The sequence below is a fragment of the Altibacter sp. HG106 genome (genome assembly GCF_028561755.1).
Classification (GTDB): domain Bacteria; phylum Bacteroidota; class Bacteroidia; order Flavobacteriales; family Flavobacteriaceae; genus DFVG01.
This window is the reverse complement of sequence record NZ_JAQQTD010000008.1, coordinates 1-94862: the sequence shown is the minus strand read 5'-3', so window position 1 is coordinate 94862 and position 94862 is coordinate 1. Positions and strand designations below refer to the sequence as shown.

Genomic DNA, 94862 nt, shown 5'->3' with positions numbered 1-94862 from the left:
AATGGTGACGGTAATGCCTTCCCATTAGCAGACTATATTCCTTTTGAAGCCCTTTCTGCATTCGACGGAGAGAGCACTTTAGGAGACTGGACCTTGACCATCGAAGATACCTTCGCAGGTCTTGACTCTGGTATCTTGAACAGCTGGGGCTTCACCTACGACTACGAAGTGGTGCCAACACCTCTTGATGTGGTACTTGATGCCAGCGGAATGGCAACTATCGATGCTTCAGACCTTTTATTAAGTGTTGATGAAGCCTGTGGATGGACTGCCTCTGTAGGTGCTCCTGTTACGGCTGTAGATGTTACTACCTGCGGAGATAACTTGGGTGCTGATATTGTAAACACACTTCCTCCAACAGAATCTACTGCAGCGGTAGCTGAGTCAGGTGCTATTGGAACAGAGTTTACCTTAGACCGTGTAGATCTAGACATTACCCACACATGGGATGGTGATCTAGATATTGTATTGGTGTCTCCTGCAGGAACCGAATTGATCCTTTCCGATCGTAACGGTGGTAGTGGTGATGACTATACCGATACTGTATTCCAGGATGGTGGTGCCGATATTACAGCGGCTTCTCCTCCATTTACCGGAACTTTTGAGCCAGAGGGTGGAACGTTCGCTTCTACATTCGACGGTGAAGAAGTAAACGGAAACTGGGTACTTAGAATTACTGACAATGCGGGTGGAGATGACGGAACGTTGAATAACTTCTGTTTAACATTAAGCCCTATTGTAGACACTACGGTATCATTTGACTGTTCGAACCTTGGTGAAAACCAGTTAGAGGTATTTGTTACTGACGACAGCGGAAACTTTACGAGCTGTATCGCTTCTGTAAACGTACTTGATGAAACCGCACCTGTAATCACGTGTGGACCTCCATCAACACTACAAGAAGTAGTATCTGACAGTCCATCATTGGCTATCGTAGACAATACAACAGTAAGTACCTCTGTTTCTGTTATGGACGATGTAACCATCACCGATCTTAACGTAGATCTTGATATTGCTCATACGTGGACAGGTGACTTAGAAATTACCTTAGAATCTCCAGCGGGAACACAAGCTGTGATCTTTAGCGGAGGTGCTGACGGATGTTCTGCTGACAACTTAGTGGCAACTCTTGACGATGAGTCTATGAACGCGCTTGCTTGTAACCCGAATGGTGACGGTGATGCCTTCCCATTGGCTGACTACATGCCAAGTAACCCACTTGCTGTGTTTGACGGAGAAAGCTCTATGGGAGACTGGACGATCAGTATTGAAGATACGGCTGGTGGTGACACTGGTGTATTAAATACATGGGCGTTGACCTTCTCTTACGACAATACCAACCCGAACGTTGTTATTGAATTAGACGAAAACGGAATGGCGGTAGTAGATCCATTTGCCTTGATCAATAATATTGATGAAGCCTGTGGTATTTCAACAGCTGCTGTTGATATCACAGAAGTATTCTGTAGCGATATCGGAACGACACTTGACATCACTGTATTTGTAAGTGACGCTAGCGGAAACATCGCTTCTTGTGTTGCACAAGTAGATGTAGTAGACGCAATGGCTCCTGAGCTTACGTGTCCTGCTGATCAAACCGTTGATCCAGGTGCTGGTAACCTTAACTACGAAGTGCCAGATTACTTCGCAGATGGTGACGCAACGGCTACTGACAACTGTACAGATCCTGTAACGATCTTGACTCAAGATCCGGCTCCGGGTACCTTGTTGCCTGACGGCGTATACACGGTAACTCTTACCGCTGAGGATGAGTACGGAAACGTTGCTACCTGTACGTTCGAATTGACCGTAGAAAGCACCTTTGGTGTAGAAGACGTTCTTGCAAACGCGGTAAGCATTTACCCGAACCCTGCTCGTAACGTGATCAACATCACCAATGGTTCTGCGATTGGCTTAGACAATGCTACCATTTATGATGTGAACGGTCGTTTGGTACAAACCATCGATCTTACGAACATGACTACTGAAAAGTCGGTTGACGTTTCTCAATTAGCTTCAGGAGTATACATGGTAAACATTCAAGGAGAAGGTGGAAACACCATCAAACGCTTGATCAAGGAATAATCTTCCTTATAAACCAACCAAAAGAAAAGCCGCTTCGTGAGAAGCGGCTTTTTTTATGAACCTCTTTTTTATGACGCGCCGCGAAGCTTCTGAAGGAACGAAGCAATCCCTTTGCGTCCTTCTGTTTTTAAGTGGTTAATAAAAGCGCTTCCAATAATGGCGCCGTGGGTATGTTTCGTGGCTGTCTGAAAGGTTTCCGCATCGTGAATTCCAAAGCCAACCAGCAACCGATTTCGAAGCTGTAAGCTGGATACACGTTGAAGATAGGCCTGTTGTGCTGCGGAAAATCCAGTTGTCTTCCCTGTAGTGCTTGCGCTGCTCACAACGTACAGAAAACCGTTTGATGCCTCATCCATATCACGAATACGTGCTTCGGAAGTTTGTGGTGTTATGAGAAAGATCATATGGAGTCCGTGTTTCTGGAAAACCTCTTCATAGTGTTGTTTGTATTCGCGCAGCGGAAGATCCGGAATGATGAGTCCGTCGATCCCAACCAATGCACATTGTTCACAAAATCTTTCAACGCCATATTGTAAGATGGGGTTGAAGTACCCCATGAGTAGTAGCGGGATCGACACGGTTTCCCGAATGTGCTTTAGTTGCTCAAAAAGCACTTGGGTGGTCATGCCGTTTTGGAGCGCCTGGGTGGAGCTTTCCTGTATGGTAGGACCGTCTGCCAACGGATCGCTAAAGGGGAGTCCGATTTCAATCATATCGGCGCCCCCTTGTTCAAGTTTTTGAATGATGTTTACGGTATCTTCCAAATTCGGATATCCGGCAGTTAGGTAGATGGAGACTATTTTTTTCTTGCTGTTGAAGCGGGTATCAATTCTATTCATGGTTGTTGCGTTAGGGATTGAGCCAAGCTACCGTGTACAGGCGAAAGCCTGCCTCTGCCGGCAGGCAGGCCCGACCACGCCCAGGCGTGGAAACGTCCAAATTATAAATTAAAATATTTAATATAGGTATTGAGGTCTTTATCGCCCCGACCGCTTAAGTTCACCACGACCACTTCTTCGGGAAGAAACTCGCGCTGTTCAAATACGGCGAGGGCATGACTGGTTTCTATGGCGGGAATAATTCCTTCAAGGCGCGACAAATTACGACCGGCGGTCATAGCATGGTCATCGGTAACTGAGATAAACTCACCACGACCGCTGGTGAACAAGTGTGCGTGCATAGGGCCTACACCGGGATAATCTAAACCGGCGGAGATCGAGTAGGGTTCCGTTATTTGTCCGTCGCTTGTTTGCATGAGCAAGGTCTTACTTCCATGAATGATGCCCGGGGTTCCTAAGGCTGAAGTAGCCGCACTTTCCCCACTATGAATCCCTTTTCCGGCCGCCTCCACGGCGATGATGCCTACCTCCGGCCGATCGAGATAATGGTAATAAGCGCCGGCGGCATTACTACCTCCTCCTACACAGGCTACCACATAATCGGGATAGTCGCGTCCTTCTTTCTGGGTGAGTTGGTTTTTGATCTCTTCGGAAATAACACTTTGAAGCCGCGCCACAAGATCAGGATAAGGATGAGGTCCTACGACACTACCTATAATATAGTGCGTATCTTCGGGATGATTGATCCAGTCGCGAATGGCTTCATTGGTAGCATCCTTTAAGGTCTTGCTTCCGCTGGTTGCGGAAACAACCGTAGCTCCCAGCATTTTCATGCGAGCCACATTAGGGGCTTGTCGTTCTATATCGATAGCCCCCATGTAGACGACGCATTCGATACCCATCAGTGCGCAAACGGTTGCGGTCGCCACACCGTGTTGTCCGGCGCCTGTTTCGGCAATGATTCGTTTTTTTCCCAGATGTTTGGCCAAGAGAATCTGCCCAACCGTGTTGTTTACTTTGTGCGCCCCGGTATGACACAGGTCTTCGCGTTTCAAATAAATACGAGTGTTGTATTGTTCCGAAAGGCGCTGCGCGAAATACAGCGGAGTAGGCCTTCCCACGTAATCTGCTAGCAGTTGTTGAAATTCTTGTTGAAATTCAGCATCCTGTAAAATTGTTTTGTAGTCGGCTTGAAGCTGGGCGATATTGGGATACAACATCTCTGGGATGTAGGCTCCCCCATAGGCACCGTAATAGCCATGTTCATCGACGTGATAACGCATCTTGAAAGTTTTTTAATGATTGAATATCTTTATATCCTGGTTGGGTCTCAAACCTGCTGTTTACGTCTATGGCGACTAGGGGAAGGCTTGAGTCGAGTAGGTCTAGAATTTCGGGAACATGGTTGGGGCCAATTCCGCCACTTAGAATAATCGGTTTTGAAAGCGTATAGTCTTGGAGTCGGTCCCACGAAAACCGCACGCCATTACCTCCTCGGGCGATCCCCTTGGTATCAAATAAAAAGGCATCGGCTGCCGTCTCAAAGGCCGTAACTGAAGAAAAATCAAAATCGGGACCGACGGAAAACACTTTCCACAAGCGCACGTGGGCAGGAATCTTCTTGCGCAACTCCTTCAAATAGGTAACCGATTCGTCTCCGTGAAGCTGGCAAACCGCAAGTTGATACCGCTTTGTAAGTAGCATCAGTTCGGAAATAGGCGTATCGACAAATACCCCAACCTTCTTAATGTGCTCCGGAAGTTGTGGGAGTTTCCCCGAAAAGTATCTCGGACTCTTCTCATAGAAAATAAAGCCCAAATATTCTGGGTTCAGTGCAGCAACGGCTTGCGTATTATATTTCATTCCGCAGACTTTTAAAGCTGGCTTCATGGCAATTGTTGAATAAAGTTATTGGCGGCAACACCTGGGTCTTGTTGTTTCATAAAATGTTCGCCCATCAAAAAACCCTGATATCCTTCGAGTCGGAGGGACGTAACGGTGCTGGCATCTGAGATTCCACTTTCTGTTATTCTGACCATCTGCTCCGGAATCATAGACACAAGGGCTTCGCTGATCGCTACATTCACCTCAAAGGTTTTAAGATTTCGGTTATTGACCCCCATCATCGCAACCGGAAGATCTTTACTGCGTTCGAGCTCTTCCGCATTATGAATTTCTAATAACACTTCTAATCCCAGCGTGTTCGCTAAAGTGGTGTAGGTTTCAAGTTGTGCATCCGAAAGACACGCCGCGATCAATAGGACGGCATCGGCACCAAATGCTTTGGCTTCATAAAGCTGGTATTCATCCACCACGAAATCTTTCCGAAGCAGCGGAAGCGAAACGGTTTGGCGGGCGAGACACAGATCGGTAAGGGAACCTCCAAAGAATTTGGTGTCTGTTAATATCGATATCCCGCTAACTCCGGCCTTTGCATAGCCAGCTACCACCTCAGGTAGGGGTGCTTGATTATTGATCACTTGTTTGCTGGGGGAGCGTCGTTTATGCTCTGCAATGATACCCGTGCTACTGTTTTTCAAAGCTTCAGAAAGAGACTGACAGCTTCGATCGAAATAAGGGGACTGCCCTAACACTTTGAGCGGTAAGGCCTCTTTGGCAGCCGCCACTTCCTGTTTTTTATACTGTGTTATGTGCTCTAAGATGGTCATGACTGTGCCATTTTTTGTAATTGTTCTAAGGCGTTCCATCCCTTTCGATTGAATAAAGAATCCTCGGCTTTTTCTACTCCCGTTTCTAGGCTGCAACCCGTTGCGGTGGCGATCGCTAAGGCAGCGTTGGCGCATACTACCTTATGCTGTGCCTCGGTACCTTCAGCCTTCAAGATCGTGCTAAAGAGCTGCGCAGATTCGCTGATGGTAGCACCGCCATATAGCGTTTCGGGACTGAGGCGCTCCGATTTGAAATGGGCCGGTAAGAGCATGTCGTCAAAACGATTGCTGATACGCTTCACCGGTCCGGTTAAAGACACTTCATCGTATCCATCTAAGGCATGAAGAATGGTGTATTGTTTATCACCTTTCTGATACAGGTATCCGTATAATCGCGCTAATTCTAAGCTGAACACACCCACCAATTGATGTTTGGGAAAGGCCGGATTTACCATAGGTCCCAACATATTGAAAAAGGTTTTAACGCCTAATTCTTTTCGAATCGGCCCAACGTTTTTCATTGCGGGATGAAAGAGCGGTGCGTGCAAAATGGCAATTCCCGCAGTGTCTAAGCACTGCTTTAAAAAATCGTTATCGTTTGAAAACGGTATGCCCAATTCTTCCATTACGTTGCTACTCCCGCTAATGGACGAGACCCCATAATTTCCGTGCTTGGTCACAGGCACGCCGGCGCCAGCTGTGATAAACGAAGCAAGGGTCGAGATGTTAAACGTATTTTTTCCATCGCCTCCGGTACCACAGAGATCGATGGTTTCGCAGGCGTCAAACGATACCTGAACGCACAGATCAAGCAAGGCATCGCGAAAGCCTTCCAGTTCTTCCAAGGTGATGTGACGCATCATGTAGACCGTGATAAAGGCGGCAATCTGACTCGCGGGATAGTTTCCTTCTGAAATAGCAACGAGCACATTGCGCGCTTGCTGTTTCTCCAGAGGCTCATGGTGAATGAGTTGTTGTAATATCTTTTTCATATTAGCTAGAAATCCAGTTGTGAATCATTTGTTTTCCCTTTGGCGTAAGAACACTTTCAGGATGAAATTGTACGCCCTTCAAATCGAAGGTTCGATGTCGTAGCGCCATAATTTGACCGTTGGGGTCTTCTGCGGTGATCTCCAGCTCCTTCGGAAAATTGGTTTTGCTTACGACCCAAGAGTGATAACGGCCAATTTCAATGTGTTTTCCGCAGTTTTTAAACAGCGGTTCGTCCTTCACCAGTACCTGTGCCTGGGTGGCAACGCCGTGAAACACTTGGTCTAGATTAATCAGCGTTCCGCCAAAAACCTCACCGATGGCTTGTTGACCCAGACATACCCCAAGGATGGGGAGTTTTCCGGCATAGGTGGCGATCACCTCTTTGAGCAAGCCTGCCTCCTCGGGAATCCCCGGCCCGGGCGATAGGAGGAGTCGGTCGTAATTGGCAACTTCCTCTAACGTGAAGGCGTCATTGCGCTTAACAGTTACCTGGCACTGGGCGGCCTCTAAATAGTGCACTAAATTGTACACAAAGCTATCGTAATTATCAATTACTAGTACGTGCATGTTATAGGGTTTCAGCGAGTTCGAGTGCCTTGTGTAAGGCACCTAGTTTGTTGTATACTTCCGCAAGTTCTTTTTCGGGTTGGCTGTCGGAAACCACCCCGGCGCCTGCTTGATAGTACAAGGTATGATTCTTACTCACAAACGACCGAATGATAATCGCGTGGTTGAAATTTCCGTCAAAATCCATAAAACCAATGGCGCCTCCGTAAAACTCACGTGCTTGCGGCTCGTATTTGGAGAGCAATTGCAGGGCTTTGGGTTTGGGTGCTCCACTCAGGGTGCCGGCAGGGAAAGTGTCGGCTACGATCTGGAGCGTGGAGGTATCGGGTTTTTGAGTGGCGGTTACTTTGCTCACTAAGTGAATGACGTGCGAAAAGTATTGCACTTCTTTATAAGTATCTACGGAAACATTCGTGCCATGTCTACTAAGATCGTTTCGTGCCAAGTCAACCAACATTACGTGTTCACTATTTTCTTTCGGATCGGAAGCGAGCTCTTGTGCGAGTTCGGCATCTTTCAGGTCGTTTCCAGTACGCTTAAAGGTACCTGCAATAGGATGAATTTCAGCCACCCCATCCGAAACAACGAGTTGTGCCTCGGGAGAGCTTCCGAAGATCTTAAAGTTTCCATAGTCGAAAAAGAACAGATAAGGCGAAGGATTGACGGAACGAAGTGCGCGATACACATTAAAATCATCACCCGAAAAGGCTTGGGAAAATCGCTTGCTCGGTACCATCTGAAAGACGTCGCCTCGTGCGCAATGTGCCTGGCAAGTAGCTACGAGGTCTTTGTACGCCTCATCGGTAGTAGCCGAATGGGCTGTGCCTTCGCGTCGAAACGAAAACTCGCTGGCCGGGTGCGACTGCAATAATTGCAAGAGACTGTCTAAGTTACTTTCCGAATCATAGCAATGGGCAAACAGGTAGGCTTCATTATTAAAATGATTGATGGCAATGATGTTTTGATACACCGCGTAATAGGCGTCAGGTATTTGAAGCTCTTTGTTTTGGGGCGCTAAAGGGACTGATTCGAAATACCGAACGGCATCGTAGCTTAAATACCCGAAAAGACCGCTGTGAACAAATTTGAGATCCGGATCTTTTTGGATTTGAAATTGTTGTGAGAAGTGCTGAATGGCTTGTGGAACCGATCCCGTAGTATGAATCTTCGTAGTATTTTGGGAGCCATCCGGAAAGGTAGTTTCGATGCGCTCATTTACGACGGAAATACTGGCGATAGGGTTGCAGCAAATGTAGCTGAAGCTATTGTCATTGGCGTGATAGTCGCTACTTTCCAAAAGAATACTACGGGGAAACCGATCTCGAATTTTGAGATAGGCCGACACTGGAGTAAGTGTATCGGCCAACAGTTTCTTCCGGTGCGTGGTTAATCTAAATGTTTTCATTTCAACGAATAATAGGTCAAAAAAAATGCCTGTCGCGAAGGACAGGCATTTCTGATGTTATAGGCATACAGGGTGTCGGCTTCACGAATTGTTCCGTAAATTATTCCACCACCATGTATGTTGTTTGGTCAATGTCATTTCAGATTTCAAAGATAGGAATCCGTTTGAAACTGACAAGGGTTTTTAGAATTTTAAGGTTACGTCCAGTTCAAAATTGTCTGAAATCGTATTGTCCCCAAGGTTGTCGAAGAAACTTCCGCTTCCGTAGCGAACATTGAACTTGGTACGATCTATTTTTAAGCTTGTCGTTGCCATGTTATCGGTCATATCCATGTCGAACGTGATGGGCAGGGTAGTACCTTTGATGGTAATGTCGCCGTTCACCATATAGCCGTCGGCATTTTTTGCTGCGGAATTAATTACTAAAGTAGCTGTTGGGTGTTGATCAACCCCGAAGAAGTCATCGCTCTTTAGGTGTCCTTCCAGCTTTCCTTTACTTTCTCCGGAAAGATCGGTTACGGTAATAGAGGTCATATCGACTACAAATTCTCCGCCGGTGAGGTTGTCGCCTTCCATTTCAAAATAGCCTTCTTGAAGATTGATGGTTCCATTGTGGGATCCCAATACTTTCTTTCCTTTCCATTCGATCTTGCTTTCTGTTACATTCATCTTTTTAATTGTTTTTGTTGGATTTGTAAATGCCGCTGTTACTATAAGAGTGGCAGCGAGCACGGTGGTTTTTAAAATAGTTTTCATAAGTTCTAATCATTAATTGTTAAGTGGTTCATCGTTATTTCGCATTTTATCTAATAAGGAGTTTAGCGTTTCTAATTCCTTCTCAGAAAGTCGTTGCGTTACTAATTTGTTATGTGCCTCGATAATCGGATCGAGAGTTGCGAGAAGCTCCATCCCGTTTGGCGTAATAAAAAGTTCAATTTTTCTTCTGTTCTGCTGGCACACCTGACGTTTTACGAGCTCTTTTTTAACGAGCTTATCGATGAGGCGGGTAGTATTACTGCTGCGATCGATCATACGCTCTTGCACCGTCATTACATTCGCAGGTTTTCCTTTTTGTCCCCGAAGTATGCGCAACACATTATATTGCTGCATGGTCAATTCATGATTTTTGAAATGATCTGCCGTCCCCTCCAAATAACGCGATGTGTACAACACGTTAATGACCGCCTTATTTCGAGGTTCCATCGATACTGTAGCCTTTATCGCTTTTTCAATACTCATACTTGTATAAACAATAATTGTATATACAAATGTAATATAAAAATCATTGTGCGCGGTAGTTTTAACAAAAAATTCAGAGATCCTACTTACAATGCGCTGTTGCTGAATTGTTAAAAACCTTCTTGGTACTAAGGTCTTTTCGTATTTTTATAGTCATGAAAAGACTTGCATTCATAGTTTGTGCCTGGGCGGTGTTGGCGAGTTGTGTCGACAACAATGTAAAAAAGATTGGAGAAGCCGTGGTTGAAGAACCCGAGAAGGAGGTGGCAACGCCAGCTTCCTTGGTCACAATTCCTTCTTATGATTTTTCTGAATTTGAAGCCAAATACCTTCAGCCTGAAGATGACATGACGTATGTGATCAACTTTTGGGCTACCTGGTGCAAGCCATGCATAGAAGAAATGCCGGCTTTCGAATCGCTTCGGAAGAACTATGAAGCAAAGAAGGTGAAGGTTGTTTTAGTGAGTCTAGACCTTCCGAAGTTATTAGAAAAACAAGTGATTCCCTTTGTAGAAAAGAAAGGATTGCAGTCGGAAGTCATTCTTTTAGACGATCCTGATGCCAATACCTGGATTCCGAAAGTGGCTGAAGAATGGTCGGGGGCCATCCCGGCAACGCTTATTATTAAAGGCGACCGAAGTCAATTTTACGAACAGTCCTTTACCTATGAAACGTTAGAAGAAGCTGTTAATTCAATATAAAGCAAAATGAAAATGAAAACGATTTTACCAGTAATTGCGGTGCTAATTCTTTGTCTGACGCTGTCGACCGCCTTCGTAGCAGACACTACGACCAACGATGGATACAGCATCGGAGACATTGCCGCACCTATCGATCTTTTGAATGTGGACGGGAAACGTGTATCCTATGCAGATTATCCAAATGCCAGGGGTTTTATTGTGATCTTCACCTGTAATACCTGTCCGTATGCCGTAGCGAGCGAAGACCGAATCAATGCGTTGGATGCCGAATTTAAACCGAAAGGATATCCTGTCATTGCCATCAACCCCAACGATCCTGCCCTGCAACCTGCCGATACGTATGAGTTGATGCAGAAAAAGGCAGCCGAAAAGAAGTTCAGCTTTCCGTATTTATACGATAAAACCAATACGGTGTATGCGCAGTATGGTGCCACCAAGACGCCTCACGTCTATATTCTTCAGAAAGAAAAGACAGGCGACCTAACAGTCGCTTACATTGGTGCCATCGATGACAACGTGCGAGATGCCGATAATGTAAACGAGCGATTTGCGGCGAATGCTGTCAATGAACTCCTTGCGGGTAAAGAGGTAAGCGTTAAAGAAACGCGGGCTATTGGTTGTTCGGTAAAACAAGCCAAATAGCAACGAAATGAAGCAATCAAAAAGAGCTGTTTTCGAGAAACAGCTCTTTTCATTTTTTACTACTTTTGAATCAAAATAATAGAATCATGCAAGAGCTCAATCAGGAAGATTTCGCGGCCCAAATGAAACAAGACGAGCGGGCTGTGTTGTTAGACGTTCGAACCGATGCTGAAGTGGCTGAAGGATACATTCCGAACGCACAACAACTCAACATCCTTAATTCCGGCTATTTCATGGAAGAGGCGAAAAAGCTGGATCCAAATAAAAACTATTACATTTATTGTCGTTCTGGCGGGAGAAGTGCGCAGGCGTGCCTGTTACTTGACTCTTTAGGGGTACAAAACACCTACAACCTCTTAGGCGGCTTCAGCGAGTGGAAGGGCGACCGAAGCTCGTAGTGAGTCTCCTTAAAAAAATTAACAAGTCGGCCCCAGGTTGGTTAAATTGACGCTAAAGCCTGCGCAACAGGGTATCTAGGTTTCAATTCATAGTTATATTGTAGAGACAAAACGAACTAGCTATGAAAAATCAACACCAGCATATTCAGGATGAAATGAGACGGTTGATCGCCAAAAGCTGCGATGTCAGTGAATTAGCCTCGAATGCCTATACCTCCTTCCACAAAAGTTTGTTGAAATACTATTTTGACGTGTCGGAAGTTACGATTGACTATGATCGCAACTCCATATTTCTTTGGACGTCTAGTCAGCATAGCTTTGACCCGGAGAGCGCGCTCTACCAACTTAATGATGCAACACCGCTTCGAATAGCCTACGACAATTTGCAAGAAACGCTGAAGGGATGTTTAGACAATCGGGTGAATTCAATTCGTTTTTATCGCTCGCTTTTGTTTCATTATAACAATGTGGAGCAAGTGATACCTCGCGATGCCATGACGGCCTAAATTCCATCAAATACAAATTATAAGAGCCATGTAATACACATGGTTTTTTTGTTTTAATGTTATTAGGGGAGTAGGGCGGAAAGCAAAAAGCGAAGCCAATGAAGCAAATAGGTATGTTGAATGAAAATTTCTTGTATCCTTCATCTATGGTCTTACGTCCTATATCCTACGTCCTGCCTCATATATCTTCGTTTGACAACAAACCGGGAAAAGAGGATTTTTTTGGACAAGCAAAAAACGCGTGAATGTAAAAAGAGGTTACTGTCGTGCTCTCTAATATATCTCTTTCTGCAAATACGAACCCCACATTGCTAAAGCAATGCAGTTTCCTTTTTCAAACATGTTCAGAAACCAGTTTCCTCCATGCTTAAAAACAGAAAACCCCGCAACAGATGTTGCAGGGTTCGTGCTTGATAGTGGAGCCGGGGAGATTATTTTAATGATTATCCCCTTACCAATGTTGCAATTAGAAAGCAAAGACTTCGCCTTGTTTTTCATGTTTTATTCCAATACCTTGAGCAAGCTCGGCATTTCCATAAAACAGAAAAAACCAAGCTCATTGAGCTTGGCTTTCTGAATGTCGTGGAGCCGGGGAGATTCGAACTCCCGTCCAAACGCGCAATGTTAATGCTTTCTACATGCTTAGTTTTCGTTTGGATTTTCGTGGACTTGCCGGTTGAAAACTACCAACGCATCCCTTAGCTTCATTCAAGTTTCGGAATCACATCAAAGCCCTGCAATTCCTAGGTTTACTTTTACGAAGCCACTAGATCGAACGCCGTAAACCAAGGCCTTCGAGTGACTTCCTACTTGCCCGTCTTACGGGCCGAGGCATACCGTACTATAATTCGGGTTATGCAGCTAGGGCGTAGTTATTCTCGCCGTTTAAAAAAGTTGAAATATGAGATTTACGAGCTGTATCCCAGCGCTCGGCATGCTTACATTACCATTCAACCCGCTGTCAAAACCAGTCGGCCCCTTGGTATTTTTTTCAAAGATCGTATTCTGGGCGTTCCCACGCATATGCGCGGTTGGGCCTGCCTGCCGGCAGAGGCAGGCTTTCCGCGGTACACGGTACCTTGCCGCAATCCCTAACGCATGAGCGCGCAAAGATAGGAGATTTCACATATCTTTGCACGCCTAGTAAAGAACAAAAAACATTCCAAAATGCCAATTACCTTTGCCCTTATCAAAGAACGCAAGAATCCGCCAGATCGCCGCGTCGTTTTTTCACCGCAAGCCTGTCAGGAAGTCATGGAAGCCTTTCCTGAGGCAAGAATCATCGCAGAACATTCCGATATTCGCGTCTTTCCCGACCAAGCCTATCAAATTGCGGGGGTTCCGGTGCTGGAGGATGTTTCCGAAGCAAGCGTCATGTTAGGGGTCAAAGAAGTGCCACCTTCGGCATTGATTCCGAAGAAAAAATACTTTTTCTTTAGTCATACCATCAAAAAACAGCCTTATAATCGAGGTTTGTTACAAGAAATCTTGAAAAAGAAAATTGAGCTATACGATCACGAGACCATTGTGAAAGCCAATGGCGGCCGACTCATTGGTTTTGGTCGCTATGCCGGATTGGTCGGGGCCTATAATGGCTTCCGCGCGCTAGGATTTCGGCAACAAACGTTTATCCTTCCTAAAGCCGAAAACCTACCGGATCTTCGGGCGATGAAGCAAGCCTTGAACGACATTACGCTACCACCACTTAAGATCGTTCTTACCGGTAGTGGTAAAGTGGCAAAGGGCGCCAAAGAAATTCTAGAGCATTTAAAGATTCAAAAGGTAGCTGTAGAAGCCTTTTTAAACGAGGAGTTTACCACTCCAGTATACTGTCATATTGATGTGTTGGACTATAACAAACGCAGCGACGGAGCTCCCGGTAGCCGAAAGGAGTTCTATAAAGATCCTTCAGGATACGAAAGCGACTTCATGCGCTTTGCAAAAGCCGGAGATATGCTCATCACCGGACATTTTTATGGACAAGGAGCGCCCTATTTATTTACGCGAGAAGATGTTAAAGACTCGGCCTTCAACCTTAAACTGGTTGCCGATATTACCTGTGATATTGACGGTCCTATTGCCTGCACGGTACGACCCTCTACCATCGCCGAGCCGTTTTACGGATACGACCCAACAACTGAAAAGGAAACCGCTTTTGACGCTCCCGGAGCCATCACTGTAATGGCGGTGGATAATTTGCCCTGTGAATTGCCAAAGGATGCCAGCGAAGGATTTGGAGAAATGTTTATGGAGGCCGTTCTGCCCGCCTTCTTTAACGACGATAAAGAGGGTATTCTAGAACGTGCAAAAATGACCACTGCGGAAGGAACGCTTACCCAACGATTTTCCTATCTACAAGACTATGTAGATGGTATCGAATAAAAAAAGCGCCACCGAAGGGGTGGCGCTTTTTTTTGAGAACATATTAGACCTGGCTACTTCAAATTAAAATGCTCCTGAAGGGCTTTGTAACTCGTAATGTCGATACCGTTATTGAGCAATTCTTGCTCTACATCATACGCGCTACGTCCGCTGGCTTCCACAATTACGATACGAAGCTCTTGGAACGTTCCGGCAGGCAAGCTGTATGCAGATTCGTCGGAAGCGAGGTTAAATCGCATTTGAAAACTTCCTACCTGCATAAACGTTCGAATTCTAAACTTAGTTCCGTCGGGATTTACCGTATTTGGAATAGGATAATACAACGTACCTGCTTGCACAAAGGCATAGATAAGATCGTTTTGTAACACAGACTCTGTTAGTTCAGGAACTACTTCGGTGTGAAGAGTACCTGAGGCGGCTGAGATATCGAACGTCAGGTTTTGCACATTGGCATTCCCATCCTGACCATCTTGTCCGTCCTGACCATCCTGGCCATCGGTACCGTTGGTTCCATCCATACCAGCAGGCCCCTGTGGTCCAGCAGGTCCGGCAGGCCCCTGTGCTCCATCCATTCCATCTACTCCGTCTTCTCCTGAACAAGAAGCGGCGATAGCGACAAATAATACCATCACGGTGTACTTTAATACATTTTTTAAATTTTTCATTTTGTTTGATTTTTTATGGTTCATATGGGGGCAAATGTAGGAGCTACCGTGAAATGCAAAAATTATAAAAGACTGAAAAGCAAGCGGTTGAAGAGTGGTTTTTTTGGGAGGGTTTTTCCTGTATCCGTTGCGGAAAAGATGGTAGGTTAGGAGGTCGATTTCCGAAAGAAAGGAGCCAAGCCCTTTAAAAGTAAGCGTTGGTACCATTGGAAAGAGAAGCATTATGGCTTGTTACGAGGATCTCGATGAAATCTTCCGAAGCGAAATTCCATGATAAGAATCCAAACAAATCCTATCGAATACGCCAATAGGTCGTACACATCAAAAACACTTCCCAGGACAATTTTTAACACCGGGTGGGTAGAAATCCATGGAAGCAAGATGTTAACGAGTTGCAGATATTCTACGATAAACCCAATTATTAGTGCTACAAGCGCCCAGCGTATGACAGGGCCTTTAAAAAGTATTTGCAGAAAACAATAGAGCAGTGGTATTACCAATACATCACCTATAAATCCGCGAATGATTCCGTGGGAAGCGAACATAGCAATACCTACTTCAATGAAAAGCAGGCATAAGAATGCGACACCATAGACGTTTCGTTTCATATCCTATAGGAAATAAGTTGCGCGCCTCCTCAGGAGGCGCGCAACATTGTTTTAAGATTCGTTTGCCCAATCAATTTTGCGAGAGACAAACATAATGGTTGCCAAGATAGCAAAAAGGCCGATGCTGCCTACTAACAAGGCATAGTCTTCCAACTGAATGATGACATAGATAAAACCATACAAGGCGCCCAGGGAAGCGGCGATGAGCAATGGAAATGTTAATCCCCTTAAAATAACTCGTGAATACCCTGTTATGAGCGCCAACACGGCGCCACCGGCAATCAGGTATGCCTTTAAAAAACTACTGTGTTCACTGATAGCAATTAATAAGGTGTAGAACATCACCAGGGCCAACCCGATCATCACATACTGAAATGGATGAATATAGATTCTACTCACAAGTTGAATTAGTAAAAATACCAAGAGTGTGAGCCCAATAACCAAAATCCCGTACTTAGCCGTGCGCTCGCTTTTTACGTAATCATCTACGGGTACAATAAGCTGGGTTCCGAAGGCGTAAGGCGTTAGGTTTGGGAGTGTATTGTAGAATACCTGTTCAAACTCTCTATTGATTTGTAAAACCTGCCAGGCGGCCTTAAAACCTTCGCTAGAAATTTCTCTCGAACCGTCCAGAGGGAGATATTGCCCGGTAAAACTAGGGGAGTGCCAATTGGATTGAAGCGATACCTTGGTGTTTTTCCCTAGCGGAACAAAATGTATCCCTTGACTACCATTCACCTTCATCTGAAAAGCGAATTCAATAGAACGTTCGGTATCGAACACCTCTTTCGGCAAAAGATCACTTTCAAGTGTATTTAGGTATTCTTTGCTGAATTTGGGGGCTATTTCCAGGGGTTTATTGGCGACAAGAACTTCTACCGTGTTTCGAATTCCTTTGAGATTGGACGTATTGATCATCAAAGAGATTTCGTCCCACTGAATGTCTTCTGCGGGCACTTCTAAGGCTTGCTGTATGTTAGGAAAATTTCCGGTAACGTCTAAATCGGCTGTAAAAACAACGGCTTCATAAATTCCACGTTTTAGCGGTTTTTCCTTGGTTTGCGCTTCACCGTTAATTAACAACGCATCCGGAAATAGATACGCGGTTCGTTCCAGGGTTTCGGTGAAGGTTTGAAAGTTCTTGGTGGTTTCATTGTAAATACGTTCCTCTTTGTGGGCGTGATACGGAATTTTTAGAATAGGGCCCGAGAGGGTGATTTCATTTCCCCATTTTTCGTTTACCTCCTGGGTCACTTCAGACTTTCGTTCAGAACGTTCGCGAATGAGATCTTTCACAAATTCCAACGGAATTAATAATAGAATAAATAGAAATCCTACCACCAACATTCTGGCGGTGATAGAGCGGCGCAGCCACTGGGTAAATCGATTTGTCGTTGCTTGCATAATTGATAATTTAAAGTACTTTGAAATACAAAGTAGATGGATAAAAAATTTTTTAGTTTTTTGAAATCAAGGCCTCGAGGGCTTCGATGTGTTTTTGAAAGGCTTGTTTTCCTTCTTTGGTGGCTTCATAGCTGGTGTTGGGTTTTCGATTGATAAATTGTTTGTGAACTTTGATATAGTTTTCTTTTTCTAAGGTTTTAAGGTGACTGGCCAGGTTTCCGTCGGTGACTTCCAAGAGCTCTTTTAATCTGCTGAAATCGGCTTCTTCATTGACCATGAGAATCGACATAATTCCCAGGCGTATTCGATGGTCAAAGAGCTTATTGATGTTGTCTATAATTCCCACGATTAGTTTTTTTCCTGAACCAACATAATACTTCCGTAGATAATGTGCATGATTCCGAAGCCAAATACCCAGAACCAAAGTCCGTATCCCGGAAAGGCCGCACATAGGAGTCCGACTACAATTTCCACATAGCCCAAATACTTTACATTTCCAAGGGTGTAACGCGAAGCATTTACCAAAGCGAGTCCGTAAAAGATCAACATCAACGAAGCTGTTAAGCCGTAATGCTGACTCGTTAGTTTGATAAGGATATAGATTCCACCAGTGAGCAAAGGAATCAAAAAGTTAAGAAGCAAACGTTGCGTGGTACGGTCCCAAATAGGGGTATTTTCGCGAGCGGCTTTTCGGGTGGTAATGATCACTGCGGTAAGAATGCTCAGTACGGCAACTCCCGCTAGCACTAGGAGCATTGCGTAGAAATTTTGACTGTCGAGAAGGAGAAACCCACCGCTCGGTAAAAAGAAAAAATAAGCCACCGCAGCTCCAATAATGGCATAACATCCGGCGGCAATACCAGACCAACCGCTGAGTGAGATAAATCGTGAGGAGCGATGCATCATTTGTTTGATGTCGGAAATATCTTTGAGATACTTTTGTTGATCCATATTAAAGTACTTTGAAAAACAAAGTAAAAGAACTTTGGCGAATAATCATAATAATGAATGCGTTAAAGTGTGTTAATCTTGAATTGCGCCAATTTTTCGTTGAATAACGCACAGAAATAGGAGGTTTCAGCTGATAAATAATTGTTAAATTTCTTACAAACGTGAAAGATAAAAACGATAAAAAGCATAAAAAAACGATAAAAAGCATAATTCGTTGAAATCAAACATTGTCTATCAGAAACTACTGACAACTAACCTGTTTGACATCGATTAAATACCTATTTTTATAGTCTAACAACTAGCAACAATTATGCTCAAAAATTACTACGCCCTCGGATTACTTATGTGTTTTTGTACTTGGGGAACTTTCGCTCAAGTAGGAATAGGTACTACAGAACCTACTTCCATGCTCGATGTAGATGGAGGCATACGAATTAGAATTACAGATTCAGATGGCTTGCGAAATTCTCGCGACCAAGAAATACAGGCACTATTTGTTATCGGTGTGGACGATGAAGGAAACTTCATTCAGGTAAAGGTGGACGAAAACCTTACGCTACAGGATAACGAATTACGTGCGTACGACCGTAAGAAGGAAGTAGGGGATGTGCCCGACTTTAATACCAATGGACGCGTTAACAATGCCTCCCTTCTCATATGGCCGGGTGGTGCGAATGGTCAAAAGGCGGTGATCCGTCTAAGAAACAGCCAAGGAGACCTTGAATTTACAGGAATTGCCGGCGGTGAAGATGGAATGGTTGTATGGCTCTATCCAACAGATGGTGATCTGGAACTGAAACGTAACAGTACGTATAGTGATCCTGAAAACCGATTTGAACTGCAAACCGATGTCGATGTAGAACAATACAGCATGGTGCAGCTCATGTACGATGGTACCATCCAACGTTGGGTCTTAATGCACTTCGATTCTCGTGATAATAACGACTAAATAATAAATACATATTAGTTTATAAAGTAGCCCCGCCAAATGGCGGGGCTTATTTTTTCAGCCTAGTCCTTCCGTTCTAATTACAATTGTTTTTATTTCTTCGGAATACAATCAATACCTGTGACCCTTTTAAAGAATGTATTGGATGATTGGCCAATGAACACGTTACATAAGACTATGACGTCTTACTCTGTTGGGGATTTGTAAACCCTTGAATTCAGATATGGCTTCCATTGCAAGCAACCAATACATCTTTATCCTTTTGATTTGTGAAGGTGGCATGCAAGCGCCTTACAATGTTTTAAATACTATAACACCCAACGAAGGAAGCTTCTGTTTTGGAAAGGCAGCTGTTACGATAAGCAATTCGCCGCAAGTCAAAAAACTAGAAAAACAGCCAATCCGACTTTAACGGTGATACCTCAAGGCATGATAAAAGCCTACTTGGCATGAACTACCGCACAATTCATAGATGTTCTTAAACCGACCTAGAAACAATCAAAATAGATCATTTCGTCCCCGGGCCGGAGCGAATAGAATACGTTAGGATTTTACAGTAATATATTTGGTGAGGGTAGCAACAAGTTCCTCCGTCTTAAACGGTTTGATGAGAATGTCCGTCATCAGCGCGAAATTTTCTTTTTCTACTACCTTTTCTTTTTCAACGGCAGTCAAGGCAATGATGGGAACTGTTTTGTTTATAGCGCGAATATGAGCTGTGGTTTCAAAACCATCCATGCCGGGCATATTGATGTCCATCAAAATAAGGTCAAAGGAAGTGCGTTCTACTGCGACGATCGCATCTTCACCACTTCCAACCGTGGTAGCCGTCGCACCTAATTTTTCCAGATGCTTTCCTGTCACCATCTGATTGATCTTATTATCGTCAACCACCAAAATTTCCTGCCGGAACAGGGGAGCGGCTTTCTCTGTAATTTTTTCCGATGCTGAGGAGGATGCTACAGGCGCTTTCTGTAACGGAAGTGTGATCTGTACCTTGGTCCCTTTATGCTCTTCGCTCGTAATTTCGAACGAACCATTATATTGCGTTACGAGTTTTTGAACGATAGGAAGTCCTAAGCCGGTGCCCGTAAAGCTGTTGGTGGTATAATCGGTGCGATCTAGTCCTTTGAGTACCTCTTTAAGTTTTGCTTCGGAAATACCCACGCCCGTATCTTCAATACAGAAATGAACCTTAATTTCACCTCCCGACGTTTCAGCCAGGTCGGCAGTAACGGTGATGGTACCATTACTTGTGAATTTTGTCGCATTGCTCAGTACGTTAATGAGAAGTTGCGAAATTTTAGCGGGGTCTCCAATAAGTTCCTTCGGAAGCGCTTCTGAAATATGCACTTCGTATCGATTTGGATGTTCGGTATTCAGGAATTTGGTCGTTTCTAAACTATGGTGAATCAATTCTGAAAGGTTGAAACGCTCCTTCTTTATCACATCATTTTTCTCTGCCTCCGTTTTATTAAAATAGAGTACATTATTGATGAGCGAGAGTAAGTATTCCGCAGAAAACTTCAGTAAATTAACGTGCTTCTTTTGCTTCTTTTCTAAGGAGTCTTGCATAAGCATGGATGAAATACCAATGATGCCATACATAGGCGTGCGTAGCTCGTGCGTTACGTTCGAAAATAACACACTCTTCGCGCGCGACAGTTCTTCCGCTTTTTCCTTCTCATCTAAATATTGCTTGTTCTTAACGATGAGGTTTTTCAGTAATTTTTTACGCCGCAAATACGAAACAAACAGAAATATGGAGGCCACCAATAGAATCGCGCCCGCAATTTTAACCCAGAATATGGTAGTCTCTTGTGCAATTCGTTCTTGCTCCACTTGATTGGTTAATTCTTGCTCTCTCAAGTCTTGCTGATACTGATTTACCTTATACTGTGCCGTAGCGGTTTCAATCGCCGCTATTTTATCGGCTTCATATTTGATCTCCTGATACTCATTATATTTTTGAACAAGTTCATACGCTTTTTCGTGATTACCCAATGCAGCTTCGCTCAATGAATAATAGTTGTACAATTCTACCAACGCTTCGGTAAACTGCATCTTTTCCAGAGAGGCAATGATTTCAACAAATACTTCGGAAGCATCTTGATAACGCCCTCGCAGATACAATACCCATCCTTCCAACAATCCCGCATAAGAAATAAAGATCTCTTGTTTTGTGAGCTTCGCGTATTTTTTTGTCGCTGCTAAATACATCTGAGCTTCCGCTACATTTCCAGCACGTAAATTGATTTCCGTAATGTTCGAATTCAACACGAATAAGGAGGAGGTATCCTTCGACTTCCGGGCAAACGGAAGCGCGTCTAAATACATTTCATTTGCCTTGGCGTATTGCTCTTGAAGCGCGTATATATTAGCCAGATCGATACGGGTTGTTAGGATGCGTTCGTCTGAGTTTATCGAGTTGGCTAACTTCATGTTTTTAAGAAATACATCACGAGAAGCGATGGTATCTCCACTTCTAAGAAAGGAGTTCCCAATAAAACTGTTTACCTGCACCTCAGTTTCAAAATGTCCATTCAATCTTGCTCTGGCTGCTAATTCATTTCCCAACGCAATGGCAGTGGCATAATCCTTTTTATAATATTTGTCCATGACGTTTTCCAGCAACGAATCAATAACTTGCAGTTCTCGCTTTTTAGGAGACAGTGTAATGGAATGGGGAGATTGCTGGGTCGTATCAACTTGCGCAAAACAGAAAGAGCAGCAGAGAGTGCTGATAAGTAAAACGTAAAGAGATTTCAAGTAGGTTAGAATTTGGTGTAATAAAAATAAAAATTATAAATCATTTTAACGCAATTGCAATAAATTTTGACAAATATACTTTTTACTCCCTCACTTCTTCTCTGGTTGCTAGCCTATTGTAATAATACAGGAAAAAGCCCTTACCAATAATAGGGAAAACCCTTTTGTGTAGCGATTAGAATCTTGCCATCTTTGTAATGGTTTAAAGATTTATTCTTTGCTATTAACCATAACTAATCGGTCTACAAATTAATTGGGGAGTTAATACTAATCGATTACGTTACAAAAGGGTTGCCAACAATGGCAGCCCTTTTTTTTGTGGGAAGCCACAGCTGGTTTTGAATACGTTGTTCTATTGGCGTATCTTTCAGAAATGAATCCTGCGAATACCTATATCCACAAACAGCCGGAACCGTTCCGTTCTATCCTGCTACATCTACAATCGGTAGTGCAGCAAACCATCCCCAACGGTGATTTTTTGTTTAAATGGCAGTTGCCTTTTTATTATCTCGATGGAACCCAACCTTTTTGCTATTTAAATTACTCCAAAACCTATGTAGATCTGGTCTTTTGGCATGGCGCGCACTTGAAAAAGCACGAAAAGGAATTGGTGTCCAAAGGCCGAAAGCACATGAGATCCCTTCGCTATACTTCCCTGGAGGCAATTGATCATGTAGTTTTGACCGAAACCTTGCTCGAAGCGTATAGCCTTCGGCATAAAAGCTATAAGTAAGGCTGTAATTCTCCGAATTGGTAGACTTCGTTAATTTTTGTATCCTTGCTTTCCATTCATATTACTACGAAAAGAAATAATGAATTATTATTGTAAGCTATTGCTTCTTTGTGTGCTCTCTTTTGGCAGCATAGTGGCACAGGAATTAGCGCATGAGGTCGTTCCTCCAGAAATTCTCTTCAAAAAGAACACACAATCTGATTTTACTATAAGTCCCGATGGCAAGTACTTTGCCGAACAGATTTATGAAGACGGGCAGTACAGCTTAATCATTGTTGACATCGATGAATATAAGATGGTGCATAGGGTGATGATGCTCTTTGAGGTAGACCGGCTGTTTTGGCTTACCTCTAATCGAATATTATATGAATCGAGAGGGGCCATCTTTGCCACCGATATCGACGGCATGAATAGAATGGTGATCGCCGATAAAACTAAAAAAGATAAATACCTACGAGGGTATAGGCGCTACCGTTACAATAAGATAATTGGGGGCAATCCCGATAACCCAAATGAAATCATCGTGCAAACGGTTGGCTTTGAAGGCAATGCCTCCATTAAAAATATAAATGTGTATACGGGGGCGGCCGAGTTGGTTGAAGATGGAGATGAAGATGATATTCAAGGGTGGATAACAGACAGCAGAGGGAAGGCCCGTTTGGCACTTCAGGTGGGAAGAGATGAAAGTCTTACCTTCTTAAGAAGAGCAGCCGACTCCGATCGATGGCGCCCGTTTGAAGTTAAAATCGACGATCAGTATTATCCACTGCAAATTGAAGGTGATTCGTTTCTCAATCAAGATCTTATTTTCGAAGGATTTAGTAAGGAGGCGGACGTTGCTTATATTACCAGCAATGTGAATTCCGACAAGAGAAAATTAATCACATACGATATCAAAAAGGAAGAGGTTATCGAAGTGCTCCTCGAGGACGTATTGTGTGATGTCATGGATCCGATGGGGGCCGACGTACATATGATTTATGATTATGCCAACTATGAGCTTGCAGGCCTGCGGTATGAAGGGATGACGCCACAGTTTAAATGGTTTTCCCCAATCTTTAGGAATGTACAGAATGCGTTGAATGAAAAGTATCCAGGATTTATACATGAAATTATTGATTCTGATGGCGAAAACGATCGATTCGTAATTATGCAATGGAACGATGTGAACGCGGGTAATGTGGGTATTTGGGACCGAAGCGATCAAACCTATTCGGTAATGTTTCACATGAATGAAGAGTTGAATAATTATACGCTATCACGCACCAAGAATGTAATTGTGGAAACTCGTGATGACTACAAGTTATTGAGCTATTTAAATGAGCCCATCAACTTGAAAGAGAATAGCGCTGCGCCTTTAGTTGTAATTCCACATGGGGGACCCTGGGCCCGTGATTACTGGGATATGGATCGCTATTGTCAATACTTCTCCACGCGTGGATATTATACCTTACGCGTAAACTTCCGAGGGAGTACGGGATTTGGAAAAGCACACACCCTCGCCGGAATTAACAATATGGATGGGGTCATGATAAACGATATAGCCGATGCCGTGTCTCAGGTTAGTTCCCAATATAATATCGATCGAGATAGGGTGTTTATCTTAGGGCATAGCTATGGAGGGTATGCAACCTATATGAGCCTTTTGCGATATCCTCATCTGTACGCTGCCGGTGTTGCTATCGCTGCACCTTCCGATATCAAGCAGTGGATGAAAGAAACCAAACGCAATAAAGAGGCGTTTGCCTATAAATTTTGGGAAACCGCCCTAGGTTCGAACGACAAACAATATTTGAAGAAAATCTCTCCTATTAATTACGTAGATAAGATAGACAAACCACTGATGATTGTTCACGGAAGACGAGATAAAATTATTCCCTTCGATCAATCTGAGGCGATGGTAGAAGCCCTAAAGGATGCAGGTAAAAAAGTTAATTTTGAACCCGTGATGCGAGAAGGCCACACCATACAAGATGCTAATACCTTAGGGTATATTCTTCAGCAGGCTATCATATTGTTTGAAAATACGACACATGCTAACAAAAAGTAGCCTACAGACTTGTAATTACTTTTCGAATCGCCACTAGATTCTCAAGCATGGGGCCTAATTTCTCTAACGGAAGCATGTTTGCCCCATCACTCTTGGCATTCTTTGGATCGAAATGGGTTTCAATAAACAATCCGTCAACGCCTACGGCAATACCGGCTCTGGCAATGGTATTGATTAATTCCGGGCGTCCACCCGTTACACCGGCACTTTGATTGGGCTGTTGTAAGCTATGCGTTACATCCAATACCGTAGTTCCGTACTGTTTCATCGTAGGAATTCCACGAAAATCTACGATGAGATCCTGATACCCGAACATGGTACCGCGATCGGTGATCATCACCTGCTCGTTGCCACTGTCGGTTACTTTGGTGACGGCGTGTTTCATGCTTTCGGGGCTCATAAACTGCCCCTTTTTTAGGTTGACGACCTTCCCAGTTTCCGCGGCAGCGACAACCAAATCGGTCTGTCGCACAAGAAATGCGGGAATTTGTAAGATATCCACATATTCGGCTGCCATAGCGGCATCGTCCGGTTCGTGAATGTCGGTTACCGTTGGAATGTCAAAGGTTTCTGAAACCTTCCGAAGGATTTTTAAGGCTTTTTCATTTCCTATTCCGGTAAAACTATCAATCCTGCTGCGATTCGCTTTTTTGAAACTTCCCTTAAATACATACGGAACATTCAGGCGATCGGTCATGGTTACCACTTCTTCCGCAATGCGTAATGCCATTTCTTCGCCCTCAATGGCGCAGGGGCCTGACAACAAAAAAAAGTTGTTGGAATCAGTATGTTTTAACTTCGGAATCGTAGATACATTCATAGCCTATAGTTTCCGCAAAGATAGGGAAAAGCACGGCAGGAAAGACATCCTTTTATGCTCTCAAAAACACCTTCTTCTTATTCTTTGATCATCCGATGGACGGTTCTGTCTCCGGAAGGTCCCTCGATGGTAAGCAAATAATTACCCTGTGATAACAATGAAACATCAACTGTTCTCGTGTTTTTAAAAACAGCAACCGATTGTCCCATAAGATTATAGACGATAATTTTTGTGGGAGTTTCCTGTGTAGTAACCGTTATATTGCTTTTTGCAGGATTCGGATAGAGAAGCATCGGTGCGATGCTGCTTTCAGTTACATTGAAAACGCCTGTGTTTTCATACCAAGCTAATTTGCCATCTCCTGTCGAGGCCGAAACGACATCTAGCAAGCCATCTCCATTAAAATCGGCTAGTTGGGCATCTCTGGGAAAATCTACCTCTGTTGTTACAAATCGTTCCGTGTCGAAAGTGCCCAAGCCATTTTCATTTTCAAGCCATATTATTTCGTCAAAAGTGCGATAGCGAACCAACAGATCTTGATCGTTGTCATTGTCTATATCCCCAATGGTGTACCCTCCCGGAAAACTATCAATACTATGTAGCTCACCGAAGGCACCCAAATTATCTAAATTCTCTAACCAGCTCACAGAATCACCAATGTCTGCATTCCGCCCTACTATGAATAAATCCTTTTTGCCATCAGAATTAAAATCTTCGTACTGAATTTCTTCCACCTGTGTCCAGTCTGATCGCAGCATTTGAAACTGATATATTGGCTGTGCTTCCGCAAACGTCGTATCTCCTTGATTTTTAAACCAAATGATACGTGCTGCAGGATCGTTGTTGTTGTCAGACACCACGATGTCCTTCCAGCCATCATTATCAATATCTGCTAACGTTAATCCCCCTAACATGAAAAATTCAATAGCGATATAATTGGCAGCACTCAAGCTTCCATCTCCTACATTTTCAAACCAGACAATATGCTCGAAAACAGACTCTAATACGGTACTTACAATGTCTAAATCTCCGTCATCATCGAGGTCAATAGCCTGTATATTCAGTATCGAGCCAGAAACAGAATAGTCTAGTAATTGTTCCGAAGAGAAGGTGCCTTGCCCATCCTGGTTTTCGAGCCAAGCTATTTCTTCAGGATTATTTCTAAGATATAAAATATCGTTATCTCCGTCTCCGTCGACATCCGTCCATTCCATAGATAAAACCCATCCAGAACTGTCGTTGATGACATTTTTTGGCCCGAAATTTCCCAATCCATCTAAATTTCGGAACCATTCAATACTATAATCATTGTTTGAAGCTGACAGTACATCAATAAAACCGTCGCTGTCAACATCCACGGGAATAGCATAATAAGGACCTTCATCAGATGTTGAAATAATTTGTTGCGGCCCAAATTGGGCTGACGCTATGAGTCCGGTAAACATCAATAGCAGAAATACTATTTTCTTCATAAGAGTTGGTATTACATTTAGGGGAGTTTCTAAAGATACGAAATATTACGAGCGTCTGATTTTTCTAAAATAGACCTTCTTTTTCTTTACAAAGATATAGTGCAATTCTAGGCTATTTGTGAAGAATATATAGTACTTTTGCGCGCCCGAAAGAACCAACGGGTTTTTAAACTTTTTTCAAAGGAATCGCATGGATATCAAAAATATAGCTATCATCGCCCACGTTGACCACGGAAAGACCACCTTGGTGGATAAAATTCTTCACCACTGTCGCTTGTTCCGTGACAATGAAACGACTGGCGAACTCATCCTCGATAATAACGATCTGGAACGGGAACGTGGTATTACCATTACCTCGAAGAACGTATCGGTTACGTATAAAGATACCAAGATCAATATTATCGATACGCCCGGTCACGCCGATTTCGGTGGAGAAGTAGAACGCGTTTTGAACATGGCAGATGGCGTACTGCTTTTGGTGGATGCTTTTGAAGGACCCATGCCGCAAACGCGATTCGTATTGCAGAAAGCCTTGGATCTTGGAAAGAAGCCTTGTCTGGTTGTCAATAAAGTAGACAAAGAAAACTGTATGCCTGATGAAGTGCACGAAGCGGTGTTCGATCTGATGTTCGAATTGGGTGCCGAAGAGTGGCAACTTGATTTTCCTACCGTTTACGGTTCTGCCAAAAATAATTGGATGAGCGATGATTGGCAGCAGGAAACCGATAACATTGAACCGTTGCTTGATATGGTGTTAGAGCATATTCCGAGTCCGAAGATTTCCGAAGGAACCACGCAGATGTTGATCACTTCCTTAGACTTCTCTTCCTACACGGGGCGTATTGCGATTGGCCGACTCCAACGCGGATCACTAAAAGAAAATCAGCAAATCTCTCTGGTAAAGCGCAATGGTTCTATCGTTAAGTCGAAGATCAAGGAAGTACATACTTTTGAAGGACTGGGTAGAAAAAAAGTGGCCGAAGTACAGGCCGGAGATATCTGTGCCGTAGTAGGTTTGGAGAATTTTGAAATAGGCGACACCATTGCAGATGTAGAACAGCCGGAAGCCTTGCAAACCATCGCGATCGACGAGCCTACCATGAGCATGTTGTTCACGATCAACGATTCTCCCTTCTTCGGAAAGGATGGAAAATTCGTGACCTCTCGTCATGTGAAAGAACGTTTGGAGCGTGAATTAGAGAAGAACCTGGCCTTGCGTGTGGAGGAAACCGATAGCGCCGATAAATTTATGGTCTTCGGAAGAGGGGTATTGCACCTTTCCGTGCTCATTGAAACCATGCGTCGCGAAGGCTATGAATTACAAATTGGGCAACCGCAAGTAATTCTGAAGCAAATCGACGGCGTTACCTGCGAACCTGTTGAACAACTTACCATCGATTTACCCGAAGCGGTAAGCGGTCGTGCTATTGACATGGTCACCATCCGCAAAGGAGAAATGAAAACTATGGAGGCCAAAGGCGATCGGATGGTGTGTACCTTCGAAATCCCATCTCGTGGGATCATCGGATTGCGAAACCAACTGCTTACCGCGACGGCGGGGGAGGCGATTATGACCCATCGCTTTTTAGAGTATCAACCAGTAAAGGGAGGGATTCCCGAACGTCAAAATGGAAGCATGGTATCTATGGAAAAAGGTACTGCCATTCCATATTCTATTGATAAACTCCAGGAACGCGGACGCTTCTTTATCGATCCGGGAGAAGAAATCTACGAAGGACAGGTTATTGGTGAGAATTCTCGCCAGGACGATATGGTGGTAAACGTTACAAAAACCAAGAAGCTCACCAACGTACGTTCGGCCGGGGCAGACGATAAAGCGCGAATTGTGCCAGCGATTAAATTTTCACTGGAAGAAGCCCTGGAATATATTCAGAAAGATGAATATGTGGAAGTAACTCCTAATCACCTTCGTTTACGTAAAATCTTATTGAAAGAAGTCGACAGAAAGCGTAGTAAATAAATAACGGTAAGGTCACATTTACGTAACATTATTCGTTTCTTTGTGGCGGTTTTGTAAATTTACCGTTATGAATTTTCTGTACTTTGATCCCGGGCTCGGGGCGATGATCGTGCAAGCGCTAGTAGCCGCGGCTGCCGGTATTCTCTTGTTTTCTAAGAATGTGATGTACAAGGTGAAGTCGATTTTAGGCCTCACCAAAGACGATCCGGAGGAAGATTCTATCGATATTGAAGATGAAACCGATACGCATGACCGATCCTAATCTTCATGCACATGACGCTTCCTTCCGCGATCCTTCAGGATATGTTTTTGTAGAAGAAGGCATCGTCAAGCGACGCATCCTTCCCATTTATTTTCCGCAGTACAAGGCCCTAAAGGAACAAAGGATATACGATACCTTGATCCGGAAAGAACTGCTTATTCCGCATCAAGAAACGGAAGTTTCCGAAGCAGAGATTCTTCTAACGCCGGAACAAATTCCCTACATTACCTATCCCTACGAATGGGGCTTCGAGCAATACAAGCAAGCGGCATTGCTTACCCTCAAACTGCAGAAATATCTGTTGTCCAAAGGCTTTATTCTGAAAGATGCGTCGGCCTATAACATCACCTTTCATAAAGGTCGTGCCGTATTTATCGATACGCTTTCCTTCGATTTTTACGAAGAAAACACACCCTGGAGAGCCTACAAGCAATTTATAACCCACTTTTTAGGTCCGTTGATCCTCACCAAATATCACGGCCCGGAAATGCTAAAAATGATGCAAACCCATATTGATGGGATTCCGGTTTCCCTGATCGCTTCCTTATTGCCGGGGAAAACCAAACTGAACCCTACCCTCTATACCAACATACACCTGCTGGCCAAGATGGAAAGCAAGCATCAGGAAGACTACGAGGCCAAAACGAGCATTGCCAAACTTTCTAAGAAGGCACAAGACAATATGCTGAAAGGTTTGTTTCAGTTTATTCAGAAGTTGGCATTAAAAAAAGATACGGAGTGGGGTAATTATTACGAAAAGACAAATTACGACGCGAAGGCCTTTGAAGCTAAGAAAAAACTCGTACAGCAATGGGTGACACAACTGAAACCCGACCGACTCATTGATATGGGTGGAAATGACGGCACCTTTGCGCGCACTGTACGCGCTAAGGTAGCGCATGTCATGGTAACCGATATCGATACCAATGCTGTCGATCAGAATATGCGGCAAATGCAGAAAAATAACGAGACGAACATGCTACCTTGGGTGTGTGATGTGCTGCAACCTGCCCCGGGAATCGGTTTTCACAACACCGAACGCTCATCTATGATCGCGCGACTTCAGGCCTATCAGCCCGACGTGGTGATGGCGCTGGCTTTAATTCATCATATTACCCTTTCGGGAAATGTCCCTTTCGAGAAATCGGCTGCCTTCTTTGCCTCCTTCTCGAACACCTTACTCATTGAATTTCCGAAGCGAACCGACTCCTGGGTCACTTCTTTATTGGTGCGCAAGCGGGAATTTAAAGGGCATTTCGATCACTACAATCAATCCCAGTTTGAAGCTGCATACGAACGATTCTTTGAATGTGTAGAAAAACAACCCATCGCCGGGACAGAGCGGGTGCTCTACCATTTCAAGCGAAAGGATTCAGTGAAACCAAAGGCATGAGTATAGCATCGTCAAACGCATGGTACCGGAAACCCACCACGGCAATTCTTGCTGCTGTAGCGGCAGGATTGTATCCTATTTTGTTCTACTATAGTACCAACTGGGCGCTGGTCAACAGTTGGGAGCACCTGGGGTACTTTCTGGGTGTGTTCATAGGTGTTCCGCTGTTATTGCTTTCCCTGGCGCAATGGGTGTCCAATCGGTTTCTTCCTGCCAACTGGGCGCGCTTGGTATTACCTTTTTTAAATATGCTGGTGTTTTTGTGGCTTTTGATGATTTGTCTATACGCAGGAGTAGAGAAAAAGATTGCCTTGGGAATCATAGTGATCGCAGGCCTTGCTGCATTTTTGCTGAAGCATCACTTCAAAAAGATCGTGGGTATTCAATTTATTTTAGCGGGAATCGGACTCATAACCTTGGTTCCTGAAGTGCTAAAACACAAGAACTTCGCCACCGATTGGTTGTCTCAGCCTGATGCGATTGAGGAAACTATGTTAACGCATACTCCCAACATTTACTTTATTCAGCCGGATGGTTATGTAAATCCTTCTGAATTACGCCGTGGTTATTACGATGCGGACCCTTCGGAAATGACCTCGTATTTTGCTTCCAAAAGCATGAAGTACTACCCCAATTTCCGAAGCAATTATCCCTCCACGCTCACATCGAATACCTCTATGTTCGCCATGAAGCACCATTATTACAACCGTGGGGAAAGCTTTAACGAAGGGGTGCATTTGAGAGACCTCGTTGTCACCGACAATGCTGTGCTGCGAATTTTAAAAAACAATAATTACGAGACCCATTTGCTGCTGGAACGCCCTTATTTGCTGCTGAATCGCCCTACCTTAGGATACGACCATTGTAACTTTGATTACAACGATATCTCGTATGTAGGAACTGGTCTCGGAAAGCGACGGGAATTGACGGTGCCCCTACTGAAATGGATGGATACCAGGCAAGAGGACCAACCCCAATTTTTCTTTATTGAAATTTTTGACCCGGGACATATTGCTACTGCTCAAGAAGCCTCTGAAGGAATCACAAAAGAAAAGGAGAAATGGTTTGTAAAACTGGCAGATGCCAACGAGAAGCTTAAAGAAATCGTGTCCCTCATTCTGGATAAAGATCCTCAGGCGCTTATTATTATTTCTGCCGATCATGGCGGTTTTGTAGGCATGGAATACACGCGACAGATCTATCGCAAAACGCAAGACCGCGACTTAATATACTCCATGTTTAGTAGTCTGCTGGCCATTCACTGGCCTGATGCGATCGAACCCAAATGGGACGGGGAGTTTCGCTCTTCAGTGAACCTGTTTCGAATTATTTTTGCGGAACTCTCAGAAAACCCTGCCTTGATCGAACAGCTCCAACCCGATAGAAGCTTTGTAATTCTGAACGAAGGAGCGCCTAACGGTTGTTATACCTATATCGATGAAAAGGGAGCGATCACATTAGAAGCTGTTACTAACGACGAATAATGTGCTTCGGAATATCTCTATAAGTGGTCTGATATTACAAAAGCGAGCAGTGCGCGTGCTATATTTTGAAGTGGTTCTCTGTATATAAGTAAAAATAATTTTAGCTTTACAACTACTAATCGATCGTATTCCGTGGGCCAACCTGAAGAAGACATCCTCTCTCAATTTCAAGTGATTCGCTATCAGCCGAAGCTTTCAGACGATTGGAACGACTTTATTGGAACCGCTAAAAACGCCACTTTTCTCTTCCATCGAAATTTTATGGATTATCACAGCCATCGGTTTGAAGACTTTTCGCTGTGCATCTATCGTAAAGGCAGCCTGTTTGCAGTTGTTCCCGCACACCAAGAGGGTCATGAACTCTATTCGCATCTCGGACTTACCTACGGGGGCATGGTGTTGCAAGAGCAGGCAAAACTCTTTGACGTCTGGGAAGCGGTGCAAGCGATGCTTCATTTTCTTCACAACCACGGCATCACTCATTGGTCTGTTAAACTTCCGCCCACATTCTATCATAGCCTTCCCAGCGATGAATTAGAGTATATTCTGTATCGTGCCGGAGCCGAATTGACCAAGAAAGACGTGCTGATGGTCATCGATTATCAACATCAGCTGCCCTTTCAGAAGAACCGAAGAGAAGGCTTGAACAAAGCAAAACGCAATGAATTAACGGTACGGGTAGATCAAAACTTTGAAGGCTTTTGGAACGAAGTACTCATCCCCAACCTCAAAAGAAAACATGAGGTAACACCCGTCCATAGTCTGGATGAAATTCGCTTATTAGCGCATCGCTTTCCCAATAATATCAAACAAGTAAGCGTTTATAAAGGGGATGAACTGGTGGCAGGAACTACGGTGTTCCTGACCAAAACCACCGTCCATCCACAGTATGTTTCCGGAAAGGCCAGTAAAAATGCCTACGGAAGTCTCGATTTGGCGTATGATTTCTGTATCAATCATTGGAAGGAGGGAAGACGCTATTTCGATTTTAATATTTCTAGCGAAAACGACGGAAAGGCACTGAATACCGGTCTCATCTTTTGGAAAGAAACCTGTGGTGCCCGAAGTTTCACCGCAGATAATTACCGCATTGCAACAAACAAATACGACCAACTAAAGCCCGTCACTACGTGATTCCGTTTCTCGATCTTAAGAAATTAAACCAGCCCTTCGAAGCCGCTTTTCAAAAGAAGTTTCGAAGCTTTTTAGATTCAGGATACTATATTCTGGGAACGGCCGTGAACGACTTTGAAACCGACTACGCTGCGTACTGCGGAACTAAGTTTGCCATCGGTACGGGCAACGGACTGGAAGCCTTGCGTCTCATCTTAGAAGGATATAAAGTGTTGGGCAGGCTGTCGGAAGGTGATGAGGTGATTGTTGCATCCAATACGTACATCGCCACCATTTTAGCCATTCAACAGGCGGGCATGGTGCCGGTGTTGGTGGAAGCCGAAGCGACTACCTACAACTTCAACCTGGATGCGGTAGCGGCCGCAATCAACGGGAAAACAAAGGCAATTATGCCCGTGCATCTTTATGGGCAACTGGCGCCTATAGAACCCCTAAACACCCTTGCCGAAAAATTTGAGCTGTTGGTTATTGAAGATGCGGCTCAGGCACACGGAGCTAAGACTTCCGAAGGTATCAGGGCGGGAAATCTGGGGCATGCAGCGGGTTTCAGTTTTTATCCTACGAAGAATTTAGGGGCCTTGGGCGATGCCGGCGCGGTTACCACGAACGACGCCGCCCTGGCAGAAGTGATTACCCTGCTGCGCAATTACGGCGCGTCGTCGAAATACGTCAATGAGCTTCCCGGCGGGAATTCACGCTTGGACGAACTACAGGCGTATTTTTTATTAGAAAAATTGCCGTCATTAGACGCTCAAAACGAAAAGCGCCGAGTCCTCGCCAAGACCTATTTGGCCAACATGAACAATCCACTCGTAGTGCTTCCCACAGTGACCGAGTGGGAAAGGCATGTCTTTCATTTGTTCGTGGTGCGCGTGAAGGAGCGCGAACGCTTTATCCATCACTTGAAGGAAAAAGGTGTGGGCACTTTAATTCATTATCCCATACCGCCACATCGACAGCAGGCAATGCCGCAATTTCATTCGTTGACGTTTCCGGTGACGGAGAAGATACACGAAGAGGTGGTGAGTTTACCTATGAGTCCGATGCTCACCGATTCTGAAGCACAACACATTATCGAAGCAGTAAATAGCTTTACGTGAGAATTCCGAAGTTCATACAACAAAACCTCTTGCTCAAAATGACCTCCTTGAATGCGGGAGTGATTAGCATACGCCTGTTGGTTTCATTATTTATTCAACGGTTATTAGCACAGTGGGTAGGAGAAGTAGGGATCGCTCAAATTGGGTCCCTCCGTAATCTGATTCAGATGCTCACCTCCATCACTTCTCTGGGAACATTCAACGGAGTGATCAAGTATTTAGCTGAATACAAAGAAGACAAAGCCCAATTACAGAAACTATTTTCGACCACCTGGGTTTTTGTGATCTTGGGAAGTATTGGAAGTGCTATCATCTTGTATTTTGGGGCCGATTTCTTGAGCGAACGCCTGTTCTATGATAATAGACTCGCCTATGTCATCAAGTTTGTGGCGGTGATGGTACCATTTATTGCCGTGCAGCGGGTGTTCCACGGCGTGGTGAATGGCCTATCGGCCTATAAGAATTTTGCGAAAATCGATTTGATCGCTTATTTGATGACCGCGGTCCTCATGATCTTTTGTTTGCTTCAGTACAATATCGACGGCGCACTCATCGCTATTGCGCTCACGCCCATTATTCAGATTGCCGTACTGCTGTTTATTTTTCTGAAAGTATTGCGGGAGTACGTGCAGTTCTCAAAACTGCGATTGAAAGCCCCTATGGCGAAGAGTTTGTTAGCATTTTCGGCCATGTCACTTTTCTCAACGGTATTGCTAAATTATGTGGAGATCGATGTTAGAAGCATGATCGAGACTAAGATCACTCAGAACGATGCGGGGATCTGGACGGCGATGACCAATATTTCGAAAAACTATATGGTATTTTCCACTGCACTGTTCACCCTGTATGTCATTCCGAAGTTCGCCGCTATCAAATCGTCTCAAGGCTTTAAAAAAGAACTGGTGTCCATATACAAAACCTTGCTTCCATTGTTTGGGGTGGGAATGATCCTGGTGTACATTTTTCGCGAGTTTGTAGTGAGTTTAATTTACCCTGGGTTCGAGGGTCTCACCGAGTTGTTTAAGTGGCAGCTCCTAGGAGATTTCATTCGTCTCGCGTCGTTGGTGATCGTGCATCAGTTTATTGCGAAAAAGATGGTGCGAACCTTTATTTTTTCCGAAGCCTTTTCGCTGGCCGCATTCTACATACTGGCCTATACACTCACTGATGTATACGGACTGGAAGGTGTGGTAATAGCCCACTTAATTCGATATATAGCCGTCTTTTTGCTGGTTCTCTTTTTAGTCATTCGTTATTACAAACGCAAACAAGTAGATGAAGAAGCAGCACGTAGATAACGGGTTTCGAAAGGTATTAAAAGCCACCTCGCTCTTTGGCGGGGTGCAGGTAGTTAATATTCTGATCTCGTTAGCGCGCTCTAAATTTGTGGCCGTACTCATCGGTCCGTCGGGCATGGGGATCTTAGGACTTCTAAACAGTACCCTATACCTGGTGAATAGCGGCACTCAGTTGGGACTCGACAAAAGTGCCGTTAAAGAATTAAGTTACGCTAAGAAGAATGAGGGCGAGGAAGCGGTGAGTAGGCAAGCAGCCATTTTAAAACGACTCGTTTGGGGAACGATTGTGATAGGAATGCTCATTATGATTATTGGTGCCCCTTGGTTTAGCCAATGGGCGTTTGATGCAGATACCTTCACAACGCCCATTCGATGGCTGGCCCTGGCGGTACTTTTTACCCAACTAACAAAAAGTAGATTGGCCATTTTACAAGGGTTGCAAAAGCACGCGCCCTTAGCCAAGGCGAACGTCTTAGGTAATTTCATCGCGCTGGCACTTACCATTCCGTTGTATTATTTCTACGGAATTGACGCTATTGTCCCTGTTATTATCATTGCATCCGCGATTAGCCTGATCGTTACGCTGTATTTTTCTGAAAGGATTTCGCTTCCAAAGACCCGCGTGAGCAATGCCGTGGCACTACAGGAAGGAAAGGGCATGATCGGGCTGGGAGTGACCCTTAGCGTAAGCGGTCTCATTGCCTTGCTAACTACCTACTTACTTCAGATCTTCATCAGTTATCAAAGTGGTACCGCCGAAGTTGGCTTCTACAATGCCGGTATCGTAATTTTAAATACCTATGTGGGAATGGTATTCACTGCCATGGCCACCGATTACTTTCCAAGACTTTCTGCGCTTTCCGATGATATCCTTCGAATTCGTCAAACAGTATTTGAACAGGCCTATATCGCCGTTCTTTTGTTGGTTCCCATCGTGGTGGTGTTTACCGCCTTTGCTCCTTTCATCATAAACGTGTTGTACTCAGACGCCTTTGATCCTACCGCCACCTTTGTCCGGTGGGGCATACTGGCCATGCTGTTGCGAGCCGTCTCCTGGTCGATGGGGTATATCATTATCGCGAAAGGAGATTCCCGACTGTTCATCAAAACAGCGATCGGCTTTAATGCATTACTGCTTGGCTTGAACCTGCTTGGGTATTACTACTGGGGGTTTGTAGGCTTGGGCATCAGTTTTATTGTGCATTACAGCCTTCATGCCGTGGGAATGTTCCTCATCACACGTTGGCGCTATCAGTTTTATTTTCCGTCGGGTTTCTCCGGAATATTCTTCGGAAGCGTAGTGCTCTGTGTCGTGGCATTTTTAGTATCTTTCGTTGAAAACACATTTTGGCGATACTTTGCACACGTATTGTTGATCCTAATAGCTAGTGGATATTCCATCTATTTTCTGGATAGGAAGATCAAGCTGCGAACGTGGATACGATCGTACTTAGGCCGAAACAAATAATGGAAGGAATCAAAGCAATATACCGAACCTGGAAGCGGAAGTGGAACTTCTTTCGCAAGGTCAATTGGATCAAAACGTATCAGATCAATTACAAACTATTTCCGAAAAAGATTGCTCGCAAGCTTCCCGTCTATATCTACGGAAAGGTACACTTTACCTCGCTTTCCGGACGGATCACCATCGATGCTCCTATCAAAAAGGGGATGATAGGCTTCGGACAACCCTACGAGTTGGTCACCCAATCCAAAGGTACAGCAGAGATCTTTCTAAAGGGCGAATTTGTTTGTAAGGGCCATGTGCAATTCGGAAAGGACTATTTTCTACATGTTGGTGAAGGGGCTTATTTTGAAATGGGTCATCTCGCTTCTATCGCTTCCCATGGGAAAGTAATTTGTAAAGATCGAATCGTGATGGGAGCCTATGCCCGAATGGGCTCAGAATGTCAATTGATAGATACCAATTTTCATCAATTATACGACACGCAAACGAGTGAACGCTTCGCTATGACCGCGCCCATACGGTTAGGTGACTATAATTTTATCAGCAATCGGGTAACCATCATGCGCGGCACGGTAACGCCCAACCAATGTACTATTGCTTCCAACACCCTTTGTACAAAAGATTATACCGATCTCGGCGAACAGATCCTGATCGGCGGAATACCCGCTCAGTTGCTAAAACAGCATATCGCTCGCGACTGGGAGGCAGAACAGGCGCGTTTAGAGAAATATTTAATTATCTGATCGCTGTTGCCACAGCCAAAGATACCTTTCCGCCGAGCGTACATAGTGATGTTCCTGCTCTATAAATTTCCTGGCTTGTTTGGCTGTATGCTCTAATTGCTGTGGTGATGCGATAAGCTGCTGTAGGGTATCGCATAAGGCATCTACATCCGGAAGCGCGTTTACCACAACGGTATGTTCTGCTAACCCGTAATAATCGCGCCATTCGTGTTCGGCTCCGGTAAGTACCACTTTTCCTTGTGCCATGGCTTCCAACGCATTGTAGCCTTGATCGTAGGCATATACCTGGTCTAGCAAAATATGCGCTTTGCGATATTTCATAATATACTCGGTGTACGGCAGGTTTTCTACGGTAACGATTTCTATGGGAAGGTTTTTGACGCGCAAGCGATCGAGCGCAGCTTCAAAAAGATCATTTCCTTTCTTAAAATAGTTACCTCGGTTGATGCCGTGAAAAATAACAATAGGCTCTAGGGATGTAGGAAACGAAAAGGCCAATTTTTCTACGTTCACCGGGTTAGGAACCATGCCCAGATATTTTGGATGTCCTTTCCACGGAATGTGGTAATCCAAATCGGAAGCGATCACGCCATCAACCTGTTTCACAACCTTTTGATAGTGCTTTTCATGTGCTTCGGAAAGGTATTTCAAGGCGGGAGCCATCGCTTTCTCAGACACTTTGCCTTCAAAATAGGGCGTTAGTATAGAATATCTAAATTTCTTCTGAAAAGCGTATTTCACGCTGAGGTGATCGGTTCCGCAGGACAAGAGGAAGAGCGAGCGATTGTGTTCTTTAAAAAATGACACCCACGGAAGAAAATCCTTCGGTTGCATTCCCATGGGGCATTCATTGATCAGCTGCACCACATCATACCCCTTTAGGGCGGCTGCGTGCTGCTTTAATTGTTTAGACAGGTTTTTGGAGCGAAGATCTATTCCGAAGCAACGATACACGAACACCTTCCAACGATGTCCCCAGCCTTCCTGATACTTGGGAGTGAGTAAAATATCTGCAGGAAATTTTTTGAAATAATCTCCCGTAGCAACCAAACAAACTTCATGGCCCAATTCCTGTAATCCTTCCTTGAGGCTGTTATGGAGTCGGCTGTATTCCCCTATCAACAGGATCTTCATAAATACGCTATCTTTGGTCGTGCTTTGCCAAAAATACAATTATAAATGACGCCAACAGCGACTTCTAAAAAACCTGCCGTATGTCTGGTGTCTATTTCGTTGGGAACGGGTGGTTCCGATCGCAGTTGCGCGCATCTATCACAGTTGTTAGCTGCGGAAGGCTTTGAAGTGCATGTAGCGGTGTTAAACGATGACATCAAATTTGAGTATGCCGGGAGCCTCCTAAACCTCGGCGCTTATAAAAAGGGAAATGATAGTCTGCTAAAACGGTACCGACGGATGCGTATCTTGAAAGCCTATCTGAAGAACCATCAGATTTCTTTCGTTATCGATCACCGGGCGAAAAACCACTTCTATCGCGAATGGTTTTATAAAAAGTTTGTGTACCGTTCGGTGCAAACCATTTACGTGGTTCATAGTCACTTTTTGGAGACCTACTTCGGAAAAACACCAGATCGATTTAAGGCCTTGTATCAAACCAATTGGGCGACCGTAACGGTTTCCGAAGCGATCAAAGAGAGGCTTTCTGAAACCCTTCAATTACGAAACCTTCAATGCATTCCAAATGCGGTGAACCCGCATTGGAAGGTCGCCGCGAAAGAACCTGCTACAATAGACAACGCGCCGTATATTTTAGCTTATGGTCGCATGCATGATGCCGTAAAGGACTATCAATTTCTAATAGAAAGTTATGCGGCTTCGCAACTACATAAAGACGGAATTTCGCTTGTGTTGATGGGAGATGGGCCCAGTGTGCCGCAGTTGCAATTGGAGGTGGCAAAACAACAATTAAAGGATTGGATTCAGTTCTTACCGGCCATGCCCAATCCGTTTCCTATTGTTCAAAGGGCTTTGTGCGTTACGCTAACGAGTAGGTACGAAGGCTTTCCGATGGTACTTTTAGAGGCGCTTTCACTAGGCGTACCGGTGGTAAGTTTAGACATTCCATCAGGACCTTCTGAAATTATGGAACATCAAAAAAATGGCTTGTTGATTCCGAAAAGGGAAGTATCTTTATTTGCTGAAGCATTGCGACAGGTTGCCTTGAATGCATCCCTTCGCAACGCGCTTCAAAAGAATGCCGCTCCATCACTCGCTCGGTATGCACCTGAAAATGTGGCGGCGACCTGGACAAAATTACTACTACATGGACCAAACTCAGCTTGACGATTGCCAACTTATTGACATTCCGAAGATCACAGACCCCAGAGGGAACCTTTCCGTGATCGAAAAAGACGTGCTGCCGTTTGCCATACAGCGTGTTTATTATTTATATGATGTGCCTAGTGATGCCCATCGCGGCGGTCATGCGCACAAAGAACAATTAGAGTTTCTCGTGGCGCTTAGCGGAAGTTTTGAAGTAAAATTGGACGATGGGAAGACAACCAAAAAGGTGCAGTTAAATAAACCAAACAAAGGTTTGTTAATCCCTACCGGAATTTGGCGAGAGCTGGAAAATTTTTCGTCGGGTTCTGTTTGCCTGGTGGTTTCAAGCGGCGTATTTGAAGAAGGAGATTACCTTCGGGAATACAAAGAGTTTTTGTCATTTAAAGGCCGTTAATCGCAAGCCGATACTATCCAAGCCTTCTTTCATCTTAAACAAATACCGCAGATACGGACTCGGTTGCTTCAATAAGAACCGTTGCTTTTTGTTGAGGTTGTCTAAACTGATTTTCCGCGCCATATTGAGAAACCCCTCTACATCGCCGCCCATTTTTGCCAGCAAACACAGGGAATAGCGATTGAGGTCTAAAAACTTCTTTAATGCGGGATGTGTTTTTTCAGCCTCTTCATAAGCTTCAAAAGATGCCTTTTCAGCAAGTGTTTTGGTGCGCTGAGAGAGGCTATTGGCGTTGCGAATGACCGTAACGCAGATCTTCGGACTAAATACTACAGAATACTGCAGCCCAATGCGAATGAATAAATCGGTGTCCTGTCCGCTTTTTATGGAAGGATTGTATAATCCCACTGCGTCAAAAACGCGTTGGTGAAGCACACAGCTAGAACTATTCATAATGGAGTGAATATAACTCGCGCTAAAAAAATTGACCACCATGTCGTCGCTGTGTTCAATAGGAATCGAATACTCCCTCTTAAGAATGCGTCCCCGTTGGTACAATTGACTATTCGTGGCGAATACACTGTGCTGCGGATACTTTTCAATAAGACGCAGTTGTTCTTCCAAATAAGTAGGTGCCCACACATCATCGGCGTCCAATAAGGCAATATAGGGTGCGTCGGCCTTTTCAATCACAAAATTACGCGCGGCTCCGGCCCCGCGATTGGGTTCAGAAAAATAGCGAATACGTTCGTCTAGTAGATAAGATTTGATGACTGCTTCACTGCCATCGGTAGAACCGTCGTTAAGAACCACTACTTCAATGTCGGATACCGTTTGTGAAAGTACACTTTTGAGCGTGTTACCAATGTAACGCTCTTTGTTGTATACCGAAATAACCACGGAAAATTTAGGCACGCTTGATTCTTTTTAGCTTCGCATAGTGATAGAGCCGATACAGGTCGAACCAAGACATCTTGGGTTGGCTAGACAACAGGTTGCGCTCAATCGTTGATTTAAAAATACGAAAAACTGTTAAAAAAAACCAAATAAAACCGCGTTTTCTTAGCGATGTATACCCTTGTTGTAAGCGCGTGAAGTTAGTGGGAATCTTCTGAGCCGCTTCGTAATGAACCAGTGTTTCTATGGCGTTGAGGCTTTTAGATAAAAAAAGCGTATTCGTTTCGAGTCCGAAGTGACACACGGTATTATCAATATGGATCACCGAAGCATTTTGTTGTTTCAGTCGGTACGAAAACACATTGTCGAGTCCGTAGCCTTCCTGTTCAAAGTCATTGATCTTCAGAAACAGCGCTTTGGCGATGCAGAGATTTTGAGAAATAATAAAATACGGATACGCTTCGCGTTCTACTGCCTTCCGGGCTTCTCGTTGGGTTCCGAAGGTCCATCGCAACTCATGGTTTTTCTTTTTGGGGACTTCCGAATAGGAAATTCCACCGAAAATAACATCTGCATGCTTTTTATGTGCTACGGAAAGATAGCGCTCAATAAAATCAGGTTGAGAGGGAAGTACATCGGCATCCAGAAAGAGTAAGTTTTGGTGGGTGGCATGTTTGGCCAACCACTGTCTCGTTTGCGTCCGTCCGTTGTTGCTTTCTGAAACCGAGTAGCGTACAGCATATGTTTCGGCCGCCGTGGCATTTGAAGTTAAAAATTCTGTCGATCCATCTTCCCGAAGGACGACTTCAATGGGTTCTGAAAGTGCTATTACTTCCTGATACAGGCGCTGAAGCAAGGGTGCTACATCGTAATTATAAACAGGAATCAGGATAGAAAGCATGGGTCGGTTTCTAATTTCTGAGGCTAAAGATACGGAAGTCGGTTTAAGTGCCTAAAATTTTACTACCTTGAATGCGTATGAGAAAGCGTGTCTATTTTTTATTGGCCTGTTGCTTATTGTTTTGGGGATGGGTGGAAGCCCAGGAGGAAACTTGGTTTTATCTAAGAACTACCGATAGCCTTTGGCAACCTGAGGTGATCCGTAGCCAGGGGGCACTTCGCATCAAGGTGCCCGACCCACGCCTGCAAGCAACCTTAGATGCTTATAACATCCATACCTTCCGAAGAACCGCAAAGAATGCCGGCCCTAAGGCGTTACACCGCACATTTTTTGTTCGTGCGAAGGAGCAAGGGTTGCTGTCAGAATTAATAGAAAAATATCCGCAATACTTTGAATCGGGTTCACTGATTCCACTCGGGGAACGACGGATCTTTGAGCCTAACGACTACGGAAGTACCAGTATTTTAGGAGCCAATACAGGATTGAACTTCAATAATGATTACTTAGATTATCTCGGACTCCCACAAGCGTGGTACTATACCACAGGCGAAGCAGATGTGGCCGTGGGTATCGCAGATGCAGTAGTGGATACCACAAACTTAGAATTCAAAGGAAAAACCACGGTGTTTAGAAAAGCGGTTTTTGCCAATGGTCATGGATCTGGTGTGGCCGCCATAGCGGCAGCACAAGGCGATAATGGATATGGCGTACCGGGGCTTTGCTATGATTGCAGCATCTATGCGACAAATCACGGAGATTTTAGGCATTATGAGCAACTCATGGAATTGTCTAAAGCGGGCGTTCCTGTCATCAACTGTAGCTGGGTAAGTTCTATGTATCACGAGTCGGCTCAAGATTCCATCAATAAAATGTTTCGCAACGGAACCATCATCGTAGCTGGTGCTGGAAATCGCAATTGGACAAAAACACAAGGTCGAAAATTCTATTACCCTGCGTCTTATGAACATGTGATCTCGGTATCTTCGGGCATGTATAAATACGAAAGCCCTCAGGATAATATTCGTTACGAGCCTTCGGGAAATCCTTATGTTGAAAACATAAGCGGTTACGTGAGCAGAACCGCTGGGTTCATTGATCACGATATCAATAACGACCTTCAGCTGTATACCGAATCTATTGCCACGTTGAATCCAGAAGTCGATTTGTTAGCGCCTTCTGTGGGTGTCTTCAGGTTTTCAAGATTTGTGACCGATTCGATTGTAGAACAGCATACCTATCAAGGTACGTCCACTTCTGCGCCTTTTGTGACGGGTACTATCGGACTCATGTTTTCGTTAGCGCCCTGCCTTCCGGTAGACGAGGTGGAAAGCATCTTGAAAATGACGTCCACCAATATCGATCACTTAAAAGTAAATAAACCTTTCAAAGGAAATTATGGTGCCGGTATGTTGCATACCGGTCGCGCTGTGGAGATGGTCTACACCTTACTCACCCCTTCCGAAGAAACGGTTATCGAAAACCAACAGTTTTCGCGTTGGAAGTTTAAGATTACCGCGCTTTCTAAGAGGGTGCATCTGAGAAATCAGACGTTTACGGAAGCTTCACAACTTGCCTTGACCGCCCGAAAGAAAATCGTTATTGGACGAAATACGGTGCTCAGGCCTAACGCAGCGGGAAAAATACGAATTGCTATTGATCCCGAATTACAAAAGCAATGCGACCTGCGATTGCGGGATTCAAGCATCCTTACGGAAGTCCCTTAAACACTTTTTTGAACCACTTCAAAAATCTGATTTTCGTCGCACTTTAAGGTCTTTGAAGGATATTTCAGCAGTAGGGCATAATCGTGAGTGGCCATAAGGATAGTATTACCGTTCTTATTGATCTCTTGTAGTACCTCCATTACTTCAACACTCGTTTGTGGATCGAGGTTTCCCGTGGGCTCATCGGCCAGGATCAGTTCGGGATCGTTTAACAACGCTCGGGCAATTGCGATGCGCTGCTGCTCTCCTCCCGACAGTTGATAGGGAAATTTAAAGCTTTTGGTCTTCATTCCAACCTTGTCTAATACAGTTTCAATTCGGGCCGCCATCTCACTTTTGTCTTTCCAACCGGTAGCGGTAAGCACAAACTTTAGATTGTCATGAACCGTACGGTCATTCAATAGCAAAAAATCTTGAAAGACCACTCCCAATTTTCGTCTTAAAAAAGGAATTTCTTTTTCTTTTAAGGTAGCGAGATCAAAGCCTACAATGGTACCTTCACCCTTCTGAAGCGGTAAATCGCCGTATAGCGTTTTCATAAAGCTACTCTTCCCAGTACCCGTTTTACCGATGAGATAGACAAATTCGCCTTTTTCTACGGAAACAGAAACGTCGGATAGGATGAGGTTCTCACGCTGAAAAATAGAAGCGTCTTTGAGCTGCAATACGGTTTCGGAGGTCATAAATTGTTTTGATATAGAACGTACCAAAAATAGGGTTATTCCTCAAGCTTGGAAAGTTTTTCTCGCAAGGCATCAATTTCCTGCTGCTGCTCTAGAGTATACAAGGTGAGTTCTTCAATTTTTTCTAAAAGTAACAGGTTGAATTGCTTTAGCGCGATGCCTTCTTCTTCCAGTTCCCGCGCCGAAGGAACCTTTGGTAAATGCCCTTCCGAACGGATATAGGCGGCAAGCGCTTTTAAAGACAATCGTTCATAATCAGGCTTGCGTTTGCTCACTCCCGAAGTATAGGCTTCAAAAACGTAATCGGGCGCCACAGCTCCTTCCAAATCTACAAGGACTTCCCTAGTGTGGATTGTTCCTTTGACAGTTAATAAGGCATCGGGCGTGTTCGTACCTATGCCCACTTTGCCTTGATATTCTTTGATGGCCGAGCCATTATTTCGCTGCGCAGAACACTGAACCGAGATAAGCACAACCAATGATAAAAAAAGCCACTTTTTCATAGCGAAGAAATTATTATTGAAATCGAAAGGTACGAAAAAGCGACGGATGGTATCTCAGATCTGGAATTCCGTTCGAAAGCTTCCGAAGAAATATAATTAACGCCGTATTCTTGCGTTATTATCCCGAGAGTTTCTCGTATTTTTATACGCGTTTAAACCTGAATCGCATGAACAAAAACCTCATTACCTTAGCCTTTTTTGGGCTATTTTCCCTATCTACCATTGCCCAGCAGACGGCGGCCTTTACCAACGAACTCGCGCTCTATAATAAAGCCATCGAATTGTATAATAACCAACAATTCTTGGCCGCACAATCCTTATTTACGCAAGTCAAGCAATCGGCTACCGATATGACGGTAGAGGGGGATTGCGCGTACTATATTGCCAATTGTGCCGTTCGGTTCAATCAACAGAATGCCGATGCGCTCATGGAAGAATTTGTCGCCGAGTATCCCACCAGTATCAAACGCAATGACGCGTACCTTAATGTAGCTCATTATTATTTCGAGAATGGACGCTACGCCTACGCGCGTAAGTGGTATGATAAGATCGATCCTTCCGGACTCTCCCGTGCGGAACGAGAACGGTTCGATTTCAACAATGGCTATGCGTATTTTACAAGCAAACGCTACAATGAAGCCAAGAATTATTTCAATCGCGTAAGTACCTCTCAACAATACGGGTCACAAGCAAAATACTATTTAGGGTTTATCGCCTACGAAGGAGACGATTATCAGGAAGCTACGCAATTGTTTGATGAGGTTCAGGATCAAGAGCGGTATGCAGAAGGCTTAAGCTATTATCAGGCCGATATGAACTTCAAGTTGGGTAATTTTCAGAAAGCCATTGACATGGCTATGGAACAATACGACAGCAGCAACCCCAGAGAACGCAGTGAGTTGGCGAAAATAATCGGCGAAAGTCATTTTAATCTGGAACAATATTCCCAAGCCATTCCTTTTCTTCAAGAATACAAAGGGCGCCGCGGAAAATGGAACAATACCGATTACTATCAACTGGGTTATGCTTTCTATAAACAGGGAGACTTCCAGAAAGCGATCAGTGAATTCAACAAAATTATCGACGGCAATAATTCGGTAGCGCAAAATGCCTATTACCATTTGGCGGAGAGCTATTTGAAACTCGATCAGAAACAACAGGCATTGAATGCGTTTAAAAATGCTTCTGAAATGGATTTCTCTGCGGAAATAAAAGAGGATGCCTGGTTGAATTATGCCAAACTGAGCTACGATATTGGGAATAGCTATCAACCCGTTCCGCAAGTACTTCAATCGTTTATGGAGGCCTATCCCGACAATGCCAATAACGATGCGCTGGAAAGCTTGTTAATCGACAGTTATATATCTTCCAAAAACTATGCGGGCGCTATCGAATTGCTCGAAAATAATAAGCGCTTTGAAAATAAACTTGCCTATCAAAAAGTGACTTTCCTTCGTGGCATGGAACTTTATAATGAGGGGGCATATGATGAGGCGGTGACCTTGTTCGAAAAATCATTGAGCGAACCCAGAGAAGATTTATATACGGCTCGAGCCACCTATTGGAAGGCTGAAAGCGACTACCTTAAGGCTCGTTTTGAAGAGGCATTATTGGGTTATAAACAGTTTCTTCAATTGCCCAAGGCACAATCTACCCCCGAGTATTCGCATACGCACTATCATCTTGGATATACACAATTCAAACTGAAGAACTACCCAGAAGCTATTTCACATTTTAAAACGTTCACGAACACCGCTCCCCAAGGGCCTCGAAAGAATGATGCCTATGTTCGTTTGGGGGATAGTTACTTTGTTACGAGTCAGTATTGGCCTGCACTCGAGCAATACAACGCGGCCATCGAATCGGGAACTACCGATGCCGATTACGCGGCTTTTCAGAAGGCCATCAGTTATGGATTTGTCGATCGGATCGATCAAAAAGTAGACGGTTTAAAGGCCTTTGGAGGCGCCTACCCCAATTCCATTTATCGCGATGACGCCTTATATGAATTGGGCAATACCTATGTTGCGCTGGACGAGAATGCCACGGCGGTTTCCACCTATGACGCTTTAGTACGTCAGCATCCTAAAAGCAGTTATGTGTCTAAAGGGCTCTTGAAAAAAGCGCTTATCTTCGACAATACAAATCGAAGCAATGAAGCCCTACAAATCTTTAAAAAAGTAGCGGCCGATTTTCCGGGGACTTCCGAAGCGTTACAAGCGGTTTCTTCGGCCAAGATTATCTATATCGATCAAGGGCGTGTAGACGAATACGCCAATTGGGTCGCGACCCTTGATTTTGTGGAAGTAGCCGATAACGAACTGGATGACGCGGCGTATCAAGCAGCCGAGCAACCGTATTTGGAGAATAAATCGCAATTGGCAAAAAAGCGATTTGCCACCTACCTCAATGACTTCCCAAATGGGCGACACGCTTTACAAGCGCATTTCTATTTGGCGCAATTGTTATTTGCTGAAAATGCTTCCGCGGAAGCGATCCCGCATTACGAATATGTGGTGAATCAAGAACGTAGTGAGTTCACCGAACAAGCGTTGGCACGGGTGTCCGAATTGTACCTGGGCCAGAAGAACTACGAAAAATCGCTTCAATACCTGAAGCGTTTGGAAGTGGAAGCCGATTTTCCGCAGAACATCATCTTCGCTCAGACCAACAGTATGAAGGCGAGCTTCGAATTGAAACAATATCAAGAAGCCGTGCAGTATGCCGAGAAGGTTCTTGAGAATGGCAAAATAGATAATACTATTAAAAGTGATGCGCAGGTAATTATTGCACGATCGGCTATCAAAACAGGCGATGAGCCCCGCGCTAAGTCGGCGTACGCAGCGGTGAGTACCATCGCCACGGGCGCGCTGGCAGCCGAGGCCTTGTACTACGACGCCTACTTTAAACACAAAGAACAAGCCTACGAAGCTTCGAATGCTTCGGTACAACGCCTGGCAAAAGATTTTGCCGCCTACAAACGCTATGGTGCCAAAGGATTAATCTTGATGGCCAAGAACTTCTATGCCTTAGGCGACGCTTATCAGGCTACCTACATTCTAGAAAGCGTGATCACCAATTTCGCAGAATTTACCGAAGTGGTCAATGAGGCCAAAGCCGAATTGGAGGTGATCAAAGCCAACGAGGCGAAAACGAATGCTTCCGTAGAAACCGATGGAAACGACTAACCTCCTTCAAACCCAATGCTCAATCAAATTAAGTACGCAATGATGCTATACCCTCGAAACCTATTACCTTTTTTCTTGTTTCTGGTTTTTGTATGCTTCGGAACCTTCTCTGCGCTCGCTCAGGAGGAGGATGATGATCTCGATACAGAAGTTGTCACCGTGGTGAAACCGTACACACCCACCATTTCGGATGCTTTTAAAGTAAAGGAGACACCAGTATTGAATGATTCGGTGACCACCCAAAAGAAAGCCGTAGAATATTCAATTTTTTCGGTGCCTGTGGCGTCTACCTTTACCCCGGCCAAGGGAAAAGCAGAAACCGTGGAAAAGGCAAAGCCAATGAAGCTTTACGACAATTACGCCACCTTAGGCTTTGGAAATTACACCACTATACTGGGGGAATTATTCAGCAATTTCGAACTGAGCAGAACCGACCAAGCCGGATTTTTCTTTCGACACAATTCGGCGCAGGGAGACATCGACGGTGTGCTGCTGGAGAATAAATTTTACAATACGTCTTTAGATGGGTATTATAACAGCAGGCAACAAGATCTTGCATACCGCATAGAGGCAGGGGTGTCGCATGAGCTGTATAACTGGTACGGACTGCCAGACGCTAGGATTCCGTTTACGGCAGAAACCATCGCAGGCATCGAACCACAGCAAACCTATTTGGGAGCACAGGTGGGCGGAATGCTTTCCGTAGAAGATTCATTCTTTGAAAAAATGACCGCCAAGCTGCAATATGTGAGTGACGCTTTTTCTTCCTCCGAATTTCGCGTGAGCGCGCAGCCTCAATTTCAGTTTCCGTTGTCTGAATTCGAGTTGAAGATCACGGGAGAGGTCGATTACCTGACGGGCTCTTTTGAACGAAATTATGCCAATACCGAAGCACTTCCCTATGGAATACTCATTGCCGGAGTGGCTCCCGCCTGGGTTTACACTAACGACGATCTCACCGTAGCGCTTGGGGCGGCCGCTGTGGTAGGACTGGATACAGAACGCAGTGAGACAGATTTTTTTATCTATCCACGCATTCAGGCGTCCTATCGGTTGGTTGATGAGATCTTGGTGGCGTATGCCGGTGCCGATGGTGGGTTGCGACAAAATAGCTTTTATCAGTTCAAAGAAGATAATCCGTTTGTATCACCTACCTTATTCATAGCACCCACAAACGAATTGGTAGATGGTTTTGTAGGGTTGAAAGGGAAGTTATCAAATGCAGTGGGATATAATGTTCGTGGGGGCTATCGCTCGCAAGAAAATAGAGCGCTCTTTCAGCTGAACCCGTATAAAGGGTCTTCTACTTCCTTCGAAGGGTACGAAAACGGAAATTCGTTTGGAGTGGTCTATGACGACATCAATACCTTCTCACTTTTTGGAGAACTTCAGGTGCAAGTATCTAATGATTTTTCTTTGGGCGTGAACGCCGAATACCAACAATACAGTACCACCAATCAAGCCGAAGCCTGGAATTTACCCGAACTTCAAGCGACCCTGTTCTCTAACTTCAACGTCACTGAACAGATCTATGCGGGGGCTTCGATTTTCTATGTAGGACAGCGTTTTGACCTGTTCCAGGATACTACAGGAGCTTCCGGACCGCCTATGACAATTACCCTCGATGGCTACGTAGATGCCAATGCGCATGTGGGATATAAAGTGAATGACCGCCTCAATATCTTCCTCAAAGGAAGTAATCTGGTAGGCGGTAATTATCAAAAGTGGGCTCAGTTTCCGGTGCAGAGCATCCAAGGCTTGCTAGGCGCTACCTATAAATTTGATTGGTAAGGAGTTTATCAATCTGTTAAGAACAAAATAACGTTTGTTAACGGAATTTCTCTGGGCTTCAGAGTATCTTGTATCAAGACAATTTTAAAAACTAGAAGCTATGAAAGTCCAACCTTATTTAACCTTCCGCGGAAACTGTCAAGAAGCCTTGTCCTTTTATCAGGAATGCCTTGGTGGCGATATCGTCAACAAACAAACCTACGAAAAGGCACCTATGGATATCCCGGACAATTATCGTAATAAATTACAACACGCCGAATTAAAGTCGAATGGCTTTCAAATCATGGCCTATGATGCCGCACCCGATACGCCGATTAACGAAGGAAATCAAGTACAAATGAGCATCAATACGCAAAATCGCGACGAAGGACAACAGTTGTTCGAGAAGCTATCGCAAGGCGGTCAGGTATTACAGCAATATGACGAGGTGCATTGGGATGCTATGTTTGGACGTTGTAAGGACAAATATGGCGTACAGTGGATGGTAAATGCCCCGCTGAACTAATTCGTTTCCGTAAGAATTTTTATCAAGAAACATCTGTCACCGACAGATGTTTTTTATTTTTAGCATCTGAAACCAACGCTTATGAAATTTTTCTCCTTCGTATTTGTGTCCCTCTTGCTGTTTTCTTGTGTTCCTGAAAAGCAGTCTGCCGACTTACTCGTGAAGAACGCACGTGTTTATACTGTCAATGAAGCGTTCGATCTTGCAGATGCTTTTGTTGTACGCGATGGAAAGATTCTGGAGATAGGTATCAAACCTGAATTGGAACTAAAATATGCTATTGCCGAAACGTATGACGCCCAAGGAATGTCCATCGTTCCCGGCCTTATTGATGCTCACGCACATCTCTATAATTTAGGGGTTACCAAACAGCAGGTTGATCTTACGGGCACTCAGAGCCTGGAGGAAGTGTTAGATCGCGTTGTGGCCTTTCAGAAAGAGAAGAAAACCGACTTTATTTTAGGGCGAGGCTGGGATCAAAATGATTGGGAGGAACAGAACTATCCTACCAAGACAATCTTAGATTCGTTGTTTCCCAATACCCCGGTAGCCCTAACGCGTGTTGATGGACATGCCTTATGGGTAAATTCGATAGTTTTAGAACAAGCGGGTATCACTTCGGAAACAATAGTGGATGGCGGTGAAGTAGTGATGGAAAATGGGGAGCCCTCTGGTATCCTGATTGACAGTCCGATGGCCCTAGTTCGAAACATCATACCCCGGTCCGATACCGTCTATAACATAAACGCCTTGAAGGACGCTGAAGCGAATTGTATAGCCCTTGGGTTAACTACGGTAAATGATGCCGGACTCGACAGAAGTATTATTGAATTGATCGATAGTTTGCAACAATCTGGTGCCATGAAACTACGCGTCTATGCCATGGTAAGTAATACCCCCGAAAACCTGGATCACTACTTAGCGCAAGGTCCGTACATTACCGAACGCTTAACCGTGCGCAGTGTAAAAGTCTACGGAGATGGTGCGTTAGGCTCCAGAGGTGCTGCCTTGCGGGCGCCGTACTCAGATCTGTCGGGCCATTACGGGGCGATGATCACCAGGGAAGACTCATTGCAAGTCTTAGCCGACCGAATAGAAGCGGCGGGTTTCCAGATGAATACACACGCTATTGGCGACTCTGCGAATGTTTCTGTGTTGCGAGTCTATAAAAATGCCTTGGCCAATCAACAAGACGCGCGATGGAAGGTTGAGCACGCTCAAGTGATCTCACCCGAGAATTTTGAGGATTTCTCCGGAAACATCATTCCTTCGGTACAACCTACGCATGCTACCAGTGATATGTACTGGGCCGAAGATCGACTAGGTACCGAACGTATGTCGGGAGCCTATGCCTATAAAACCTTATTGGAGGCCGCGGGAAAGCTTGTCTTGGGAACCGATTTCCCGGTAGAACAGGTCAATCCTATGTACACCTTTTACGCCGCTGTAGCGCGAAAAGATCTCGAGCAGTACCCGGAAGATGGTTTTCAGATGCAAGATGCCCTAACACGAGAGCAGACGCTCCGTGGAATGACCCAGTGGGCAGCGTACTCTAATTTCGAGGAGAACCAAAAGGGAACGATTGAAACCGGAAAAGTAGCTGATTTTGTGGTGCTTGATCGCGACATCATGGAAATTCCTGTAGATAGCATTCCAAAGATAAAGGTGTTGGCCACCTTCATCAACGGGGAGAAAGTCTATGAAGTTGAAGCGGAAGGCTCTTTGCAGGAATAATTATTTTCCACCCTTAGCCTGAAGATCCTCGATACACAACGGATCAAAATTAGGTGCCTGTGCGCGGCGCTCTAGAAAGCGTGCTACCTCACTTTTAGTGAGACCAGAGGCGTCAAAATACATCAAACATTCTTCGACGAAGCAATGCTTCGCTCTAAACTCATCTTCGTGTTCGGTATGGATATCGTCTTCGGAAATATTCACAAGTCCCAGGATGTGTCCCATTTCATGATGCAAGGTAGTTGCCTCCAACACGGGTAGGGTGGTTGAACTACTAATATCGCGCAGCGTTTTTTCATAGACCACCATAGACGTGTTACGATAGGCGGTGCCTAAGGTCACCGAGTTACTGCTATCACCAAACGAACTTCCGTCCGAAAAGAAAACATACACCGCGATGGTGTCATCGGTCGTAAACTGAGTTCGGTTCGCTTCTTCGATCTCACGAATTTCGGTACTATTATAAGGGGCTCCAGGAGGTGGGTCGATGACGGTTTCCACGAATACCACCCCGCCTGGTTTGTTGAGTCGGTTTTGCAAAAAGGTTTGAAATCCATCGATGGTTTCTTGCATAGGGCGGAACCCTTCCGAATAAACAAACTCTACGACCATCCTGTCATAGGTTTCATTAGCTAATAGGTCTTCTGCAGATTCCCCTAGGGCTTTTTTATTTTCTGCGGTTGGATCTTCCTGTGGCGGCGTATCATTATTATCATCGTCCTTACAGGAAGTAATAAGTACTGCTGCGGATAGCATCAGGAGCAGGAATTTGGGAAATGTCATCGTCAATTTTTTTGTAAATATAGTAAACTCTAGGCGTACGTCGTAATTATGGCGTCGTATTGAAAACGCACCCATTCCTTTTTTGTTTCTTTGCGGAAGTATTATTTATGAGCATGAAATCGATACTCGAACAATTACCACAACGCGCTGCTGAAAAACGGCCGGTTCACAAGAAGTTTTTTCGGAAACTCAAGAAGAACCCTCCGAAGCATTTGGATACCCTGATGCAAGAATTACATACGGAAACGTTTGAAAGAACCGATTGTTTGTTGTGTGCTAATTGCTGTAAAACGACGGGACCGTTATTCACCGATCGAGATATTGAACGTATTGCAAAAGCCTTCCGACTCAAACCCAGTCAGTTTATCGAACAATATTTACGGCTTGATGAAGAGAACGATTATGTGCTGCAATCGGTGCCCTGTCCATTTCTGGGCGCAGATAACTACTGCAGTATCTACGAAGTACGCCCAAAAGCGTGTCGTGAATTTCCACATACCGATCGAAAAAAATTTCAGCAGATATCGCATCTTACCCTAAAAAATGTGGCGATTTGCCCGGCTGCTTTTACCATAGTAGAATCGTTGCGCGAGCGAATTTCGTAGGCTACGGATACAATAAGTAACGTTCTCTTACTTTTTTAAAAGCTTCTAAATCTTTTAGCCAGGTCTTGCGTATTTCCCGAAAAGTAAGTCCGTCTTCAATCTGTTTCTGAAGGAGTTCCGTTCCGGCGTGGGCGGTAAAATTTTTGGTATTGAAAAAGCTTTTAGGCGCAGCATGCGATCGATACGCTTCGATGATCCATGAAAGATCTACTCTATTCATTCGTTCGGTATTCCGAAGATCAATTCCGTGGCACTTCTTGCCTTGCTGCTTGGGATATTTCGCCCCTTCATTCGGTTGCGGGGTGTACTCAAATGGATATTGCGCCTTGGGTAATTCGGGCGCCCCGAAAACCTGAAATTGCATATCGGTGCCACGACCGGCATTTACCGTGGTTCCTTCCAGTAGTCCGAGGCTGGGATAGAGCGTAATGGCGGTGTCATTAGGCAAATTTGGAGAGGGCTTGATAGGAAGGGAATACACCTTATCATGAGTATAGCCCTCCATAGCAATTACCGTAAGATTCACTTTGTTATTATTGGCCAACCAACCCTCACCATTGATCATTGTTGCATATTCTCCAATCGTCATTCCATGGACCAGGGGAACGGGATGCATTCCCAAAAAGTTGGTGTGCTGGGGCTCCATCATAGGGCCGTCTACATAGTGGCCATTAGGATTGGGTCTGTCGAGTACTACCACCGGGATGTTCGCTTCAGCGCATGCTTCCATTACATAATGAAGGGTAGAGATATAGGTGTAGAACCGAACCCCCACATCTTGAATGTCGAAGACCACAATGTCAATTCCATTGAGTTGGTCTGGAGTTGGCTTCTTGTTCTTGCCATGAAGTGAAAAGATAGGCAGGCCCGTTTTGGTGTCTATGCCGTCTTTTACATGCTCGCCGGCATCAGCGGTTCCACGAAAACCGTGTTCGGGTGCGAAAACGGTTTTCAATGCAATGTCTTTCGAAAGGAAAAAATCTACCAAGTGAATTCCCTTCCCGTTCGGTTCGGTTGCTACCGTTTTTTGTGAAGTTGGGTTGGCCACGAGCGCCACCGCTTTCCCGCGCAACAGGGGCAGGTACGCTTCAGGTTGATCGGCGCCAAGAATGAGCTGCTGGGTGGATTCGGAAGTTTCCGAAGGAATTTCAGAAGCGTTTTCAGGATCTTGTGAATTTTCAGAAGCCTCCTTATTCTGACTTCCGCAGGAAAAACAGATGCCGAGAACTAGAATTAATAATGTATTTTTGAGTGACGTAACGTGCATAAACAGCCTAGTGAATTTCGAATATTTTATCGCCCGGCGCATCATTGCAGCCAAGGAATATAAAAGTAGCGTTTCAGCCCCAATTATAAAAATTGCGATCGTCGCAATTGCGTTAGGGTTGATTATGATGCTGATTTCTATAGCGACGGGAGTGGGCTTACAAAAAAAGATTCGGGAAAAGGTTTCGGCCTTTCAAGGAGACATCATCATTTCAAATTACGACACCAATTTTTCGAACGATTCGCAAATTCCGATTTCCAGGGAGCAAGATTTTTATCCCGACTTCACCGCCGTACCGGAAGTAACACACATTCAGGTGATGGCACTTAAAGGAGGCGTCATCAGAACAGAAACCGACTTCGAAGGCATTGTCTTGAAAGGAGTGGCCACAGACTATCACTGGGATGCTTTTGAAGACTTTTTGGTGGAAGGAACGCTGCCGGACTATTCCGGAGCGATTTCGAACGAGGTATTACTGTCGTCTTATCTGGCAAACCGACTTCAACTGCAATTGGGAGATCGCATAACAACGCATTTTTTTGATGAAGAATCTTCGAATAAGATACGCAGTCGTGGCTTTGATATTGTAGGGATCTATAGCAGCGGATTCCAAGAATTTGATGAGCAATTTGTGATTGGAGACTTGCGGCATATTCAATTGTTGAACCGATGGGAGGATGACCAAATTGGGGCCTTCGAATTGCTGGTGGATGATTTTGACCGCGTGGGCGAAATTGGTATGAAGGTATATAACGAGACGGGAAGCGACCTCGATATGCAAACCATCCGGGATAAATACTATTCGATTTTTGAATGGCTCGATCTTTTCGACTTCAACATCGCGCTCATTATCGGTATAATGATTCTGGTGGCAGGAATCAACATGATCACCGCCTTGTTAGTCCTTATCTTGGAACGTACTCAAATGATCGGAATCTTAAAGGCTTTGGGCAGTTCCGACTGGAGTATTCGGAAAGTGTTTTTGTACAATGCCATGTATCTTATTGGAGTTGGGCTGTTCTGGGGAAATGTAATTGGTATCGGTTTATTACTTCTTCAGAAATACGGAAAGTTCTTTCCGCTCGATCCTGATACTTATTACGTAACCGAAGCTCCGGTTTATTTGGATGTGAGTTATGTCTTGCTGCTCAATGCGGGCACCTTCGTGTTGTGCTTGCTGATGTTGCTGATACCCTCGTTTATCATTTCAAAAATATCTCCTGTGAAAGCCATTCGTTTCGAGTAGGTTGATCGCTCTACGGAAAGGTTAATTGCACTTCTTGAACTTGCAGACCATAGGAAATAGCGGTATCTTTGCGCCCGCAAATTTACAGAATGGAATACGCTGAAAATATCTTAGGAACCATAGGAAATACTCCTTTGGTGAAAATGAATGCCCTTACCAAAGAATTACCTTGTTTGGTGTTGGCTAAATACGAAACCTTTAATCCCGGAAATTCGGTGAAAGACCGAATGGCGCTGCAAATGATCGAAGATGCAGAAGCGGATGGCCGACTAAAACCTGGGGGTACCATTATTGAAGGGACCTCTGGAAATACCGGAATGGGTCTCGCGCTCGCAGCGATCGTAAAAGGATACAAATTGGTGTGCGTGATGAGCGATAAGCAAAGTAAGGAAAAAATGGACATCCTTCGAGCTGTGGGAAGTAAAGTGGTGGTGTGCCCAACCGATGTAGAACCGGATGATCCGCGTTCGTATTACTCGGTGTCCAAACGACTAGCCGAAGAAACACCCAACAGCTGGTACGTGAACCAGTATGACAACCCTAGCAATACCAAGGCGCATTACGAAAGTACCGGTCCCGAGATCTGGAAGCAGACCGAAGGAAAAGTCACCCATTTTGTAGTGGGAGTAGGTACCGGAGGTACCATCAGCGGCGTAGGGAAGTATTTAAAAGAACAAAACCCGAACGTAAAGGTTTGGGGTGTCGATACCTATGGAAGTGTTTTTAAAAAATACCACGAAACTGGTGAGTTTGATGAGAACGAAATCTATTCGTACATCACTGAAGGAATTGGCGAAGACATCCTACCGGCCAATGTAAATTTCGATATTATTGATGGATTTACGAAAGTAACCGATAAAGATGCGGCCATCTACACACAAAAGCTCTCCAAAGAAGAAGGAATGTTCTTAGGGAATTCCGCCGGAGCGGCCATCAAAGGTGTGTTACAATTAAAGGAGCATTTTTCTGAAGACGATGTGGTGGTGGTTTTATTTCATGATCATGGAAGTCGATACGTCGGGAAGATGTTCAACGACGACTGGATGCGAGAGCGCGGATTTATTGAAGACAAGGTTGTACATGCCGAAGATTTGATCAACAATCATAAAGACAAACCACTTGTTACGGTGAAGGTTGGTGAATTAGTTTCCCATGCCATCGAGCGGATGAAGAAATATAAGATCTCTCAAATTCCTGTGGAAGATACTAATGGTATCGTTGGAGCGTTGGACGAAACCGATTTGCTACGACGCTATTTAGCCGATAAGAATGTTGCAGACCTTCCCATCAAAGAAGTAATGCATGAGCCGTTTCCTATTGTGGAAAAATCCACCTCCATTGAAGAGGTGAGCAAATTGATCCACAAAGAAAACAATGCGGTCTTGGTGCATTTAGGGGATGACAAATATCATATTATCACAAAACACGATATCATCAGTTCACTTTAAAAAAATAGCATCCCGCCTCGGCGGGATTTTTTGTACTTTTAAATGAATGAAACGTCAAGCGAAAAAACTCTTTAAGTATTTGCGCACCAAACCGGTGCCGGTAAATACGCGTGAGATCTTGGCTTTAGAACGTACCAAACTTGCCAATGAACGTACTCTTTTGGCCTATATTCGAGCTTCCTTATATTTACTTTTGGGGGGATTGGCGTTATTGCAATTAGAGGAATTTAAGCAAATTCAGTGGTTGGGATATGTGGCCTTAGTAGTGTGTGTGATATTTCTTATGGTTGGAATTGTTCGCTACGTGTCGCTGTCACGCCGCTTGCATAAGTGGAATCGTATTTTGTTTACCGATACTATTACAGAAGACCCTTCGGGATCCGGTGAATCGGTTTAGGTTACTTGTTTCGTGAAACGACTCCCCGTTTCGAACCTATGAGAATACCAGAAGAGTTCCTTCATTTTTTATGGAAATACCAAAAATTTGAAACGTCCCGGTTGTGTACTTCAGAAGGAATTTCGCTGCAAGTGATCTATCCCGGAATTCACAATCAGCAGGCCGGCCCCGATTTTTTCAACGCGCACCTCCGCTTGGGTGAGACGCTGTGGGCTGGCACCGTAGAAATTCACGTGAAAAGCTCGTATTGGTACCAGCATCAACACCAACAAGATGCCGCTTACGACACTGTCATATTGCATGTGGTATGGGAGCATGATGTCGAAATTTTTCGTGAAGACAATTCGGTGATCCCTACGGTAGTGCTCACTGATTTTGTTAACCCCTCCATCCTAAGAAAATACCTCGATTTATTGGAGGAGCCACGTCGTTGGATTCCCTGTGAAGAAATGTTACCCACCGTGGCATCTGTACGCTGGAAAGCATGGTTAGAACGATTATTCCTGGAGCGAATGGAAGAAAAATCCAAGCGCATCGAAGCACAGCTCAAAACACATCACAACCACTGGGAAGCGGTGTTGTTTCAAATGCTGTGCGCCAACTTCGGGTTAAATTTAAATGGCGCTGCCTTTCAATCCATCGCAAGGTCGATACCTTTTTCGGTGCTTCAGAAATGTGCGGTTTCTTCTTTTGAATTAGAGGCGTTATTTTTTGGGCAGTCGGGATTATTAGCGTTGCCTTCCGAAGATCCTTATGTAGTCGCGCTGTCGGAAGCGTATACCTACCAAAAACGAAAATTCAGAATCACTTCGGAAGGGATTATTACTCCTCAATTCTTTCGATTGCGCCCGGCCAATTTTCCAACTCTTCGATTGGCCCAATTAGCCGATTTATACACTCGAAAAGGCAGGCTGTTTGCTGAACTTATGGAGGCAACAACTCCTTCCGAAGCCATAAAACTTCTGCTTGCGACAGCAAGTGAATATTGGGATACACACTATCAATTTGGAACGTCGTCCAAGCCTCGGAAAAAGGTGACGTCCATATCCTTCCGTTCCTTACTATTGATCAATACGATAGCCCCCCTGCGGTTCTGTTATCAACAACGTTTTGGGAATGAAGCGGGAGACGCGCTCCTCTCATTTCTTGAAGAGCTTTCCCCCGAAAAAAATAGTGTGGTACAGCGCTTTGCGCAGCTTCGGAAGAAGGCCGGAACCGCTGTTGAAAGTCAGGCGCTACTACAATTAAAAACGCGCTATTGCGATAAAAAAAGATGTCTGGACTGTGCGGTAGGAAACGCATTGATTACTGCATAAAAAATAGTACTTTGCAGTATGCTTACCATGGTATATCGCATTCGGCATTATTGGGAAAAACGCGGCTATTACGTGTGTTCTCGCCTCGCAGAACGTCTGGGGATGCGCGCGAAGAATGTTCGTCTGTTTTTTATTTATGTTTCTTTTGCAACGCTAGGTGTGGGTTTCGCGGTGTATCTTACCTTGGCCTTTTGGCTGCGTTTAAAAGATCTTATCTACACCAAACGAACTTCGGTTTTTGATCTATGAAACGAATCTTTCGATCACGCATTACGGGCGCCATTGCGCTATTGTTACTGGTCTTTTTGGCGGGATCCATGGGCTTCAAATGGCTGTCTGGATATTCGTGGATCGATGCTATTTACATGACCATCATAACGGTGACCACCGTTGGATTTAAGGAAGTACAGCCCTTAAGCACCGCCGATAAGATCTTTACCTCTATTTTGATCATAACGAGTATCTTTATTGTGGGTTACGCCATCAAGGTTATTACAGAATACGTCTTGAGCAAAAATGAAATTGGAAACTTTAAACGCAAAAAAGTGAAAGAAAAGATCGATTCCTTACGCCAGCATGTAGTGGTATGTGGCTATGGACGCAATGGTAAACAAGCCGTTCAAAAACTTCAGGATTACAAAAAGGACTTCGTAATCATCGAAATGGACGAAGATTTGGCCGATCGCAGCGATGACGATAACGATTTACTCTTTGTGGTAGGGAACGCCATCGAAGACGACGTCTTAAAGGAAGCCGGTATCGAACGTGCAGACTCCCTTATTTGTGCGCTTCCCAGCGATGCCGATAACCTTTTTATTGTGCTTTCGGCACGACAAATCAATCCAAAACTAAAGATCATTAGCCGGGCCACGGAAGATACCAGTTTTCAAAAGCTGAAACTGGCTGGAGCCGATAATGTGATCTTGCCCGATAAAATTGGGGGAGACCATATGGCTAACTTAGTCGTTACGCCCGACCTGGTGGAATTCTTAGACAATCTTTCGGTATCCGGCGTGCAGGACAGTATCAATGTAGAACAAATACCCTTTGAAAAAATGTGCCCGCACGGAAAGGAGATGGCGATTCAAGATTTGGATGTTCGCAAAAAAACCGGATGTTCTATTATCGGGTATAAATCACCTGATGGAAATTATATAGTTAATCCCGAGCCGTCGTTGATAGTTCGAAAGGATTCGAAGCTTATTTTAATTGGACGTCCCAATCAAATAAAGAATTTGAAGATGCAATACAATGTTTAACAAAATGTTAAATTTTTAACGGGTAAAATTTGAAAACGCCCACTATTTTTTGCATCTTGCCTTCCTTGATAACCAATTCCAAAACTGAAACATTCTATGAAGAAATTTCTTCTCTCACTTGTAGCATTACTTTCTCCCTTACTGACATTTGCACAAGAGGTTTCTACCTCAGAAAAAATTGACGCCGTTTTTAGCGATTACACCGGTTGGTTCGTAGAGGCGATCTTTTATGAAATTCCTTTTTCTGAAGAGTTTCAAATTCCATGGGTACTTATCGTTCTCATAGGAGGTGCGCTATACTTTACCATTTACTTTAAGCTGATCAACTTTACCGGGTTTTTGACGGCTATTAAGGTGGTTCAGGGAAAATATGAAGACATTGAAAAACACGGTGTAGATACGCTCTACGGAGATCAAACCCCCAACGAAGGGGAAAATATTATTGAAACCATTCGCGATGATAGCGCCGATGGTGAAGTATCCCACTTTCAGGCGCTCACGGCAGCCTTATCGGCTACCGTTGGGTTAGGGAATATTGCCGGAGTGGCGGTGGCCTTGTCTATTGGAGGCCCGGGAGCAACCTTCTGGATGATCGTTGCGGGACTTTTGGGAATGGCTTCGAAGTTCGCAGAATGTACACTCGGGGTTAAATATCGCGATGTAGGTGAAGATGGAACGGTGTATGGCGGACCTATGTACTATTTGAAAAAAGGATTGGGAGAAAAAGGTGCAGGCGGACTAGGGAAAGTGCTCGCGATACTCTTTGCTATCTTCGTGATAGGAGGGTCGTTTGGTGGTGGAAATATGTTCCAGGCCAATCAGGCGGCTGCCCAGTTTGTAGAATTATTCGACTTTCAAAACGACAATGCGGGGATGTACTTCGGAATTGTGATGGCCGTACTTGTAGCTGTTGTTATCATTGGAGGAATTAAGCGTATTGCTTCGGTTACTGAAAAGATTGTACCCTTCATGGCGGGAATCTACGTGTTGGCAGCGCTTATCATTTTAGGTGCCAACTATACGGCTATCGATGACGCCTTTGGATTGATCTTTGAAGGTGCGTTTTCCGGACTTGGAATTGCGGGGGGACTTATTGGCGTGATGATTCAAGGTATTCGTAGGGGAGCCTTCTCCAACGAAGCCGGAGTTGGATCGGCGGCTATTGCACACTCTGCAGTGCGTACCAAATACCCTGCTTCCGAAGGAATTGTTGCCTTGCTTGAACCGTTTGTAGATACCGTTGTTATTTGTACGATGACGGCGCTGGTCATCATCATTACCAATTACGACGCAGGGTTCTTAGAATACGGAACCCCGATAACCGAAGGTGTTGAAATTACAGCCTCGGCATTCGATACGGTGATTCCACATTTCTCTATTATTTTGACCGTAGCGGTAATCCTGTTTGCCTTCTCCACCATGATATCCTGGTCTTACTACGGAATGCAGGGATGGAAATACCTTTTTGGTCGTGGACGAGTGACCGATATGGTGTACAAAGTATTGTTCCTGATTTTTGTGATCATCGGTGCATCCATTAGTTTAGGATCTGTAATTGACTTCTCGGACGCTATGATATTTGCGATGGTAGTTCCTAATATTATCGGGGTAATTCTATTGACGCCTATCGTGCGAAAGGAATTGAACAAGTATATGAATGCCATCCGGAAGAAAGCCGATGCGATTAGCGATGGCGCCGACGATGTCAACAAACACCTCTAAAACAAGATAAACATATGAAACCTTCATCCCACATGCTGCTCCCCAGAGGACAGCAGCGTGGGATGTTGTTTTTGGTGGTACTCCTAATAGGACTCATGGTCTTTCTGGCCTTCGCTTCCTTTGAGTCGGAACCCATTCTAACAACGGAGTCGCCGGAAATACAACGAGCCCTACAGGAATTAGATTCACTACGTTGGGTCGCACAGAAAGAGAAGGCGCCAAAAATCTATCCGTTCAACCCGAACTTCATGACCGATTACCGGGCGTATGTGTTAGGCGTGTCACCAGAAGCCTGGGATCGGCTGCAAGCGTTCCGAAAGCAAGATAAATGGATTCATTCGGCATCCGATTTCCAGATGGTGACAGGAGTTTCCGACTCATTGCTAGAAACTTTGCGACCTTATTTCAAGTTTCCTGAATGGGTAAACCAACGGCGGCGTACTTCCGTAAAAAAATATCATACTACTGAAATTCCGGTACATCAACGTTTGGACCTGAACAGCGCGACGACAGCACAGTTACAAGAAGTGTACGGAATAGGTCCTGCCTTTAGCAAACGAATTATTGAATTTCGCGAACGCCTTGGCGGATTTTCGGATGAGCGGCAATTGTATCTGGTCTGGGGATTGAATGATACTGTTGTGAACAACGTGTTGAGGCGTTTTACGGTGAAAGACCCCAAACCCCTTCCGAAGATAAATATCAATACAGCTTCTGCTTCCGACCTTGCCACCTTACCAGGTATTTCGTTTGAAACGGCCAAAACGGTATGGGAGTTCCGTAAGCTGCGTGAGGAGATTAGCGACCTATCCGAGTTGGATAAAATTGAAGGCTTGACCGCCCGACAATTAAGGGTATTTCAATTATATTTGTCTGTTGAATAATCGTCCGCAGCGACGACATAATCCCAAAGAATAGCTATGAATAGTACTTATTTTACCGAAGAGCACGAATTTTTCAGAAAGAGTTTTCAAGATTTCTTAAAGAAAGAAGTAGTGCCCCATATTGAAACCTGGGAAGAAACCGGAACTATCGATCGTTCCGTTTGGAAAAAGATGGGGGAGATGGGCTACTTCGGAATTTCATATCCTGAAACCTATGGAGGACTAGATTTGGATATCTTTTACATGGTGATCTTCTTAGAAGAACTTCAAAAAATCAATAGTGGAGGCTTCGCAGCCGCCATGTGGGCACACGCGTATCTGGCAATGACACATTTGAATAAGGAAGGTAATGAGAAACAAAAGAAAAAATATTTGAGTCCGAGTATCTCTGGAGAGATGATTGGGTGTTTGTGCATTACCGAGCCCTTTGGCGGTAGCGATGTAAGCGGCATGCGTTCTACGGCTGTGAAGGAAGGAGATCATTATATTTTGAATGGCTCCAAGACGTTTATCACCAACGGAGTTTACAGCGACTATCTGATCGTGGCGGCGAAAACCAAGCCCGAGCTCGGCAATAAAGGCATCAGCATTTTTGTAGTAGATCGGGAGGCCGACGGAATTACGTCGACAAAATTAGATAAGCTAGGATGGCGCGCTAGCGACACCGGTGAAATTGCCTTTGATAATGTAAAGATCCCAGTGGAAAACCTAATGGGGGAAGAAAACCAAGGGTTCGCGTATATCATGCAACACTTCGCGCTAGAACGATTGATCATGGGTATCAATGCCCATGCTCGAAGCGAATGGGCCATTGAATACGCTATTGGCTATATGAAAGAACGCAGTGCCTTTGGTAAAACGATCGACAAGTTTCAAGCCTTGCGTCATAAAGTAGCACAAATGAGCGCCGAAACCGAAGTGTGCAAAACCTTTAATTACGCGGTGGCACAACAAATGAAGGAAGGAAATTACGTCGTGAAGGAGGCTACCATGTCGAAACTAATCTCAACCAAAGTAGCCGATGAGGTTGCTTACGATTGTTTGCAGTTATTGGGCGGTTACGGGTATATGGAAGAGTATCCTATGGCGCGTTTACTGCGTGATAGCAGGCTAGGGCCTATTGGTGGGGGCACCTCAGAGATCTTGCGGGAAATCATTGCGAAAATGGTCATTGACGGCAAGGAGTACAAACCGGCCACCTAACTTCCTAAAACGTAACAACCATGAACCCCAATCACCTTTCCCGTTTTCTCCTGATCTTGTTTTTTGTCGGTGCAAGCGTTGCCGCGCAAGCGCAAATCGAATTGAAAAGTAAGGTAGTCGATTTTCTTACCTATATGCCCATTGAAAACGCCAGTGTATACGTAAAAAACACGACGATCGGTACGATTAGTAATGCCGACGGGAATTTTTCCTTGACGGTTCCGCGAACGCTTGAAAACGATACCTTGATTATTTCCTCCATTGGGTATAAGAGTTTTAAGACCACAGTGGGTGCGTTTGAAGAGAGCATGGATATTTTTCTGGAAGAAGACATAGCCTCCTTAGATGAAGTGTTGGTGGTGGCCGAAACGCGCCCTAAAACCGGTAACGAAATTGTATTGCGCGCCATAGAGGAGTTGCCCGACAACCTGCCAGAGGAACCGTATCTTCAAAAAGGATTCTTACGACATAAGGAGCGGAACAAACGGCAGTTCAAATGGCTCATTGAAAGTGCCTTGACACTCTATGATTCCAGCTATGCCTCTGGCGCCGAAGACAACCTAAAGGTTAATGTAGATGAAATCAGAAAGAGTTATGACTTGCGTGATGTCGATAGCTTGTTTTCGTATTCCGCTTATCTGAAATACCGCGGAAACGATCTGGATTTGCGTTCGAAGAAATTAGACCGGGATACCATAGAAACCGCTTCCCTCGTGGAAGCTATTCGATGGAACGACCGCCGTATCAACGGACTCGATCGTCTTTTCAAAGGTAAGTTGAATTTGGTGCGAAACGCAAATGCGTCACGCGCGCTATTGGGAAAAGATGTGCTGAAAACCCATCAGTTTACCTTAGATACTATCTTAGTGGAAAACGATCGTAAATTGTATAAAATAAAAATATCTAAAAGCGAAGATTACATTGGCCTGAACACCCCCGGTGTCTATAACGAAGGATTTGAAGCCCAGGGTTGGATGTATATTTACTGGGACAACTTCGCCATTAAGAAGGTAGAGTATGAACTCATCGCTGCCTCGAAGGCACAGCGCAGCAGAAGCAAAAGTTTGTTCGACACTCTGGTGAATCATAAGTTGGTTATGACGTATCGTGAGTATAACGATAAAATGTATCCGAGTTATATTTATTACGAAACGCCCAAGCTAGTCAAGGTTGGTGATCGTTCTTCAGACCAACCTAAAGACGAGCGGGCTGTAAAGAATGCGCGAGAAGAGCAGTTTTATTATACGGTACAAGAGATCTTGTTTACGGAAATTATTAGTGATTCAACACAAGTCATGAAAACACGTCAACAAGACTGGTCAGCAGACATTTTTTCGAGTCGGCCCTACAACGAACGCTTCTGGAAGAATTACAATGTGTTGTTGGAAAGTGAAGAAGAAGAGAAGTTAATTCAGGACCTCACGCGACGCGCTACGTTGTTCAAAGAGTAATTTTTTATACACTGTCGTTATTTTATTGATTTTAAGTTTGTATCTTTGCCGTCCCAAAAGAGAGGAGGTGATGACACTATGTTAATTATACCAGTTAAAGACGGAGAAAATATCGACAGAGCCCTGAAGCGTTTCAAGCGTAAATTTGACCGTACCGGGACCATGCGCCAGTTGCGCAGTCGCCAGCAGTTCACGAAACCATCTGTAAAGCGCAGAAAGGAAGTGGAAAAAGCAAAATATATTCAGACCTTACGTGATCAGGAAGAGATCTAAACGTTTGTTTTGATATCATATACTAACCGTTGGTTTTGTATCTTTACATACCAACGGTTTTTTTATGTCCTATACCGACTTCCATGAATACCTTTCACTAGAGAAAAAATACAGTAAACATACCCTTACGGCCTACCTCAAAGATCTTTCTGAGTTTGCCGCCTTTGCTTCGGAAGAATACGGGTATGAAAACCTCAATGAAGTATCGTATTCGATCATTCGCCAATGGATGGTGCAGTTGGTCGAGGCGGGAGTTTCCAACCGAAGCGTTAATCGTAAAATATCATCGCTGCAAGCGTATTTTAAGTTTTTGCTGAAGACCAAGCAAATGGATGTCAATCCACTGCTTCAGCATAAGGCATTAAAAACCAAAAAAAAAGTTCAAATACCCTTTTCACAACAAGAGATTGAAGCTGTAATAGCCTTGCTAAATGAGGAAGAAGGGTTTGAGGGCACCCGGAACAAGCTGATGGTCGAGCTGTTTTATGCTTCCGGGATGCGACGGGCCGAACTGGTACATTTGAAACGAAGCGCTATTTCTCTGGAAAATCGAACGATCAAAGTGTTAGGAAAACGGAATAAAGAGCGATTGATACCTTTGCTTCCTTCCGTAGCGGAAACCATCGAGCGTTATCTTCGAGAACGACAACAACTTCCTGATATTGTGGATGATGCTTATTTGTTTCTTACAGAAAAAGGGGTAAAAGTCTACGAAACACTTGTGTATCGCGTGATAAATAATTATTTTAGTAAGACCTCAGTGAAAGTAAAAAGAAGTCCGCATATTCTTCGGCATTCCTTCGCAACCCACCTGTTGAATGAAGGTGCTGATCTAACAGCGGTCAAAGAACTACTAGGGCATACCAGTCTGGCTGCGACACAGGTCTATACACACAATAGTATAGCAAAGTTAAAGCAGGTCTATCAGGATGCGCACCCTAGGAATTCAAAATAAATCAGTAACCTAAATCTTCGCGTATGAAAGTAAATGTGCAAGCCCCAAATTTTGCAGCGGATGTCAAACTCGTTCAATTCATTGAAAAAAGACTTTCCAAACTGGAACAATTTTACGACCGAATTATTTTTGCCGATGTATTTCTGAAAGTTCAGAAGACCAGCGAAAAAGAGAACAAGCACACAGAAATTTTAATCAGTATTCCTGGCGGAGATCTGATTTGTAAGAAAGAGGCGAAAACCTTTGAAGCCGCTACAGATGAATGCATTCAATCGCTCGAACGACAACTGAAAAAACGAAAACAAAAACAAAGGGCACATGCCTAATGAAATTTTATTGAAAAAATTTTTTAGAATAAAATATTTACATACATTTGCAGTCCGTTAGAAATAGCGGACTTTTTTATGCTGAAAAGTTCACATAGAAAAGGACGTAACGGCCGATGTAGCTCAGCTGGCTAGAGCACGTGATTTGTAATCTCGGGGTCGGGGGTTCGAGTCCCTTCATCGGCTCTTTTTTAAGAGCATTTAAACGTTCTTTTTTAATATTGAAAGGCTTAGGGGAGATACTCAAGCGGCCAACGAGGACAGACTGTAAATCTGTTGTTTTTTAACTTCGCAGGTTCGAATCCTGCTCTCCCCACCAAGAATTTTCGAAGAAGCTGTCAAAAGCTCGCTTTTGTAAGGCTTTGATTGAAAATTCTTTGGATTGGGTCACCAATCCAGGATCACCGAGTGTAACGAGGTAATCCATGATGTTCCTTGAATATTGATAAGCAAATGAAAGCTCGCTTTTGTAAGGCTTTGATTGAAAATTCTTTGGATTGGGTCACCAATCCAGGATCACCTAGCATAGCGAGGTAATCCTAAAAGTGCGGTGCAAGTATGGATGCACTTTGAGATAAGTGCCTTGGTTCTATATTATTCTGCATTAGAATTTTGAAACCTAGTTGAATATCGCTATCTTTGCACGCCTTTTTGATGTTGTACACATCATTTTGACATATTGAAAAACCTTTCTTGAGGAATCAGGATAAAATGCGGGAGTAGCTCAGTTGGTAGAGCGTCAGCCTTCCAAGCTGAATGTCGCCGGTTCGAACCCGGTCTCCCGCTCTAAGGTTGTTTTTACGAACAACGGCTTCTTCTCAAACAGAGAAAGAACAATCTTTACGCCGGTGTAGCTCAGGGGTAGAGCGTTTCCTTGGTAAGGAAGAGGTCAGGGGTTCAAATCCCCTCATTGGCTCAACGATGTAATAAATAGAACACTAAATTATAACTAAGATTAAATTAATACAAAATGGCTAAAGAAACATTCGATCGGTCGAAGCCTCACTTGAACGTGGGGACTATTGGACACGTAGACCACGGTAAAACTACATTGACAGCTGCCATTACTAAGGTATTGGCAGATGCCGGTTATTCAGAAGCACGTTCTTTCGATCAAATCGATAACGCACCTGAGGAAAAAGAAAGAGGGATTACGATCAACTCTTCACACGTTGAATATCAAACTCAGAACCGTCACTACGCACACGTAGACTGTCCTGGTCACGCCGACTATGTAAAGAACATGGTAACAGGTGCTGCTCAGATGGACGGTGCGATTCTTGTTGTTGCTGCGACGGATGGACCTATGCCACAAACGCGTGAGCACATCCTTTTAGGACGCCAGGTTGGAATTCCTCGTATCGTTGTGTTCATGAACAAAGTAGACATGGTAGATGATGAGGAGCTTTTAGAGCTTGTTGAGATGGAAATCCGTGACTTGCTTTCTTTCTATGAGTATGATGGAGATAACGGTCCAGTGATCGCTGGTTCTGCACTTGGTGCTTTGAACGGTGAGCAAAAATGGGTAGATACTGTACTTGAATTAATGGAGGCAGTAGACTCTTGGATCGAAGAGCCAACTCGTGAAGTAGACAAGCCTTTCTTGATGCCTATCGAAGATGTATTCTCTATTACAGGTCGTGGTACGGTTGCAACCGGTCGTATCGAAACAGGTGTTGCAAACACTGGAGACCCTGTAGAAATTATCGGTATGGGTGCTGAAAAGCTTACCTCAACGATCACCGGAGTAGAGATGTTCCGTAAGATCCTTGACCGTGGAGAAGCTGGAGATAACGTAGGTATCTTACTTCGTGGTATTGAAAAAACAGACATTAAGCGTGGTATGGTAATTACCAAGCCTGGTTCTGTAACACCACACGCTAAGTTTAAAGCTGAGGTGTATATCCTTAAGAAAGAAGAAGGTGGTCGTCACACACCATTCCACGATAACTACCGTCCGCAGTTCTACGTACGTACGACTGACGTAACAGGAAACATCAACTTACCTGACGGAGTTGAAATGGTAATGCCAGGTGATAACCTTACAATTACCGTAGACCTTATCCAGCCTATCGCCTTGAATGTAGGATTGCGTTTCGCTATCCGTGAAGGTGGTAGAACAGTGGGTGCAGGACAGGTAACTGAAATCCTAGACTAATTACAGGTACTATATAAAAGTCTTAAGGTGTCTTGCATTCGCAGGATGCCTTGACTTTTGTTTAAGGGGTTTCTGTAACAGGCGGCACAGCGTTGGTAGCGTGCTACCAAGATGAAGCCTCCTAATAATATAAAAAACATGATCGTTGATCGTGTTGGTTTACGGGTTTAGCTCAGTTGGTAGAGCACTGGTCTCCAAAACCAGGTGTCGGGAGTTCGAGTCTCTCAACCCGTGCTAGGAGATTAAAATCCGAATAAAATATTTTTACAATGGTAGACTACATCAAAGAATCATACAACGAGTTGAAAAACCATGTTACTTGGCCTAGCTGGGCAGAAGCGCAACGTCTTACCGTTGTGGTGGCAGCATTTTCAGTAGTGTTGGCCTTGGCTATCTGGGGTGTAGATACGGTTTTCAGCAAATTGATCGGACTGTACTTCGATTGGATTAAATCGTAATCTGGAGAGAGATGGCTGAAACGAAGAGTACAAAAAATTGGTATGTGGTTCGTTCGGTAAGCGGGCAGGAGAATAAGATTAAATCTTATATCGAAACCGAAATTACCCGATTGGAGCTGGAAGACTACATTGAACAAGTGTTGGTGCCTACCGAAAAAGTAGTGCAGATCCGAAACGGGAAAAAGGTAAATAAAGAACGTGTTTACTTTCCCGGATATATCATGATTCAAGCAAGTCTGGCTGGTGAGATACCACATATTATTAAATCGATCAATGGGGTGATTGGCTTCTTAGGAGAAACTAAAGGAGGCGATCCTGTTCCGTTGCGACAATCAGAGGTGAATCGAATGCTCGGTAAAGTCGATGAACTTGCGGTGAAGGACGAGAACGTAAACATACCGTATGTGATTGGAGAAACAGTAAAGGTAATCGATGGACCGTTCAACGGCTTTAACGGTTCCGTAGAGAAGATCAATGAAGAAAAGCGCAAGCTTGAGGTGATGGTGAAGATCTTCGGAAGAAAAACTCCGCTGGAGTTAAGTTACATGCAAGTAGAGAAAATATAATTGTTACGCTATAAATAGGTTTTTTCTTTAGCTTCCACATAAGGAAAAATCGCAGTAAAATTTAAACAATGGCAAAAGAAGTAGATAAAGTAGTAAAGTTGCAAGTTCGTGGTGGTGCGGCGAATCCGTCCCCTCCAGTTGGACCCGCTTTAGGTGCTGCCGGTGTTAATATCATGGAGTTCTGTAAGCAATTTAACGGCCGAACTCAAGATAAGCAAGGTAAAGTACTTCCTGTTGTGATTACGGTGTACAAGGATAAGTCGTTTGACTTCGTCATTAAAACACCTCCCGCAGCAGTGCAGATTTTGGAAGCTGCCAAAGTGAAGAAAGGTTCTGGTGAACCTCACGCACGTAAAGTGGCGACCATTTCTTGGGATCAGGTTCGTGCAATTGCTGAAGACAAAATGCCCGATTTAAATGCATTTACCGTTGAGTCTGCTATGAAAATGGTAGCCGGTACTGCACGTTCAATGGGAGTGAAAGTAAAAGGTGCTGCACCTTTTTAATCTAGAAAAGAATCTATACAATGGCAAGATTAACAAAAAAGCAAAAAGAAGCGATGCTGAAAGTAGAGGATAAAACCTATACGGTAGCGGAAGCCTCTGCTTTAATTAAAGAAGTTACCAACGTAAATTTCGATGCCTCTGTAGACCTAGCCGTACGATTAAACGTTGACCCACGAAAAGCGAACCAAATGGTGCGTGGTGTGGTAACCCTTCCACACGGAACGGGAAAAGACGTAAAAGTATTGGCTTTAGTAACGCCCGATAAGGAAGCGGAAGCTAAAGAAGCAGGTGCAGATTATGTTGGTTTAGACGAATACCTCGATAAAATCAAAGGAGGATGGACCGATGTCGACGTCATCGTAACCATGCCGAGTGTGATGGGTAAATTAGGACCACTAGGACGCATTTTAGGACCTCGTGGATTAATGCCTAACCCCAAGACCGGTACGGTAACAATGGACGTTGCTAAAGCAGTTTCTGATGTGAAAGCAGGTAAAATCGACTTTAAAGTGGATAAGACCGGAATCGTTCACGCGGCAATCGGAAAAGCGTCATTTGATGCTGAAAAGATCGCCGGAAACGCAAGAGAATTATTAACGACCCTGGTAAAATTGAAGCCTCAGGCTGCAAAAGGTGTCTATATCAAAAGTATTTTTATGTCTAGTACGATGAGTCCTAGCGTTGAAATCGACACCAAAAGATTTACCGAGCAGTAATATCAAGAAATTATGACAAGAGAAGAAAAAGCCCAAGTAATTCAAGATTTGACTGCGCAGCTGAACGAGAACAATATCGTGTATTTGGCTGATATTTCGGGTCTTGATGCAGGAACAACAACCAGATTGCGTCGCGCTTGTTTCAAAGCCGGTGTAAAGTTGAACGTTGTTAAGAATACGCTATTGGCGAAAGCAATGGATAGTACCGAAAAGGACTTTGGCAATTTGTCTGAAGTACTTAAAGGGAACACCTCGTTAATGGTTTCTGAAACCGGAAACGCTCCGGCGAAAGTGATCAAGGAATTCAGAAAGAAATCGGATCGTCCGATCCTAAAAGGTGCCTTTATTGAAGAGGCCATCTTCGTAGGAGACGACAAGTTGGATACCCTTTCAGAGATCAAATCCAAAGAAGAAGTTATCGGAGACATCATCGGATTACTTCAATCGCCTGCTAAGAATGTTATTTCCGCCCTTAAGTCTGGTGGAGGTACCATCGCTGGTATTCTTAAAACCCTTTCCGAAAAGGAAGGATAGCATATTGCACTAATTAATTTATATAAAAACAACAATTTTTTTAAAACGATAGAAAATGGCAGATTTAAAAGATTTCGCAGAACAATTGGTTAACCTAACAGTAAAAGAAGTTAATGAGTTGGCCGATATCCTAAAAGAAGAATACGGTATTGAGCCCGCTGCTGCAGCTGTTGCTGTTGCTGGTGGTGCTGCCGCTGGTGGAGGTGACGAAGCCGACGAGCAAACCGAATTCGACGTAATCCTTACCGCTCCAGGTGGTTCTAAATTAGCAGTTGTAAAACTTGTGAAAGAATTGACTGGACAAGGTCTTAAGGATGCAAAAGCGCTAGTTGATGGAGCTCCTTCTCCAATTAAAGAAGGTGTTTCTAAAGACGAAGCTGAAGCACTAAAAGCTCAGTTAGAAGAAGCTGGAGCTGAGGTTGAGCTTAAATAAGCCCGGCTAGCCCAAACCTTACGGTTTAGGTCTTTTCTCGAAGCAGATTAGACCTAAACCATTTTGCGTATATAAAGGTTCTATCATTTTCGATGTACGCATTCATAGTTTTTTTAATTAAAATTCCGTCCATAGATGTCAGCAACGCAAACTGAAAGATTGAATTTTTCCTCTGTACAAAACAAGCCGGAGTATCCCGACTTTTTGGACATCCAAGTAAAATCCTTCCAGGATTTTTTCCAGTTGGAAACCAAATCAGAAGAAAGAAGTGATGAAGGGCTCTACAAAACCTTCATGGAGAATTTCCCTATTACTGATACCCGTAACCAATTCGTCTTAGAGTTTTTAGACTATTTTGTTGACCCACCACGCTACTCCATTCAAGAGTGTATCGAACGCGGGTTGACCTACAGCGTGCCCTTAAAGGCTCGTTTAAAATTATACTGTACCGATGAGGAGCATGAAGACTTTGAAACCATCGTACAGGATGTGTACCTAGGAACCATTCCTTACATGACCCAGAGCGGTTCGTTCGTTGTTAACGGAGCCGAACGTGTGGTCGTGTCTCAGTTGCACCGTTCTCCCGGAGTATTCTTCGGACAATCCTTCCACGCCAATGGAACAAAATTATATTCTGCGCGTGTGATCCCATTCAAAGGTTCTTGGATTGAATTCGCAACCGACATCAACAGTGTGATGTACGCGTATATCGATCGTAAAAAGAAGCTTCCGGTAACGACTTTATTCCGTGCTATTGGTTTTGAACGCGATAAAGATATCCTGGAGATCTTTGACCTGGCGGAAGAAATTAAAGCCACTAAAACGGGCTTAAAGCGATACATGGGGCGTAAGCTGGCCGCTCGTGTGTTGAAGACATGGCACGAAGATTTCGTGGATGAAGATACCGGAGAAGTGGTTTCTATTGAGCGTAACGAGATCATCTTAGATCGTGATACCGTGTTGGAAAAAGAACACATCGAAGAAATCTTAGATTCAGGAACCAAAACGATCTTATTACACAAGGAGGATAACCAATTAGCAGACTACGCTATTATCCACAACACCTTGCAAAAGGATCCTACCAACTCCGAAAAAGAAGCGGTAGAACACATTTACCGTCAGTTGCGTAATGCAGAGCCGCCAGATGAAGAGACGGCGCGTGGTATTATCAACAAGTTATTTTTTAGCGACCAACGTTACAAACTTGGTGAAGTAGGTCGGTACCGAATGAACAAAAAATTAGGTCTTGATATCGATATGGATAAGCAAGTGCTTACCAAAGAAGATATCATTACCATCGTAAAATATTTAATTGAGCTGATCAACTCCAAAGCAGAGATCGATGATATCGACCACTTGAGTAACCGTCGTGTGCGTACCGTGGGAGAGCAGTTGTCTTCGCAATTTGGTGTCGGACTGGCCCGTATGGCGCGTACCATTCGCGAGCGTATGAACGTTCGTGATAACGAAGTGTTTACGCCTATCGATCTGATTAACGCCAAGACCTTGTCTTCTGTGATCAATTCGTTCTTCGGAACGAACCAGCTATCGCAGTTCATGGATCAAACCAATCCACTGGCAGAAATTACGCACAAGCGTCGTTTGTCGGCATTAGGGCCTGGAGGTTTATCTCGTGAACGTGCCGGCTTTGAGGTTCGTGACGTTCATTACACGCACTACGGAAGATTGTGTCCGATTGAAACGCCGGAAGGACCTAACATTGGTTTGATTTCTTCGCTTTCCGTTTACGCTAAAGTGAACAATCTCGGATTTATTGAAACCCCGTATCGTAAGGTGGAAGAAGGAAAGATCGATATCAAAAACGAACCGATCTACCTTTCTGCGGAAGAAGAAGAAGAAAAACTCATCGCGCAGGCGAATATTCCATTGAAAAAAGATGGAACTATCGATACCGATCGTGTTATTGCACGTGAGGAGGGCGACTTCCCGGTGGTAGAGCCAACGCAAGTGAATTATGCCGACGTAGCGCCGAACCAGATCGCGTCGATTTCAGCTTCCTTGATTCCTTTCTTGGAACACGATGATGCGAACCGTGCCTTGATGGGAAGTAACATGATGCGTCAGGCGGTACCACTATTGCGAGCGGATTCTCCGATCGTAGGAACCGGCTTGGAACGTCAGGTAGCGTCCGATTCTCGAGTATTGATCAATGCGGAAGGGGATGGAGAAGTAGAGTATGTAGATGCCAATATGATCACCATTAAGTACGACCGTACGGAGGAAGAGCGTATGGTGAGCTTCGACAGTGATAGCAAATCCTACGATTTGATCAAGTTCCGAAAGACAAACCAAAGTACCTCGATCAACCTAAAGCCTATTGTAAGCAAGGGAGATCGCGTAAAAAGAGGTCAGGTGTTATGTCAGGGGTATGCTACGGAAGCCGGGGAACTGGCACTAGGCCGTAACATGAAGGTAGCCTTCATGCCTTGGAAAGGATACAACTTTGAGGATGCGATCGTGATTTCTGAAAAAGTGGTACGTGAAGATATCTTTACGTCTATTCACATCGACGAATACGCGCTTGAAGTACGTGATACCAAACTTGGAAACGAAGAATTGACGAATGATATTCCAAACGTTTCCGAAGAAGCAACCAAAGACCTTGACGAACACGGAATGATTCGTGTGGGGGCCGAAGTAAAGCCTGGAGATATCTTAATTGGTAAGATCACACCGAAAGGAGAAAGTGATCCAACGCCGGAAGAGAAATTACTTCGCGCCATCTTTGGGGACAAAGCGGGAGATGTGAAAGATGCCTCCTTAAAAGCATCCCCATCACTACGCGGCGTCGTAATTGATAAAAAACTCTTTGCGCGTGCGATCAAAGACAAGCGCAAACGAGCAAAAGATAAAGAAGACATTGCAGAGCTTGAATTGAAATACGAAAGTAAATTCGAAGCCCTAAAAGATGTCCTGGTAGAAAAACTGTTTGCTATCATTGGCGGAAAAACAGCACAAGGTGTTACCAACGATTTAGGTGAAGTAGTCTTCCCGAAAGGAAAGAAATACACACTTAAAATGTTGAACGCCGTAGACGACTACACGCACTTAACAGGCGGAACCTGGACGACAGATGACGACTTAAATGCGATGGTAGCCGACTTGATGCACAACTACCGAATTAAAGAAAATGATCTGCAAGGAAACTTGCGCCGTGAGAAATTCACGATTTCTGTTGGAGATGAACTTCCTTCCGGAATCTTGAAACTTGCCAAAGTGTATATCGCCAAAAAGCGTAAGCTAAAAGTAGGAGATAAGATGGCGGGTCGTCACGGTAACAAAGGTATCGTTGCACGTATTGTTCGTGAAGAAGACATGCCGTTCTTGGAGGATGGAACACCAGTAGACATCGTATTGAATCCACTTGGGGTACCTTCTCGTATGAACATCGGTCAGATTTACGAAACGGTACTCGGTTGGGCCGGACAAAAATTAGGACGCAAATTTGCGACGCCAATTTTTGACGGTGCCACTATCGATCAGATCAACGAACTAACAGATGATGCCGGAATTCCACGTTTCGGACACACACACCTCTACGATGGAGGTACCGGAAAACGCTTCGATCAACCTGCCACCGTAGGTGTGATCTACATGCTGAAACTGGGCCACATGGTAGATGATAAGATGCACGCCCGTTCTATCGGACCGTACTCATTGATTACGCAGCAACCATTAGGTGGTAAAGCCCAATTTGGTGGTCAGCGTTTTGGTGAGATGGAGGTTTGGGCACTTGAGGCTTATGGAGCTTCCAGTACCCTGCGTGAAATATTGACGGTTAAATCGGATGACGTGATCGGCCGGGCCAAGACTTACGAGAGTATCGTAAAAGGAGAAGCCATGCCGGAACCCGGATTACCAGAATCTTTCAACGTGTTGATGCACGAATTGAAAGGACTTGGTTTGGATATTCGATTAGAGGAATAAAAGATCCCCCGCGAAAGCGGGGCATCGCATTCCACGAGGCTAGGCCTCACCCGTAACAACATTTAAAGATTTTTACAGCATTATGGCAAGAAATAAAGAAAACACAGTACAGAAATTCAACAAGATTTCTATTGGTTTGGCCTCTCCCGAATCTATTTTGGCAGAATCTCGAGGAGAAGTGTTGAAGCCGGAAACGATCAATTACCGTACGCACAAGCCGGAGCGTGACGGACTTTTCTGTGAACGTATTTTTGGTCCTGTAAAGGATTACGAATGTGCCTGTGGTAAATATAAACGTATCCGCTATAAAGGGATTGTGTGTGACCGATGTGGGGTAGAAGTGACCGAAAAGAAAGTACGTCGCGACCGCGTGGGGCACATTAACTTAGTAGTTCCTGTCGCACATATTTGGTATTTCCGAAGCCTTCCGAATAAAATCGGATACTTATTAGGATTGCCGTCTAAGAAATTAGACATGATCATCTACTACGAACGCTACGTAGTAATTCAGCCGGGGATCGCAAAGAATGAAGAAGGCGAGCCCTTGAACAAAATGGAATTCTTGACGGAAGAAGAATACTTGAACGTACTTGATAGCCTTCCGCAAGAAAACATGTACTTGGAAGATAGCGACCCGAACAAGTTCATCGCGAAGATGGGGGCCGAGTGTTTGATTGAATTGTTGAAGCGAATTGACCTCGATGCCTTATCATTCGAGTTGCGTCACAAAGCCAACAACGAAACGTCGAAACAACGTAAGACAGAAGCCTTGAAGCGTCTTCAAGTAGTGGAAGCTCTTCGTGAAGCGAACAACAATCGGGAGAACAATCCAGAATGGATGATCATGAAAGTGGTTCCTGTAATTCCGCCGGAATTGCGTCCATTGGTACCATTGGATGGGGGTCGATTTGCGACATCCGACTTAAACGACCTGTACCGTCGTGTGATTATTCGTAACAACCGTCTGAAGCGATTGATGGAGATCAAAGCTCCGGAAGTAATCTTGCGTAACGAAAAGCGTATGCTTCAGGAATCGGTAGACTCGTTATTTGATAATACCCGTAAGTCTTCCGCAGTAAAAACCGACAGTAACCGTCCGTTGAAATCACTTTCTGATTCCTTGAAAGGAAAGCAAGGACGTTTCCGTCAGAACCTACTCGGTAAACGTGTGGATTATTCAGCACGTTCAGTAATCGTTGTAGGACCTGAACTAAAATTATACGAATGTGGTCTTCCGAAAGACATGGCCGCAGAGCTGTACAAACCATTTGTGATCCGTAAGCTTATCGAGCGTGGCATCGTGAAAACGGTAAAATCAGCGAAAAAGATTATCGATAAAAAAGAACCGGTAGTTTGGGACATTCTTGAAAATGTACTGAAAGGACACCCTGTATTACTGAACCGTGCTCCAACGTTGCACCGTTTGGGTATTCAGGCCTTCCAGCCCAAGTTAATTGAAGGTAAAGCAATCCAGTTACACCCGTTGGTATGTACGGCATTCAACGCCGACTTTGACGGGGACCAGATGGCGGTACACCTTCCATTAGGACCGGAAGCGATATTGGAAGCACAACTGTTGATGTTGGCGTCGCACAATATCCTAAACCCTGCAAACGGATCACCGGTAGCGGTACCGTCTCAGGATATGGTATTGGGACTGTACTACATGACCAAGTTGCGCAAATCCACTAAAGACCATCAGGTAAAAGGAGAAGGCCTTACGTTCTACTCTTCCGAAGAAGCCATTATCGCCTATAACGAAGAGCGCGTAGACCTGAATGCTGAGATCAAGATTCGCGCAAAAGATTTTAATGAAGAAGGTGAGTTGGTGCCACAATTGATCACCACGACCCTGGGCCGTGTGTTGTTCAACGACTACGTGCCAGAAAATGCCGGGTTCATCAATGAAGTATTGACAAAAAAGTCGCTTCGTGACATCATTGGCGATATTTTGAAAGTAACTTCAGTACCGGAAACTGCGAATTTCCTAGATGAGATCAAAGGCCTTGGATATAAGTTCGCTTTCGAAGGTGGATTGTCCTTCAGCTTAGGGGATATTATTATTCCTTCGGAAAAACAAACCATGATCGATTCTGCCAACGAGCAGGTAGATGGTATTATCGCCAACTATAACATGGGATTGATCACCAACAACGAACGTTACAATCAGGTGATTGATATCTGGACAGCGACGAATGCTGAATTGACCGAATTGTCGATGAAGCGTATTCGCGAAGACCAACAAGGTTTCAACTCGGTGTATATGATGCTTGATTCCGGAGCGCGTGGTTCGAAAGAACAGATTCGTCAGCTTACCGGTATGCGTGGATTGATGGCGAAGCCGAAAAAATCGAACTCCGGTGGAGGAGAAATTATTGAGAACCCGATTCTTTCTAACTTTAAAGAAGGACTCTCCATTCTCGAATACTTTATCTCAACGCACGGTGCGCGTAAGGGTCTTGCCGATACCGCATTGAAAACGGCGGATGCAGGATACCTAACACGTCGATTGGTAGATGTTTCTCAAGATGTGATCATCAACGAGGTAGACTGTGGAACGCTACGCGGAATTGAAGTCTCTGCCTTGAAGAAGAACGAAGAAGTAGTCGAAAAATTAGAAGACCGAATCGTAGGTCGTACCTCTTTGAACGATGTGTACGATCCGCTTACGAAAGATTTATTGGTAAGTGCCGGAGACCATATTACGGAAGCTGTCGCCAAGAGAATTGGTGATTCTGCCGTAGATAGTATTGAAGTGCGATCTGCCTTGACCTGTGAGGCGAAAAAGGGTATTTGTTCGATGTGTTACGGTCGAAACCTGGCTACCAATAAAATGGTGCAGCGAGGAGAGGCCGTTGGAGTTGTTGCCGCGCAATCTATTGGAGAGCCGGGAACACAGTTGACGCTTCGTACGTTCCACGTGGGAGGTATTGCCGGAAACATTTCCGAAGAGAACAAACTGATTTTAAAATACAGTGGTAAGGCCGAGATCGAAGACCTGAAAACTGTAAAGGGAGAAGACGCGGAAGGAAACGCGGTGGATATCGTGATTTCTCGTACGTCGGAAGTGAAGGTGATCGATGAGAAAACCGGAATTACCTTAAGTAATAACAACATTCCTTACGGAGCTACTTTGTTCATCAAAGATGGGCAAAAAGTGAAAGAGGGCGAAGTAGTATGTCAGTGGGATCCTTACAACGGTGTAATTATTTCAGAATTCGCCGGAAAAGTGAAATTTGAAAATATCGAGCAAGGAATTACCTATCAGGTGGAAATTGATGAACAAACGGGTTTCCAGGAGAAAGTAATTTCAGAATCTCGAGATAAGAAGAAAATCCCAACCCTACACATCCTAGGGAAGAAAGACGAAGTGATTCGTTCTTATAACCTTCCGGTGGGGGCTCACTTGATGGTGGAAGATGACGAAAAGATCAAGATCGGTAAGATCTTGGTCAAGATTCCGCGTAAGTCGGCTAAAGCCGGTGATATTACTGGGGGTCTGCCACGAGTAACCGAACTATTTGAAGCGCGTAACCCTTCGAACCCAGCAGTTGTAAGTGAGATCGATGGGGTAGTTTCCTTCGGAAAAATTAAGCGTGGTAACCGTGAAATTATCGTCGAGTCGAAATTAGGCGAGGTGAAGAAGTACTTAGTAAAACTTTCGAATCAGATTTTGGTTCAGGAGAACGACTACGTACGAGCCGGTATGCCGCTTTCTGATGGAGCGATTACACCTACCGATATCCTGAAGATCAAAGGACCTTCAGCGGTACAACAATACCTTGTGAATGAAGTTCAAGAGGTATACCGTTTGCAAGGGGTGAAGATTAATGATAAGCACTTTGAGGTAGTCGTACGTCAAATGATGCGTAAAGTTCAGATCCAGGATCCGGGAGATACTACCTTCTTGGAGAATCAATTGGTGCATAAATATGACTTCATCGAAGAAAATGATAAGCTCTTCGGAATGAAAGTGGTAACAAGCGCAGGTGATTCAGAAACCTTAAAAGAGGGTCAGATCATCACGCCACGTGATCTTCGTGACGAGAATTCTCAGTTACGTCGTTCCGATAAAGCGTTGGTAGAAGCCAGGGATGCGGTAAATGCTACCGCAACTCCAATTCTACAAGGAATTACACGAGCGTCACTTCAAACCAAGTCGTTTATTTCGGCTGCCTCCTTCCAGGAAACTACGAAGGTATTAAACGAGGCTGCAGTAAGCGGTAAGATCGATGAGCTCGAAGGATTGAAAGAGAATGTGATTGTGGGTCATAAGATTCCTGCCGGAACCGGAATGCGTGATTACGATACAATTATCGTAGGAAGCAAGGAGGAGCTGGAAGAAATGACGCGCGAAAAGCAAGAAGTAAATTATAACTAATCGATAGTTGCGCTCCTAAGGGAGCGCAACTTTTTTAATTTGATAGTATGGCAGAGGATTCTAAAAAGAAACAGAAACAAGGACAGATTAATATTGAACTAGGAGAGGCGATTGCGCAAGGCCAATACAGCAACCTGGCGATCATAAATCATTCACAATCTGAGTTCGTTGTTGATTTTGTCAACATCATGCCCGGAGTGCCGAAAAGCCAAGTGAAGTCCAGAATCATCTTGACGCCACAGCATGCCAAACGCTTTTTAAAGGCGCTACACGATAATGTGCAACGGTTTGAAAGCGCACATGGAGAGATTAAAGATTATCAGCAACCTCCCATCCCCATTAATTTTGGACCTACGGGAGAAGCGTAGAAAAAAGAAACCCGCCAGTTAGGCGGGTTTTTTTATGATACGGACTCAAATTCACTAACAAAGTGAAAGTGAATGTTCGGATATTTTTGCTGTGTCATTTGCAGCGTAAAAGCGCTGTCGGCCAGAAAAACTAACTGTCCGCGTTTGTCCTTCGCTAAATATTTTGCTTTCACTCGTTTGAAATCAGCGAATTCTTCGCTCTTAGAGTCTTTTGGATCTACCCAACAGGCTTTATGGACATTGAGTGCTTCATACGAGCACTTTGCGCCATACTCGTGTTCGAGTCGGTACTGAATTACTTCAAACTGCAAGGCTCCCACAGTACCAATTACCTTACGCCCGTTTAGCTCTAGAATAAATAATTGGGCCACTCCTTCATCCATTAATTGATCGATGCCCTTTTCAAGCTGCTTGCTTTTCATTGGGTCGGCATTGTTGATGTACTTAAAGTGTTCTGGAGAAAAGCTAGGGATGCCTTTATACATCATTTCTTCGCCTTCGGTGAGTGTATCTCCGATTTTAAAATTTCCCGTATCATGCAGTCCCACAATATCTCCTGCGTACGAAATATCCACGATCTCTTTCTTTTCCGCAAAGAAGGCATTAGGAGAAGAGAATTTCAGCTTTTTATTGTGACGTACGTGTAAATAAGGTGTGTTACGCTCGAAGGTACCTGAAACGATCTTGACGAAGGCCAATCGGTCCCGATGCCTGGGATCCATGTTCGCGTGGATCTTAAAGACAAAGCCAGTGAAGTCCTGCTCGTCGGGTCGTACCACGCGAGTGTCGCTTTCTTTAGGACGGGGTGCAGGAGCAATGTCAATAAAGCAATCCAGCAATTCTCGAACCCCAAAGTTGTTCAAGGCTGAGCCAAAAAAGACAGGTTGTAGCTCGGCTTTAAGGTATTCTTCTCGGTTAAAGTCGGGGTACACCTCGGTAACGATCTCAAGCTCTTCCCGTAAGGTTTCCGCTGCCTTGCTTCCCACGAGGTCATCAAGTTCTGGGTTTTGAAGGTCTTCAATTTTAATGGTTTCTTCGATCTGCTTTCGCTTGGTGCCACTAAAAAGATTGACATTCTTTTCCCAAAGATTGTAAATGCCTTTAAAATCGTATCCCATTCCAATTGGAAAACTTAAGGGAGTAACGGTAAGGTTAAGTTTTTGTTCAATTTCATCCAAAAGATCGAAGGCATCTTTCCCTTCACGGTCTAATTTGTTGATAAATACGATAATCGGAATTTTCCGCATTCGGCAAACCTCTACAAGTTTCTCGGTTTGTGCCTCGACCCCTTTGGCAACGTCAATCACCACGATGACGCTATCTACAGCCGTCAAGGTTCTAAACGTATCTTCGGCGAAGTCTTTGTGCCCCGGAGTGTCTAAAATGTTTATTTTGATGTCTTTGTATTCAAACGCTAAGACAGAAGTTGCCACGGAAATACCACGTTGCCGCTCAATTTCCATAAAGTCGGATGTAGCCCCTTTCTTGATTTTATTGCTTTTCACAGCGCCCGCTTCTTGAATAGCACCCCCAAATAGTAGTAATTTTTCAGTAAGGGTTGTTTTCCCGGCATCGGGGTGCGAAATAATTCCGAAGGTTTTTCTGCGTTGAATCTCTTTTTTTAGCGACATGGTAGTTTAAAATCTTTGGACAAAGATACGGCTCGTGACGAAGCTCTGAAACAAATTTTATCAAAAGTATGGTGCTGAAGCCCTTACTGATAGTAAGTATTTCCCTTACTTTTAAAATGGAATAAACTTCCTACAATTTATGAGAATATTTGAAGGAATTTTCTGCCGGGTCAGCGGTCATTTACGATCGGTATTATCGCCATTGGGAACCTCGTAAATTAAAAATCATTCCCACAAGCATAACCATTGTCAAGCCTTTAAAATTAACGCTATACGTGTTTATACGTATTCTAAATTCCTACAAAAAATAGCGTTTATTTCCGTTAAATCGTGTAGTTCAACGAATATTTATCACAGTTCAACTAATAGTTGGGTTTTTGTAAATCTTTAACAATTGTTCCTACGTATCTTTGGGTAAAACAACGGGAGATTTCCCTTGTGAAAGACAAAAAATGCAGTTGGGGCATTTTCAATTATTTACGACAAAAAAGCACGATATGTACACAACCCTTATACGTATGTTGAAGCCATATACTATTGCGGTAATTTTTCTCTTCCTCCTGATAGGAAGTTCTAGCGTTTATGCGCAAAATTGTTCGAGCACACTCACAGTTGAAAAGAATAGAGACACGCGCTCGGCCGATGAGGACGGAGCTCACTTTTGGGTAGTGTTAACGAACACTTCTTCCAGTACAGCAACCTACACCCTTTCCACAGAGTTTGCTACGGAATACTGCGGCAATGACACGCGAAGAAGTAGTCGACCAAACGTAACCCTGGATGTTGCTTTCAAGGAATCTGCGCAACGAGCAATGTCTGAAAATACCGTTACGCTCAAAGCGAATGCGACGCACCGATTTTTAGTGCAGGCTACGGCGCCGCAAGGTACACCGTATAATGTTTGGAGCTGCATTCAAGTAAAGGCCACTCCGCAAGGATGCCGAAACTCTTCTGCCACAGCATTGCTTAAAGTATTTGTTCCTGATCCTTCAGAAGGATAAAAGATATATAGATAAAAAATAGGTTTTAACCTAAAACATATTTTATGAAACGATTTTTACTTAACCAAACCATATTAAAAGAACGATTTTTCCAGGCGCTGATCGCCATGGCGTTTCTTTTCTCAGCGAATACACTTTTCGCGCAAGAGGTTGTTATCAATCGAACGGTAACTGAAGATCCAACCACTTGTAACCAGTTTGATGTTACCTTGGAACTAATTGGTAATCCACCTACCGTACCTTCTGAAGTGGTTCTGATTATCGACCGTTCAGGAAGTATGGACGATGGTCCGTTTCCGGAGCCTATCGACTATGCGAAGGATGCTGCGATCGAGTTCGTTCAAAATCTCTTCGATAACAACCCAACCGGATTGAACCGGGTGGCGATCGTGAGTTATGCGGAAAGCTCTACTTTAAACATCGGACTCACGGGAAGCTCAGGCGAGCAGGCGGTTATCAATGCGATCAATGCCATCACCACGGGAGGAAATACCAATATTCAAAGTGGTTTGGTGCGTGCAGATAATGAATTAATACACAACGGTACTTTTGACTGTAATACCAACAGAAGTATCGTTTTACTTACAGATGGGGTTGCCAACCGAGACAATAGCGGAAATGCTTGTAGTAATACAGGTAGCGGAACAATTTGTCAACAAAATGCAATCCAAGCAGGTATCAATGCACAAACAACGACAGTTGGCGGAGTAACCTATACACAAAGTATTTTTAGTGTAGGATTGTTTGGTGCGATTAGTGGTCAGCAGCAAACAGTGGCTACGAACACTATCGACCAAATTCAAAATTCGGGATTATTTACTACGGAAACAGGTGCAGACCTTTCTGGAATTTACAATACGATATTAGGACAGTTGGCCAATGCCGCGACCCAGATTCCTGGGGAAGCATTAGTAACCAATACCTTGGCTTCTGGATTTGTCTACGTACCCGGCTCATTAAATGCCAGCAAGGGTAATGCCTCTTTTAGCGGCGACCTTCTTTCTTGGTTTGTCGAGCAACTAAAGGATGAGACCATAACGTTAACGTATACCATTCAAGCGCCACCGCCAGATGCGTGTGGTATTCAAGATTCTGGATTTGCACGGGTGCGCTATCAAGATTCAGATTGTCAAATTCAGGAAATACCGTTCAACAATCCTGAAATATGTGTGCCTTGTCCTGAATTGGACGCTGAAATTTCACGCGTCGATTGTGATGACAGTATTGCATACGGAGTAACGGTTGATCAGGTGGGCTGTGTGTCCAATAGTGATGATTACTCTTGGGAATTCTTTCTGAATGATGTCTTGGTAGGAACTTCAAATCAGGCATCCGGAACCTTCAATTATACAGGAAGTCAGGATTTCACTGGAGATTTCCGCGCTGAACTGGCTTATGACGGCACCTATGGTGCGGGATGTGCGCTTCCTACCGAAACTGCGACTGAGACGCTTCACTTACCAGATTTGATTAGCGTTACGACACAAAAAGAAAATGCAACTACGAGTCAGGGTTGTGCCGATGGGACGGCAACAGCTTCTGCTAGTGGCGGAACCGGTAGTTTCTCTTACTTATGGAGTCCGGGTGGGCAAACTACGCCTACTATTTCGGGACTTTCCGAAGGAACTTACACGGTAACCGTTACCGATAATAACACAGGTTGTTTTAAGAAAGAAACAGTAGAAATCACCTGTTTTGACGATGAGTGGTTATTTGACTGTGAAACCGGTATGGAGGTAGATCTATATGGGTACAATGCAAATTGCCAAACGTCTTCCACCGTAAACATTCCAAATCCAGGAACTGTTTACCAATATGTGGTTGAAATTATCTACGATAATAACAATCCAGGACCAACCATTCAGATCGAGGATGATATGGGGAACCCATATACCTTAGACAGAAATCTGGTAACAGGATCTTCAAACGAATGGTACTACCGCGGACTTATCAATGGAAGTACGAGCTTCGTAACCTATACCAATAATATTAAGGAATGTAATCTACAATCTATCGTAGTACACGCTTTCCGAAATACGACGGATGCTTCTGCTTCCGCAGGAAAATTTGTAGATCTACAAGGTAACAACACTATTGAAGTATTCTCTCTTGACATTCCTACCGATGACGGGCCAAGAGACATGACGGTTGAAGTGCCACTTTCGGAATTAACAAATGACGGACGCTATGTATTGGTGCGCGCTGAAGCTGGAGGCGTAAGCGAACAAGTTATCCTTTATGGAGCTGATGGCTCACTTCCAGGCGGAGATTGCTGTTTGGCAATTCCAGAATTATCACTGGTTAATGTACCGGGTACCGCCAATCAGGTAACGATTACCGTCGACAGCAGAAATGGTCAGAACGGTCAAACCGTAAACGGACAATCTTGGATCGTTTCAGGCGGAGTAACGGTTACTGCCAACTGTTTTGAATGTGATTTAGCGATTGCATCGGTGGTTCCTCAAGATGCCTTATGTGCTGGGGAAGCTTCCGGATCTATTGATGTAACGATTAGTGGCGGAACAGCGCCATTCACCTTCAATTGGAGTAATGGAGCGACCACAGAAGATATAACCGACATTCCAGCCGGAACCTACAGCGTGACGGTAACGGATGCCAACAATTGTGAAGTTGTACAGAACAACATTTCCGTTGGAGAACCAGAACCCATAAGTATTATTATTACCAAACAAAATGCAACGCTTTCAGGACTATGTGTGAATGGACAAGCTACCGCCAATCCCTCAGGAGGTACAGAGCCTTATACGTATCAATGGAGTGCTAGCGCCGGAAGTCAGACCACGGCAACCGCTACAGGATTACCAGTAGGAACACATACCGTGACCGTAACAGATGCGAACGGATGTATGCTGGAACAAAGTGTTGCGATCGACTGTTTCAACGATTGTGATGCCGTAATCAGTGTTGATGATGTGACCGATGTGCTATGTACCGGAGACGAAACAGGAAGTGCTACCGTTAGCGCAAGTTCTGTAGCTAATCCTGGTGCAACCTTTACCTTCACCTGGAACACGCTACCACCTCAAATTGATGCTGGAGTAACTTCGAGCACCATTACGGGTCTGGAAGCAGGGGTGTATACGGTAAGCGTAACCATTGACGGAACCTTATGTCTTCCAGTAGAACAAAGTATTACGATTACCGAGCCGGCCAATGCTCTTAATGTAACGGCTACGGCTACAGACGAAAGTGGACCTTCCACAGGTGATGGTACCGCCACGGCCAATCCAAGCGGTGGAACTCCGCCTTACACTTATTCTTGGACTCCCACTGGAGAGATCACGCAAACGATTACAGGATTAAGTGCAGGCACTTATACCGTCACCGTAACTGATGCGAACGGATGTACGGCTTCTGATGATGCTGTTGTGAATCCTGGAACGTGTCGAAATCTTTCTGTACAAGCCAATACCACGCCTGCAACTTGTTTTGGAGATGCAGACGGTACCGCTACGGCGAATGTGACTGGTGGTTCGGGTGACTTCAGTTATTCTTGGTCGCCAACCGGGGAAACCACTCAGACAATTACAGGTCTAACGGCAGGTACGTATCAGGTAACCGTGACCGATAATGTTACGTTGTGTACAGCTACCGCTACCGCTACGGTGAATGAGCCAAATGCCTTAAGTTCAGGTATTGCCGTGAATAACGTACCGTGTTTTGGAGATAGCACCGGATCCTTAGATCTTACCGTCTCCGGAGGTACTTCTCCGTATTCCTTCTTGTGGAGTAATGGAGCGACGACTGAAGATTTAAGCGGAATTCCTGCTGGAACATACTCTGTGACGATTACAGATGTGAATGGTTGTACGTTAACAGATAGCGCTACCGTACAACAACCAGATGCTGCCTTATCCTTAGCGATTACATCTCAAACCGACGTGCTTTGTGGAGTGCCTGGTAGTATAACCGTGGAAGCTACAGGAGGAACACCACCGTATCTTTATGCGTTAGACGGTGGAACCCCACAGGCTTCAGGAACGTTTACGGATCTAACGGAAGGTACCTATACCATTACCGTGGTTGATGGTAACGCGTGTAACGATTCAGTAACCGTAACCATTCTTGCAAACTGTACGGATGCGATAGATGATATTAATAATACCTTTACCAACGTTGCTGTTGACGGAAATGTATTGACCAACGATATTGATTTTGAGGGTGATACGCAAACAGTAACGACAACAACAGTAACTACTGCGCAAGGAGTAACTGTAACGATCGATCCAACGACAGGTGCGTATACCTATACACCACCAACAAGTTATCAAGGATCAGATTCTTTTGAATACACAATTGTAGACGACGGAAATCCACAAGCTACCGATACAGCGACTGTATACATTGAAGTTATTCCGCCAAGCGGACCTCAAAATGAGCCGCCGGTTGCGAATGCCGACACCAATACTACGGAAGTGGATACTCCGGTAGCCGGAAACGTCTTAGTAAACGATTTCGATCCGGATGCGGATACTATTACAGTAACCACAACATCGGTAACCACCGCTCAAGGTGTTACCGTGAGCATCGATCCTACTACAGGGGTGTACACCTACACGCCTCCCGCGGGATATACAGGTATTGATACCTTTGAATACACCATTTGTGATGATGGAACACCATCTTTATGTGATACGGCTGTTGTAACGATCACCATTTATGAAGATGACCGTAATATAACGGTGGCGAATGACGATGCTTACAATACGTTGCCTGATGTTGCCGTAACTGGAAATGTGCTGGATAATGATTCAGATCCAGAGGGAGACAATCAAACAGTAGATACTGCTGTATCTCCAGTAAGCGGGCCAAGTAATGGTACGTTGGTGATAAATCCTGATGGTTCCTTTACCTACACTCCGAATGCAGGATACGCAGGAACTGATTCTTTTGTATATGAAGTAGTTGATGACAATGTAGATCCGGCTAGAGATCGAGCTACTGTATACATCACGGTAGGCGGAATTTCAAACACGACAGATGCTATTGATGATATCAATAATACCTTTGTGAACATTCCGGTCAACGGTAACGTGTTAACCAATGATGTTGACTTCGAAGGAGATACACAAACGGTAACTACGACAACCGTAACAACTGTTCAGGGAGTAACGGTAACAATCGATGCCACAACAGGCGCCTATACCTATACGCCTCCAACAGATTATGTGGGAGAAGATTCTTTCCAATATACCATTGTTGATGATGGTAACCCACAAGCTACCGATACCGCTACGGTTTATATTGAAGTGGAGCAACTAGGAGATCCGGGGAATGATCCCCCGATCGCCAATGCCGATACCAATACTACCGAAGTGGATACTCCGGTAACGGGTAACGTGCTTGTAAACGACTTTGATCCTGATTTCGATCCTATTACCGTATCGACTCCAACGGTAACTACCACTCAAGGAGTAACGGTTTCGATCGATCCTACCACAGGGGTGTACACCTACACACCGCCGGCAGGCTACGTGGGTGTTGATACCTTTGAATATACTATTTGTGATGATGGAACACCTTCACTTTGTGATACGGCTGTTGTAACCATTACTATTCGCGATGACAATCAAAATATTACTGTGGCTAATGATGATGCGTATTTCGCCTACATCAATAACCCGGTGACCGGAAACGTACTTGACAATGATTTCGATCCTGAAGGAAACGACCAACAGGTAGATACTGCAATTACCCCGGTGAGTGGTCCTGGAAATGGTACACTTGTCATCAATGCAGATGGTTCGTTCACATACACACCGAATACCGACTATGTAGGTCCGGATTCTTTCGTGTATGAAATTTTTGATAATGGAGATCCAGTTGCTAGAGACAGAGCTACTGTGGTGCTAACTATTGGATTGGAGGGGAATACCACCAATGCTCGAAATGATATTAATGATACGTTTGTAAATATTCCGATAAGCGGAAATGTTCTGACCAATGATATAGATGCTGAAGGAGATACACAAACGGTAACTACAACAACGGTAACTTCCGTTCAAGGAGTAGTAGTTACGATCAGTCCAGACGGAAACTATACCTATACACCACCTACAGATTATGTGGGTGAAGATTCTTTCGAATATGCCATCGAAGATGACGGTAATCCGCTAGCAACCGATACCGCAACAGTCTTTATCGAAATCTTCCCAGTAGGTGATCCTGATAATGATCCTCCGGTAGCCAATGCCGATACTAACACTACGGAAGTGGACACTCCGGTAACAGGCAATGTGCTTGTAAATGATTATGATCCAGACGGTGACCCAATCACTGTGACAACAACTACAGTAACAACTGCGGAAGGGGTAACCGTAACAATCGATCCGACAACGGGTATCTATACGTACACACCTCCGGTGGGATACATCGGTAAGGACACCTTCATGTACACAATTTGTGATAACGGAACGCCTGCGTTGTGTGATACTGCCATGGTAACCATCACTATTGTGGATGATGTAGCCAATATTACCGTAGCGAATGATGATTCTTACTTCGGATTCCCTGGAAATGATATTACTGGTAATGTACTGGACAATGATAGCGATCCTGAAGGAGATACCCAGCAGGTTGATACGGCAATCACTCCGGTAAGTGGACCAACTAACGGTACGCTCACGATTAATGCTGATGGTACGTTCACCTATACACCAAATGCTGGTTTCCTAGGAACGGATCAATTCGTGTATGAAATTTTTGATGATGGTTCTCCAGTCGCAAGAGCTAGAGCTACTGTGTACTTGACCGTTCAAGACCCAGGAAACGACATCCTAGCGGTTGATGATATCAACGATACCTATGTAAACCTTCCGGTAAGCGGAAGCGTTGCGACCAATGACGAGAACCCAGATGGACCGGCAGGTTCAGAAGTGTTCACACTCGTAAATGGTCCAACTAACGGTACCTTGACCTTCAATCCTGATGGAACCTACACCTATACTCCGAATACCGACTATGAAGGAGAAGATACCTTTGAGTATCAGATCTGTGATGGTGGTACTCCTGTAGCTTGTGATACGGCGATCGTTTATATCGAAGTATTGCCAGTAGGTGGTCCTGATAACGAACCACCAGTAGCCAATGCCGATACGAACACTACGGAAGTTGATACTCCTGTAAATGGAAACGTACTGGTAAACGATTTTGATCCTGATGGAGATACAATCACGGTAACAGACAATACCGATCCAACCAATGGTACGGTAGTGGTGAACCCTGACGGAAGCTATACCTATACTCCGAACCCAGGTTTTGAAGGAGAAGACACCTTTGACTATACGATCTGTGACAATGGAACTCCTGCGCTGTGTGATACGGCTACGGTTACCATCCAGGTGATCCCGAACAACGGAAACATCACAGTGGCCAACGATGACGCTTACAATGGCTTTATCGGAATGGACATCACAGGAAACGTGCTTGATAACGACAATGATCCTGAAGGAGACGATCAGCAAGTTGATACTGCGATCACTCCGGTAAGTGGACCAAGCAATGGTACCTTAACGATCAATGCTGATGGTACGTTCACCTATACTCCGAATGCTGGATTCTTCGGAACCGATCAGTTTGTATACGAGATCTTCGATAATGGAACCCCTGAGGCGAGAGATCAAGCGACGGTATACCTAACGGTTGGTGACCCAGGAAACGACATCCTAGCGGTTGATGATATCAATGATACCTATGTAAACCTTCCGGTAAGCGGAAGCGTTGCGACCAATGACGAGAACCCAGATGGACCGGCAGGTTCAGAAGTGTTCACACTCGTAAATGGTCCAACTAACGGTACCTTGACCTTCAATCCTGATGGAACCTACACCTATACTCCGAATACCGACTATGAAGGAGAAGATACCTTTGAGTATCAGATCTGTGATGGTGGTACTCCTGTAGCTTGTGATACGGCGATCGTTTATATCGAAGTATTGCCAGTAGGTGGTCCTGATAACGAACCACCAGTAGCCAATGCCGATACGAACACTACGGAAGTTGATACTCCTGTAAATGGAAACGTACTGGTAAACGATTTTGATCCTGATGGAGATACAATCACGGTAACAGACAATACCGATCCAACCAATGGTACGGTAGTGGTGAACCCTGACGGAAGCTATACCTATACTCCGAACCCAGGTTTTGAAGGAGAAGACACCTTTGACTATACGATCTGTGACAATGGTACTCCTGCGCTGTGTGATACGGCTACGGTAACCATCCAGGTGATCCCGAACAACGGAAACATCACTGTTGCCAACGATGATGCCTACAACGGCTTTATCGGCAATGACATCACAGGAAACGTGCTTGATAACGACAATGATCCTGAAGGAGACACCCAGCAAGTTGATACTGCGATCACTCCGGTAAGTGGACCAATTAATGGTACATTAACCATCAATGCAGACGGTACGTTCACCTATACTCCGAATGCTGGATTCTTCGGAACCGATCAGTTTGTATACGAGATCTTCGATAACGGAACCCCTGAGGCGAGAGATCAAGCGACGGTATATCTAACGGTTGGTGATCCAGGAAACGACATCCTAGCGGTTGATGATATCAATGATACCTTTGTTAATTTACCCGTAAGTGGTGATGTAGGTACCAATGACGATAATAACGACGGTCCACTAGGAACGGAAGTATTTACTTTAGTTAATGGTCCAAGTAACGGTACCTTGACCTTCAATCCTGATGGAACGTATACTTATATTCCGAATACCGACTTTGTAGGGGAGGATACTTTCGAGTATCAAATCTGTGACGGCGGTACTCCGATCGCCTGTGATACGGCAATCGTTACCATAGAGGTAGTAGATGATCCAATCTTAGAGAATGATCCACCAATTGCCAATAACGATACGAATGTTACAGAGACGGACGTACCTGTATCAGGAAATGTATTGGTGAACGATTACGATCTGGATGGTGATCCAATCGTGGTGACTTCAAATACGAATCCAACCAACGGTACGGTAGTGGTGAACCCCGACGGTAGTTACACCTATACTCCAAACCCAGGCTTTGAAGGTGAAGATACGTTTGAGTATACAATCTGTGATAACGCAACTCCAGCTTTATGTGATACGGCGACCGTTACGATCTATGTGATTCCTAACAGCGGAAACATTACCGTAGCCAATGACGATTCCTATTATGGTGAAATTGATACTCCGATTACCGGTAATGTACTTGATAACGATTCCGATCCGGAAGGAGACAACCAATCTGTAGATGTTGCGATTACTCCGGTAAGCGGACCAACCAATGGTACGGTAACTATCAATACTGATGGAAGCTTTACCTATACTCCAAATGCTGGATTTACAGGAAACGATCAGTTTGTATATGCCATCGAAGACGATAATGCTGCAGGAAGTGCCACAGATCAAGCCACTGTATATATCTTGGTGGAACAAACTCCGGCACCTGCTATCGCAATAGTCAAAACCGGCGTCTTTAATGACGAAAACGGCGATAATTGTACAGATGCTGATGAAACCATTACCTATACATTTACAGTAACCAATGAAGGAAACGTGCCACTAAGTAACGTAACCGTTACCGATCCAATGATCGCAACGATTACCGGACCTACTGGTGACGACAATGGAAACGGATTGTTAGATATTACCGAAACCTGGGAATACACCGGAAGCTATACCATTACACAAGATGATATTGACAACGGTCAAGTAGAGAACCAGGCTACAGCCGAAGGTACCGATCCTGACGGAACGGTAGTAGATGACCTTTCCGATGACGAAGTAGTTACGGAAGACGATCCAACAGTTACCACACTATGTCAAGAGCCATTGATCGCGATTGTGAAAGTAGGAACGTTCAATGATGAGAACGGTGATGGATGTACAGATGTTGACGAGACCATCGGATATGTATTCACAGTGACGAACGAAGGAAATGTTTCCTTGAGTGACGTTGCGGTGACCGACCCAATGATCGCTACGATCACCGGACCAGCCGGAGATGATAATGGTGACGGAATCTTGGATGTTACTGAAACCTGGGAATACACCGGAAGCTATACAATCACACAGGCAGATATTGACGCTGGCGAGGTAGAAAACCAAGCAACAGCAGTAGGTACTGCTCCTGATGGAACGGTAGTAGACGATCTTTCAGACGAATCTGAAGTAACAGGAGACGATCCAACCGTTACTACGCTATGTCAAGAGCCATTGATCGCCATTGTAAAAGTGGGAACGTTCAATGATGAGAACGGTGATGGTTGTACAGATGTTGACGAGACCATCGGATATGTATTCACAGTGACGAACGAAGGAAATGTTTCCTTGAGTAACGTTGCGGTAACCGACCCAATGATCGCTACGATCACTGGACCAACCGGAGATACCGATGGCGATGGGGAACTAGATGTTACAGAGACTTGGGAATACACCGGAAGCTATACCGTCACACAGGATGATATTGATGCCGGTGAGGTAGAGAACCAAGCCACAGCGGTAGGTACTGCACCTGATGGAACAGTAGTAGATGATCTTTCAGACGAGTCAGAAGTAACAGGAGACGATCCAACCGTTACTACGCTATGTCAAGAGCCATTGATCGCGATTGTGAAAGTAGGAACGTTCAATGATGAGAACGGTGATGGATGTACAGATGTTGACGAGACCATCGGATATGT

General features: G+C 44.4%; 77 protein-coding genes, 5 tRNA genes and 1 other RNA gene. 56 read left to right on the top strand and 27 right to left on the bottom strand.

Translation table 11 applies throughout. The features are described 5' to 3' along the window. On the top strand, positions 1-2085 hold a 2085-nt coding region (locus PO830_RS13640; RefSeq protein WP_272854130.1), incomplete at its 5' end, for a proprotein convertase P-domain-containing protein. A 68-nt stretch (positions 2086-2153) separates the two neighbouring features. Here the strand turns inward: PO830_RS13640 and trpA are convergent. The 9 genes from trpA to PO830_RS13595 all read right to left on the bottom strand — a co-directional run bounded on the left by trpA (position 2154) and on the right by PO830_RS13595 (position 9797). Then, positions 2154-2924, bottom strand: a complete 771-nt coding sequence (gene trpA, locus PO830_RS13635; RefSeq protein WP_272854129.1) for a tryptophan synthase subunit alpha — start codon at positions 2922-2924, stop codon at positions 2154-2156. A 101-nt stretch (positions 2925-3025) separates the two neighbouring features. Then, positions 3026-4207 (bottom strand): tryptophan synthase subunit beta, encoded by a 1182-nt coding sequence (gene trpB, locus PO830_RS13630; protein WP_272854128.1) that lies wholly within the window; start codon positions 4205-4207, stop codon positions 3026-3028. Continuing rightward, positions 4188-4787 carry a phosphoribosylanthranilate isomerase gene (locus PO830_RS13625; RefSeq protein ID WP_272854127.1) on the bottom strand — a complete coding sequence of 200 codons (600 nt, stop codon included), beginning with the start codon at positions 4785-4787 and terminating at the stop codon, positions 4188-4190. Before PO830_RS13625 ends, trpB begins: the two co-directional genes overlap by 20 nt. Positions 4788-4810: 23 nt before the next feature. After that, positions 4811-5593 carry an indole-3-glycerol phosphate synthase TrpC gene (gene trpC, locus PO830_RS13620; protein WP_272854126.1) on the bottom strand — a complete coding sequence of 261 codons (783 nt, stop codon included), beginning with the start codon at positions 5591-5593 and terminating at the stop codon, positions 4811-4813. Then, a complete protein-coding gene (trpD, locus tag PO830_RS13615) occupies positions 5590-6585 on the bottom strand; it encodes an anthranilate phosphoribosyltransferase (RefSeq protein ID WP_272854125.1) in 996 nt (331 codons plus the stop codon). Before trpD ends, trpC begins: the two co-directional genes overlap by 4 nt. Before the next feature lies 1 nt (position 6586). Next, complete coding sequence (locus tag PO830_RS13610) at positions 6587-7153, bottom strand: anthranilate synthase component II (protein ID WP_272854124.1); 567 nt, start codon at positions 7151-7153, stop codon at positions 6587-6589. 1 nt (position 7154) lies between these two features. Beyond that, positions 7155-8558 carry an anthranilate synthase component I family protein gene (locus PO830_RS13605; protein WP_272854123.1) on the bottom strand — a complete coding sequence of 468 codons (1404 nt, stop codon included), beginning with the start codon at positions 8556-8558 and terminating at the stop codon, positions 7155-7157. 183 nt (positions 8559-8741) lie between these two features. Next, on the bottom strand, positions 8742-9314 hold the full coding sequence (locus PO830_RS13600; RefSeq protein WP_272854122.1) for a YceI family protein: 573 nt from the start codon (positions 9312-9314) through the stop codon (positions 8742-8744). Between the two features lie 12 nt (positions 9315-9326). Further along, positions 9327-9797, bottom strand: coding sequence for a MarR family winged helix-turn-helix transcriptional regulator (locus tag PO830_RS13595; RefSeq protein WP_272854121.1), 471 nt, complete (start codon positions 9795-9797; stop codon positions 9327-9329). Between the two features lie 155 nt (positions 9798-9952). Here PO830_RS13595 and PO830_RS13590 point away from each other — a divergent pair, with 155 nt between their 5' ends. The 4 genes from PO830_RS13590 to PO830_RS13575 all read left to right on the top strand — a co-directional run bounded on the left by PO830_RS13590 (position 9953) and on the right by PO830_RS13575 (position 12044). After that, positions 9953-10498, top strand: coding sequence for a TlpA disulfide reductase family protein (locus tag PO830_RS13590; RefSeq protein ID WP_272854120.1), 546 nt, complete (start codon positions 9953-9955; stop codon positions 10496-10498). Between the two features lie 12 nt (positions 10499-10510). Next, positions 10511-11140: a thioredoxin family protein gene (locus tag PO830_RS13585; protein ID WP_272854119.1), complete on the top strand. Its 630-nt coding sequence runs from the start codon at positions 10511-10513 to the stop codon at positions 11138-11140. Between the two features lie 86 nt (positions 11141-11226). Next, the gene (locus PO830_RS13580) at positions 11227-11538 is read left to right on the top strand and encodes a rhodanese-like domain-containing protein (protein WP_272854118.1); all 312 of its coding nucleotides are present in this window, start codon (positions 11227-11229) and stop codon (positions 11536-11538) included. 122 nt (positions 11539-11660) lie between these two features. Next, positions 11661-12044 (top strand): hypothetical protein, encoded by a 384-nt coding sequence (locus PO830_RS13575; RefSeq protein WP_272854117.1) that lies wholly within the window; start codon positions 11661-11663, stop codon positions 12042-12044. 580 nt (positions 12045-12624) lie between these two features. On the opposite strand, the gene ssrA is transcribed toward PO830_RS13575, so the two are convergent. Next, positions 12625-13023: a transfer-messenger RNA gene (gene ssrA / locus PO830_RS13570) on the bottom strand. Positions 13024-13217: 194 nt separating this feature from the next. Here ssrA and PO830_RS13565 point away from each other — a divergent pair. Further along, a complete protein-coding gene (locus tag PO830_RS13565) occupies positions 13218-14426 on the top strand; it encodes an NAD(P)-dependent oxidoreductase (protein ID WP_272854133.1) in 1209 nt (402 codons plus the stop codon). Positions 14427-14479: 53 nt separating this feature from the next. On the opposite strand, the gene PO830_RS13560 is transcribed toward PO830_RS13565, so the two are convergent. The 5 genes from PO830_RS13560 to PO830_RS13540 form a co-directional block, all read right to left on the bottom strand. Further along, entirely contained in the window at positions 14480-15091 is a 612-nt protein-coding gene (locus PO830_RS13560; RefSeq protein ID WP_272854116.1) for a collagen-like triple helix repeat-containing protein, read from the bottom strand. 221 nt (positions 15092-15312) lie between these two features. Beyond that, complete coding sequence (locus tag PO830_RS13555; protein ID WP_272854115.1) at positions 15313-15699, bottom strand: ribosomal maturation YjgA family protein; 387 nt, start codon at positions 15697-15699, stop codon at positions 15313-15315. A gap of 51 nt (positions 15700-15750) precedes the next feature. After that, the gene (creD, locus tag PO830_RS13550) at positions 15751-17103 is read right to left on the bottom strand and encodes a cell envelope integrity protein CreD (RefSeq protein WP_272854114.1); all 1353 of its coding nucleotides are present in this window, start codon (positions 17101-17103) and stop codon (positions 15751-15753) included. A gap of 52 nt (positions 17104-17155) precedes the next feature. Then, complete coding sequence (locus PO830_RS13545) at positions 17156-17449, bottom strand: winged helix-turn-helix domain-containing protein (RefSeq protein WP_272854113.1); 294 nt, start codon at positions 17447-17449, stop codon at positions 17156-17158. Between the two features lie 2 nt (positions 17450-17451). Beyond that, entirely contained in the window at positions 17452-18054 is a 603-nt protein-coding gene (locus PO830_RS13540) for a hypothetical protein (protein WP_272854112.1), read from the bottom strand. Between the two features lie 310 nt (positions 18055-18364). On the opposite strand from PO830_RS13540, the gene PO830_RS13535 reads away from it, so the two are divergent. Further along, the gene (locus tag PO830_RS13535) at positions 18365-19003 is read left to right on the top strand and encodes a hypothetical protein (protein ID WP_272854111.1); all 639 of its coding nucleotides are present in this window, start codon (positions 18365-18367) and stop codon (positions 19001-19003) included. A 543-nt stretch (positions 19004-19546) separates the two neighbouring features. Here PO830_RS13535 and PO830_RS13530 read toward each other — a convergent pair. After that, on the bottom strand, positions 19547-21772 hold the full coding sequence (locus tag PO830_RS13530) for a response regulator (RefSeq protein ID WP_272854110.1): 2226 nt from the start codon (positions 21770-21772) through the stop codon (positions 19547-19549). Positions 21773-22088: 316 nt separating this feature from the next. On the opposite strand from PO830_RS13530, the gene PO830_RS13525 reads away from it, so the two are divergent. Together PO830_RS13525 and PO830_RS13520 are read left to right on the top strand one after the other, a co-directional pair. Further along, positions 22089-22505 (top strand): DUF1801 domain-containing protein, encoded by a 417-nt coding sequence (locus PO830_RS13525; protein WP_336375875.1) that lies wholly within the window; start codon positions 22089-22091, stop codon positions 22503-22505. Between the two features lie 79 nt (positions 22506-22584). After that, the gene (locus tag PO830_RS13520; RefSeq protein ID WP_272854109.1) at positions 22585-24555 is read left to right on the top strand and encodes an alpha/beta hydrolase family protein; all 1971 of its coding nucleotides are present in this window, start codon (positions 22585-22587) and stop codon (positions 24553-24555) included. A 1-nt stretch (position 24556) separates the two neighbouring features. Here the strand turns inward: PO830_RS13520 and kdsA are convergent, their stop codons facing one another. Then, positions 24557-25375 carry a 3-deoxy-8-phosphooctulonate synthase gene (gene kdsA / locus PO830_RS13515; protein ID WP_272854108.1) on the bottom strand — a complete coding sequence of 273 codons (819 nt, stop codon included), beginning with the start codon at positions 25373-25375 and terminating at the stop codon, positions 24557-24559. Between the two features lie 77 nt (positions 25376-25452). Next, positions 25453-26847, bottom strand: coding sequence for a T9SS type A sorting domain-containing protein (locus tag PO830_RS13510; RefSeq protein WP_272854107.1), 1395 nt, complete (start codon positions 26845-26847; stop codon positions 25453-25455). Positions 26848-27037: 190 nt separating this feature from the next. On the opposite strand from PO830_RS13510, the gene typA reads away from it, so the two are divergent. The 9 genes from typA (at position 27038) to PO830_RS13465 (ending at position 37710) form a co-directional block, all read left to right on the top strand. Next, positions 27038-28828 (top strand): translational GTPase TypA, encoded by a 1791-nt coding sequence (typA, locus tag PO830_RS13505; RefSeq protein WP_272854106.1) that lies wholly within the window; start codon positions 27038-27040, stop codon positions 28826-28828. 67 nt (positions 28829-28895) lie between these two features. Then, positions 28896-29090 (top strand): hypothetical protein, encoded by a 195-nt coding sequence (locus tag PO830_RS13500; RefSeq protein ID WP_272854105.1) that lies wholly within the window; start codon positions 28896-28898, stop codon positions 29088-29090. Next, positions 29077-30483 carry a class I SAM-dependent methyltransferase gene (locus PO830_RS13495; protein ID WP_272854104.1) on the top strand — a complete coding sequence of 469 codons (1407 nt, stop codon included), beginning with the start codon at positions 29077-29079 and terminating at the stop codon, positions 30481-30483. The genes PO830_RS13500 and PO830_RS13495 overlap by 14 nt, the downstream gene beginning before the upstream one ends. Beyond that, complete coding sequence (locus tag PO830_RS13490) at positions 30480-31967, top strand: hypothetical protein (protein WP_272854103.1); 1488 nt, start codon at positions 30480-30482, stop codon at positions 31965-31967. Before PO830_RS13495 ends, PO830_RS13490 begins: the two co-directional genes overlap by 4 nt. A gap of 132 nt (positions 31968-32099) precedes the next feature. After that, positions 32100-33101: a GNAT family N-acetyltransferase gene (locus PO830_RS13485; RefSeq protein WP_272854102.1), complete on the top strand. Its 1002-nt coding sequence runs from the start codon at positions 32100-32102 to the stop codon at positions 33099-33101. Then, positions 33098-34201, top strand: a complete 1104-nt coding sequence (locus tag PO830_RS13480; RefSeq protein ID WP_272854101.1) for a DegT/DnrJ/EryC1/StrS family aminotransferase — start codon at positions 33098-33100, stop codon at positions 34199-34201. Before PO830_RS13485 ends, PO830_RS13480 begins: the two co-directional genes overlap by 4 nt. Next, positions 34198-35499, top strand: coding sequence for an O-antigen translocase (locus PO830_RS13475; protein ID WP_272854100.1), 1302 nt, complete (start codon positions 34198-34200; stop codon positions 35497-35499). Before PO830_RS13480 ends, PO830_RS13475 begins: the two co-directional genes overlap by 4 nt. Further along, positions 35477-36967 carry an oligosaccharide flippase family protein gene (locus PO830_RS13470; protein WP_272854099.1) on the top strand — a complete coding sequence of 497 codons (1491 nt, stop codon included), beginning with the start codon at positions 35477-35479 and terminating at the stop codon, positions 36965-36967. Before PO830_RS13475 ends, PO830_RS13470 begins: the two co-directional genes overlap by 23 nt. Continuing rightward, positions 36967-37710 (top strand): acyltransferase, encoded by a 744-nt coding sequence (locus PO830_RS13465; RefSeq protein ID WP_272854098.1) that lies wholly within the window; start codon positions 36967-36969, stop codon positions 37708-37710. Before PO830_RS13470 ends, PO830_RS13465 begins: the two co-directional genes overlap by 1 nt. Here the strand turns inward: PO830_RS13465 and PO830_RS13460 are convergent. Next, positions 37699-38844: a glycosyltransferase gene (locus tag PO830_RS13460; RefSeq protein ID WP_272854097.1), complete on the bottom strand. Its 1146-nt coding sequence runs from the start codon at positions 38842-38844 to the stop codon at positions 37699-37701. The two genes, PO830_RS13465 and PO830_RS13460, sit on opposite strands and share 12 nt — an antisense overlap. A 45-nt stretch (positions 38845-38889) precedes the next feature. Here PO830_RS13460 and PO830_RS13455 point away from each other — a divergent pair, with 45 nt between their 5' ends. Both PO830_RS13455 and PO830_RS13450 read left to right on the top strand, forming a co-directional pair. After that, entirely contained in the window at positions 38890-40011 is a 1122-nt protein-coding gene (locus PO830_RS13455) for a glycosyltransferase (protein WP_272854096.1), read from the top strand. Then, on the top strand, positions 39992-40405 hold the full coding sequence (locus tag PO830_RS13450; protein ID WP_272854095.1) for a sugar 3,4-ketoisomerase: 414 nt from the start codon (positions 39992-39994) through the stop codon (positions 40403-40405). Before PO830_RS13455 ends, PO830_RS13450 begins: the two co-directional genes overlap by 20 nt. Here the strand turns inward: PO830_RS13450 and PO830_RS13445 are convergent. Both PO830_RS13445 and PO830_RS13440 read right to left on the bottom strand, forming a co-directional pair. Next, positions 40388-41320, bottom strand: a complete 933-nt coding sequence (locus tag PO830_RS13445) for a glycosyltransferase family 2 protein (RefSeq protein ID WP_272854094.1) — start codon at positions 41318-41320, stop codon at positions 40388-40390. The genes PO830_RS13450 and PO830_RS13445 overlap by 18 nt on opposite strands. After that, positions 41313-42203 carry a glycosyltransferase family 2 protein gene (locus tag PO830_RS13440; RefSeq protein ID WP_272854093.1) on the bottom strand — a complete coding sequence of 297 codons (891 nt, stop codon included), beginning with the start codon at positions 42201-42203 and terminating at the stop codon, positions 41313-41315. The genes PO830_RS13445 and PO830_RS13440 overlap by 8 nt, the downstream gene beginning before the upstream one ends. Before the next feature lie 77 nt (positions 42204-42280). Here PO830_RS13440 and PO830_RS13435 point away from each other — a divergent pair, with 77 nt between their 5' ends. After that, on the top strand, positions 42281-43927 hold the full coding sequence (locus PO830_RS13435) for a S8 family peptidase (RefSeq protein WP_272854092.1): 1647 nt from the start codon (positions 42281-42283) through the stop codon (positions 43925-43927). Here the strand turns inward: PO830_RS13435 and PO830_RS13430 are convergent. Both PO830_RS13430 and PO830_RS13425 read right to left on the bottom strand, forming a co-directional pair. After that, positions 43924-44610, bottom strand: a complete 687-nt coding sequence (locus PO830_RS13430; RefSeq protein WP_272854091.1) for a cell division ATP-binding protein FtsE — start codon at positions 44608-44610, stop codon at positions 43924-43926. The two genes, PO830_RS13435 and PO830_RS13430, sit on opposite strands and share 4 nt — an antisense overlap. A gap of 35 nt (positions 44611-44645) precedes the next feature. Next, positions 44646-45113: a tail fiber protein gene (locus tag PO830_RS13425; protein WP_272854090.1), complete on the bottom strand. Its 468-nt coding sequence runs from the start codon at positions 45111-45113 to the stop codon at positions 44646-44648. 167 nt (positions 45114-45280) lie between these two features. Between PO830_RS13425 and PO830_RS13420 the strand changes: the two genes are divergently transcribed. The 4 genes from PO830_RS13420 to PO830_RS13405 all read left to right on the top strand — a co-directional run bounded on the left by PO830_RS13420 (position 45281) and on the right by PO830_RS13405 (position 52331). Beyond that, positions 45281-48301 carry a tetratricopeptide repeat protein gene (locus tag PO830_RS13420; protein ID WP_272854089.1) on the top strand — a complete coding sequence of 1007 codons (3021 nt, stop codon included), beginning with the start codon at positions 45281-45283 and terminating at the stop codon, positions 48299-48301. Between the two features lie 15 nt (positions 48302-48316). Beyond that, complete coding sequence (locus PO830_RS13415; protein ID WP_272854088.1) at positions 48317-50092, top strand: TonB-dependent receptor; 1776 nt, start codon at positions 48317-48319, stop codon at positions 50090-50092. A gap of 100 nt (positions 50093-50192) precedes the next feature. Further along, positions 50193-50597, top strand: coding sequence for a VOC family protein (locus PO830_RS13410; protein WP_272854087.1), 405 nt, complete (start codon positions 50193-50195; stop codon positions 50595-50597). A gap of 81 nt (positions 50598-50678) precedes the next feature. Beyond that, positions 50679-52331: an amidohydrolase gene (locus PO830_RS13405; RefSeq protein WP_272854086.1), complete on the top strand. Its 1653-nt coding sequence runs from the start codon at positions 50679-50681 to the stop codon at positions 52329-52331. Here PO830_RS13405 and PO830_RS13400 read toward each other — a convergent pair whose 3' ends face one another. Next, positions 52332-53114 carry a membrane metalloprotease gene (locus PO830_RS13400; protein ID WP_272854085.1) on the bottom strand — a complete coding sequence of 261 codons (783 nt, stop codon included), beginning with the start codon at positions 53112-53114 and terminating at the stop codon, positions 52332-52334. A gap of 113 nt (positions 53115-53227) precedes the next feature. Between PO830_RS13400 and PO830_RS13395 the strand changes: the two genes are divergently transcribed. Continuing rightward, the gene (locus PO830_RS13395) at positions 53228-53719 is read left to right on the top strand and encodes a YkgJ family cysteine cluster protein (protein ID WP_272854084.1); all 492 of its coding nucleotides are present in this window, start codon (positions 53228-53230) and stop codon (positions 53717-53719) included. Between the two features lies 1 nt (position 53720). Here PO830_RS13395 and PO830_RS13390 read toward each other — a convergent pair whose 3' ends face one another. Further along, positions 53721-54986 carry an exo-beta-N-acetylmuramidase NamZ family protein gene (locus PO830_RS13390; RefSeq protein ID WP_272854083.1) on the bottom strand — a complete coding sequence of 422 codons (1266 nt, stop codon included), beginning with the start codon at positions 54984-54986 and terminating at the stop codon, positions 53721-53723. Between the two features lie 10 nt (positions 54987-54996). Here PO830_RS13390 and PO830_RS13385 point away from each other — a divergent pair, with 10 nt between their 5' ends. From PO830_RS13385 to PO830_RS13315, 15 genes are all read left to right on the top strand, one after another. Beyond that, positions 54997-56232 (top strand): ABC transporter permease, encoded by a 1236-nt coding sequence (locus tag PO830_RS13385; protein ID WP_272854082.1) that lies wholly within the window; start codon positions 54997-54999, stop codon positions 56230-56232. Positions 56233-56321: 89 nt separating this feature from the next. Next, positions 56322-57680 carry a pyridoxal-phosphate dependent enzyme gene (locus PO830_RS13380; protein WP_272854081.1) on the top strand — a complete coding sequence of 453 codons (1359 nt, stop codon included), beginning with the start codon at positions 56322-56324 and terminating at the stop codon, positions 57678-57680. Positions 57681-57726: 46 nt separating this feature from the next. Continuing rightward, positions 57727-58077, top strand: a complete 351-nt coding sequence (locus tag PO830_RS13375; RefSeq protein WP_272854080.1) for a DUF202 domain-containing protein — start codon at positions 57727-57729, stop codon at positions 58075-58077. A gap of 38 nt (positions 58078-58115) precedes the next feature. Then, positions 58116-59393 carry a DUF2851 family protein gene (locus tag PO830_RS13370; RefSeq protein ID WP_272854079.1) on the top strand — a complete coding sequence of 426 codons (1278 nt, stop codon included), beginning with the start codon at positions 58116-58118 and terminating at the stop codon, positions 59391-59393. 18 nt (positions 59394-59411) lie between these two features. Next, positions 59412-59642 carry a PspC domain-containing protein gene (locus tag PO830_RS13365; protein WP_272854078.1) on the top strand — a complete coding sequence of 77 codons (231 nt, stop codon included), beginning with the start codon at positions 59412-59414 and terminating at the stop codon, positions 59640-59642. After that, positions 59639-60652 (top strand): potassium channel family protein, encoded by a 1014-nt coding sequence (locus PO830_RS13360; protein ID WP_272854077.1) that lies wholly within the window; start codon positions 59639-59641, stop codon positions 60650-60652. The genes PO830_RS13365 and PO830_RS13360 overlap by 4 nt, the downstream gene beginning before the upstream one ends. 96 nt (positions 60653-60748) lie before the next feature. Beyond that, positions 60749-62374: an alanine/glycine:cation symporter family protein gene (locus PO830_RS13355; protein WP_272854076.1), complete on the top strand. Its 1626-nt coding sequence runs from the start codon at positions 60749-60751 to the stop codon at positions 62372-62374. Between the two features lie 14 nt (positions 62375-62388). Continuing rightward, positions 62389-63258 (top strand): ComEA family DNA-binding protein, encoded by an 870-nt coding sequence (locus PO830_RS13350; RefSeq protein ID WP_272854075.1) that lies wholly within the window; start codon positions 62389-62391, stop codon positions 63256-63258. Between the two features lie 36 nt (positions 63259-63294). Beyond that, positions 63295-64461 (top strand): acyl-CoA dehydrogenase family protein, encoded by a 1167-nt coding sequence (locus PO830_RS13345; RefSeq protein ID WP_272854074.1) that lies wholly within the window; start codon positions 63295-63297, stop codon positions 64459-64461. A gap of 20 nt (positions 64462-64481) precedes the next feature. Beyond that, positions 64482-65912 carry a carboxypeptidase-like regulatory domain-containing protein gene (locus tag PO830_RS13340; RefSeq protein WP_272854073.1) on the top strand — a complete coding sequence of 477 codons (1431 nt, stop codon included), beginning with the start codon at positions 64482-64484 and terminating at the stop codon, positions 65910-65912. A 78-nt stretch (positions 65913-65990) separates the two neighbouring features. Continuing rightward, on the top strand, positions 65991-66185 hold the full coding sequence (gene rpsU / locus PO830_RS13335) for a 30S ribosomal protein S21 (protein WP_272854072.1): 195 nt from the start codon (positions 65991-65993) through the stop codon (positions 66183-66185). Positions 66186-66249: 64 nt separating this feature from the next. Then, complete coding sequence (locus PO830_RS13330) at positions 66250-67140, top strand: tyrosine-type recombinase/integrase (protein WP_272854071.1); 891 nt, start codon at positions 66250-66252, stop codon at positions 67138-67140. 23 nt (positions 67141-67163) lie between these two features. Then, positions 67164-67466 carry a ribosome hibernation-promoting factor, HPF/YfiA family gene (gene hpf / locus PO830_RS13325; protein ID WP_272854070.1) on the top strand — a complete coding sequence of 101 codons (303 nt, stop codon included), beginning with the start codon at positions 67164-67166 and terminating at the stop codon, positions 67464-67466. Positions 67467-67578: 112 nt separating this feature from the next. After that, positions 67579-67652: transfer RNA gene (locus PO830_RS13320), tRNA-Thr, on the top strand. Between the two features lie 47 nt (positions 67653-67699). Next, positions 67700-67785, top strand: a tRNA-Tyr gene (locus PO830_RS13315). Here the strand turns inward: PO830_RS13315 and PO830_RS13310 are convergent. Then, complete coding sequence (locus PO830_RS13310) at positions 67750-67893, bottom strand: hypothetical protein (protein ID WP_272854069.1); 144 nt, start codon at positions 67891-67893, stop codon at positions 67750-67752. The genes PO830_RS13315 and PO830_RS13310 overlap by 36 nt on opposite strands. Positions 67894-68179: 286 nt before the next feature. On the opposite strand from PO830_RS13310, the gene PO830_RS13305 reads away from it, so the two are divergent. The 13 genes from PO830_RS13305 (at position 68180) to PO830_RS13245 (ending at position 81534) form a co-directional block, all read left to right on the top strand. Continuing rightward, positions 68180-68252, top strand: a tRNA-Gly gene (locus tag PO830_RS13305). Positions 68253-68310: 58 nt separating this feature from the next. Continuing rightward, positions 68311-68382, top strand: a tRNA-Thr gene (locus PO830_RS13300). Between the two features lie 54 nt (positions 68383-68436). Continuing rightward, positions 68437-69624, top strand: a complete 1188-nt coding sequence (gene tuf, locus PO830_RS13295; protein ID WP_272854068.1) for an elongation factor Tu — start codon at positions 68437-68439, stop codon at positions 69622-69624. Between the two features lie 161 nt (positions 69625-69785). Then, positions 69786-69858, top strand: a tRNA-Trp gene (locus PO830_RS13290). A 35-nt stretch (positions 69859-69893) separates the two neighbouring features. Then, positions 69894-70082 carry a preprotein translocase subunit SecE gene (secE, locus tag PO830_RS13285; protein ID WP_442870112.1) on the top strand — a complete coding sequence of 63 codons (189 nt, stop codon included), beginning with the start codon at positions 69894-69896 and terminating at the stop codon, positions 70080-70082. An 11-nt stretch (positions 70083-70093) separates the two neighbouring features. After that, positions 70094-70648 (top strand): transcription termination/antitermination protein NusG, encoded by a 555-nt coding sequence (gene nusG, locus PO830_RS13280; protein ID WP_272854067.1) that lies wholly within the window; start codon positions 70094-70096, stop codon positions 70646-70648. A 68-nt stretch (positions 70649-70716) separates the two neighbouring features. Next, entirely contained in the window at positions 70717-71154 is a 438-nt protein-coding gene (gene rplK / locus PO830_RS13275; RefSeq protein ID WP_272854066.1) for a 50S ribosomal protein L11, read from the top strand. Between the two features lie 20 nt (positions 71155-71174). Then, positions 71175-71870, top strand: coding sequence for a 50S ribosomal protein L1 (rplA, locus tag PO830_RS13270; protein ID WP_272854065.1), 696 nt, complete (start codon positions 71175-71177; stop codon positions 71868-71870). A 12-nt stretch (positions 71871-71882) separates the two neighbouring features. Further along, positions 71883-72404: a 50S ribosomal protein L10 gene (rplJ, locus tag PO830_RS13265; protein WP_272854064.1), complete on the top strand. Its 522-nt coding sequence runs from the start codon at positions 71883-71885 to the stop codon at positions 72402-72404. Positions 72405-72459: 55 nt separating this feature from the next. Beyond that, the gene (rplL, locus tag PO830_RS13260; RefSeq protein ID WP_272854063.1) at positions 72460-72837 is read left to right on the top strand and encodes a 50S ribosomal protein L7/L12; all 378 of its coding nucleotides are present in this window, start codon (positions 72460-72462) and stop codon (positions 72835-72837) included. A 135-nt stretch (positions 72838-72972) separates the two neighbouring features. Beyond that, on the top strand, positions 72973-76785 hold the full coding sequence (gene rpoB, locus PO830_RS13255) for a DNA-directed RNA polymerase subunit beta (protein ID WP_272854062.1): 3813 nt from the start codon (positions 72973-72975) through the stop codon (positions 76783-76785). 82 nt (positions 76786-76867) lie between these two features. After that, a complete protein-coding gene (gene rpoC, locus PO830_RS13250; protein ID WP_272854061.1) occupies positions 76868-81166 on the top strand; it encodes a DNA-directed RNA polymerase subunit beta' in 4299 nt (1432 codons plus the stop codon). A 47-nt stretch (positions 81167-81213) separates the two neighbouring features. Next, positions 81214-81534: a DUF3467 domain-containing protein gene (locus PO830_RS13245; protein ID WP_272854060.1), complete on the top strand. Its 321-nt coding sequence runs from the start codon at positions 81214-81216 to the stop codon at positions 81532-81534. A 32-nt stretch (positions 81535-81566) separates the two neighbouring features. Here the strand turns inward: PO830_RS13245 and PO830_RS13240 are convergent, their stop codons facing one another. Continuing rightward, complete coding sequence (locus PO830_RS13240) at positions 81567-83165, bottom strand: peptide chain release factor 3 (RefSeq protein ID WP_272854059.1); 1599 nt, start codon at positions 83163-83165, stop codon at positions 81567-81569. Positions 83166-83662: 497 nt separating this feature from the next. Here PO830_RS13240 and PO830_RS13235 point away from each other — a divergent pair, with 497 nt between their 5' ends. Further along, positions 83663-84166 (top strand): Fn3-like domain-containing protein, encoded by a 504-nt coding sequence (locus PO830_RS13235; RefSeq protein WP_272854058.1) that lies wholly within the window; start codon positions 83663-83665, stop codon positions 84164-84166. 44 nt (positions 84167-84210) lie between these two features. Further along, the coding region (locus PO830_RS13230) for an Ig-like domain-containing protein (RefSeq protein WP_272854057.1) at positions 84211-94862 on the top strand (10652 nt) is incomplete at its 3' end.

What these genes read in the sequence shown, in the direction of transcription:
- PO830_RS13355 (WP_272854076.1), top strand. Translation starts at nt 60,749, where the DNA reads ATGAAGAAATTTCTTCTCTCACTTGTAGCATTACTTTCTCCCTTACTG.
- rpoB (WP_272854062.1), top strand. Translation starts at nt 72,973, where the DNA reads ATGTCAGCAACGCAAACTGAAAGATTGAATTTTTCCTCTGTACAAAAC.
- PO830_RS13435 (WP_272854092.1), top strand. Translation starts at nt 42,281, where the DNA reads ATGAGAAAGCGTGTCTATTTTTTATTGGCCTGTTGCTTATTGTTTTGG.
- tuf (WP_272854068.1), top strand. Translation starts at nt 68,437, where the DNA reads ATGGCTAAAGAAACATTCGATCGGTCGAAGCCTCACTTGAACGTGGGG.
- typA (WP_272854106.1), top strand. Translation starts at nt 27,038, where the DNA reads ATGGATATCAAAAATATAGCTATCATCGCCCACGTTGACCACGGAAAG.
- PO830_RS13375 (WP_272854080.1), top strand. Translation starts at nt 57,727, where the DNA reads ATGAAACGTCAAGCGAAAAAACTCTTTAAGTATTTGCGCACCAAACCG.
- PO830_RS13610 (WP_272854124.1), bottom strand. Translation starts at nt 7,153, where the DNA reads ATGCACGTACTAGTAATTGATAATTACGATAGCTTTGTGTACAATTTA.
- PO830_RS13560 (WP_272854116.1), bottom strand. Translation starts at nt 15,091, where the DNA reads ATGAAAAATTTAAAAAATGTATTAAAGTACACCGTGATGGTATTATTT.
- PO830_RS13405 (WP_272854086.1), top strand. Translation starts at nt 50,679, where the DNA reads ATGAAATTTTTCTCCTTCGTATTTGTGTCCCTCTTGCTGTTTTCTTGT.
- PO830_RS13595 (WP_272854121.1), bottom strand. Translation starts at nt 9,797, where the DNA reads ATGAGTATTGAAAAAGCGATAAAGGCTACAGTATCGATGGAACCTCGA.
- PO830_RS13380 (WP_272854081.1), top strand. Translation starts at nt 56,322, where the DNA reads ATGGAATACGCTGAAAATATCTTAGGAACCATAGGAAATACTCCTTTG.
- PO830_RS13390 (WP_272854083.1), bottom strand. Translation starts at nt 54,986, where the DNA reads ATGCACGTTACGTCACTCAAAAATACATTATTAATTCTAGTTCTCGGC.
- PO830_RS13345 (WP_272854074.1), top strand. Translation starts at nt 63,295, where the DNA reads ATGAATAGTACTTATTTTACCGAAGAGCACGAATTTTTCAGAAAGAGT.
- rplL (WP_272854063.1), top strand. Translation starts at nt 72,460, where the DNA reads ATGGCAGATTTAAAAGATTTCGCAGAACAATTGGTTAACCTAACAGTA.
- PO830_RS13490 (WP_272854103.1), top strand. Translation starts at nt 30,480, where the DNA reads ATGAGTATAGCATCGTCAAACGCATGGTACCGGAAACCCACCACGGCA.
- PO830_RS13520 (WP_272854109.1), top strand. Translation starts at nt 22,585, where the DNA reads ATGAATTATTATTGTAAGCTATTGCTTCTTTGTGTGCTCTCTTTTGGC.
- PO830_RS13440 (WP_272854093.1), bottom strand. Translation starts at nt 42,203, where the DNA reads ATGCTTTCTATCCTGATTCCTGTTTATAATTACGATGTAGCACCCTTG.
- PO830_RS13310 (WP_272854069.1), bottom strand. Translation starts at nt 67,893, where the DNA reads ATGGATTACCTCGTTACACTCGGTGATCCTGGATTGGTGACCCAATCC.
- rpoC (WP_272854061.1), top strand. Translation starts at nt 76,868, where the DNA reads ATGGCAAGAAATAAAGAAAACACAGTACAGAAATTCAACAAGATTTCT.
- rplJ (WP_272854064.1), top strand. Translation starts at nt 71,883, where the DNA reads ATGACAAGAGAAGAAAAAGCCCAAGTAATTCAAGATTTGACTGCGCAG.
- PO830_RS13580 (WP_272854118.1), top strand. Translation starts at nt 11,227, where the DNA reads ATGCAAGAGCTCAATCAGGAAGATTTCGCGGCCCAAATGAAACAAGAC.
- PO830_RS13240 (WP_272854059.1), bottom strand. Translation starts at nt 83,165, where the DNA reads ATGTCGCTAAAAAAAGAGATTCAACGCAGAAAAACCTTCGGAATTATT.
- PO830_RS13420 (WP_272854089.1), top strand. Translation starts at nt 45,281, where the DNA reads ATGAACAAAAACCTCATTACCTTAGCCTTTTTTGGGCTATTTTCCCTA.
- PO830_RS13590 (WP_272854120.1), top strand. Translation starts at nt 9,953, where the DNA reads ATGAAAAGACTTGCATTCATAGTTTGTGCCTGGGCGGTGTTGGCGAGT.
- rplK (WP_272854066.1), top strand. Translation starts at nt 70,717, where the DNA reads ATGGCAAAAGAAGTAGATAAAGTAGTAAAGTTGCAAGTTCGTGGTGGT.
- PO830_RS13585 (WP_272854119.1), top strand. Translation starts at nt 10,511, where the DNA reads ATGAAAACGATTTTACCAGTAATTGCGGTGCTAATTCTTTGTCTGACG.
- PO830_RS13340 (WP_272854073.1), top strand. Translation starts at nt 64,482, where the DNA reads ATGAACCCCAATCACCTTTCCCGTTTTCTCCTGATCTTGTTTTTTGTC.
- rpsU (WP_272854072.1), top strand. Translation starts at nt 65,991, where the DNA reads ATGTTAATTATACCAGTTAAAGACGGAGAAAATATCGACAGAGCCCTG.
- secE (WP_442870112.1), top strand. Translation starts at nt 69,894, where the DNA reads ATGGTAGACTACATCAAAGAATCATACAACGAGTTGAAAAACCATGTT.
- PO830_RS13510 (WP_272854107.1), bottom strand. Translation starts at nt 26,847, where the DNA reads ATGAAGAAAATAGTATTTCTGCTATTGATGTTTACCGGACTCATAGCG.
- PO830_RS13600 (WP_272854122.1), bottom strand. Translation starts at nt 9,314, where the DNA reads ATGAAAACTATTTTAAAAACCACCGTGCTCGCTGCCACTCTTATAGTA.
- PO830_RS13245 (WP_272854060.1), top strand. Translation starts at nt 81,214, where the DNA reads ATGGCAGAGGATTCTAAAAAGAAACAGAAACAAGGACAGATTAATATT.
- PO830_RS13555 (WP_272854115.1), bottom strand. Translation starts at nt 15,699, where the DNA reads ATGAAACGAAACGTCTATGGTGTCGCATTCTTATGCCTGCTTTTCATT.
- PO830_RS13415 (WP_272854088.1), top strand. Translation starts at nt 48,317, where the DNA reads ATGCTCAATCAAATTAAGTACGCAATGATGCTATACCCTCGAAACCTA.
- PO830_RS13360 (WP_272854077.1), top strand. Translation starts at nt 59,639, where the DNA reads ATGAAACGAATCTTTCGATCACGCATTACGGGCGCCATTGCGCTATTG.
- PO830_RS13430 (WP_272854091.1), bottom strand. Translation starts at nt 44,610, where the DNA reads ATGACCTCCGAAACCGTATTGCAGCTCAAAGACGCTTCTATTTTTCAG.
- hpf (WP_272854070.1), top strand. Translation starts at nt 67,164, where the DNA reads ATGAAAGTAAATGTGCAAGCCCCAAATTTTGCAGCGGATGTCAAACTC.
- PO830_RS13535 (WP_272854111.1), top strand. Translation starts at nt 18,365, where the DNA reads ATGCTCAAAAATTACTACGCCCTCGGATTACTTATGTGTTTTTGTACT.
- PO830_RS13450 (WP_272854095.1), top strand. Translation starts at nt 39,992, where the DNA reads ATGGACCAAACTCAGCTTGACGATTGCCAACTTATTGACATTCCGAAG.
- PO830_RS13425 (WP_272854090.1), bottom strand. Translation starts at nt 45,113, where the DNA reads ATGAAAAAGTGGCTTTTTTTATCATTGGTTGTGCTTATCTCGGTTCAG.
- PO830_RS13370 (WP_272854079.1), top strand. Translation starts at nt 58,116, where the DNA reads ATGAGAATACCAGAAGAGTTCCTTCATTTTTTATGGAAATACCAAAAA.
- PO830_RS13495 (WP_272854104.1), top strand. Translation starts at nt 29,077, where the DNA reads ATGACCGATCCTAATCTTCATGCACATGACGCTTCCTTCCGCGATCCT.
- trpC (WP_272854126.1), bottom strand. Translation starts at nt 5,593, where the DNA reads ATGACCATCTTAGAGCACATAACACAGTATAAAAAACAGGAAGTGGCG.
- trpB (WP_272854128.1), bottom strand. Translation starts at nt 4,207, where the DNA reads ATGCGTTATCACGTCGATGAACATGGCTATTACGGTGCCTATGGGGGA.
- PO830_RS13350 (WP_272854075.1), top strand. Translation starts at nt 62,389, where the DNA reads ATGAAACCTTCATCCCACATGCTGCTCCCCAGAGGACAGCAGCGTGGG.
- PO830_RS13330 (WP_272854071.1), top strand. Translation starts at nt 66,250, where the DNA reads ATGTCCTATACCGACTTCCATGAATACCTTTCACTAGAGAAAAAATAC.
- PO830_RS13235 (WP_272854058.1), top strand. Translation starts at nt 83,663, where the DNA reads ATGTACACAACCCTTATACGTATGTTGAAGCCATATACTATTGCGGTA.
- PO830_RS13500 (WP_272854105.1), top strand. Translation starts at nt 28,896, where the DNA reads ATGAATTTTCTGTACTTTGATCCCGGGCTCGGGGCGATGATCGTGCAA.
- PO830_RS13470 (WP_272854099.1), top strand. Translation starts at nt 35,477, where the DNA reads ATGAAGAAGCAGCACGTAGATAACGGGTTTCGAAAGGTATTAAAAGCC.
- PO830_RS13455 (WP_272854096.1), top strand. Translation starts at nt 38,890, where the DNA reads ATGACGCCAACAGCGACTTCTAAAAAACCTGCCGTATGTCTGGTGTCT.
- PO830_RS13395 (WP_272854084.1), top strand. Translation starts at nt 53,228, where the DNA reads ATGAAATCGATACTCGAACAATTACCACAACGCGCTGCTGAAAAACGG.
- PO830_RS13365 (WP_272854078.1), top strand. Translation starts at nt 59,412, where the DNA reads ATGCTTACCATGGTATATCGCATTCGGCATTATTGGGAAAAACGCGGC.
- rplA (WP_272854065.1), top strand. Translation starts at nt 71,175, where the DNA reads ATGGCAAGATTAACAAAAAAGCAAAAAGAAGCGATGCTGAAAGTAGAG.
- trpD (WP_272854125.1), bottom strand. Translation starts at nt 6,585, where the DNA reads ATGAAAAAGATATTACAACAACTCATTCACCATGAGCCTCTGGAGAAA.
- PO830_RS13460 (WP_272854097.1), bottom strand. Translation starts at nt 38,844, where the DNA reads ATGAAGATCCTGTTGATAGGGGAATACAGCCGACTCCATAACAGCCTC.
- PO830_RS13400 (WP_272854085.1), bottom strand. Translation starts at nt 53,114, where the DNA reads ATGACATTTCCCAAATTCCTGCTCCTGATGCTATCCGCAGCAGTACTT.
- nusG (WP_272854067.1), top strand. Translation starts at nt 70,094, where the DNA reads ATGGCTGAAACGAAGAGTACAAAAAATTGGTATGTGGTTCGTTCGGTA.
- PO830_RS13575 (WP_272854117.1), top strand. Translation starts at nt 11,661, where the DNA reads ATGAAAAATCAACACCAGCATATTCAGGATGAAATGAGACGGTTGATC.
- PO830_RS13605 (WP_272854123.1), bottom strand. Translation starts at nt 8,558, where the DNA reads ATGAAAACATTTAGATTAACCACGCACCGGAAGAAACTGTTGGCCGAT.
- creD (WP_272854114.1), bottom strand. Translation starts at nt 17,103, where the DNA reads ATGCAAGCAACGACAAATCGATTTACCCAGTGGCTGCGCCGCTCTATC.
- PO830_RS13465 (WP_272854098.1), top strand. Translation starts at nt 36,967, where the DNA reads ATGGAAGGAATCAAAGCAATATACCGAACCTGGAAGCGGAAGTGGAAC.
- PO830_RS13540 (WP_272854112.1), bottom strand. Translation starts at nt 18,054, where the DNA reads ATGGATCAACAAAAGTATCTCAAAGATATTTCCGACATCAAACAAATG.
- PO830_RS13410 (WP_272854087.1), top strand. Translation starts at nt 50,193, where the DNA reads ATGAAAGTCCAACCTTATTTAACCTTCCGCGGAAACTGTCAAGAAGCC.
- kdsA (WP_272854108.1), bottom strand. Translation starts at nt 25,375, where the DNA reads ATGAATGTATCTACGATTCCGAAGTTAAAACATACTGATTCCAACAAC.
- PO830_RS13625 (WP_272854127.1), bottom strand. Translation starts at nt 4,787, where the DNA reads ATGAAATATAATACGCAAGCCGTTGCTGCACTGAACCCAGAATATTTG.
- trpA (WP_272854129.1), bottom strand. Translation starts at nt 2,924, where the DNA reads ATGAATAGAATTGATACCCGCTTCAACAGCAAGAAAAAAATAGTCTCC.